The organism is Ruegeria sp. BG3, from assembly GCF_056538485.1.
In genome coordinates this window covers 282985-395327 of record NZ_JBQFTE010000001.1, presented here as the reverse complement: position 1 = coordinate 395327, position 112343 = coordinate 282985, and the positions used below count along the sequence as shown (strand labels likewise).

113 protein-coding genes (2 of these 113 only partly in view) are annotated in these 112343 nt (G+C 59.8%); 59 read left to right on the top strand and 54 right to left on the bottom strand.

Annotation, left to right across the window (positions count from 1 at the left end):
- Positions 1-88: the final stretch of a thiamine phosphate synthase gene (locus tag ACR0AI_RS01985; protein WP_480671068.1), read on the top strand. Its footprint begins 536 nt before the window's first position; only the last 88 of its 624 coding nucleotides appear in the window; the start codon falls outside the window, past its left edge; the stop codon is at positions 86-88.
- On the opposite strand, the gene ACR0AI_RS01980 is transcribed toward ACR0AI_RS01985, so the two are convergent.
- Positions 81-1193, bottom strand: a complete 1113-nt coding sequence (locus tag ACR0AI_RS01980; RefSeq protein ID WP_480671070.1) for a HupE/UreJ family protein — start codon at positions 1191-1193, stop codon at positions 81-83. The two genes, ACR0AI_RS01985 and ACR0AI_RS01980, sit on opposite strands and share 8 nt — an antisense overlap.
- Before the next feature lie 165 nt (positions 1194-1358).
- On the opposite strand from ACR0AI_RS01980, the gene ACR0AI_RS01975 reads away from it, so the two are divergent.
- From ACR0AI_RS01975 to ACR0AI_RS01965, 3 genes are all read left to right on the top strand, one after another.
- Positions 1359-2252, top strand: a complete 894-nt coding sequence (locus tag ACR0AI_RS01975) for a PfkB family carbohydrate kinase (protein ID WP_480671072.1) — start codon at positions 1359-1361, stop codon at positions 2250-2252.
- Positions 2249-3160 carry a pseudouridine-5'-phosphate glycosidase gene (locus tag ACR0AI_RS01970; RefSeq protein WP_480671074.1) on the top strand — a complete coding sequence of 304 codons (912 nt, stop codon included), beginning with the start codon at positions 2249-2251 and terminating at the stop codon, positions 3158-3160. Before ACR0AI_RS01975 ends, ACR0AI_RS01970 begins: the two co-directional genes overlap by 4 nt.
- Before the next feature lie 64 nt (positions 3161-3224).
- Positions 3225-3902 (top strand): DUF502 domain-containing protein, encoded by a 678-nt coding sequence (locus tag ACR0AI_RS01965; RefSeq protein WP_170638604.1) that lies wholly within the window; start codon positions 3225-3227, stop codon positions 3900-3902.
- On the opposite strand, the gene ACR0AI_RS01960 is transcribed toward ACR0AI_RS01965, so the two are convergent.
- The gene (locus tag ACR0AI_RS01960; protein ID WP_480671077.1) at positions 3903-4928 is read right to left on the bottom strand and encodes a patatin-like phospholipase family protein; all 1026 of its coding nucleotides are present in this window, start codon (positions 4926-4928) and stop codon (positions 3903-3905) included.
- Positions 4929-4992: 64 nt separating this feature from the next.
- On the bottom strand, positions 4993-5766 hold the full coding sequence (locus ACR0AI_RS01955) for a 3-hydroxybutyrate dehydrogenase (RefSeq protein ID WP_480671079.1): 774 nt from the start codon (positions 5764-5766) through the stop codon (positions 4993-4995).
- Positions 5767-6052: 286 nt separating this feature from the next.
- Between ACR0AI_RS01955 and ACR0AI_RS01950 the strand changes: the two genes are divergently transcribed.
- Complete coding sequence (locus tag ACR0AI_RS01950; RefSeq protein ID WP_480671081.1) at positions 6053-7867, top strand: extracellular solute-binding protein; 1815 nt, start codon at positions 6053-6055, stop codon at positions 7865-7867.
- A 296-nt stretch (positions 7868-8163) separates the two neighbouring features.
- Positions 8164-8385 carry a hypothetical protein gene (locus ACR0AI_RS01945; RefSeq protein ID WP_170458509.1) on the top strand — a complete coding sequence of 74 codons (222 nt, stop codon included), beginning with the start codon at positions 8164-8166 and terminating at the stop codon, positions 8383-8385.
- Between the two features lie 106 nt (positions 8386-8491).
- Here ACR0AI_RS01945 and ACR0AI_RS01940 read toward each other — a convergent pair whose 3' ends face one another.
- Positions 8492-9115: a helix-turn-helix domain-containing protein gene (locus tag ACR0AI_RS01940; RefSeq protein ID WP_170373845.1), complete on the bottom strand. Its 624-nt coding sequence runs from the start codon at positions 9113-9115 to the stop codon at positions 8492-8494.
- Positions 9116-9180: 65 nt separating this feature from the next.
- Here ACR0AI_RS01940 and ACR0AI_RS01935 point away from each other — a divergent pair, with 65 nt between their 5' ends.
- From ACR0AI_RS01935 to ACR0AI_RS01920, 4 genes are all read left to right on the top strand, one after another.
- Positions 9181-10698: a class I adenylate-forming enzyme family protein gene (locus ACR0AI_RS01935; protein ID WP_480671083.1), complete on the top strand. Its 1518-nt coding sequence runs from the start codon at positions 9181-9183 to the stop codon at positions 10696-10698.
- A complete protein-coding gene (locus tag ACR0AI_RS01930) occupies positions 10695-11363 on the top strand; it encodes a DsbA family oxidoreductase (protein ID WP_170373847.1) in 669 nt (222 codons plus the stop codon). The genes ACR0AI_RS01935 and ACR0AI_RS01930 overlap by 4 nt, the downstream gene beginning before the upstream one ends.
- 78 nt (positions 11364-11441) lie before the next feature.
- Entirely contained in the window at positions 11442-12650 is a 1209-nt protein-coding gene (locus ACR0AI_RS01925; RefSeq protein WP_170638598.1) for a multidrug effflux MFS transporter, read from the top strand.
- A gap of 61 nt (positions 12651-12711) precedes the next feature.
- Positions 12712-14370, top strand: coding sequence for a tetratricopeptide repeat protein (locus tag ACR0AI_RS01920; RefSeq protein WP_480671086.1), 1659 nt, complete (start codon positions 12712-12714; stop codon positions 14368-14370).
- 132 nt (positions 14371-14502) lie between these two features.
- On the opposite strand, the gene mfd is transcribed toward ACR0AI_RS01920, so the two are convergent.
- Positions 14503-17964 (bottom strand): transcription-repair coupling factor, encoded by a 3462-nt coding sequence (gene mfd / locus ACR0AI_RS01915; RefSeq protein WP_480671088.1) that lies wholly within the window; start codon positions 17962-17964, stop codon positions 14503-14505.
- Between the two features lie 21 nt (positions 17965-17985).
- Positions 17986-18510: a component of SufBCD complex gene (locus ACR0AI_RS01910; protein WP_209253844.1), complete on the bottom strand. Its 525-nt coding sequence runs from the start codon at positions 18508-18510 to the stop codon at positions 17986-17988.
- A 119-nt stretch (positions 18511-18629) separates the two neighbouring features.
- On the opposite strand from ACR0AI_RS01910, the gene hemB reads away from it, so the two are divergent.
- From hemB to ACR0AI_RS01890, 4 genes are all read left to right on the top strand, one after another.
- Positions 18630-19628, top strand: coding sequence for a porphobilinogen synthase (gene hemB / locus ACR0AI_RS01905; protein WP_480671090.1), 999 nt, complete (start codon positions 18630-18632; stop codon positions 19626-19628).
- Positions 19629-19770: 142 nt separating this feature from the next.
- A complete protein-coding gene (locus ACR0AI_RS01900; RefSeq protein ID WP_170700517.1) occupies positions 19771-20343 on the top strand; it encodes a YSC84-related protein in 573 nt (190 codons plus the stop codon).
- A gap of 162 nt (positions 20344-20505) precedes the next feature.
- Positions 20506-22968, top strand: a complete 2463-nt coding sequence (locus ACR0AI_RS01895) for a penicillin acylase family protein (protein WP_480671092.1) — start codon at positions 20506-20508, stop codon at positions 22966-22968.
- Positions 22969-23072: 104 nt separating this feature from the next.
- Entirely contained in the window at positions 23073-23468 is a 396-nt protein-coding gene (locus ACR0AI_RS01890) for an SgcJ/EcaC family oxidoreductase (RefSeq protein ID WP_480671094.1), read from the top strand.
- A gap of 3 nt (positions 23469-23471) precedes the next feature.
- Here ACR0AI_RS01890 and hflX read toward each other — a convergent pair whose 3' ends face one another.
- From hflX to trkA, 4 genes are all read right to left on the bottom strand, one after another.
- The gene (gene hflX, locus ACR0AI_RS01885) at positions 23472-24743 is read right to left on the bottom strand and encodes a GTPase HflX (protein WP_480671096.1); all 1272 of its coding nucleotides are present in this window, start codon (positions 24741-24743) and stop codon (positions 23472-23474) included.
- The gene (hfq, locus tag ACR0AI_RS01880) at positions 24743-24982 is read right to left on the bottom strand and encodes an RNA chaperone Hfq (protein WP_005982826.1); all 240 of its coding nucleotides are present in this window, start codon (positions 24980-24982) and stop codon (positions 24743-24745) included. Before hfq ends, hflX begins: the two co-directional genes overlap by 1 nt.
- Before the next feature lie 130 nt (positions 24983-25112).
- A complete protein-coding gene (locus ACR0AI_RS01875; protein WP_170458533.1) occupies positions 25113-26651 on the bottom strand; it encodes a potassium transporter TrkG in 1539 nt (512 codons plus the stop codon).
- On the bottom strand, positions 26651-28027 hold the full coding sequence (trkA, locus tag ACR0AI_RS01870) for a Trk system potassium transporter TrkA (RefSeq protein WP_480671098.1): 1377 nt from the start codon (positions 28025-28027) through the stop codon (positions 26651-26653). Before trkA ends, ACR0AI_RS01875 begins: the two co-directional genes overlap by 1 nt.
- Before the next feature lie 96 nt (positions 28028-28123).
- Here trkA and ACR0AI_RS01865 point away from each other — a divergent pair, with 96 nt between their 5' ends.
- Complete coding sequence (locus tag ACR0AI_RS01865; RefSeq protein ID WP_170466659.1) at positions 28124-28603, top strand: hypothetical protein; 480 nt, start codon at positions 28124-28126, stop codon at positions 28601-28603.
- Here ACR0AI_RS01865 and ACR0AI_RS01860 read toward each other — a convergent pair.
- The 7 genes from ACR0AI_RS01860 to dusB form a co-directional block, all read right to left on the bottom strand.
- A complete protein-coding gene (locus ACR0AI_RS01860) occupies positions 28591-29751 on the bottom strand; it encodes an MFS transporter (RefSeq protein ID WP_480671100.1) in 1161 nt (386 codons plus the stop codon). The genes ACR0AI_RS01865 and ACR0AI_RS01860 overlap by 13 nt on opposite strands.
- A gap of 43 nt (positions 29752-29794) precedes the next feature.
- Positions 29795-30385: a helix-turn-helix domain-containing protein gene (locus ACR0AI_RS01855; RefSeq protein WP_170641853.1), complete on the bottom strand. Its 591-nt coding sequence runs from the start codon at positions 30383-30385 to the stop codon at positions 29795-29797.
- An 18-nt stretch (positions 30386-30403) separates the two neighbouring features.
- A complete protein-coding gene (gene ntrX, locus ACR0AI_RS01850; RefSeq protein ID WP_170373861.1) occupies positions 30404-31813 on the bottom strand; it encodes a nitrogen assimilation response regulator NtrX in 1410 nt (469 codons plus the stop codon).
- Positions 31810-34098, bottom strand: a complete 2289-nt coding sequence (locus tag ACR0AI_RS01845) for a sensor histidine kinase NtrY-like (protein ID WP_480671103.1) — start codon at positions 34096-34098, stop codon at positions 31810-31812. Before ACR0AI_RS01845 ends, ntrX begins: the two co-directional genes overlap by 4 nt.
- 99 nt (positions 34099-34197) lie before the next feature.
- Positions 34198-35565, bottom strand: coding sequence for a response regulator (locus ACR0AI_RS01840; protein ID WP_170373863.1), 1368 nt, complete (start codon positions 35563-35565; stop codon positions 34198-34200).
- On the bottom strand, positions 35565-36653 hold the full coding sequence (locus ACR0AI_RS01835) for a two-component system sensor histidine kinase NtrB (protein WP_170659687.1): 1089 nt from the start codon (positions 36651-36653) through the stop codon (positions 35565-35567). The genes ACR0AI_RS01840 and ACR0AI_RS01835 overlap by 1 nt, the downstream gene beginning before the upstream one ends.
- On the bottom strand, positions 36650-37633 hold the full coding sequence (gene dusB, locus ACR0AI_RS01830) for a tRNA dihydrouridine synthase DusB (RefSeq protein WP_480671105.1): 984 nt from the start codon (positions 37631-37633) through the stop codon (positions 36650-36652). Before dusB ends, ACR0AI_RS01835 begins: the two co-directional genes overlap by 4 nt.
- Before the next feature lie 182 nt (positions 37634-37815).
- Here dusB and ACR0AI_RS01825 point away from each other — a divergent pair, with 182 nt between their 5' ends.
- From ACR0AI_RS01825 to ACR0AI_RS01740, 18 genes are all read left to right on the top strand, one after another.
- Positions 37816-38946, top strand: a complete 1131-nt coding sequence (locus ACR0AI_RS01825) for a bifunctional 2-C-methyl-D-erythritol 4-phosphate cytidylyltransferase/2-C-methyl-D-erythritol 2,4-cyclodiphosphate synthase (protein ID WP_480671107.1) — start codon at positions 37816-37818, stop codon at positions 38944-38946.
- Complete coding sequence (locus tag ACR0AI_RS01820) at positions 38943-39440, top strand: phosphatidylglycerophosphatase A family protein (protein ID WP_480671109.1); 498 nt, start codon at positions 38943-38945, stop codon at positions 39438-39440. Before ACR0AI_RS01825 ends, ACR0AI_RS01820 begins: the two co-directional genes overlap by 4 nt.
- Positions 39437-39913 (top strand): CinA family protein, encoded by a 477-nt coding sequence (locus ACR0AI_RS01815; protein WP_480671111.1) that lies wholly within the window; start codon positions 39437-39439, stop codon positions 39911-39913. Before ACR0AI_RS01820 ends, ACR0AI_RS01815 begins: the two co-directional genes overlap by 4 nt.
- A 198-nt stretch (positions 39914-40111) precedes the next feature.
- Entirely contained in the window at positions 40112-41293 is a 1182-nt protein-coding gene (locus ACR0AI_RS01810) for an ammonium transporter (RefSeq protein WP_480671113.1), read from the top strand.
- Positions 41294-41434: 141 nt separating this feature from the next.
- A complete protein-coding gene (locus tag ACR0AI_RS01805) occupies positions 41435-42112 on the top strand; it encodes an orotate phosphoribosyltransferase (RefSeq protein ID WP_170458556.1) in 678 nt (225 codons plus the stop codon).
- A 259-nt stretch (positions 42113-42371) separates the two neighbouring features.
- Complete coding sequence (locus tag ACR0AI_RS01800) at positions 42372-43862, top strand: replicative DNA helicase (protein ID WP_480671115.1); 1491 nt, start codon at positions 42372-42374, stop codon at positions 43860-43862.
- A gap of 106 nt (positions 43863-43968) precedes the next feature.
- Positions 43969-45012, top strand: a complete 1044-nt coding sequence (locus ACR0AI_RS01795) for a Hint domain-containing protein (protein ID WP_480671117.1) — start codon at positions 43969-43971, stop codon at positions 45010-45012.
- Positions 45013-45230: 218 nt separating this feature from the next.
- Positions 45231-46265, top strand: a complete 1035-nt coding sequence (gene alr / locus ACR0AI_RS01790; protein ID WP_480671119.1) for an alanine racemase — start codon at positions 45231-45233, stop codon at positions 46263-46265.
- Positions 46262-47044: an MlaE family ABC transporter permease gene (locus ACR0AI_RS01785; protein ID WP_480671121.1), complete on the top strand. Its 783-nt coding sequence runs from the start codon at positions 46262-46264 to the stop codon at positions 47042-47044. The genes alr and ACR0AI_RS01785 overlap by 4 nt, the downstream gene beginning before the upstream one ends.
- Positions 47041-47787 (top strand): ABC transporter ATP-binding protein, encoded by a 747-nt coding sequence (locus ACR0AI_RS01780; protein ID WP_170764502.1) that lies wholly within the window; start codon positions 47041-47043, stop codon positions 47785-47787. The genes ACR0AI_RS01785 and ACR0AI_RS01780 overlap by 4 nt, the downstream gene beginning before the upstream one ends.
- Before the next feature lie 66 nt (positions 47788-47853).
- Positions 47854-49050, top strand: a complete 1197-nt coding sequence (locus ACR0AI_RS01775) for an adenylate/guanylate cyclase domain-containing protein (RefSeq protein WP_480671123.1) — start codon at positions 47854-47856, stop codon at positions 49048-49050.
- An 83-nt stretch (positions 49051-49133) separates the two neighbouring features.
- Positions 49134-49580, top strand: a complete 447-nt coding sequence (locus ACR0AI_RS01770) for a paraquat-inducible protein A (protein WP_480671125.1) — start codon at positions 49134-49136, stop codon at positions 49578-49580.
- Between the two features lie 155 nt (positions 49581-49735).
- Positions 49736-50518: a kinetochore Spc7 family protein gene (locus ACR0AI_RS01765; protein ID WP_170483510.1), complete on the top strand. Its 783-nt coding sequence runs from the start codon at positions 49736-49738 to the stop codon at positions 50516-50518.
- 120 nt (positions 50519-50638) lie between these two features.
- The gene (gene radA, locus ACR0AI_RS01760) at positions 50639-52003 is read left to right on the top strand and encodes a DNA repair protein RadA (RefSeq protein WP_480671127.1); all 1365 of its coding nucleotides are present in this window, start codon (positions 50639-50641) and stop codon (positions 52001-52003) included.
- A gap of 40 nt (positions 52004-52043) precedes the next feature.
- On the top strand, positions 52044-52634 hold the full coding sequence (locus ACR0AI_RS01755) for a CvpA family protein (RefSeq protein ID WP_170373879.1): 591 nt from the start codon (positions 52044-52046) through the stop codon (positions 52632-52634).
- 601 nt (positions 52635-53235) lie between these two features.
- Positions 53236-54759 carry an amidophosphoribosyltransferase gene (purF, locus tag ACR0AI_RS01750; protein ID WP_170373881.1) on the top strand — a complete coding sequence of 508 codons (1524 nt, stop codon included), beginning with the start codon at positions 53236-53238 and terminating at the stop codon, positions 54757-54759.
- A gap of 221 nt (positions 54760-54980) precedes the next feature.
- Entirely contained in the window at positions 54981-55229 is a 249-nt protein-coding gene (locus tag ACR0AI_RS01745) for a hypothetical protein (protein ID WP_480671130.1), read from the top strand.
- A gap of 42 nt (positions 55230-55271) precedes the next feature.
- Positions 55272-55916, top strand: coding sequence for an SDR family NAD(P)-dependent oxidoreductase (locus tag ACR0AI_RS01740; RefSeq protein ID WP_480671132.1), 645 nt, complete (start codon positions 55272-55274; stop codon positions 55914-55916).
- 59 nt (positions 55917-55975) lie between these two features.
- Here the strand turns inward: ACR0AI_RS01740 and ACR0AI_RS01735 are convergent, their stop codons facing one another.
- The 4 genes from ACR0AI_RS01735 to ACR0AI_RS01720 form a co-directional block, all read right to left on the bottom strand.
- Positions 55976-56818 (bottom strand): ATP-binding protein, encoded by an 843-nt coding sequence (locus ACR0AI_RS01735; RefSeq protein ID WP_480671134.1) that lies wholly within the window; start codon positions 56816-56818, stop codon positions 55976-55978.
- A 119-nt stretch (positions 56819-56937) separates the two neighbouring features.
- A complete protein-coding gene (tatC, locus tag ACR0AI_RS01730) occupies positions 56938-57813 on the bottom strand; it encodes a twin-arginine translocase subunit TatC (protein ID WP_170373885.1) in 876 nt (291 codons plus the stop codon).
- Positions 57810-58268, bottom strand: coding sequence for a Sec-independent protein translocase protein TatB (gene tatB, locus ACR0AI_RS01725; protein ID WP_480671136.1), 459 nt, complete (start codon positions 58266-58268; stop codon positions 57810-57812). Before tatB ends, tatC begins: the two co-directional genes overlap by 4 nt.
- A gap of 6 nt (positions 58269-58274) precedes the next feature.
- A complete protein-coding gene (locus tag ACR0AI_RS01720; protein WP_170373887.1) occupies positions 58275-58490 on the bottom strand; it encodes a twin-arginine translocase TatA/TatE family subunit in 216 nt (71 codons plus the stop codon).
- A gap of 218 nt (positions 58491-58708) precedes the next feature.
- On the opposite strand from ACR0AI_RS01720, the gene ACR0AI_RS01715 reads away from it, so the two are divergent.
- Positions 58709-59011 (top strand): hypothetical protein, encoded by a 303-nt coding sequence (locus tag ACR0AI_RS01715; protein ID WP_170466595.1) that lies wholly within the window; start codon positions 58709-58711, stop codon positions 59009-59011.
- Between the two features lie 21 nt (positions 59012-59032).
- Complete coding sequence (locus tag ACR0AI_RS01710) at positions 59033-59704, top strand: helix-turn-helix transcriptional regulator (protein WP_170717863.1); 672 nt, start codon at positions 59033-59035, stop codon at positions 59702-59704.
- A gap of 63 nt (positions 59705-59767) precedes the next feature.
- On the opposite strand, the gene ACR0AI_RS01705 is transcribed toward ACR0AI_RS01710, so the two are convergent.
- From ACR0AI_RS01705 to ACR0AI_RS01675, 7 genes are all read right to left on the bottom strand, one after another.
- Entirely contained in the window at positions 59768-60949 is a 1182-nt protein-coding gene (locus ACR0AI_RS01705; RefSeq protein WP_480671138.1) for a peptidoglycan DD-metalloendopeptidase family protein, read from the bottom strand.
- 64 nt (positions 60950-61013) lie between these two features.
- Positions 61014-61664: a protein-L-isoaspartate(D-aspartate) O-methyltransferase gene (locus ACR0AI_RS01700; protein WP_170373891.1), complete on the bottom strand. Its 651-nt coding sequence runs from the start codon at positions 61662-61664 to the stop codon at positions 61014-61016.
- A complete protein-coding gene (surE, locus tag ACR0AI_RS01695; protein ID WP_480671140.1) occupies positions 61661-62443 on the bottom strand; it encodes a 5'/3'-nucleotidase SurE in 783 nt (260 codons plus the stop codon). Before surE ends, ACR0AI_RS01700 begins: the two co-directional genes overlap by 4 nt.
- Positions 62444-62554: 111 nt before the next feature.
- Positions 62555-63598: an ABC transporter ATP-binding protein gene (locus ACR0AI_RS01690; protein WP_480671640.1), complete on the bottom strand. Its 1044-nt coding sequence runs from the start codon at positions 63596-63598 to the stop codon at positions 62555-62557.
- Between the two features lie 126 nt (positions 63599-63724).
- Positions 63725-64840 (bottom strand): hypothetical protein, encoded by a 1116-nt coding sequence (locus ACR0AI_RS01685; RefSeq protein WP_480671142.1) that lies wholly within the window; start codon positions 64838-64840, stop codon positions 63725-63727.
- A 2-nt stretch (positions 64841-64842) separates the two neighbouring features.
- Positions 64843-65622 (bottom strand): SDR family oxidoreductase, encoded by a 780-nt coding sequence (locus ACR0AI_RS01680; protein WP_480671144.1) that lies wholly within the window; start codon positions 65620-65622, stop codon positions 64843-64845.
- A gap of 74 nt (positions 65623-65696) precedes the next feature.
- Positions 65697-66059, bottom strand: a complete 363-nt coding sequence (locus ACR0AI_RS01675; RefSeq protein WP_170373896.1) for a SnoaL-like domain-containing protein — start codon at positions 66057-66059, stop codon at positions 65697-65699.
- A 110-nt stretch (positions 66060-66169) separates the two neighbouring features.
- On the opposite strand from ACR0AI_RS01675, the gene ACR0AI_RS01670 reads away from it, so the two are divergent.
- The 4 genes from ACR0AI_RS01670 to ACR0AI_RS01655 all read left to right on the top strand — a co-directional run bounded on the left by ACR0AI_RS01670 (position 66170) and on the right by ACR0AI_RS01655 (position 71051).
- On the top strand, positions 66170-67777 hold the full coding sequence (locus ACR0AI_RS01670) for a peptide chain release factor 3 (protein ID WP_170705238.1): 1608 nt from the start codon (positions 66170-66172) through the stop codon (positions 67775-67777).
- A 49-nt stretch (positions 67778-67826) separates the two neighbouring features.
- Positions 67827-68582, top strand: coding sequence for a hypothetical protein (locus ACR0AI_RS01665; protein WP_480671146.1), 756 nt, complete (start codon positions 67827-67829; stop codon positions 68580-68582).
- Complete coding sequence (locus ACR0AI_RS01660) at positions 68579-69508, top strand: glycosyltransferase family 2 protein (protein ID WP_480671148.1); 930 nt, start codon at positions 68579-68581, stop codon at positions 69506-69508. The genes ACR0AI_RS01665 and ACR0AI_RS01660 overlap by 4 nt, the downstream gene beginning before the upstream one ends.
- A 184-nt stretch (positions 69509-69692) precedes the next feature.
- The gene (locus tag ACR0AI_RS01655; protein ID WP_480671150.1) at positions 69693-71051 is read left to right on the top strand and encodes a DEAD/DEAH box helicase; all 1359 of its coding nucleotides are present in this window, start codon (positions 69693-69695) and stop codon (positions 71049-71051) included.
- Between the two features lie 10 nt (positions 71052-71061).
- Here the strand turns inward: ACR0AI_RS01655 and ACR0AI_RS01650 are convergent, their stop codons facing one another.
- Genes ACR0AI_RS01650 through ACR0AI_RS01640 form a run of 3 tightly spaced genes read right to left on the bottom strand, consistent with a single transcriptional unit; the run spans position 71062 to position 73075 of the window.
- Positions 71062-71964, bottom strand: a complete 903-nt coding sequence (locus ACR0AI_RS01650; protein WP_480671152.1) for an EamA family transporter — start codon at positions 71962-71964, stop codon at positions 71062-71064.
- A 21-nt stretch (positions 71965-71985) separates the two neighbouring features.
- Positions 71986-72879 (bottom strand): fatty acid desaturase, encoded by an 894-nt coding sequence (locus tag ACR0AI_RS01645; RefSeq protein ID WP_480671154.1) that lies wholly within the window; start codon positions 72877-72879, stop codon positions 71986-71988.
- A complete protein-coding gene (locus ACR0AI_RS01640; RefSeq protein ID WP_480671156.1) occupies positions 72866-73075 on the bottom strand; it encodes a DUF2061 domain-containing protein in 210 nt (69 codons plus the stop codon). Before ACR0AI_RS01640 ends, ACR0AI_RS01645 begins: the two co-directional genes overlap by 14 nt.
- Before the next feature lie 109 nt (positions 73076-73184).
- Here ACR0AI_RS01640 and ACR0AI_RS01635 point away from each other — a divergent pair, with 109 nt between their 5' ends.
- The 3 genes from ACR0AI_RS01635 to ACR0AI_RS01625 all read left to right on the top strand — a co-directional run bounded on the left by ACR0AI_RS01635 (position 73185) and on the right by ACR0AI_RS01625 (position 75584).
- Complete coding sequence (locus ACR0AI_RS01635; protein ID WP_480538252.1) at positions 73185-74051, top strand: helix-turn-helix domain-containing protein; 867 nt, start codon at positions 73185-73187, stop codon at positions 74049-74051.
- 80 nt (positions 74052-74131) lie between these two features.
- The gene (locus tag ACR0AI_RS01630) at positions 74132-74314 is read left to right on the top strand and encodes a hypothetical protein (protein ID WP_170373905.1); all 183 of its coding nucleotides are present in this window, start codon (positions 74132-74134) and stop codon (positions 74312-74314) included.
- 289 nt (positions 74315-74603) lie between these two features.
- Positions 74604-75584, top strand: coding sequence for a GlxA family transcriptional regulator (locus tag ACR0AI_RS01625; RefSeq protein ID WP_480671157.1), 981 nt, complete (start codon positions 74604-74606; stop codon positions 75582-75584).
- 71 nt (positions 75585-75655) lie between these two features.
- Here the strand turns inward: ACR0AI_RS01625 and ACR0AI_RS01620 are convergent, their stop codons facing one another.
- From ACR0AI_RS01620 to ACR0AI_RS01610, 3 genes are read right to left on the bottom strand one after another with little or no spacing between them, the layout of a single operon-like run.
- The gene (locus ACR0AI_RS01620; RefSeq protein WP_480671158.1) at positions 75656-76702 is read right to left on the bottom strand and encodes an aldo/keto reductase; all 1047 of its coding nucleotides are present in this window, start codon (positions 76700-76702) and stop codon (positions 75656-75658) included.
- 34 nt (positions 76703-76736) lie between these two features.
- A complete protein-coding gene (locus ACR0AI_RS01615; RefSeq protein WP_480671159.1) occupies positions 76737-77195 on the bottom strand; it encodes a DNA polymerase III subunit chi in 459 nt (152 codons plus the stop codon).
- Positions 77196-77199: 4 nt separating this feature from the next.
- Positions 77200-78666 carry a leucyl aminopeptidase gene (locus tag ACR0AI_RS01610; RefSeq protein ID WP_480671160.1) on the bottom strand — a complete coding sequence of 489 codons (1467 nt, stop codon included), beginning with the start codon at positions 78664-78666 and terminating at the stop codon, positions 77200-77202.
- Between the two features lie 229 nt (positions 78667-78895).
- Here ACR0AI_RS01610 and lptG point away from each other — a divergent pair, with 229 nt between their 5' ends.
- The 5 genes from lptG to rsmA all read left to right on the top strand — a co-directional run bounded on the left by lptG (position 78896) and on the right by rsmA (position 85291).
- Positions 78896-79996 (top strand): LPS export ABC transporter permease LptG, encoded by a 1101-nt coding sequence (gene lptG, locus ACR0AI_RS01605; protein ID WP_480671161.1) that lies wholly within the window; start codon positions 78896-78898, stop codon positions 79994-79996.
- Complete coding sequence (locus ACR0AI_RS01600; RefSeq protein WP_480671162.1) at positions 79996-82158, top strand: LPS-assembly protein LptD; 2163 nt, start codon at positions 79996-79998, stop codon at positions 82156-82158. Before lptG ends, ACR0AI_RS01600 begins: the two co-directional genes overlap by 1 nt.
- Positions 82149-83402, top strand: coding sequence for a peptidylprolyl isomerase (locus tag ACR0AI_RS01595; RefSeq protein WP_480671163.1), 1254 nt, complete (start codon positions 82149-82151; stop codon positions 83400-83402). The genes ACR0AI_RS01600 and ACR0AI_RS01595 overlap by 10 nt, the downstream gene beginning before the upstream one ends.
- The gene (pdxA, locus tag ACR0AI_RS01590; protein ID WP_480671164.1) at positions 83399-84364 is read left to right on the top strand and encodes a 4-hydroxythreonine-4-phosphate dehydrogenase PdxA; all 966 of its coding nucleotides are present in this window, start codon (positions 83399-83401) and stop codon (positions 84362-84364) included. Before ACR0AI_RS01595 ends, pdxA begins: the two co-directional genes overlap by 4 nt.
- A gap of 84 nt (positions 84365-84448) precedes the next feature.
- Entirely contained in the window at positions 84449-85291 is an 843-nt protein-coding gene (rsmA, locus tag ACR0AI_RS01585) for a 16S rRNA (adenine(1518)-N(6)/adenine(1519)-N(6))-dimethyltransferase RsmA (RefSeq protein WP_480671165.1), read from the top strand.
- 55 nt (positions 85292-85346) lie between these two features.
- Here rsmA and ACR0AI_RS01580 read toward each other — a convergent pair whose 3' ends face one another.
- The 3 genes from ACR0AI_RS01580 to prfA all read right to left on the bottom strand — a co-directional run bounded on the left by ACR0AI_RS01580 (position 85347) and on the right by prfA (position 88067).
- Positions 85347-85928, bottom strand: a complete 582-nt coding sequence (locus ACR0AI_RS01580) for a DUF4167 domain-containing protein (protein ID WP_419738103.1) — start codon at positions 85926-85928, stop codon at positions 85347-85349.
- Between the two features lie 241 nt (positions 85929-86169).
- Entirely contained in the window at positions 86170-87015 is an 846-nt protein-coding gene (gene prmC, locus ACR0AI_RS01575) for a peptide chain release factor N(5)-glutamine methyltransferase (RefSeq protein WP_419738104.1), read from the bottom strand.
- Positions 87012-88067, bottom strand: coding sequence for a peptide chain release factor 1 (gene prfA, locus ACR0AI_RS01570; RefSeq protein ID WP_170373916.1), 1056 nt, complete (start codon positions 88065-88067; stop codon positions 87012-87014). The genes prmC and prfA overlap by 4 nt, the downstream gene beginning before the upstream one ends.
- A 63-nt stretch (positions 88068-88130) precedes the next feature.
- Between prfA and ACR0AI_RS01565 the strand changes: the two genes are divergently transcribed.
- Entirely contained in the window at positions 88131-88412 is a 282-nt protein-coding gene (locus tag ACR0AI_RS01565; RefSeq protein ID WP_170373917.1) for a hypothetical protein, read from the top strand.
- A gap of 7 nt (positions 88413-88419) precedes the next feature.
- Here the strand turns inward: ACR0AI_RS01565 and ACR0AI_RS01560 are convergent, their stop codons facing one another.
- From ACR0AI_RS01560 to ACR0AI_RS01545, 4 genes are all read right to left on the bottom strand, one after another.
- Entirely contained in the window at positions 88420-88821 is a 402-nt protein-coding gene (locus ACR0AI_RS01560; RefSeq protein WP_170688790.1) for a DUF1499 domain-containing protein, read from the bottom strand.
- Between the two features lie 65 nt (positions 88822-88886).
- Complete coding sequence (gene speB / locus ACR0AI_RS01555) at positions 88887-89834, bottom strand: agmatinase (RefSeq protein WP_480671166.1); 948 nt, start codon at positions 89832-89834, stop codon at positions 88887-88889.
- 89 nt (positions 89835-89923) lie between these two features.
- Complete coding sequence (gene speB, locus ACR0AI_RS01550; RefSeq protein ID WP_480671168.1) at positions 89924-90898, bottom strand: agmatinase; 975 nt, start codon at positions 90896-90898, stop codon at positions 89924-89926.
- 11 nt (positions 90899-90909) lie between these two features.
- Positions 90910-92073, bottom strand: a complete 1164-nt coding sequence (locus ACR0AI_RS01545) for a M20 aminoacylase family protein (RefSeq protein ID WP_480671170.1) — start codon at positions 92071-92073, stop codon at positions 90910-90912.
- A gap of 66 nt (positions 92074-92139) precedes the next feature.
- On the opposite strand from ACR0AI_RS01545, the gene mazG reads away from it, so the two are divergent.
- From mazG to ACR0AI_RS01530, 3 genes are all read left to right on the top strand, one after another.
- Entirely contained in the window at positions 92140-92985 is an 846-nt protein-coding gene (gene mazG, locus ACR0AI_RS01540; RefSeq protein WP_170641918.1) for a nucleoside triphosphate pyrophosphohydrolase, read from the top strand.
- A 63-nt stretch (positions 92986-93048) separates the two neighbouring features.
- Complete coding sequence (locus tag ACR0AI_RS01535) at positions 93049-93987, top strand: nucleoside hydrolase (protein ID WP_480671172.1); 939 nt, start codon at positions 93049-93051, stop codon at positions 93985-93987.
- Positions 93984-94433: a GNAT family N-acetyltransferase gene (locus tag ACR0AI_RS01530; RefSeq protein ID WP_170373924.1), complete on the top strand. Its 450-nt coding sequence runs from the start codon at positions 93984-93986 to the stop codon at positions 94431-94433. The genes ACR0AI_RS01535 and ACR0AI_RS01530 overlap by 4 nt, the downstream gene beginning before the upstream one ends.
- On the opposite strand, the gene ACR0AI_RS01525 is transcribed toward ACR0AI_RS01530, so the two are convergent.
- From ACR0AI_RS01525 to ACR0AI_RS01505, 5 genes are all read right to left on the bottom strand, one after another.
- Positions 94430-94600 (bottom strand): hypothetical protein, encoded by a 171-nt coding sequence (locus ACR0AI_RS01525; protein WP_170638520.1) that lies wholly within the window; start codon positions 94598-94600, stop codon positions 94430-94432. The genes ACR0AI_RS01530 and ACR0AI_RS01525 overlap by 4 nt on opposite strands.
- 220 nt (positions 94601-94820) lie before the next feature.
- Positions 94821-96098, bottom strand: a complete 1278-nt coding sequence (gene eno, locus ACR0AI_RS01520; RefSeq protein ID WP_480671174.1) for a phosphopyruvate hydratase — start codon at positions 96096-96098, stop codon at positions 94821-94823.
- Positions 96099-96234: 136 nt separating this feature from the next.
- Complete coding sequence (locus tag ACR0AI_RS01515; protein WP_480671176.1) at positions 96235-97119, bottom strand: DMT family transporter; 885 nt, start codon at positions 97117-97119, stop codon at positions 96235-96237.
- Between the two features lie 140 nt (positions 97120-97259).
- On the bottom strand, positions 97260-97673 hold the full coding sequence (locus ACR0AI_RS01510) for a Fur family transcriptional regulator (RefSeq protein WP_480671178.1): 414 nt from the start codon (positions 97671-97673) through the stop codon (positions 97260-97262).
- A gap of 83 nt (positions 97674-97756) precedes the next feature.
- A complete protein-coding gene (locus ACR0AI_RS01505) occupies positions 97757-98461 on the bottom strand; it encodes an endonuclease/exonuclease/phosphatase family protein (protein WP_480671180.1) in 705 nt (234 codons plus the stop codon).
- 157 nt (positions 98462-98618) lie between these two features.
- Between ACR0AI_RS01505 and ACR0AI_RS01500 the strand changes: the two genes are divergently transcribed.
- Positions 98619-99536: an adenylate/guanylate cyclase domain-containing protein gene (locus ACR0AI_RS01500; RefSeq protein WP_480671182.1), complete on the top strand. Its 918-nt coding sequence runs from the start codon at positions 98619-98621 to the stop codon at positions 99534-99536.
- Here ACR0AI_RS01500 and ACR0AI_RS01495 read toward each other — a convergent pair.
- Entirely contained in the window at positions 99512-100930 is a 1419-nt protein-coding gene (locus ACR0AI_RS01495) for a protein adenylyltransferase SelO (RefSeq protein WP_480671184.1), read from the bottom strand. The two genes, ACR0AI_RS01500 and ACR0AI_RS01495, sit on opposite strands and share 25 nt — an antisense overlap.
- An 87-nt stretch (positions 100931-101017) precedes the next feature.
- On the opposite strand from ACR0AI_RS01495, the gene ACR0AI_RS01490 reads away from it, so the two are divergent.
- A complete protein-coding gene (locus ACR0AI_RS01490) occupies positions 101018-101440 on the top strand; it encodes a cupin domain-containing protein (protein WP_480671186.1) in 423 nt (140 codons plus the stop codon).
- 90 nt (positions 101441-101530) lie between these two features.
- On the opposite strand, the gene ACR0AI_RS01485 is transcribed toward ACR0AI_RS01490, so the two are convergent.
- The 3 genes from ACR0AI_RS01485 to ACR0AI_RS01475 all read right to left on the bottom strand — a co-directional run bounded on the left by ACR0AI_RS01485 (position 101531) and on the right by ACR0AI_RS01475 (position 103490).
- A complete protein-coding gene (locus tag ACR0AI_RS01485; RefSeq protein ID WP_480671188.1) occupies positions 101531-101992 on the bottom strand; it encodes a hypothetical protein in 462 nt (153 codons plus the stop codon).
- 10 nt (positions 101993-102002) lie between these two features.
- Complete coding sequence (locus ACR0AI_RS01480) at positions 102003-102284, bottom strand: hypothetical protein (protein WP_170373933.1); 282 nt, start codon at positions 102282-102284, stop codon at positions 102003-102005.
- Between the two features lie 84 nt (positions 102285-102368).
- On the bottom strand, positions 102369-103490 hold the full coding sequence (locus ACR0AI_RS01475) for an anhydro-N-acetylmuramic acid kinase (RefSeq protein ID WP_480671190.1): 1122 nt from the start codon (positions 103488-103490) through the stop codon (positions 102369-102371).
- Positions 103491-103735: 245 nt separating this feature from the next.
- Here ACR0AI_RS01475 and tyrS point away from each other — a divergent pair, with 245 nt between their 5' ends.
- Together tyrS and ACR0AI_RS01465 are read left to right on the top strand one after the other, a co-directional pair.
- A complete protein-coding gene (gene tyrS, locus ACR0AI_RS01470) occupies positions 103736-104986 on the top strand; it encodes a tyrosine--tRNA ligase (protein ID WP_480671192.1) in 1251 nt (416 codons plus the stop codon).
- A 109-nt stretch (positions 104987-105095) separates the two neighbouring features.
- Positions 105096-105857 carry a DNA/RNA non-specific endonuclease gene (locus ACR0AI_RS01465; RefSeq protein WP_480671194.1) on the top strand — a complete coding sequence of 254 codons (762 nt, stop codon included), beginning with the start codon at positions 105096-105098 and terminating at the stop codon, positions 105855-105857.
- A 98-nt stretch (positions 105858-105955) separates the two neighbouring features.
- Here ACR0AI_RS01465 and ACR0AI_RS01460 read toward each other — a convergent pair whose 3' ends face one another.
- Complete coding sequence (locus ACR0AI_RS01460; RefSeq protein ID WP_480671196.1) at positions 105956-106588, bottom strand: hypothetical protein; 633 nt, start codon at positions 106586-106588, stop codon at positions 105956-105958.
- A gap of 199 nt (positions 106589-106787) precedes the next feature.
- Here ACR0AI_RS01460 and ACR0AI_RS01455 point away from each other — a divergent pair, with 199 nt between their 5' ends.
- Both ACR0AI_RS01455 and ACR0AI_RS01450 read left to right on the top strand, forming a co-directional pair.
- A complete protein-coding gene (locus tag ACR0AI_RS01455) occupies positions 106788-107543 on the top strand; it encodes an SDR family NAD(P)-dependent oxidoreductase (protein ID WP_419738124.1) in 756 nt (251 codons plus the stop codon).
- A gap of 10 nt (positions 107544-107553) precedes the next feature.
- Complete coding sequence (locus ACR0AI_RS01450; protein ID WP_480671198.1) at positions 107554-108108, top strand: sugar O-acetyltransferase; 555 nt, start codon at positions 107554-107556, stop codon at positions 108106-108108.
- A 66-nt stretch (positions 108109-108174) separates the two neighbouring features.
- On the opposite strand, the gene ACR0AI_RS01445 is transcribed toward ACR0AI_RS01450, so the two are convergent.
- The 3 genes from ACR0AI_RS01445 to ACR0AI_RS01435 form a co-directional block, all read right to left on the bottom strand.
- Positions 108175-109983, bottom strand: coding sequence for an ABC-F family ATP-binding cassette domain-containing protein (locus ACR0AI_RS01445; RefSeq protein WP_480671200.1), 1809 nt, complete (start codon positions 109981-109983; stop codon positions 108175-108177).
- 68 nt (positions 109984-110051) lie between these two features.
- Positions 110052-110786, bottom strand: coding sequence for a GNAT family N-acetyltransferase (locus ACR0AI_RS01440; protein WP_480538193.1), 735 nt, complete (start codon positions 110784-110786; stop codon positions 110052-110054).
- Positions 110787-110886: 100 nt separating this feature from the next.
- Positions 110887-111363: an outer membrane protein assembly factor BamE domain-containing protein gene (locus ACR0AI_RS01435; RefSeq protein WP_170641953.1), complete on the bottom strand. Its 477-nt coding sequence runs from the start codon at positions 111361-111363 to the stop codon at positions 110887-110889.
- Positions 111364-111447: 84 nt separating this feature from the next.
- Here ACR0AI_RS01435 and ACR0AI_RS01430 point away from each other — a divergent pair, with 84 nt between their 5' ends.
- Entirely contained in the window at positions 111448-111984 is a 537-nt protein-coding gene (locus ACR0AI_RS01430; RefSeq protein ID WP_480671202.1) for a YceD family protein, read from the top strand.
- 204 nt (positions 111985-112188) lie between these two features.
- A protein-coding gene (gene rpmF / locus ACR0AI_RS01425) for a 50S ribosomal protein L32 (protein ID WP_008756996.1) crosses the window boundary here: on the top strand, positions 112189-112343 show its 5' portion. The gene runs 52 nt beyond the window's last position; only the first 155 of its 207 coding nucleotides appear in the window; it begins with the start codon at positions 112189-112191; the stop codon falls past the right edge of the window.

The window sequence follows — 112343 nt, the reverse complement described above, 5'->3', positions numbered from 1 at the left end:
GGATTTCTTCGGCATCGGCGATGAAATCTGGTCGGCGGAGGACCCTTCGGCCGCTCTGAACGACCTTCTGTCCCATATGGCTAGCTGAGTATCAGGGGCTCGGCCAACCAATAGACGGCAATTCCCGCAATCAGGATCGAGGCCAGAACCGATATTCGGCCTCGCATCCTCTCAGATGCCCCGGCAATCAGAGTTGAGACCGCAAAAACTGCGGCGACTATTGCGTAAAGCGCCGCCAGCACGCCGCCCGCATAGCCGAATATTGCTGGCGGCAAATGATCCGGTGGCATCCCAATCGTCGCCAGCGAGGCGCTAAGCGTGATCCCGCACAACAATCCGGCACCGAAAACAGCGAGCAGGCGGAATACAGTCAGTCGTCTGAGAACCAAATTCCACAGCACCAACACAAGTGTTGCAGCCGTAAGCGCCTGAGAGGCGATCGCAAAAGGCAAAGCAACCGCGCCGTATACCGAAAGCGCCAGACCGAAGATCAGCCCGAGGGACACAAACAACATCTGCGCCAACAACGGACGCAGGCTGAGGGTCAAAAAGACCAGCGACAGCACAAGGGCGATCTCGTGATAGCCATGCGGCAGGATGCGAGACAGACCCCTTGGCAGAAACCCCTGCAGCACCTGTTGCGGGCCGAGCGCGGCACCGCCTTGCAACGGGATCAGAGGGCTGACCTCTCCGGCGACCAGATAGCCCGTGTAGGGTGCGTCGACACGCTGTTGTTTCACAACGGCAGGCCCGTGCCCCTCGGGCCATGTCAGGCGCAAACTGGACGCGCCTTCCGGCAGCGGCGCAGCCAGCAACAGCTTTGACAAACGCGGAGTATCAGGATCACCGACAATGGGAATGCGCACGCCCTCATAGGACAGGCGGGCCGGGCCTGTGACCTCAACCCTCAGCGTCCCGGCCCAGTCTTGGACAAACGACCGAACCTCAGGCTCCAGCTCTGAGGAGACCCGTCGGCGCAACTCTCTGTACCGGACGTCATCGGCGAAGTCAGGGCGGGCTTCAGGGTCGATCCCGGCCACGAACATCTCGGCATTCAGCGTGACCTCAAGGAACAGAGTGTCTGCCTTCGTCCAGAACTCGACAATAGTCGGAGGGGTCTGAGCCTTCGCGGGCCACGCCGAAAGCACCAGAAAGACAGGCAAAATCAGGAGGAAACGGAAAATACCGTTCATCTGCGACGCTCATCAATAAAATCATCAATCATGTAGGCCGAGTGTCCCGCCGAACGCATCGGATCGCAAGTCGAAACGACCGCGGGCGAGATCACAGAGGCCTTATCTCTGTTACCGCTGACGTTCTGGCTTGCACGGCCCTCAGCGCTGCGGCATGACAGCACCATGACTCAGAACAGTGAAATCCTGTGTATCGGCTCGGTCCTGTGGGACGTGATCGGACGCTCGGCCAGTGCCATGCGGCAAGGATCGGACGTGCCGGGGCGGATCACCCGCCTGCCCGGCGGCGTCGCCATGAACATCGCCATGACGCTGGTGCGGTTTGGCATGACCCCTACCCTACTGACCGCCATTGGCCGCGACTCGGAGGGTGACGAGCTGGTCCACGCTTGCGCCCGGCTCGGCATGGTCACCGACCATATCTACCGCTCGCAAGACCTGCCGACCGATCGCTACATGGCGGTCGAAGGGGCCAACGGCCTGATCGCGGCCATCGCTGACGCCCACTCGCTTGAGGCTTCGGGGGCGAAAATCCTGCGCCCGTTGATGCACGGGCCGCTGGGCTATGAGAATACGCCGTTTGAAGGACCAATTGCGCTGGACGGCAACCTGACGCTGGACCTTCTGGAAGAAATCGCCCAAAGCCCCGCCTTTGCCAAGGCGGACCTGAGGGTTGCACCGGCCTCACCCGGCAAGGCCGAGCGCCTGTTGCCTTTCCTCAAACACGCCCGCGCGACACTCTATGTGAACCTCGAGGAAGCTGGCCTGCTTTGCCAGCGCGAGTTTACCGATTCCGAATCCGCCGCCAAAGGCCTGCTGGACCGAGGCGCTCTGCGCGTTCTCGTCACCGATGGTGGCAATTCGGCCACCGTGGGCTCGGCCAAGGGCGTTCTGACCCAGACACCTCCGTCTGTGCTTGTGACCCGCGTGACCGGCGCTGGCGACACATTCATGGCCGCTCATATCGCTTCAGAATCAGACGGCGCCGACGCGCAAACGGCTTTGACCCGCGCGCTCCACGCCGCTGCAACCTACGTTTCAGGAGAAACTCCGCTGTGATCCCTATCCACTACTCTGCCGAGGTCCGCGCAGCCAAAGACGCAGGCCACCCCATCGTGGCGCTGGAAAGCACCATCATCACCCACGGCATGCCCTACCCTCAGAACGTTGAGGTCGCCGCGAAGGTGGAACAGGACATCCGCGATGCCGGAGCTGTGCCCGCCACCATGGCTGTGATCGAAGGCGTGCTGCATGTGGGCCTTGAACCCGACCAGCTGCAGGCGCTGGGCCAGGCTCAGGGTGTTGCGAAAATCTCTCGCGCGGACATGGCGGCCTGTATCTCAACCGGCGGGACCGGAGCCACAACCGTGGCCGCAACCATGATCGCCGCGCAATATGCGGGAATCGAAGTGTTTGCCACCGGCGGGATCGGAGGCGTCCATCAGGGGGCCGAGACCACGTTTGACATCTCCGCTGACCTGCATGAACTGGGTCAAACCCCGGTGACGGTCGTGGCAGCGGGTGCCAAAGCGATCCTCGATCTGGCAAAAACGCTGGAAGTACTGGAAACGCTGGGCGTTCCGGTCATCGCCTATGGTCAGGACGCCTTTCCCGCCTTCTGGTCCGCGCAATCCCCATATGCCGCACCGCTGCGCATGGACAGTGCCGAGGCCATCGCAAAAGCTCATGCGACGCGCCGCGCGCTGGGCCTACCGGGCGGTCAGCTGGTCGCGAACCCGATCCCAGCCGCAGACCAGATCCCGGCCGAGGAACTGGCCCCGATCATCGCCGCAGCCCAGGCGGATGCAGATGCTCACCGGATCACCGGCAAGGCCGTCACGCCCTATCTGCTGCAGCGGATCTTTGAAAAGACCAAGGGCCGTTCACTCACCGCGAACATCGCCTTGGTCCGCAACAACGCACGATTGGCGGCGAATATTGCTAAGGCACTGGTAAACGGCGCGTAAACCTGCCCTATTGCACCGGCGCATCGGACTGCTTAGGTAGTTTTGCAAACCACTCGGACCTGTAATGAACACACCGTTTGACGAAGAACCACATCGCCGCCCCGGCCTGTTCTCGCGCCTGCGCGGGTCTTTTCTGACGGGTATTGTTGTCATTGCGCCCGTTTGGCTGACAATCTGGTTGATCTGGTCCGTCGTGGGCTGGATCGACAGCGCCGTTCTGCCGCTGGTGCCGCAGCAGTTCCGCCCCGAGGAATATGTGGGCATCAACCTGCGAGGCGTCGGCGTCATCATCTTCCTGGTGTTCACCGTTCTAGTCGGCTGGATTGCCAAAGGCATTCTGGGCCGGTCTTTCATTTCGTTCACCGAGAGCCTCGTCGATCGGATGCCGATCGTCCGCTCGATCTATTCCGGGATCAAACAGATCTCGGAGACGGTGTTCGCGCAGACCGAACGTTCTTTCGAGAAAGCCTGCTTGGTGCAATATCCACGCCGTGGCATCTGGGCCATCGGGTTCGTTTCGACCACGGCAAGGGGTGAGGTTAGCAATCGCGCCGAAACCGGCGGCAACCTCCTGAGCATCTTCATCCCGACAACGCCCAACCCAACCTCCGGCTTTCTGTTATTTTTCCCGGAAGAAGATGTGATCCTGCTGGACATGTCGATTGAAGAGGCCGCAAAGCTCGTAATCTCGGCCGGTCTAGTCTATCCCAACGAAAAAGACCCGACGCAGCCGCCCGAGTAATCAGCCGAACATCGCGGGCAGATCGACGGTACTGTGCTGTCCAAGATCATCTTTGTGACGCGTCAGAAACCCATCTGCCGCGTCGCGACCCGCGTGCTTCAACTTATGCAGGATCACCGGATTGGGCACCGTTTTTGTCGCCACAGACAAGCTGTTCATCAGCTCATTATCCGCAATCATGTGAACCAGCACACGGCTCATCTCACCGGCTTTCAGCTTACCCTCTTCCAGCAATCGCTGAACGAAATTGATCGCCCTCAGCTCGCGGAACAGGGATGAGTTAAAGCTTATCTCATTGATCCGGTTCTGGATTTGCTGCGGCGTGACCGGCAACTCGTCCCGTTCCAGAGGGTTGATATTCACGATCACTACATCATCTGGCAGGTCACCCTCGAACAAAGGGTACAGAGCCGGGTTGCCGGTATAGCCGCCATCCCAATAGGCTTCGGTCCTGTCGGTTTCAGGGTCGTAAATCTCAACCGCTTTGAACAGCGTGGGCAAACAGGCCGAGGCCAGAATCGCATTTGTCGAGATCTCATCGCCCGTGAACACGCGGATCTTGCCGCTACGAACGCAAGTCGCGCACACAAACAGACGTGGCCCCTGATCAGCGCAAACCTCATCAAAGTTGAACCGATCCACCACGGATTCCAGCGGGTTCGAATAGAACGGGCCATAGGCATAGGGCGACACCATCCGCGACCACGCATCGCCAATGGAGTAAGGCAGCGAATACTCCATCGCCTGCGCAATGCTCGCAGGCTCAAGCCCCCTGAACCAGTTGGCAATACGCATATCGCCAAGGGCCCCCATGCGTTTCCACAATCCGTCCAGCCGCGCCCGCGCGCCCTCACGCCCGTTTGCGACCATTCCGGACTTGAACGCAGCGCCATTCAAAGCCCCGGCCGAGGTTCCGGTGATCGCCGCAATCTCAATATCCTCTTCATCGAGAAGCCGGTCGAGAACACCCCAGGTGAACGCCCCATGCGCCCCACCACCCTGCAAGGCAAGATTGATCTGCTTCACGTCCCCAACCCTTCTTCTGTTCAAAAATACCTCGGGGGTATGGGGGCAGAGCCCCCATTAAAGCTCACAAAGCCGTCCAGCCACCATCGACCGAGATCGTCGTACCGGTGATCTGCGCAGCCGCATCCGAGCAGAGGAACTGAACCGTACCACCCAATTGCTCGACCGTGGCGAACTCCTTGGACGGTTGCCGCTCCAGCATGACGTTCTTGATCACGTCCTCACGGCTCACGTTGTATTCCTTCATAGTGTCGGGGATCTGCGCCTCGACCAAAGGTGTCAGCACATAGCCCGGACAAACCGCATTGCAGGTGATCGGCTCTTGCGCGGTTTCCAATGCAACGGCTTTGGTCATGCCAACAACACCATGCTTGGCCGCCACATAGGCCGCTTTGAACGGAGAGGCCGTCAAACCATGAGCCGAGGCGATGTTCACGACGCGCCCCCACCCACTCGCGCGCATCAACGGCAAAGCGGCTGCAGTCGTGTGGAAGGCCGAGTTCATGTTGATCGCAATGATCGCGTCCCATTTGTCGATCGGGAACTGGTCAATTGGCGACACATGCTGAATACCCGCATTGTTCACCAGAATATCGCTGGTGCCAGCCTTTTCGATCAGGGCGCGACATTCGTCGCCCTTGGACATATCGGCCTGAATGTAGCGCGCGCTTGTACCGGTCTCTTTCGAAATCTCTTCCGCCAACGCGTGATCTTCATCCCGATCTGTGAACGAGTTCAAAACCACATCAGCCCCGGCCTTTGCCAGCTCGCGCGCGATGCCCAGACCGATGCCCGAATTTGATCCCGTGATGATTGCCGTTTTTCCCGAAAGGCTCATGACTGCATTTCCTCTGAGTTCACCTGGCACGCAGAGTGCCATGCTGCACCTGCAAAAAAAACGGGGAACTGCAGAATGAGTGGCTGCAAATCTGCCAAAAAAAACGCCCGCACGAAGCGGGCGTTAAGTTATTGAGGCAGGTTTCATACAGGCAAGAAACCTATCGAGCAGTGAGACCTTTATAAGCAATTCTGTGCTTTCGTCCAAGCTAAAAGTTTGAAAACAAGAAAAATCATCGCTACGATGAATCCCAACAAAATAAGGCCAGAGCAGGATTGTTTCCAAAATGAGCCCGTATTTTTCACACCCGCTTCGTGGTTTGGCAGCGGGAATCGCCCTGCATTTTGCGTCCTCACTGGCACAGGCAGAATCGACTCATGGCATAGCTATGTATGGCGACCCGGCCTTACCACCGGATTTTGTGTCTCTACCCTATGCGAACCCAGAGGCGCCCAAAGGCGGCAAAGTCGTTTTCGGAAACACCGGCGGCTTTAACAGTTTGAACCCGTTTGTGCAAAAAGGCACCCCTCCGTGGCAGTTAAGATTTTGGACCCACGAGAGCCTGATGGGCCGCTCCTGGGACGAACCTTTCACTCTTTACGGGCTGTTAGCCGAATCGGTTGAGACCGCGCCTGACCGGTCATGGGTGGAATTCACCCTCCGGGACGAGGCTCGATTCTCCGATGGCACCCCGGTCACAGTTGACGATGTGATCTGGTCTTTCCAGACCCTCGGGACCGAAGGGCATCTGCGCTATCGCGGTCTCTGGTCCAAGATCGACAGTATCGAACAGACCGGTCCGCGCTCGGTTCGGATCAGCTTTAACGAGGCTGACCGCGAACTTGCATTGATCGTGGGGCTACGTCCTATCCTTCAGAAAGCCCAATGGGAGGGGAAGGATTTTGCCGACGCGCAACTGCACGACGTCCCCGTTGGCAGCGGACCCTATGTGGTCGAAGATTACGAAGCTGGTCGCTATGTGAACCTGCGTCGAAATCCGGATTATTGGGGAACTGATGTTCCGTTTCGCCGTGGCACGATGAATTTCGACGACATCCGGATTGAATTCTACGGCGATGCCACAGTCCTATTCGAAGCCTTTAAAGCCGGAGAGCTTTCGGCCGTGCGCGAGTTCAACGCCGACAAATGGGACACGCAGTACAGCTTCCCCGCCGTTCAACGTGGCGATGTGATCAAGACCGAGATCCCGCATGGTAAGCCCTCGGGCATGACCGGGCTGGTGATGAACACCCGCAAAGCTCCGTTCGACGACTGGCGCGTGCGCGAAGCTCTGATGCTGGCCTTCAATTTCGAATTCATCAACGACACGATCACCGGCGGCGCGCAGTCGCGGATCTCATCCTATTTCTCGGGCTCGGATCTGGCGATGCGACCGGGACCAGCGACTGGTCGCGTTGCAGAACTGTTGGCGCCTTACAGCGCAGACTTGATCCCCGGAACGCTGGAAGGCTACGCCCCACCCGAGGGCGACGGCTCGGCCCGCAATCGCGCGAACCTGCGGCAAGCGGCAAAACTGCTGGCCGAGGCTGGCTGGACCATTCAGGACGGCGTGCTGCGCAATACAGCGGGTGAGCCGTTTCAGATCACCGTTCTGTTGCAACAGGGCGATGGTGAGATGCAGACAGCAGTCGAGATCTACACCCGTGCGTTGGAACGTCTGGGCCTTCAGGTCACGACTGAGCGTGTCGACAATGCCCAATATACCGGACGGGTGTCTGAGCTGGATTTCGATATGACCCCGTTCCGCCGCGCCCTGTCCCTGTCACCGGGCAATGAACAGCGCCTCTATTGGGGTAGCGAATCCGCTGATGCGCCTGGCACACGCAACTTGATGGGTGTTGCCTCACCCGCTGTGGACGGTCTGATCGACGCCATGCTGGCTTCGGAAAGCCACGAGGATTTCGTGGCCGCCACCCGCGCCCTCGACCGCGTTCTGACGGCGGGCCGATACGTGATCCCGATCTGGAGCTTCGACGTCGGCCGTATCGCCCATGTCAGTGCGCTGAAATACCCCGAGACCCTGCCAATCTATGGCGATGGCCCGCAATACATGCCCGAGGTCTGGTGGTACGCCGATTAGAACCACGCGCATAGGGTGTGACGCACCGGACCTGACACCTTATGCAAGTGGAGATCGGCAAAAACTGGCACATCCCGCGATGAACAAAATCATGAGCTCATAGCGCAAAGCGCCCCTATATATGGGCATTTCACCGGATTTTGCGCCAAACCCGCCGCGCAAACCTGACTCTGATCGGCATAATTCTGATCAGGCCAGGGGTGCGACATCTTGTCATGTCTTCCGCTGCGTCAACTCGTCCGTACGCTGTTCATAGGGGAGAGCCGTCCTGAAACCCGAAAAAGGAAAGCTCGCAGATGCTGAACTGGACCGATCTGACACAAGACTGGAACGCGTGCTACGCCCGCGCGAAACGCCGTTTTCCCAACCTGAGGGACCAGGATATGCCGCGCGTCGGCAAGGATCGCAAACAGTTCGAAGCCTATCTGGCCGAACGCCATCACCTAACTGTCAATGAAGCCCACGAAGAGGTCGAGGATTTTCTGTTCACGGAATCGCTGAACCGCGAATTGAACTGATCCGATAGCGCTCCGGGTTAAACCTGCGACACGAATACCTTGCCAAGCTTTCAGCGTTCTCGGGACATTCGCGCCACATGATGCTTCAGGTAAAACCCGAAACGCTTTAAGCGAGTGACGTCACCCAGAGGATAGTCGCATCCTCATCGCTGACCGAAATCACATTGTGCCCCATGCTGCCGTCGTAATAGGCGCTGTCGCCCCGGCGCATCTCAACAGGTTCGTAGAACTCGGTATACAACCGCACGACGCCGGTCAGGACGTACATGAACTCCTCCCCGTCATGACGCACCCAGCCTTCGAACTCATCCATCGAACGGGCGCGGACGCGGGCGCGATAGGGGAGCATCTGCTTTTTGGTCAAGGTTTCGGCTAGCAACTCATGCTCATAGGTGGCAGTGGCATGTGCAGCCCCCTCACCCGAACGTGTCACCGCCATACGGCCAATCACCTGTTCGCGCTGCGGCGGGGTGAAGAGCTGAGGCACCGAGATCTCCAACCCGATGGCCAGCTTCTTCAGTGCGTCATAAGTTGGCGACATCTGACCGTTTTCGATCTTGCTGAGCGTCGAACGCGCCAGCCCGGCCTGCGAGGCCGCCTGCTCCAGCGTCCAGTTGCGCGCCTTTCGCAATTCGCGCACACGGGCGCCCAGGTCCAAAGGTTCGGGTTCCGTGTGTTCGCCTGCATCGCGGGCAATGCGGATCAGGGATTTTGGATCTTGGGTACTCATGCCTTCGTCTATAGGGTGCACGAGCCGCGCTTGCAACGCGCCATGGGCCGGGTTAGCCAGTTGCCATGCTGTCAATCTTCGATCAGGGGCCACCGACGCCCTGCCCGACCCCTTTCAATCTGGCCGCTCATGTTCTGGGCAAAGCGGATGAGTTGGCCGATAAAACCGCCCTGTCAGTACTGCGCCAAAACGGATCCGAAGATTGGAGCTATCGCGCATTGAAAGCCGCCGTTCTGGGAACGGGTCAGGGTCTGTTGCAGGCCGGGCTTCACCCCGGAGAAATCGTGCTGATGCGGCTTGGAAACACCGTTGAGTTTCCGATCGCCTATCTTGGGGCTATCGCTGTCGGTATCGTTCCTGTTCCGACTTCATCGCAACTGACCGAGCCGGAAACCGCGCGGATCATCGCGGAGCTTTCGCCCGCCGCCATCTTGCGCGACCTCTCTGTGGCTTGTGCCGAACACCCCAATCAGATTCATCTGGACGACCTGATCGCCATGCATGACCTACCGCCCGCATCGTTCGATATGGGCGACCCCGAGCGTCTGGCCTATGTGGTCTACACCTCTGGCACCTCGGGCAAGCCCCGCGCAGTCGCCCATGCTCACAGAGCGATTTGGGCGCGCCAAATGATGGTCGACGGCTGGTATGGCCTGACGGAACACGACCGCCTGTGCCACGCGGGTGCGTTCAATTGGACTTATACGCTGGGCACCGGGCTTATGGATCCGTGGACGATCGGAGCCTCAGCCCTGATCCCTGAACCCGGCACCGATATGTCTCAATTACCGCAGATGCTGCGCCAAAACCGCGGGACGATCTTTGCCGCAGCGCCCGGTGTTTTTCGAAAGATACTGTCCGGTTCGGATCAGATCGAACTGCCCGATCTGCGCCACGGTCTGTGCGCCGGGGAAAAGCTGTCTCGGTCCCTGCATACCCAGTGGGAAACGGCCACCGGAACAGAACTTTACGAAGCGTTTGGCATGTCCGAGTGTTCGACCTTCATTTCATCCAGCCCGACCCATCCTGCGCGTGGAGATTCCCTCGGACAACCTCAACCGGGCCGCCGCGTCGCGATCCTCGGGCCGGAGGGGCCTGTGCCGCAAGGGAGCGAAGGGACAATCGCCATTCACCGCTCTGACCCCGGCCTGATGCTGACCTATTTGAACGCGCCCGAAGAGGCCGCCGCCCGACTACAAAGCGACTGGTTCCTGACTGGCGATCAGGGCGCCATGGCCGTAGATGGGCAGATCACCTATCTGGGGCGCGACGATGACATGATGAACGCAGGCGGCTATCGCGTCTCACCAGTTGAGGTCGAATCCGTCCTATCCCGCTATCCCGGCATCACTCAGGTCGGGGCCGCAGCCGTCGAGGTAAAACAGGACACATTTGTGATAGCGGCCTTCTACTCCGGCCCCGATAGACTGGACGAGGACGCTCTGCACGCCTATGTCCAAGCCAATCTGGCGCGTTACAAACAGCCGCGCGCCTTTGTTCACCTTCCCGAGTTGCCAACCGGTGGCAACGGCAAACTCCTGCGCCGCGCGTTGCCGGCCTATTTCAAGGCGTCCACCCCATGAGCCAAACAGACACCCAGACCGTCAAGCTTGATATCCTGTCCGATCCGATCTGCCCGTGGTGCTACATCGGCAAAACCCATCTGGACAAAGCCTTGGCAAAACTGCCGGACCATCCGTTTGTGATAGAATGGCACCCGTTCCAGCTGAACCCCGACATGCCGGATGCAGGCATGGATCGGCGCGAATATCTGGAACGGAAATTCGGCGGCAAGGACGGTGCGGTACGGGCCTATGCGCCCGTGGTTGAACATGCCGAGAATGCGGGCCTCAAGATCGACTTTGAGGGGATGAAACGCACGCCAAACACGCTGGACGCGCATCGCCTGATCCACTGGGCCGGGATCGAGGGCAAGCAGAACGCCGTTGTGGATGCTCTGTTCGACGCTTACTTCGTTCAGGCCCGCGATATCGGCGACCCGGAGGTCCTGTCCGACATCGCCGACAGCGCGGGCATGGACGCGGCAGTGGTGATGAAACTGCTCAAATCCGACGCCGACCGAGAGGATATCCGCAACCGCGACACTCACTCACGCGAGATGGGCGTCAGCTCGGTCCCGACCTTCATTGTTGCCAACCAACATGCCGTTCCGGGCGCACAACCCCCTGAAATGTGGGAGAAAGTGATCGGAGAAATCATGTCTCAACTTGAGGCCTCCTCTGCATAGAAGCACAGAGGTCTGTGCGAAATTCCGGTCTGGCGCAACCTGATCCGTCGTGATAGCGCGATCAGGTAAGGAGTCCCCATGACCAACCGCATGTCTCGTGGAGAGTTCATTGCGCTGATCGCAATGATGTTCTCGACCATCGCCTTTTCGATCGACTCGATGCTGCCCGCCCTGCCCGAGATCGGCGCGCAGCTCAGCCCGGATGACGTCAATCGCGCGCAGTTGATCCTGACGTCTTTCGTACTTGGGATGGGGATTGGTACTTTCTTTACCGGCCCTCTGTCGGATGCGTTTGGCCGTAAACCGGTCATCTACGGTGGTGTCGCGCTCTATATTGCGGCCTCGGCCGTGGCCTGGGCCAGTTCCTCGCTCGAGTTGGTTCTGGCCGCCCGTGTGGCACAGGGACTGGGCGCTGCGGGTCCGCGCGTTGTCGCTATGGCAGTCATTCGCGATTTGTACTCGGGCCGGATCATGGCGCGCATCATTTCGATCGCGATGCTGCTGTTCACGCTTGTACCTGCCGTGGCGCCCATGTTGGGGGCCGGAGTGATCGCCCTGTTCGGCTGGCGCGGTATCTTTATGTCCTTTATTCTGTTCGCCGTGATTGTCTGTGTCTGGATGGGAACCCGCTTGCCCGAGTCGCTGGCTGTAGAGAACCGTCGCCCCTTCCGCCTGCCGCTGATGGTCGCCGCAACGAAAGAGATGTTCGCCCACCCGACTGTGCGCCTGTCGATCATGGTGCAAACCCTGTGCATGGGGATTTTGTTCACCATGCTGACCATGGTTCAGCCCGTCTATGACGTCATCCACGACCGGGCCGAGAGCTTTCCGTTCTGGTTCGGGTTTGTCGCACTGATGTCCGGTTCGGCCAGTGTGTTGAATGCGGCGCTCGTCGTGCGCGTTGGCATGCGTCGCATGGTAACATGGGCGCTCGGGGCGCAGATTGGCATCACGGCTTTGGTCATCGTGACCAATTCCTTCCCGCTCTCGCCCGACGCCTCGTTTGGCCTGTTCGTGGCATGGCAAACCACCGTGTTCTTCATGGCCGGTGTCACCATGGGCAATCTGAACGCCATCGCGATGGAACCGATGGGGCATATCGCCGGAATGGCAGCCTCTGTCATCGGCTCGGTCTCGACAGTGCTCGCCGCGGCCATTGCCGCCCCGGTTGGGCTACTGTTCGACGGCTCAATCATGCCTTTGACCACCGGCATTCTGACCATGTGTATCCTAGCCTTCGGCCTGATGATCCACATGGGGCGGATCGAAAACAGACTGCTCGCCTGAGGATTTTCAGCCCGGATCAAACGCGCTACGCTGTCCCGACCAACATGGCGGAGGGTCAGTTATGAGTGAATATTACGATCTGGGCACCTATTCCTGCCCTGTTTCAACAGCATCCGCTGAAGCCCAACTCTGGTTCGACCGAGGGCTTGTCTGGACCTATGGCTACAACCATGATGAGGCCGTCGCCTGCTTTGAGAAAGCTGCCGAACATGACCCAAACTGTGCCATGGCGCATTGGGGCGTCGCCTACGCGGCAGGCCCGAACTACAACCTGCCGTGGGATTTGCAAGACGACCGAGGACGGCAAAAAGCTCTGACCAAAGCCTATGAAGCTACGCAAAAGGCGCTGAGCCTGACCGAGGGCTGTACCGAGGTGGAAAAGGCTCTGATCCACGCCCTGCCGTCCCGCTACCCGCAGCGCGACACGACCGAGGGCATGCATGAATGGGACTATGATTTTGCCGACGCGATGCGCGCGGCCTTCAAGGCTCAGCCAGATCACCTGGACCTGCGTACAATCTATGTCGAAGCGCTGCTCAACCTGACGCCGTGGCAAATGTGGGACCTGTCAACTGGTCAACCCGCCGACGGAGCCGCCACGCTTGAGGCGCAAGAGGTGCTGGAATGGGCCATGCAGAACGACCCCGACGCCATGTCTCACCCCGGCCTTCTGCACCTTTATGTCCACCTGATGGAGATGTCCCCAACCCCCGAGAAAGCCCTGAAAGCGGGCGATATCTTGCGCACTCTGGTCCCGGATGCAGGCCACCTTGTGCATATGCCGACGCATATAGATATCCTCTGCGGCCACTATCAGAACGTGGTGCATTGGAACCAGAAAGCCTCGGAAGCGGACCTGAAATATTTCGAACGCGAAGGCGCGTTCAACATCTACACCGGCTACCGCCAGCACGACTATCATTTCACCATCTATGGCGCGATGTTTCTGGGCCAGATCGAACCGGCCCTGCGGGCCAACCAAGGTATCTGGGACACGACCCCCGAAGAGATGTTGCGCATCGAGAGCCCGCCCATGGCGGATTTCTTCGAAAGTTACATGTCCATGGGGCCTCACATCCTGATCCGCTTTGGCCGATGGGAGGAGGCAAAAGCGCTGGCGCTACCCGACGACCCTGACCTGTTCCGCACACTGACGGCAACCACCCACTACGCCCGCGCGATTGCTTTCGCCGCGACCGGGGATGTGCGCAACGCCGTGGCCGAGGAACAGCTTTTCCTCAAAGCCAAAGCCCGTGTGCCCGAGGCTCGGCGATTGCACAACAACCACGTCATCGACCTGCTGGAAATCGCAACGGAAATGCTGCGCGGTGAGATCGAATACCGAAAGGAAAACTTCGAAGTCGCCTTCGCTCACCTGCGCCGATCTGTCGAATTGGACGACACGTTGCCCTACGACGAGCCTTGGGGATGGATGCAACCCACCCGCCACGCCTTGGGCGCGCTGCTCTTCGAACAGGGCCATTTGACCGAGGCGGAAGCCGTGTACCGAGAAGATCTGGGCCTTGGCGGAACCCTCAGCCGCGCCTCGATCCATCCGGACAATGTCTGGAGTTTGAAGGGCCTGCATGATTGCTTGAAAGCACGCGGCGATACGATAGAACTACCCCAGATCAAACAAAGGCTGGATTTGGCCCTGGCAAGGGCCGACCGCGCGGTTGCTGCATCTTGCTTCTGCGCCCAGTCCGCCATGCAGACTTGAACCGCGCTGCGCGCGATGCCTCCGGCGGGGATATTTTTAGCCATATGAAGTCCGGATCCCCTGCTTCATCTGGCCAGAAATAACCCGGGGGAGTCTCGGCTTGCCGCGGCGGGGGTAGCGCCCCCTTCCCCGCTATCCGCCTGTTTTGGCCTTTTTTCTTTCAGCCACGACTTTCTCAGCAAGGTCACGCGCAATCGCAAAAGCACCTTTGATCTTGTCGCTATCTTTCTTCCAGTCGCGCCTCACAACGATTTTGTTGTCTTTAACCTTCGCCATGCCGCGCTGGTTCTGAATGAACTCGACCAACCCTTGGGGCGAGGCGAATTTGTCATTGTGAAACTGAATCGTCGCGCCTTTCGGCCCTCCATCCAATTTCGCAATACCTGCACGCTTACACATGGCCTTGATACGGACGACCAGCATCAGGGTGTTCACCTCTTTTGGCAGCGCCCCGAAGCGGTCAATCAGTTCCGCGGCAAAGCCCTCAAGTTCAACCTTGGTCGAGAGCGACGACAGGCGGCGATAGAGGCCCAAACGCACATCCAGGTCGGGAACGTAATCTTCGGGGATCAGAACTGGTACACCCAGATTGATCTGAGGTGCCCATTGGTCGTCGGCGTCTGAGAGCCCCTCCATCTCACCGGCTTTGATCTTGGCAATCGCTTCTTCCAGCATCGACTGGTAGAGCTCATACCCCACATCGCGCATCTGGCCGGATTGTTCTTCACCCAACAGGTTGCCGGCCCCGCGAATGTCGAGGTCCTGACTGGCCAGTGTGAACCCGGCCCCCAGCGAATCGAGCGACCCCAAAACGCGCAGGCGCTTTTCGGCGGTGGCGGTCAGTTTCTGACGCGGCTTGGTGGTGAGATAGGCATAGGCGCGGGTTTTTGAGCGCCCGACCCGACCTCGGATCTGATAGAGCTGCGCGAGGCCGAACATATCCGCCCGATGCACGACCATTGTGTTCGCGGTAGGGATATCCAACCCGCTCTCCACAATCGTCGTTGCCAGAAGCACGTCATACTTGCCGTCGTAGAACGCGTTCATTCGGTCGTCGAGTTCACCCGCCGCCATCTGGCCGTGGGCAACAACGTAAGTCAGCTCTGGCAGTTGTTCTTTCAGGAATTCTTCGATCTCGGGTAGGTCCGAGATGCGTGGCACAACGTAGAAGCTCTGCCCGCCGCGATAGTGTTCGCGCAGCAGGGCCTCGCGGATCGTCACCGCGTCGAACTCGCTGACATAGGTGCGGATGGCCAGACGATCGATGGGGGGCGTGCCGATGATTGACAGGTCGCGCACTCCGGTGAGTGACAGTTGCAGCGTCCGAGGGATCGGAGTGGCGGTCAGGGTCAGGACGTGGATGTCAGAGCGCAGCTGTTTCAGGCGCTCTTTGTGGCCGACGCCGAAATGTTGCTCCTCGTCGATGATCAGCAGGCCGAGATTGTTGAAACGGACACCTTTCGCCAGCAGCGCATGGGTGCCGATCACAATATCGACCGTACCGCGCGCCAGCCCGTCTCGGGTCTGTTGCGCCTCTTTCGCCGAAACAAAACGCGATAGCTGCCGGACCTCTAGGGGGAAACCTCGGAAGCGTTCCTTGAACGAGGCCGCGTGTTGACGCGCCAGCAGAGTGGTCGGTGCAACGACGGCCACCTGCACGCCTGACATGGCGGCGACAAAGGCCGCGCGCATGGCGACCTCGGTCTTGCCAAAGCCGACATCCCCACAGATCAGACGATCCATTGGCGCGCCGGAATGCATGTCCTCCATGACTTCCGAAATCGCCCGCAATTGGTCATCGGTTTCCTGATAGGGGAAGCGCGCGCTGAACTCCTCCCACGCGTGGGGTGGTGGGTCCATAACGGGCGCTTTGCGCAGGGCGCGTTCAGCGGCGATGCGGATCAGCTTGTCCGCCATCTCGCGGATGCGCTCTTTCAGCTTAGCCTTTTTAGCCTGCCATGCGCCGCCGCCCAGACGATCCAGCAGCCCCTCGTCGTGGCCGTATTTCGACAGCAGCTCAATATTCTCGACCGGCAGGTACAGCTTGGCCGCTTCGGCATATTCCAGCAGCAGGCATTCATGTGCCGCACCGGCGGCTGTGACGACCTCCATCCCCATGTAGCGTCCGATGCCGTGGTCAACATGCACCACCAGATCGCCGGGGCTGAGGGATTGGGTCTCGGTCAGGAAGTTCTCGGCCTTGCGACGTTTCTTGGGCTGACGGATCAGGCGATCTCCCAGCACGTCTTGTTCCGCAATCACGGTCAAATCTGCCGTTTCGAACCCATGCTCCAAGGCCCAGACAGCGAGATGGAGGCCCCTTTTACCGATACGGGTACCATCGGTGACCGGGATGGCCTCGGCCAGACCTTCATCCTCGATCAAGCCGGTAAGGCGTTCGCGCGCGCCTTCGGAATAAGACGCGATCAGCACAGGCCCTTTGTCCAGCTTGCCCTTGATGTGGTCCGCCAAAGCACCAAAAAGGCTGATGCTTTCCTGCTGACGCTCAGGAGCAAAGTTCCGCCCGATCCGCCCGCCCGCGTCGATCACGCCGGGTCCGCTGGCCTGCGGCAGAGGGCTGAATTGCAGCACGCGCTGATCGCCCACGGCCTGATCCCACGCCGCATCATCGAGATAAAGCAAACCCGGTGGGGTCGGCTTGTAGACCGTGTCCATGCGCGAGCGGTTTTCCAACGCCAACCGCCGAGTCTCATACTGATCGGCAATCGTGTCCCACCGCGCCAGGCGCGCCGGTGAGACCTGATCGTCCAGAGAAACCGTCGCCTCCGGTAGATAGTCGAACAGGGTTTCCAGCTTTTCGTGGAAGAAAGGCAGCCAATGTTCGATGCCCTGATGTTTGCGGCCCGCACTGACGGCCTCATAGAGCGGATCATCCGTACCCGCCGCACCGAATTCGATGCGATAGTTCTGGCGGAACCGGGTGATGGCGGCCTCGTCCAGTATGACTTCGGAGACGGGGGCAAGCTCAACCACGTCAAGCTTTTCGGTGGTACGTTGCGAGACCGGGTCAAAGCGACGCGCGCCGTCCAGAACGTCTCCGAACAGGTCCAACCGGACGGGGCCGGATTCTCCCGGAGGGAAGATGTCGATGATCCCGCCCCGGATCGCGTAGTCTCCGGGTTCCATCACGGTGGGGCTTTGGGTGAACCCCATCCGCACCAGAAACTTGCGCAGCGCGTCTTCGTCCACACGTTGGTTGACGCGAGCGGTAAAGGCGGCCTCGCGTAGAACCTCGCGCGCGGGGACACGTTGGGTCGCAGCATTCAGCGTGGTCAACAGCACGAAACGCTCGGGCATCTGGTGGACCAGCGCTGCTAGCGTCGCCACCCTTGCCGCAGCAATGTCCGCGTTGGGCGAGACCCGGTCATAGGGCAGACAATCCCAACCGGGGAAAACGAAAACCGGCATATCGGGGGCAAAGAACGCAAGTGCTGCGCGCATCCCCTCGAGCCGCTTGTCATCGCGCGCCACATGGCAAACCGGCCCGCCCGAGCGTGCAATCTCGTTCAGGACAAGCTGTGCGTCATACCCTTCGGGGGCGCCGCCGACTGTCACGTGGTTCGGAGCCTTCATCCCTGACCCTTTCAGATTTCGCTATCCCAGAACGCCGATTGAAAGGTTCTGATACATGCCCCACATCGAAGTGACCAGTATCGAGATCATGCCGATGATCTGCGTGTACAGACGGCATCGTGACAGCGTCTTGGCAACGCGATCCAGTGTCAGATCATGCCGCCGCAATCGGCGTGCGTGAAAGATATTGATGAAGGTCACGACGACCAGTGGAAACAATAGCAGGAACACGGCCTGTGCGAATTCAACCCAATAGTAAAAACCCAGCGTCGCCAATGCAGTAAAGACGAAACAGGCCATTGCCAACATCACCATGCCGGACGCCTCGACATAGTAGAGAATGCGGTTGGTGTTGATGCGCACAATATCCAGCAGGTCAATCTCAAGCTGGCCCCCGACGCGGCGCGCACGGACCACCATGTCGTAAGGCACCCCCATCGTCCAGTGACTGGCAGAAGACCAAGTGACCGCCAGAACAATCCAGAACCACAGATTCGAAAAGCTGCGCATGTCGATGAGTTCGAAAATCGAAGAGTACCAGTCCAAACGCAGCCCTTTATTCACAATCCTCAGAGGGTTCTGTCGCGAAAGCGCGTCCATTGATACCCTTGAGCCCTTGGCGGATTCATGCCACCCAATGCGGCAATGTTCAAGGAGGACGCGCCATGAAACCGACCATCGCCCCCTACCCCCAGACCCGCTTTCGCCGGGCGCGTCAGTCCGATGCGATCCGCGGGCTGGTGCGCGAGCATACGCTGACCACGGATGATCTGATCTGGCCGGTTTTCGTACGCGACGGCGAAGGTATTGAAGAGCCGGTGCCCTCGATGCCCGGCGTAATGCGGCGATCGGTCGACCTGATTGCCAAAGCAGCGGTCGAGGCGCAAGCCCTTGGAATCCCTGCGATCTGCATCTTTCCCTACACCGATGCGGCGCTCAAGACCGAAGATTGTGCCGAGGCTTGGAACCCAGATAACCTCTCGAACCGCGCGATCCGCGCGATCAAGACGGCGGCACCTGATATCGCGATCATGACCGACGTGGCGCTGGATCCCTACAACATCAACGGCCATGACGGCTATGTGGTGGATGGCGAGATCGTGAATGACCAGACCGTTGAGGCGCTGGTCAAGATGACCCTCGCGCAGGCCGAGGCCGGGGCCGATATCATTGGTCCGTCAGACATGATGGATGGCCGGATCGGCGCGATGCGCTCGGCGCTTGAGGCGGAGGGGCATCACAACGTGATGATCCTCAGCTATGCCGCGAAATATGCCAGCGCCTTCTACGGGCCGTTCCGCGATGCGGTTGGTGCCTCTGGCGCCCTGACCGGCGACAAGAAAACCTATCAGATGGACCCTGGAAACTCGAACGAGGCGCTACGCCTGATCGAGCGTGATCTGACCGAAGGGGCCGATATGGTGATGATCAAGCCGGGCATGCCCTATCTGGATATCTGCCGCCGCGTGAAAGACACGTTTGGTGCGCCAACCTATGCTTATCAGGTCTCGGGCGAATACGCGATGATCCAGGCCGCGGCGCAGAACGGGTGGATCGATGGCGACAAGGTGATGCTGGAGAGTCTGCTGGCGTTCAAGCGCGCAGGCTGCGACGGAATCCTGACCTATTTCGCGCCGCAGGTCGCAAAAGTTCTTCGAGGCTAAAACCCCAGCCCTTCGCGATTTTTCGCCGATTGTTTCGCGGGTCGCGGCAGCTTTGTCGTGACATGCAGGGCCAATCGGCGTATTCTTGCACATAAGATCGGGAACACCCGACATATCAGGCACAGTTACAGAGATAAAAACCATGAGCAGTTCCACCCTTCCCCGACTGAACCGTCGCGGCTTTGCCTTGGGCATGGCAGGTCTGACCCTGACCGCAGCTTGCGGCAACGGCGTCGGCAACTCGAACGCGGCCACGCTTGACGCCCGTGTCGACGCGACACTGACCGAGATGTATGCCCGCTACCCCAACACGGTCGAGATCGCAGAAAAAGCCAACGGCATGCTGGTCATGCCCCTGATCACCGAGGCCGGGTTCGTATTCGGCGGCGGGTATGGTCAGGGCGCGCTGCGCATCAATGGCGCCACGGTTGACTACTACTCGGCCGTCAAAGGCACTGCCGGTCTGCAGATCGGCGCACAGCAATACGCGCATGTGCTGTTCTTCATGACCGAGGACGCGCTGAACGACTTCCGTCGCTCCAGCGGTTGGACCGCCGGTGCGGATATCGGCTATGTGGTCAGTGATCAGGGCGACCAGTTGTCGACCGACACGACCACCCTGTTGAGCCCGGTCTTGGCGGCTATCTTCGGCCAGGCGGGCCTGCAGATCGGCGCGACCGTCGAAGGCATCAAATACACCCGCATCATCCCCTGATTTTGCAGGACCACGACCCTCTCTGAAAGACCTCGTCCCCTCTTGGGGCGGGGTCTTTTTCACTGCCACTTAAAGGCAGGTTTCCGCAGTGTTCCTCTTTCGGTCGGGGCGGCCTTGAAGTAACCTCTGGCCAAGTGAAGAACGAATACAAGTGGGACGTCCATGGCTCTTGTCTTTCGCTGGTTGATACGCATCACCACGGGTCTTGTCCTGCTGGTACTTGCCGCCATCGGACTGGTCTATTTTCTGGCCAGCCAATCACTGCCCGAATACGATCAAACCCTTGAGGTTCAAGGCGTCACTGCCCCCGTTGAGATCATTCGCGATACGGCGAACGTGCCCCATATTCTTGGCGAAACCGACCCGGATGTGTTCTTTGGTTTGGGCTATGCCCACGCGCAGGATCGTTTGTGGCAGATGACAGTCATGCGCCGCACCGCCCAGGGCCGCCTGTCCGAGGTTTTTGGCGCGCGCACCGTTGCCGTCGACAAGCTGCTGCGTCGGCTTGACCTTTATGGCTTGGCCCATCGCTCGGTCGAGGCGCAAGATGACTACACAAAGGCTGCGCTGCGCGCTTATTCCGCAGGAGTAAACGCCCGCCTCACACAGATCAACGAAGAAGCTTTGGGCCGCGGCGCGCCCGAGATGTTTCTGTTCAACGCCCCGGTCTCCCCTTGGCAACCCGGTGACAGCCTCGCCGTGATCAAGCTGATGGGATTGCAGTTGTCGGGCCACCTGAAGGATGAAGTTCTGCGCGCCAGAACCTCGCTGATGCTGGACGATCCGGCGCGGCTGGTCGACATTCTGCCGGATGTGCCCGGAGCCGGTATCGCCGCCCTGCCCGAATATGCCCAGCTGTTTCCCGGCCTGCCACGCTATGCCGCGGGGACGCCGATGCCGGATACGCCGCTGTCGCCCTTCCCAAAACGTGGTCTAGCCGGCGCGTCAAACGCATGGGTTGCCGCACCGTCGCGATCGGCCAGCGGAGGGACGCTTTTGGCCAACGACCCACATCTGGGGTTTACCGCGCCCGGCGTGTGGTATCTGGCCCATCTGGACCTTGCCAAGGGCGGCGTGATCGGCGCAACAATTCCCGGCATCCCCGCCGTGATGAGCGGCCGCAGCGATCGTCTGGGCTGGGGCCTGACCTCCTCCTATCTGGACGATCAGGACCTGCATATCGAGCAGCTCAACCCTGACAATCCCGAGGAATACCTGACCCAGGACGGGTTCAAGGAATTCCAGAGCCGCCCTTCGATCATCGAAATCAAGGACGAAGCCCCCATCACCCTGACCCTGCGCTGGACGGAAAATGGCCCGGTTCTGCCCGGCAGCCACTATGATCTGGAAACGATCACGCCACCGGGGCATGTGGCGTCATTGTCCTGGACCGCACTCAGCCCGAATGACACGTCGATGAGCGCTTCAATGGCACTGATGAACGCCGATACCGTGCGCGAAGCCATTGACGTCGCAGAGAAATTCATTGCGCCGTCGCAGAACCTGTCCCTGGTCGACACCGAAACGATTGGCCTGAAACTGATCGGAGCAGTCCCTAAGCGCGACCGCCTCAACCAAAGCAAAGGGCGCATTCCAACGCCCGGCTGGATTGCGGAAAACCGGTGGCAAGGCCGCATGCCCTATGCCACCAATCCCGAGTTTACCTCACCCGCCGGTGGTCTGTTGGGCAATACCAACAACAAGATTATCGACCGTCCATTTCCCAACCATGTCTCATTCGAATGGGGTGACACGCAGCGCGTTCACCGGTGGGAACGGTTGATGCAATCGCGCGAGGTCCATACCCGCGACAGCTTTATCGAAGCACAACTGGACACCGTCAGTTTCACCGCGCGCTCGCTACTACCGCTGATCGGAGCTGATTTGTGGTTCACCGGTGCCTCGGCCCCCGAGGGCACGCCCGAGCGCCAACGCCAGATCGCCCTGTCCCTGCTGGCCGACTGGAACGGTGAGATGAACGAACATCTGCCAGAGCCTTTGATATACGCCGCGTGGCTACGTGCCTTGCAGATCCGCCTGATCGGGGATGAACTCGGCCCGCTGGCCAGTGAGTTCAAACATGTCGAACCTCTGTTCATCGAACGGGTCTACCGCGACATAGATGGCGCGTCGGTCTGGTGTGACGTGCGCCAAAGCGCCCCGGTCGAGACCTGCTCGGACATGGCAGAGCTGGCGTTGGACGACGCCCTGATCTGGATCGCCGAGACCTACGGCACCACGCTGGAATCCCTGCGCTGGGGCGATGCCCATCAGGCCACCCATGATCATCCGGTCCTCGGGAATGTTCCGGTCCTGCGCTATTTCGTCAACATCCGGCAATCGACCAGCGGAGGCGACAACACGCTGCTGCGTGGACGGACATCGGGCGAAGGCCCCGATCCCTTCCTGAACGTGCATGGCGCAGGCTATCGCGGGGTCTACGATTTCGCCGATCCCGACAGTTCCGTCTTTATCACCGCAACCGGGCAGTCCGGGCATTTCCTGTCACGCTACTACGACGATCAGGCGCAGTTGTGGCGGCGCGGAGAATATATCCCGATGTCCCTCGACATTGATCTCGCCCGGGCCGCAGCGGTGGGTGTCACCACCCTCACCCCGCAATAATCCGCCCACTTGGCAATTCCCCGCCCCGAATTTCGAGGGGCCGTGGCATGATCTGTGGTTTCGTCCTACCATAATCGGGCGAAACCGCATCTAATGGGGGGATCATGGCCAGCATACGGGATACTCTGAACACGCTTGCGCGCGACTATGCCATCGCCTGGAGTTCAGGCGACCCAGACTCGGTCGCAAGTTTTTATGCACCTGACGGGCAGATTATCATCAACCGAGGCGACCCTCTCAAAGGCCGGGACGCCATCGCCGAGATGGCCCGAGGGTTCTATACCGAATTTCCCGACCTCGAGGTCCGTTGCGACATGCTCCGATGGGCCGGGTCACACGCGATCTTTGTCTGGACCCTCGAAGGGCACCATGCGGAAACCGGCAATCACGTGGTCACGCGTGGTTGGGAAGAGTGGGAGTTGACCGAAGACCACAAAGTACAGTCCTCATTGGGGTGGTTTGACGCCGAGGACTATCAAAGACAAATCGACGGCAAATAGCATTCAAAGCCCGGCAAACTGCGCTGCCTGTTTGTCGGTCCAAAGTACCGTGATCTCAAACCCGTCTTCCGTCTGTTCCTCGGATCGAACGACATCCTGCCGGAACAGCCACGCGCGCTTGTTCCCTTCCGCGAAGCTCAGCGAGAGAGTGGTTTCGCGCCGGACCCCCTGCAGTTTTGTCGCGATATCAGCCAACAGAGGCGCGATCCCATCCCCGGTCACGGCCGAGATCGCAAAGATCGACGGATCGCGGTCAGCGCGTGCCAAAACCGCCTCGCGCTCATCGGCGTCCAAAAGATCGGTCTTGTTCCAAACCTCCAGCATCGGCCGCTCATCATCGACACCCAGTGAGTTGAGAATGGCCTGAACGTCATCGGCCTGCGCTTGTGACTCGTCATGGCTGATGTCGCGCACATGCACGATCAGATCCGCGCCCAGAACTTCCTCAAGCGTTGCCCGGAATGCCGCGACCAGTTCGGTCGGCAGGTTCGAGATGAAACCCACCGTGTCCGACAGGATCACCTCGGGGCCGTCGGGAAGAACAACGCGGCGCATGGTCGGGTCCAACGTGGCGAACAGCATGTCCTTGGCCATGACCTCGGCCCCGGTCAGGCGGTTGAACAGAGTGGATTTACCTGCGTTGGTATAGCCCACAAGCGCCACGATCGGATACGGCACCTTGGCCCGCGCGGCCCGATGCAACGTGCGCGTCTTGACCACCTTTTGCAGCTGCCGACGCAAACGCACCAGTTGCTCATCAATGGCGCGGCGGTCCGCCTCGATCTGAGTCTCACCCGGGCCGCCAACAAAGCCCAACCCGCCCCGCTGACGCTCAAGGTGGGTCCAGGCCCGGACAAGCCGCGTGCGCTGATAGCTGAGCGCCGCCATCTCGACCTGCAAAACACCTTCGCGGGTGCGGGCGCGGGCGCTGAAAATTTCAAGGATCAAACCCGTCCGGTCGAGGATCTTGACCTTCCACGCTTTCTCTAGATTGCGTTGCTGAACCGGTGTCACGGGGCCGTCGATCAGAACCAGTTCGACCTCGCTATCATGCAACCGTTCGGCCAGTTCATCGATCTTGCCGCTGCCGAACAGAAGCCCCGGCTGGGCGCGCGGCAGGCGCACGATCTCTGACCCGATCACATCCAGATCGGGCAATGCGGCAGCCAGTGCCACCGCCTCTTCCAGCGCGGGTCCGGGGACGCGGCGCTGTTCATCTGATTTGATTTCAGGATGCAGCACCCAAGCCCGGGTGCGCTTCCTTTCATGTTCCATCAAGAGGCGTCTTCGCCCTCATACAGGTTGATCGGCTGCGATGGCATGATGGTTGAAATCGCGTGTTTGTAGACCAACTGCGACTGTCCGTCGCGGCGCAACAATACGCAGAAATTGTCGAACCAAGTGATCACACCCTGCAATTTCACGCCATTGATCAGGAAAATCGTGACCGGGACTTTTGCTTTCCGTACGTTGTTCAGGAACGCGTCCTGCAGATTCTGTCTGTCCGAAGCCATATTTTATTAACTCGCCATTGTTCTTGCTACGCGCTGCGGACCAACGCGCTCCCTCTGGCAGAGTATGGAGTGACGCGCACAGATATTCCAGACGAAAAATCAGGCAGTAACGCCGGGCACGCGCAGTGGTTCAATCCCGCCACAGGGTCGGCGTGATCAACGCGATGATCGCCAGTGTCTCAAGCCGACCGATCACCATCGCCGCGCAGAGCGTCAGCTTGGCCCCGCCCGATAGGTCAACCAGGCGGATCGGGACATCCGTCGCAAGCTCGATCAACGGTCCGGTTGTGCTGAGAGCAGCGACACTCAGCACCATGGCCTGTTCGAACCCCGACCCCATCAGGGCCAGCAGCAGGTTAAACAGGGCAAGGGTCAGCGCGAACATCATCAGGAAGATCCATGCGATGAATGCTCCATCGCTTTGAATGCGACGGTTGCCGCCGCCAGTGCCGCTAACCGAGGACGGGTGGATCAGCCGGTCAATCTCGCGCGCACCATTGAGGTAGAGCGCAAAGACCCGCAGCAATTTAACCCCACCTGCCGTGGTCGCGACACCGCCACCCACCAGCGCCAGCCCCATGAGAACCAACCCCGGAGTCCCCAGACCCGAAAGCTGCTGGGCATCGTTCCAGTTCGCACTCTCGAACCCAGCTGTGGTCAGGAAAGCGAGGCCCGTGAACAGCATGCCCCAAATGACGTGTAGGGCTTGCAACGGCTGCAGCTGACCTCCGATTTCATTGACCCCTGCCCAAACGCGGAAGAACAGCAGCACCGCGACGGCCAGCACGATGAAAAGCCCGATCCGGAACTCGGGGTCCTTGTCCAGCCGGGCAAAGCCGCTGGCCGCCGTGTCGGTTGAAAAGGTCAGGCGCGACAGGGCGAAAAGCAAAAACAGAAACAGGATCATTTCCCCCGTGATGCCCGCCTGCGCGCCCTCCAGCCCACCAACAGGAGAGATACCCGAGGTCGCCATCACCGACATCGCATGGCAAATTGCGGTCAGGCCCTGCTCTCCGGCGATCAACAACAGGATGCAGACCACGGCGGTCAGGCCCGCGTAAATCGGCGTCAGAGTCCGGGTCACGCGCAGAAGGCGGCCGCGTGGATCGACCTGTTCACTCTGGGCCACGCCCGAGACCGGCCGACCGGGTTGACCGCGCGCCGTGACCTCGAACCCGCCCAAGGACAGCGGTGCCAAGATCGCGGCAGCGGCAATCCACATCAGCAAACCGCCCATCCAACCCACCAGCGCACGCCACAGATGCAAGGGCGCGCTGAGGCGGTTGGGGTCGGGGAACAGGTCGGCTCCGGTCGTGGTCAGGGCGCTGACCATGTCGAAATAGGCGTTCAGAAAGGTGGTATTGCCAAGCGCGTCGTGGAACGGGATGGCCAGAAAGATCGGCAAAATGGTGAAACAGCCCAGCAGCACCGCCAACTGCCCAAGCGTCCCCCGCCGCGGCACCCGGTTCGAGGCCGCCAGCGCGATCGCGGACACCAGAAACAGCCCCAACAGCCCGGAATAGAGAAAAGACCGCGAGGTATCGTGATCATCCAGCGCCAGCGCATAGCCCGCTGGCACCCACATAGACAGCGCCGAAATTCCCCAGATCAGCAGAAACAGCGGCAAGCGCCGCAAGACCCCGATCCGAGCTGTGACCACACGCGCCATCAGAAGAAATCAATCGAAACCTGCAGCAGCCGTTCGACCTCGGGGACGTCCTTGGCCATGGCAAAGATCGACAGCACGTCCTTTTCGTCAATCCGTAGACTGCCTGTTGGGCGCAACAGTTCATTGCCTTTCAGGACCGCGCCAACAAGAACACCCTCAGGGAAGTCGATATCGCGCAGTTTCTGTCCGGCCATGGGCGAAGTCGAAAGCACCTCGGCCTCGATCACTTCGGCCTCGGCGTCGCCGATGGAATAGACCTGCCGCACCCGCCCATGCCGAATATGGCGTAGGATCGAGCTGACAGTGGTAGCCCGTGGGTTGATATAAGCGTCGATCCCCAGAGGCCCCATCAACGCCACCATGCTGGGGTCGTTGATCAGCGCAATCGCCAGCGCACAGCCTTCGGCCTTGGCGCGCACGGCGGCCAGCATGTTGGTGCGGTCATCATCTGTGACGGCCAGCATCGCATCAGCGCGGTCGATACCCGCCTCGTTCAGCAGCGCCGAATCCAGCCCGTCGCCATGCAGGACAATGGTCCGCTCAAGCGCTTCGGCGGCTTTTTCGGCACAATGGCGATCCCGTTCGATGATCTTGGCCCTCACGCGGCTTTCGCGTTCTTCCAGCGTTCGCGCGACTTCGAGCCCGACATTGCCGCCGCCGACGATAACCACACGGTCCTGCCGTTTTTGCGCTTTGCCGAACACTTCCATCGTGCGGTCGACATCTTTCACGCTGGTGAAGACGTAACACTCATCGCCCACGAACAACTGATCTTCGGATTCAGGCGCAAACAGGCTGCCCTCGCGCCGGACCCCGACCACGATGGAGCTGAGGGTCGAGAACAAATCGGTCAATTGCCGCAGAGGCGTGTTCACGATCGGGCAATCCTCGTCGATCCGAATGCCCAGCAGCTGGGCCTTGCCATTCATGAACATCTCGGTGTCAAAGGCGGACGGGGCCGACAGGCGACGCATAGCGGCGGCCGCGACCTCACGCTCGGGACTGATCACCACGTCAATCGGCAGGTGATCGCGGCGATAGAGGTCTGAGTGGATCGCCTGAAGGTAGGATTGCGATCGCAAACGCGCGATCTTGCGCTGGATGGCGAAAACCGAATGGGCCATCTGGCAGGTGACCATATTCACCTCGTCCGAATGGGTTGCGGCGATGATCATGTCGGCATCGCGCGCCCCTGCCCGTTCCAGCACATCCGGATAGCTGGCAAAGCCCGCGATCCCCTGCACGTCCAGCGTTTCCGTCGCCCGGCGCACAAGATCAGGATTGTTGTCCACCACCGTGACGTCGTTCAGCTCGCCCGATAGATGCCGCGCGATCTGCCAGCCAACCTGACCCGCACCGCAAATGATGACCTTCATGTTTCTGGCCCTTCTGCCTGAAATCTTTGAATGACAGATGGTCCTGAGAGGGTCAATTGAATTGTCATACCCGACCTTTTCGGGCAGAATAAGCATATGAAAACACTCGTTCACCTGCTTGTTCCAGTGATGCTGCTGACCGCCTGCGGCCCGCTTTCCATATACTATCGCGAGGGGGAAAGCGTCTCGAAGATGCAGGAACAAACCACTCAGTGTAAGGTTCAGGCACTTGAACAGGCACCGGTTGCCAACCAGGTCCGTCAGGGGCCGCCGACCTATTGGCCAGGCCGCACCTATTGCGACGGGAGCGGACGGTGCTATCGCAGTGGCGGCTGGTGGGAGCCGGGGCGCATTTACACGGTCGACGTCAACCAGCCCCTGCGCAACACGGTTGAAGCACAGTGCATGGCGCAGAAAGGGTTTCGCCCCGTCAGCCTGCCGCCCTGCAAGTCCGGCGTGAAATCCCGTGTTCCGGCGACTCGTACGACGACCCTGCCTCCGCTGAATACTGAATCCTGCTTCGTCAAATTCGATGACGGGTCGTTTCAGATCATCACACCCGGTCAGGCCGGCTGACGGAGCGCTCGTTTTCGCGCCAATGCGACATGCGCAAGGATCGCAGCCACGTAGATCCCGATCACTGTGATCAACATGCCGGCCTCCCCCGTCCGTCCGAGGACAGCCAATAGGACCGGCGTACCCAACAGGTTCCCCGCATTGCCCATCTGCGCCATGGCGCCGTAGCTGAGGGCCTGCGTCTCAGGCGTTTGGTTCAGGATCGGCACGGCGGCAAAACTACCCCCTTGCACCAGACCCAGCACCGCAAACAGACATACACAAACGAGTTCGAGCGGCACGCCAAGAAACACCCCGGCGATAGCCGTCATGCCGAGCGCAAACCCCAGATTAACGACCGCAACGCAGGACATGCGGGACAAGAGGATCGGGACGGCGACCCAGCTTAGAACAATGCCTGCCAAAGGCATGAGACCCGCAACAGTCGCGGCATGCCCTACGGGCAGCCGACCCGGCAGGATGGCCAGCAAAGAGACGAAGGTTAAAGTGTAGAAGAACCAGCCTATGGCCGGGGCCGACACAAAGGGCGACTGGTAGGTGCGCAGATGCACGTCAAAGAGTTCGCCCCAACGCCAAGGGGCAGCACCCTGGGATGGTTGGACCTTTAATCCACAAGGCAGGATCAGACCCGCGACGGCGATCATCAGGCCGCCGTGCAGAGCGAAGAAGAACGGCAGCCCGAAATGCTCGACGAGCGGCAGGCCGATCCAGGCGTTCAGCGCAAAGGCCACGCCGAAGAATGTGCTCCACAACACCATCGAGATATTGCGCGCCTTGCCGCTCGTGATCTGAGCGATCAGCGTGGGCGCCGCGACGACGATGGCGAGATGTGAGACCCCCTCGACAAACCGGGTGGCCAGCATGGTGTAAAACCCTGGCAGGCTCGCCTGAAAGATCGACAGCGCGCCGCCCAGACACAACCCGCCAATCAGCAGTTTCAACGCCCCGACGCGCCCGACGACCGCACCGGACACAGCACCCAGAACCGCGCCCAGAAGACTAATGATCGACAACAGCCACCCCATGCTCTCGGCATGATCGGGGTAAAGCAACACAAGCTCGGGAAACGGCACGGCAATCTTGGCAAATTGCGTGGCTGCGCCCAGACCGGCCAGCCAGAGGAGAAGAACCTGAAATGCTTGTATCATGGAGCGCTTCTACAGCGCCTGCTCAGCCCACGGAACGCATAAATTATGCGCCTGCTTTCGTCCCGCTGACCAGACGAACCGGCGTGCCGTCAGACAGGTAGAGACGTTCCCAGAAGATTTGTCCGGCACTGATCCGAATACGGTCGTGAATGGCCTCGGAAGTCTGGAAAGCCTTGGGCGCGGGCGTGTGCATATCCCACCACCCTTCGGCTTCCAACTCGGCCTCGGCCTTCTGGATTTCTTCGGTCGCAAACTGCCAGAGCGACACGCCCAAAAGCGCGTTCTGGCTGGTGTTCCAGTCCCTTGCCCGACTGGCGGAATAGGCAAGGCATTTGTGGCTCGCCTCTTCCACCAAATGAAGGCAATCGGCGGAATTCATTACCAAGCGCCTCAACGCACTGTCATCGAATCGCTTTGGACCGAGCGCGGCAAAAACCGCTTGTTGCGTGTCCGGAGGCGGCGTCTGTCCACCTCTCTCCCAACGCGAGATTGTGGCCTGATCCACCTCCAGCAGCTCGGCCAGATAGGTCTGTTTGTACCCGACGGACCGGCGCAACCGTTTCAGGCGCTTGCCGAAGCCCGGATAGCCCCGGGTCTCAAGCCGCTTGCCCGTGGATGACGCGCCAATACCCATCGTGACCTTCCCGGTAGATTACTCTGCCGGTTCCGGCTCATCAATTTGTGCAACGCGCGCGCCCGATTTGTTCGAGGTCACAACGCCCAGCGATTTCAGCTTGCGATGCAGCGCGCTGCGCTCCATCCCGACAAAGCTGGCGGTGCGGCTGATATTGCCACCAAACCGGTTGATCTGCGTCAGCAGATATTCCCGCTCAAACGCCTCACGCGCCTCGCGCAGAGGAAGAGTGGCCAGCGCGCCGGACAGGACCACACGACCCGAATCCTCGGCCTTGTCCTCATCGCTCGGCAGCTCGCGCGCCTCAATCGGGCCTGTGCCATCGCCGAGGATCAGAACACGCTCGATCAGGTTCTTCAGCTGACGGACGTTGCCGGGCCATGTCATGGTCTGCAACAGCGCAACCGCTTCCTCAGACAGTTCCCGAACCGGCAGGCCCTGCGTTTCATTGCACATTTCGATGAAGTGCTGCGCCAGAACCGGAATATCCTCACGACGATCCTCCAGCGAGGGGACGTCAATCGGGACAACATTCAGACGGTGATAAAGTTCCTCGCGGAATCGCTCAGCCACAATCTCATCGTCGAGGTTTTTATTGGTCGAGGAAATCACGCGCAGATCAACCCGTACCTTGTCCGAGCCGCCAACGCGTTGGAATTGCTGATCAACCAGTACACGCAGGATCTTGGACTGGGTGCCCAAGGGCATATCAGCCACTTCGTCAAAATAGATCACACCGCCGTGGGCCTCTTCCAGCAGGCCCGGCTCCACACCGCGTTCGCTGCTTTCGCGCCCGAACAAAACCTCTTCGACCCGCTCTGGTTCGATCCCCGCGCAGTTGACCGTCACGAAGGGCGCGTTGGCTCGGTTGGAATGCGCGTGGATATAGCGCGCCGCGATTTCCTTGCCCGACCCGGCCGGTCCGCTGAGCATCACACGGCCGTTCGACTTGGTGACCTTGTCCAACTGGCCCTGCATCGCCCGGAACGAGGCCGATTTGCCGATCATATCCGAGCAGCTCACCTCTTTGCGTTTCAGCGAAGCGTTCTCGCGACGCAAGCGCGACGTCTCCATCGCGCGGCGGATCACGACCATCAACTGGTCGATGTTGAAGGGCTTTTCGATAAAGTCATAAGCGCCCTGTTTGATGGCGGCGACGGCGATCTCGATATTGCCGTGACCCGAAATAATCACCACCGGCACATCCGGGTTGTCGCGTTTCACCGCCTTCAGAATATCAATCCCGTCCATGCGGCTGTCTTTCAGCCATATATCCAGGATCAACAGCCCCGGCGGCTCAGAATTAATCGACGACATGCACTCGTCCGAGTTCGCCGCCAGCCGGGTTGAATAGCCTTCGTCCTCCAGAATGTCGGACACCAGTTCGCGAATATCGCGTTCGTCATCTACGATCAGAATGTCGCTCATCTTTGGCCTGCTTTCATTATGTTGGTTTTAATCGCCTGCTTCTGTGGCGCTGAATTGGATGGGAGGTTCGCCCCCGGTAAACGGATCACGGCCATTGCGCCGAAATGGTCCTGTCCGTCAAAGGTGGGCGCGTCTTCTAGCGTCAGCGCTCCGCCGTGTTCTTCGATGATCTTCTTGACGATGGGCAGGCCCAGCCCGGTCCCTTCGTCGCGTGTGGTTACGTAGGGCTCAAACAACCGCGCACGGTCTTCCGGCAGCCCGATCCCGTTATCTGCAATGGTGATGATCGTCCCGGCATCGTCGCTGGAGACCGCTACCTTGATCTGCGGCTTCAGGTTTTCAGGAGCGCCTTTTTCCTTCAGGGTTTCAATGGCTTCCCCGGCATTCTTGATCAGGTTGGTGAAGGCCTGATTCAGCATGGTCGCGTCCACATCCACCGGGATCGGTTGGTCCGGAAGATCCGCGTCAATCTGCACCTCGGGTTGACCAGCCTGTTGCAGCAGCACCGCCTCGCGCACCAGCGCAACAACATCTTCTTCGCTCCGTTCAGGCTCGGGCATGCGCGCGAATTTCGAGAACTCATCCACGATCCGACGCAAATCATTGGTTTGACGCACAATCACGTCGGTCATGGAGACGAGGATATCGCAATCCTCTTCCTCCAGCTTGCGCGAGAACTTTCGCTTGATCCGTTCCGCACTCAGCTGAATCGGGGTCAGAGGGTTCTTGATCTCATGCGCAATGCGCCGGGCCACGTCGCCCCACGCCGCCATACGCTGCGCGCTGACCAGATCTGTGACGTCATCAAAGGCCACAACATAGCCCTCAAGCCCGCCATCTTCGCCCCGCCGCGTGGCCATCCGCACCAGCAGGTTCTCCAGCTGGCCTTTGCGGGTGACCTTGATCTCACCTTGCACTGCCTCTTGCCCGCTGCTTTTCAGGCTTTCGAACAGAGGCAGGAATTCGGGTACCGCGATTCCGATGGCCAGATGTTCCTCGCCCCGGGACCAATCCAGCAGCCGCTCGGCTGATCGGTTGACGAAGGTCACGCACCCTTCCGGGTCGACGCCGACCACGCCCGAAGTTACCGAACTCAGCACCGAGTCGAACAGGCGTCGGCGGCTTTCGATTTGGCGAGTGTTTTCGAGCAGCGTGTCCCGCTGGCCTTTCAGCTGCCGTGTCATCTGGTTGAAGTACCGACCCAACATGGCAATTTCGTCATCGCTGGCCTCTTCGATCACCTGCACGCTGAGATCGCCCGCACCGACCCTTTGAGCAGCTGTGGTCAGGCGCCCAACGGGCCGCGAGAGGCGTTCCGCGAACCACATCCCCAGCGACATCGCCGCAAGGATCAGGATCAGCGCAAACCCGAGATAGAGGAGGCCGAACTCGAACAGCACCCTTCCGCGTTCGTTTTCAAGCTGTTGATAGAATTGCGCGGTTTCCTTAGTGTCATCCAGCAGCGTCAGCAACTGGCCGTCGACCTCACGACTGACATAGAGGTAGCGGTCCAGATACGCCTGCAAGGGCACCAGCGCGCGGAATTCGTTGTTCTGCCAATCCGCGATGATAAGAAGGCCACTTTCGGTGGCTGTGGCCATCTGCTCGGGGGTCGGCGCTTCGTAATTAAACAGGTAAGAGCGATCGCCACGCGACCGGATCTCACCGTCGCCGTCAATCACATAGGCTTCACGCAGGCCACGCTGGATCTGAGCCTGCCCCTGCGCTAGAACCTCGCGCAATTCCGCATCCGAAATGTAGAAATCGCGGGCGCGCGCATTGTCGAGGAAAAGCGCCAGAACGGCGGCGTCTTGTGTCAGGCCCTGCCGATGCTCAAGCTCATAAGCCTCGGCTGCCGTCAGCGACGACCCCACAACCTGCCGAACCCGGTCCGAGAACCAGCCTTCAAGGCCGATATTCACCGTCAACCCGGCAAAGATCGCGACCGTCACCGTCGGCACCAGTGCCAGCAGTGTAAACGCGCCAATCAAACGCAAATGCAGGCGCGATCCCGCTGATTTGGCCCTCCGCGCCGCGATCAGACTGCCCAGCTGACTCATCACCAGAGCCGCAACGACCAGCACGTAAACGAGGTCGGCCAGCAGAATCAGGCGCAACGTCGGGGCAGTTGCGCCCAGATCGAAAGGACCAATGACAAGATATGTCGCAAGCGCCAAGACCGGCCCCAGAAGAACCAGCCCGAAGGTGCTGTAATTGCGCAGTTTCCGGGATCTGCGCCACCGGTTAACCGATGGGAGAATCCCGCTCTGTGCCCGGGTTGCCACCGTCTGCCCTCATCCTGATGTGCTGCTTTCGCAGCGAACCGCCATATCTCGTGGTCTATTCCCGGGCGATACCCGAATGCCACGCTTTGTGTGGCGATATTACATCAGTTTGCGACGGCGTGTCACCTGAATATCGAGGTCCGTGATCTTTTTCCGCAGCGTATTTCGGTTAATCCCAAGTAAATCCGCGCATTTTGCCTGGTTTCCGCCGGTGGCTTCCAGTGCGATTTCGATCAACGGGGCCTCAACTTCCCGCAAAATGCGCTGATACAGGCCCGGAGGTGGCAGCATATTGCCGTGCAGATCGAAATAGCGGCGCAGATGGCGTTCAACCGAGGTTGCCAGCTTCTCACGCTCTCCTCCGCCCAGAACGGGCTCGGCTTCGGGTTGGCTGCCCAGAACCATCTCTACCTCGGCCTTAGAGATCTCGTCGGATCGGCTAGTCAGGCTGAGCCTGCGGATCGCGTTCTCCAACTGCCGCACATTGCCCGGCCAGGAATAGCGCCGGACCAGCTCAACCGCATCAGCGCTGAGCCAGCGTTTGGACCCAAGGTCTTTTTCCTCGCGGGCCAGAAAATGCTCGGCCAATAGGGTAATATCATCCACCCGCTCACGCAGAGCCGGGACATGGATGGTTGCGCCGCAGAGGCGGTAGTAGAGGTCCTGACGGATACGCCCGCCCTCCATCCCGGCAGTCAGATCCGATTGGCTGGTCGCCATGAAGCGGGGCACGTGGTCGCCTGGCGTATCCATCATCCGCACGATCCGCGCCTGAATCTCGTCATCGATATCGGCGATCTCATCAATCAGCAGCGTCCCGCCACGCACCCGCGCCATAACGCGTGCGGGGCCTTCGAGGTCGCGCAGATCAGCCGCCGTTGCCGTCACAAACGGTAAGGTTCGACGGTCCGAAAAATCGTGAATAGCCCGCGCAATCAGTGACTTACCGGTCCCACTTTCACCAGAAATCATGACCGAGAGATCGGTGTTCATCACGCGCGCCACCAGACGATAAAGCGACTGCATCACCGGCGTGCGCCCTACCAGAGGCAATTCATCCGGGCGCTCATTCTCTTGGGGTTCGGGATCGCTCTGCAGGCGTTGCTTCTGCTCCAAGGCACGCGCCGTCCGCTTCATCAGGTCCGGCAGGTCAAACGGCTTGGGCAGGTAATCGTAAGCATCCGCCTCGGCCGCCTGGATCGCGGTCATGATCGTGTTCTGAGCCGAGATCACGATCACCGGCAAGCCAGGACGGTCCTCGGCGATCTTTGGAAGCATTTCCAAGCCGTTACCGTCCGGCATGACTACGTCCGAGATCACCACGTCCCCTTTGCCTTCGCCAACCCAGCGCATCAGCGTGGTCAGCGAGGATGTGGCATGCACCTTACATCCGGCGCGCGTCAGAGCCTGTGTCAGAACGGTGCGGATCGTGCGGTCGTCATCCGCGACCAGAACGGTGCCATCCATCAGATACTCTCCTCTTTCGGTTTTTTATTTTCAGCCGGCGCACGACGCAGCGACAATTTGAAAACGGTCCGCCCCGGTACGGAATCGACGGAAATCCAGCCGTCATGGTCCGAGATGATCTTGCTGACCAAGGCCAACCCCAGCCCTGTCCCGTTTTCCTTGCCCGAGACAAAGGGGTCAAAGATGTCACTGCGGATTTTCTCCGGCAGGCCCGGCCCGTCATCAATGATCTCGATTTGCAGCGGCAGCGAGTGTCCCGACCCATCGCTACGTCGCAAGCGGAAGGAATGTTCGAAATAGGTACGCAAGCGGATTGTACCGCCCTGCGGACCAGCCGCCTCGGAGGCGTTTTTCAACAGGTTCAGAACAACTTGCAGAAGTTGGTCCGGGTCGCCAAAGGCCAGCGGCAGCGAGGGGTCATAGTCTTCGACAATGGCCATATCCGCGCCAAAGCCCAACAAGGCCGAACGGCGGGCGCGGTCCAGGACATCGTGGATGTTGACCGGCTTGAAATCGGGCTGCTGCAGGTTTCCGAATTGCTCGACCTGCTCCAGCAGTTTCACGATCCGGCGGCTTTCGGCAACGATAAGATCTGTGAGTTCTAGGTCTTGCGGCGCGATATTCATGCTTAGCAATTGCGCGGCGCCGGTGATCCCCGCCAGTGGGTTCTTGATCTCATGCGCCAGCATTTCGGCCATTCCGATGGCGGATTGTGCGGCGGATTTGACCGTATTGCCCCGAGTCATGCGCCCCGCCAATTCGCGCGGGGATATGATCATGATCATCGACCCGGGATGCCCAACCAGTGGCGCAATTTGCAAGGCGCATTGTAGCGGTGCGCGGTTGCCCGACCCTGCATCCACATCGTTGACGAACAAAGGCGTTCCCTGAGCGCGCGCGCGGTCAAAGGCTTCCTCTAGCGGGGCATCAACAGCTATCTGATCCCAGACGGGGTGGCCAATCACCGACTTGCGCGAGGCGTTCAGGAACCCCTCGCCCGAGGAATTCACATCCGCAATCCGGTCGTCTTGGTCGATAATGAAGGCTGGAACGGGTAGCGAGTTCCAGATGCTCTGATCCGAGGTCATGCCGCCACTCCCTGCTGACACTCCAGCGCGTCACCCAACAGGCGCAGCACCTCATCCGTATCGCGCGAGGTCAGGACCGCGCGACGCAGAGGCGCGGGCGTTCCGGCCTCATCCATGTACCAGCCCAGATGTTTGCGAGCGACGCGGAGTCCAAGGTCGGTACCATAAAAGTCCAGCATTGCCTGATAATGCGCGCGCACCATGTCGATCAGATCCGCGCTTTCAGGGATCTCTGGCGCGTCGGTGCCATAGACCTCATGGCAGATCTGCGCCAGCAGCCACGGCTTGCCCTGCGCCCCTCGGCCAACCATGACGCCATCCGCGCCCGATTGCTTCAACGCTGTGCGGGCCGCATGCGTGTCCACGATGTCCCCATTTGCGATGACGGGGATCGAGACCGCCTCTTTCACCGCTCGGATCGCCTGCCAATCGGCACGGCCTTTGTAAAACTGACAGCGTGTCCGCCCGTGGATCGTGACCATCTGAATGCCCGCCTCCTCGGCCCGGCGCGCCACGTCTGCGGCATTCAGCAACGCGTCATCCCAGCCCAGCCGCGTTTTCAGCGTCACGGGGACATCAACAGCCTCAACCACGGCCTCGATCAAACTCAGGGCGTGATCCGGTGTCTTCAGCAAGGCCGAGCCGGAATAGCCGTTAGTCACTTTCTTGGCGGGACAGCCCATGTTGATGTCGATCACCCGCGCGCCACGATCTGCCACCTGACGGGCAGCCTCAGCCATCCAATGCGCCTCACGCCCGGCCAGCTGAACCGCTGTGTTCTCCACATCTGCCGACAGCTCGGCCCGCTCGCGCACGCCGGGTTTGGCCTGCACCATTTCCTGACTGGCGACCATTTCACTGACCACCATGCCCGCGCCAAAGCGCATCACCAGATCGCGGAACGGGCGATCCGTGATTCCAGCCATCGGGGCCAGTAACACAGGCGGAGATACGGTTTTGTCGGCGAGGTGCAGCGTCAACGTGCTTAATCCTTGGGCAATTGCGGATTTGATATCGAATTCGAAGCATATGAACAACAAAACGACGGCCATCAAGCCTGCAAAATCATCACTTGCCTATTTTTTAATCACATTACCATGGGTGATTGCCTCTGCATTCACCGCCCCCTAAACAAAGCGCAGGACTCCGGAGAAACCCGACCATGACCACAGCTGCCATAATCGTTGCCGCAGGGCGTGGACTGCGCGCAGGAGGCGGCACGCCCAAGCAATGGCGCGCGCTGGCCGGTCGTCGTGTGGCGGATTGGACGATCGACCGGTTCCGTGGCCTTGTCGACCACATCGTATTGGTCTTGTCGGACGAAGACGCTCCGGCCTGGGAAGAGTTTCGCGAGACCGACCTGATACTGTGCGCAGGTGGTGCGGGTCGGGCAAGCTCGGTTCGTAACGGACTGCAAGCATTGGCAAATCATCAAGTGACCCGTGTGCTGATCCATGACGTGGCACGGCCCTGTGTCTCGGAACATCTCATTCAGAATGTCCTGAGCGCACTGGGTACCCACCAGGCCGCAGCCCCCGGTTTACCCGTTACGGATGCGCTTTGGATCGGGCATGATGGCTCGGTTTCTGGGACGCAGGACCGCAGCAACCTGTTTGCCGCGCAAACCCCTCAGGGATTTGACTACGATGCCATTGTCAAAGCACATGCCGCGCATCCGGGTGGCGCTGCGGATGATGTTGAGGTCGCACGGGCCGCAGGTCTTGAGGTTTGCATTGTGCCGGGCGACGCGGACAATCTGAAAATCACCCGCCCCGAAGATTTTGCACGGGCGGAACGGATAATGGGAACGAATATGGATGTGAGGCTGGGCAACGGCTATGACGTGCATCGTTTTGGCGATGGCGATCACGTGATCCTCTGCGGTGTGAAAATCCCGCATGAGCGCGGGCTGCAAGGGCATTCCGACGCGGATGTCGGGATGCACGCGGTCACCGACGCGATTTACGGCGCGCTGGCGCAGGGGGATATCGGCCAGCACTTCCCGCCCTCGGACCCGCAATGGAAAGGCGCGGCAAGCGAGATCTTCCTGCACCATGCGGTCGAGCTGGCCGAGACGATGGGTTACCGCATCTCGAACGTGGATTGCACGCTGGTCTGCGAATACCCCAAGATCGGCCCTCATGCCCCGAAAATGAAAGAAGAAATGTCTAAAATTATGGGATTGCGCGCCGATCAGGTCTCGGTCAAGGCAACTACGTCCGAGCGTCTGGGCTTTACCGGACGTAGCGAAGGCATTGCGTCGCTCGCCACTGCCTGTCTGGTGAAAGCATGAACATCGCGAGTCTAATCGGAACCGTCTGCGGCGTCGGATATCTACGCCCTGCCCCCGGCACATGGGGATCGCTTGCGGCCTTGCCTCTGGTCTGGGTCCTGCACATTTTGGGCGGCTTCCCCCTGCTCGTCCTCGCGACGCTCGTCGTGTTTTTCGCGGGCCTTTGGGCCACAAAAGTGATGACCGCCGGGCAAGAGGATCACGACCCGTCCGAGATCGTCGTCGATGAGGTCGCGGGCCAGTTCATCGCGCTCTGGGCCATTTCCTACCCAAGCTGGGCACACGGGATCGAGATCACCGCGCTCTGGCCCGGTTGGCTCGCGGGGTTCCTGCTGTTCCGGCTGTTCGACATCACCAAGCCCGGCCCGGTCGGCTGGGCCGATCGTAAAGGAGACGCAATGGGCGTGATGCTGGATGATGTGATCGCCGGGGTCTTTGCCGCCATCGGTGTGATGGTTCTGGCCGGGATCGCACATGGAGTGTTGGGCCTATGACCGTAACCGAGCTGCTGGACCAAGCCAAAGCCCAAGGCATCATGATCGCGACCGCAGAAAGCTGCACGGGCGGCATGGTGGCTGCTGCTTTGACCGACATCCCCGGCAGCTCGGCCGTGGTGGACCGGGGTTTCGTCACCTACACCAACGACGCCAAGCAGCAGATGCTAGGCGTGCGCGGCGAGACACTGGACGCCTATGGCGCGGTCTCAGAGCAGGTCGCACAAGAAATGGCCGATGGCGCTCTGCGCCAATCGCGCGCGCAACTGGCCGTGTCGATCACTGGCATCGCAGGCCCCGGAGGGTCAGAATTCAAACCCGAAGGCCGCGTGTGCTTTGGCCTTGCCGCCGAAGGGCAACCTACGCGCACCAAAACTGTCGAGTTCGGCGCTCTGGGGCGCGAAAGGGTCCGTCAGGCCGCGCGGGATCATGCGCTGGAAATGCTTTATTCCGGTCTTTCGCAAACCGCTTAAATTTACAGCAACTATACTGCGTTGACGCAAAATTGAGCGTCAGTTGACGAAAAGCCGTCTAAATAGGCGCCTTTTTGCACCTTTGCCTCTTTTTTCCCCGATCCAGCTCAGCTTCAACCCGCCGCACACCACTCACGAGGTGTCGGCCGTGGCGGTTTGCCCGGCCGACGCCCAAACGGCAAAAAAGGAGACCGGCCCATGAACGGAGCCGATACAGCCTGGATCATTGTGGCAACCGCACTGGTCCTGTTCATGACATTGCCGGGCCTTGCCCTGTTCTATGGTGGGCTTGTGCGTGCCCGAAATGTCCTCAGCGTGTTTATGCACTGCTTCTCGATTGCCTGTTTAATGAGCATCCTTTGGCTGGTCGCGGGCTATTCCATCGCTTTCGGGCCCGGTGAAAGCGGTCTGTGGGGTGGCTTGGACAAAGCGTTCCTGACCGGTGTCGATGCCGACAGCCTGGCGGGCACCCTACCCGAAATCCTGTTCTTTGCCTTTCAGATGACCTTCGCGATCATCACCCCCGCCCTGATCGTTGGCGCCTATGTCGAGCGGGTCGGCTTTGGCTTTGTCCTCACCTTCTCAGGCTTGTGGATGCTGCTGTGCTACGCGCCGGTGGTCCACTGGATCTGGGGCGGCGGGATTCTGTCCGATGGCGGCATTCTGGGTGAGATCGGTGTGCGCGACTTTGCTGGGGGCATTGTTGTTCACGAGACCGCCGGTCTGGCCGCGTTGATCATCGCCGTGATCCTCGGTCCGCGCCGCAACCGCACGACGCCTCCGCACAATCCGGGCTTTGTCATGATCGGTGCCGCGATGTTGTGGGTCGGCTGGTTCGGTTTCAACGGCGGCTCGCAACTGGCTGCTGACGGAGGCGCCGCGATGGCCATGACCGTCACACATCTGTCCGCCGCAACTTCATCCCTGACCTGGGCACTGTGGGAGAAGATCCGCTTTGGCAAGGCGTCAATGGTCGGCCTGGTCACAGGCACCATTGCGGGTCTGGCCTCAATAACTCCAGCCTCGGGCTTTGTGGGCCCGGTACAGGCGCTGATTATTGGTGCCGTTGCAGGTGTTCTGTGTCAGGAGGCCGTATTTGTCATCCGCAACAAGCTGAACATTGACGACACGCTGGACGTCTTTGCCGTGCACGGTGTCGGAGGCATCTTTGGCACTCTGATGATCGCGCTGTTTGGCCTAGGCACATGGACAGCACAGCTTGGAGGCCTTGTGATTGTGGGTGCCTTTACGGCAGTTGTCACCTTTGTGCTGATCAAGGTGGTTGCAGCCATCACCCCGCTTCGCGTAGACGCCGAGACCGAGACAAACGGCCTCGACCTGTCGGTCCACGGCGAGCGTGCCTATGACATGAGCAGCTAAGCCCACCTTGGTTGCGCATCGCCCGCAAGGGCAAAAGCGGACCTGTCGCGGGTCCGCTTTTTCTTTGTTCGGCCCTCTCGACTCCGGGCCGATGGACAGGCTATCAGCCCGCAACACTCTTTCAGCCCCGAGGTTTGCGCCATGATCCCCAGTTCATTTCCCGACAGCTCTGAAATCGCCCGCCTGACCGCGCGGATGCTGCTGGAAATCAAGGCCGTGCATTTCAATTCGCGTGAGCCGTTCACTCTGGCTTCGGGCCTGCCAAGCCCCACCTATATCGATTGCCGCAAGCTGATCTCATACCCGCGTATCCGCTCGACCCTGATGGACTTCCTGACCGTTACCGTGATGCGCGAGGCAGGGTTCGAGGCGTTCGACAATATTGCGGGCGGCGAGACGGCCGGCATCCCCTTTGCCGCCATGGTCGCCGAGCGGATGGCCCTGCCCATGACCTATGTACGTAAGAAGCCCAAAGGTTACGGCCGAAACGCCCGCATCGAAGGCGCGATGAGCGAGGGTGAGCGCGTGCTGCTGGTCGAGGATCTGACCACCGATGGCGGCTCCAAGCTGTCCTTCGTGGACGCAATCCGTGAAACGGGCGCGACTTGCGGCCATACCGCGGTGATTTTCTACTATGGCATCTTCCCCGAGACCGAGAAAACCCTCGGCGATCACGGCGTGAAGCTGCATTCGCTGTGCACCTGGTGGGACGTTCTGGCCGAGGCCAAGGCACAAAAGGCCTTTGACGAAGAGACCCTTAGCGGTGTCGAAGCCTTTCTGAACGACCCGCGCGGGTGGCAGGACGCGAATAAATCGTAAAATTCGGTCTGTGGGTAAGCTGGGGATATTTGATTTTCGAATCGATCCACAGCGCGCCTATCTAGTCGAATTTCGCGCCCATCACACCAAATGTTGCGATAGTTTTCGTCCCGTGCAAAACTGGGCGGAAGTTATCCCCATTCAGATGGGCAGTTATCCCGAAGCCGGGGGCGGTTATACCAACTTACCCCCATTCATTTGCAGATAGCTTGAACCGGGGCTTGGCGTGTAGAACCTCGGAACGGGCAGCGGGGACAAGATGAACGAGATCAGCAGTATCGAGCAGGCAGCGGCGCAGATTCAAAACGCCGAGACCATGCCGCATTCCATTGAGGCCGAGCAGCAGCTTCTGGGCGCGATCCTGACCAACAACGACCTTTATGACCGGGTTGCTTCGATCATCGGGGCCGAGCATTTCTACGACCCGGTTCACTCACGGATTTACGAGGTCGCAGCCAATCGCATCGCCAAGAATGCGCTGGCTTCACCAGTGACGCTGAAATCCTTCATGGCAGATGATGAAGGCCTTAAGGAATTGGGCGGGCCCGCCTATCTGGTCAAGCTCGCCGGGGCCTCGATCAGTGCCTTCGCGGTGCATGACTATGCCCAGATGATCTATGATCTGGCGATCCGGCGCGAGTTGATCCGTCTGGGCCGGGACATCTCGGACAAGGCGGCGCGGGTCGATGTGTCCAGCGAGCCCAAAGAACAAATCGTCGAGGCCGAGCAACAGCTCTATCAGCTTTCCGAGCAGGGCCAGACCGAACAGGGTTTCCAATCCTTCCTCAAGGCGGTCACAGAAGCCGTCAACGTCACCAACGAGGCGTACCAGCGCGGTGGCGGCATGGCGGGGATTTCCACCGGTCTGGCCGACTTGGATAAACAGTTGGGCGGGTTGCACCCCTCGGACCTGATCATCCTTGCGGGTCGTCCGTCGATGGGTAAAACCTCGCTGGCGACCAACGTGGCGTTCAACGTGGCCAAGGCCTATAAGCGCGGGCTGAAACCCGATGGCAGCGAAGGCGCGATTGATGGCGGCGTCGTGGGCTTCTTCTCGCTCGAGATGAGCGCCGAACAGCTGGCGGGTCGTGTTCTGGCCGAAGCCTCGGAAATCTCCAGCCACAAGATCCGTCAAGGTGACATGACCGAGGCCGAGTTCCGCCGTTTCGTCGATGCCGCTAAGGAACTGGAAGCCTGCCCCCTTTTTATCGACGACACCCCTGCCCTGCCGATCTCGCAGCTTGCCGCCCGCGCGCGGCGGTTGAAGCGGACGCACGGGTTGGACCTGCTGGTGATCGACTATCTGCAGCTGTGTCGGGGTATTTCCGACAACCGTGTCAATGAGATCGCCGAGATCTCGATGGGCATGAAAGCGATTGCCAAGGAACTGAACATCCCGGTCATCGCCCTGTCCCAGCTCAGCCGTCAGGTGGAAAGCCGCGACGACAAACGCCCGCAACTGTCTGACCTGCGGGAATCGGGCTCGATTGAACAGGATGCCGACGTGGTGATGTTCGTGTTCCGCGAGGAATACTACAAGGAACGCGAAAAGCCCGGCGATCATGAGCTGGACAAGATGGAAGAGTGGAAGCAGGCCATGGAGCGCCTGCATGGCAAGGCCGAGGTCATCGTCGGCAAGCAGCGCCACGGCCCCATCGGTACGGTCGAGCTGTCATTCGAGGCGCAGTTCACCCGCTTTGGCAATCTGGTCAAGCCCTGGCAACAGGGCGGCGAGATCGAAGGGTACTAAAAGTCACCGTAAATATTCAAACAGCCGATTTTGAATGGTAATCGTCGTGTGTTAGTGTGTACTGAATGACGGCACGTATTGCCGGATTTTAGCAAGGCCTACGTCATTGCCCGCGATCATTTCGGAAATACGATACAGAAACGGGCCGAATTTTGCGCCGGACGGGGATTTCATCGAAATCCGCGTTCCCACAGGTACGGATGTCTCGGGCCTGAGGGTGCAGGTTTACAACGCCAATGGCTCCGTCCGAAGCTCCACGGATGTCGACACGGCACCTGTGAACACGGTCAGCGGTTTCGACTATTACGTGGTCTCGGCCCGCATCAACCGGCTGGGCGCGGTGTCGCTGGACGACAATGGCACGGTGCTGAGCTTTGTATCCTTCGACAATCAGGTCACCGCAAATGGGGGCGCGGCCAGCGGGCTGACCTCAACCCAGATCGGCAGCAACGGAACAGATGATACCTCGTCCCTGACCTCGACCGATGGGGTGAATTTCGTTGAGAACCCCAACCCAAGCCCCGGCGCGCCCTGTTTCACGGCAGGCACTCTGATCACCACGCCACGTGGTAACGTTCCCGTTGAGACACTGTGTGCCGGAGATCAGGTCCTGACCGAAGGTGGCCCGCCCGAGACCCTGCGTATGACCCTGTCGCGCAGCCTCAACCGGGCCGAGTTGATAAAGACCCCACGGCTATTTCCGGTTCGCATCGTCGCTGGAGCGCTTGGACAGTCGCTGCCGAAACGCGATCTTCTGGTCTCGCGCCAACATCGGATGCTGATCCGATCTTCGATTTCGCAGCGCATGTTCGGGACCGAATCCGTTTTGGTCTCGGCCGTTCAATTGACCCGGATGCCCGGCGTTTTCGTCGACACCAGTGTCTCGCAGGTGACCTATCACCACCTTGTGTTCGACCGCCACGTGGTGCTGTTTGCCGAAGACGCGCCCAGCGAAAGCCTGTTTACCGGCCCGCAAGCGCTGCAATCCATGGATGACGCCTCACGCGAGGAGTTGATGCTGCTTTTCCCGCAGCTTGCCCTCTTTGCCGCCCCACAGCCCGCGCGCTACATCCCAAGCAACAAACGCCAGCGCAAATTGGTGACCCGGCACCTTAGCAACAACAAGCCCCTGCTGGACGGGCGGCAATAGACCGGCACGGGTTGCTCTGAACGATCCGCCTTGCCAAGGGCCTTTGACTTGTTTCGTAGCACAATCCCATTGTGCGCATCCCGACCAATCAAAAGCCCCTCAAACCTGCCCAAATTCCTGCTTCAGAAGGCCGTATGTCGCCTATCTTGCGGGTTTTCCTGACAGGTTATGTACGATCCCCTCTTGACCTGACCCGATCCAGTGTCATGAACAGCATCATGAGTACCGCACGTTTGACCATCAATCTTCAGGCGCTTGCCAGCAACTGGCGGGCGCTTGACGCGAAAACGGATGTCGAAACCGGCGCCGTTGTGAAAGCTGACGGCTATGGCCTGGGGGCCGAACCCGTGGCAGCAACCTTGGCCGAAGAAGGCGTTCGCAAGTTCTTTGTCGCCGTGGCCGAAGAAGGCGCCGCCGTCCGCCGCGCCGTCGGGCCGGGGCCGATGGTCGCCGTGTTCTCGGGCCATATGGAAGGCGATACCGAACTGCTGCGCGATCACGACCTGACGCCGCTGCTGAACTCGGGCGCGCAATTCCAACGCCACCAACAGGCTCTGCCTGAACATGGGTTCGGCATCCAGCTTGACACCGGCATGAACCGTCTGGGGTTGGAGCCCGCCGACTGGGCCGAGTTGCGCCCTCAGGCCGAGGCGTTGAACCCGGCGGTTGTGATGTCCCATCTGGCCTGCGCGGATGAGCCGGACCACCCAATGAACCAGCAACAGCTGACCGCGTTTCGCGGGATGACCGAGGGTATGACGGCCCCACGGTCTCTGGCTGCGACCGGAGGCACTTTGCTGGGGCCTGAATTCCACTTTGACTTCTGCCGCCCGGGCATCGGCCTTTATGGCGGGATGCCCTTTGCCGACGCCAAGCCCGTCGTCACCGTCGATCTGCCGGTCGTGCAGGTGCGTGACGTCGCGGTTGGAGAGACCGTAGGCTACGGCAACAGCTGGACGGCACGCCGCCCGTCCAAGATCGCCACCGTCACCGCCGGATACGCCGACGGCCTGCACCGTGCCATTGGCGGCGGCATTGATGCCTTCGCAGGCGATAAGCCCTGCCCAGTTGTCGGCCGTATTTCGATGGACCTGATCACCATCGATGTCACCGATCTGGGCTTTGAGCCCGAGAAACTGCGCATCCTCAACGGACATCAGACCGTCGATGATCTGGCCGAAGCCGCTGGCACAATCGGTTATGAAATCCTGACCTCAATGGGCCGCCGTTATTCACGAGGGTACGTGGAATGAACCCGCTGTCTCTGCTGGGTGGGTTGGGCCGCACAGTTCTGACCCTGCTGGCTGCGTTTGGGCGCGTGACGCTGTTCGCTCTGGACTCGCTGTCGCACATCCTGCGCCCGCCCTACTACCCGCGCGAGATCGCGATGGCGCTGCTGAATATCGGCTGGCTGTCGCTGCCCGTGGTCGGCCTGACCGCCATCTTCACCGGCGGCGCGCTGGCCCTACAGATCTATGCAGGCGGCGCACGGTTCAATGCCGAGGCCGTGGTCCCTCAGATCGTTGCCATCGGCATGGTGCGAGAGCTTGGACCGGTGCTCGTCGGCCTGATGATCGCGGCGCGCGTGACCTCCTCCATCGCCGCCGAAATCGCCACAATGAAAGTGACCGAACAGATTGACGCGCTGGTCACCTTGTCGACCCACCCGATGAAATATCTGACCGCCCCGCGTGTGCTGGCGGCGCTGATCACAGTGCCGATCCTTGTCGGTATCGGAGACATCATCGGCATCATGGGCGGCTATACGGTGGCGACGCAGAACCTCGGGTTCAACCCGGCTGCCTATCTGCAAAACACGGTGAACTTTCTTGAAGCCCGCGACATCGTCTCATCCTTGGCCAAAGGGGCCGCTTTCGGCCTGATCGCGGCAATCATGGGCTGCTACTACGGCATGAACTCGGGCCGGGGCGCACAGGGCGTGGGCCGCGCCACCAAAGGCTCGGTCGAGGCCGCAGCCGTGCTGATCCTCGCCGCCAACTTCGTTCTGACAGGAGTGTTCTTCTCGCTATGATCCGGATGGAGAACGTCAAAAAGTCCTTTGATGACAATCACGTGCTGCAGGGCATGAACCTTGAGATCCCCAAGGGCACCTCGATGGTGATCATCGGAGGGTCAGGCACGGGTAAATCGGTCGCGCTGAAATGTATCCTTGGTCTGATCAAGCCCGACAGCGGCATGATCTATGTCGACGGCAAGGACGCCAGCAAAGGCGACCGAGACGCATTTCTGGCGCGCTTTGGCATGTTGTTTCAGGGCGCGGCCCTTTTTGACTCACTGCCCGTTTGGCAGAACGTGGCCTTCCGTCTGCTGCGCGGGTCGCTGAAACGCCCCACGGAAGAGGCGCGCGAGATCGCAATCGAGAAACTCCGCCGCGTGGGCCTGAAATCCAACGTCGCTGACCGCTTTCCGTCCGAGCTGTCGGGCGGGATGCAGAAACGCGTGGGCCTTGCCCGCGCCATCGCCGCCGAACCCGAGATCATCTTTTTCGACGAGCCCACGACGGGGCTGGACCCGATCATGTCCGGCGTCATCAACGATCTTATCCGCGAGATCGTGACCGAGATGGGCGCAACCGCCATGACCATCACCCACGACATGACCTCCGTCCGCGCAATTGCTGACAATGTGGCGATGTTGCATGACGGGGTGATCCAGTGGACTGGGCCTGTGGGTCAGATGGATGCCTCGGGCGATCCCTATCTGGAGCAGTTCATCAGCGGGAGTGCGGAAGGGCCGATTGAGGCGGTGCGGTGATAAAACCAGTCGATCAATTCGCTAATTTCGAGTAAAGTTTGCTCTCAAGCAATTTTGAGCATCCATATGGTCGACAGTATAAAAGTTGGCTCCATTGTAGACTGGCTAGTCGCGGGAGCACCCCCGCCCAAGTCAATTGAAGAACTTTTGTTAGAGTGCTCTTCTCGTCTTATCGACGCTGGGGTGCCGCTTTCTGCATGTGTGGTTAACGGTATTTTCGTACATCCTCAAATCAGAGGTATTCGGTACAGCTGGACACGAGAAAAAGGTGTCAGAAGAAGAACTTTTGATCATTCCTTTATGAAATCGCCAGAGTTCCTCGAAACGCCGCTTTCCAAGATGATTGAAAATCCCGAAGAGATTCGTTTTCGCTTTTCGAGCGGAAAGACGCGAGTTACGTCAAGGTTTCAAAGAGCCTACAAAGACTTGGGATATAGCGACGTCTTGATTTTACCTCTAGTGAACACTGACGGAAGCGCCACGGGAAACATAGAGTTTTCGACTAAAAATGCAGGAGGCTTCAATGGCCAGCAAGTTGAGGCTCTCAATGCGCTCCGGAACCCAATTGCAAGGCTGAAGGAATATCACACCGAGCATTTTGACAAAAAATTTGTTCTGGAATCCTATGTCGGACGCGAACCATGCAAAAAAATCCTTAGCGGCAAAGTAAGTCGAGGTGAAGGCGAAGTGGTTACCGCGGTTGTCTTGTTTGCGGACCTTTCGGGCTTCACTCAGATTGCTGATGCATCAAATTATGAGAGCGTGTTGGGAACTCTTAATTCCTTTTTTGGAATCGTCGGGCAGAACGTCGAAAAGTACCAAGGTGAGATTTTAAAATTCATTGGAGATGGAGTCTTAGTAATTTACAGCTCTTCATTTTCTAGAGACGCGCAAAAAGCAGCTGCGCAATGTGCCTTAGCAACTGTTGAAGATATAAAAAAAGAAATGAAAGCTCAATTTCCAGAGAAGCAACTTTCGTTCAAATCGTCCCTCCATGTAGGCGAAGTGTTCCTAGGAAACATTGGAACAGAATCGAGATTAGACTTTACTGCGATAGGGCCAGCAGTGAATTTAACAGCGCGGATGCTCGAAGAGGCGACCAAACAAGGTATCAAGATGATATGTTCTGCTGCTTTTCAAGATCTTCTTGACGACGTCGAAACGGTTGCGATGGAGCGTGAGCTTCGTGGTTTCAAAAAAAGCCAAAAAGTCTACCAAATTCGGAACTACTCCATCCCTGCAACGTGGAAAGGATTCTCATAGTGTCAGCCAGATCAGTTTGTACATGACTATTAAGGACTCAGTACTTTGTACGTTTTCGTGTATCTGCGTTCTTGTTCGAGACTATGACCCTCCGCCTCGCTACCCTCTCCCTCCTGATCCTCTACCCGATCGCGTGGTTCGCGCCTTTGATGCGCGCGGGCCTGCTGCCGATCTTCGGCTTATCCGAAATCAGCGTCATCACCGGCCTGCAATCTCTCTGGAAATCCGACATCTTCCTCGCGCTGGCCGTCACCGTATTCGCCCTCTTCGCGCCCTACATCAAAACCATCGGCACCGCCCTGATCCAATGGGACCTGCTAGATGCCCGCGTCCAACCCGCACTGAACATCCTCGGCAAGCTCGCCATGGCCGATATCTTCCTGATCGCGCTCTATATCACGCTGGCCAAGGGGATCTCTTACGCGACCATCGAGACGGCCTGGGGCCTCTACCTTTTTACCGGCTGCATTCTGGCCTCGATCGTGCTGGGATATATTACCGAGATGACATTCACTTCACGAAAAGCTTAGACCGTGTTGATTGAAAACACATTTCTAAGTATCATCTTTATATTTCGAGCAGCAAAATTCTAGTGTGTACGGGTCCACAGAGGATCACCTTGCGTGTTTGATATGTCCTCCGCTTCGGCCCGTTTTGTATCGGTTTGAGAAGGAGATGGACGACCATGCCCGCCCTCAACAACATTACATTGCAATTTCAGAATGCCTTTTTAAGACTGACTTTTTTCATGATCTGCATCGCGGCCCTTGGCGCGGTGGTTGCAACTTCACTTTCGGCGCTAGGAGTTTTGCCCTGGCTGTCCCTTCAGGCCGGGTTCGGCCAGACCGGCGTGATCGACGCTGGTATTTTTGTTCAGATCGGCCTGACCTGCCTGATTCTTATGCTCGGCTTTTACCTGCCCTCCAGCGCCCGGATGATGGCGCTCGAGAACGCGCACAGGAAGTTTTCGCTGAACATGCAGGACATCGTCGAAGCGTACCAAGTCGCCCATGCTGCAGATCGCAGCGGCGTTTTCGCTCTGGCGTCGGAATTCGATGCGGTAAAAGAGCGTATGGCCTTTCTGCGCGACCACCCCGACCTTCAGGCGCTCGAGCCTGAAATCCTGGAAACCGCCGCTCAGATGAGCCAGATCAGCCACGAACTGGCGGAAACCTATGGCAACGACCGGGTCGAACGCGCCCGGATGTTCCTGAAACAGCGGCAGGAAGAGGTCGAACTGTTCCAGCAACGGATCGAGGACGCCCAGACCATCCTGCACGAACTCAGCCAATGGACCCGCGATATCGAGATCGAGGAATCCATCGCCAAATCCCAACTGTCGCGCTTGCGGGATGAACTTTTCGAACTTCTACCTGAGCTTTCGGCACAATTGCAGACACCACCCGACGGCAGCGACCCAAGCGCCTCCAGCGTGGTCGCCATGTCGCCCCCTCGCGCGGCGGAATAGGCGCGTCAGCGCCCGCCGCACCCGATGGCCCGCAGGGCCTGAGGGCGCGGCGCGCCACCGGCGGAGAGGAAAGCCCGCAAGGGCTTGAAGAACCGCCCATCCTCGGGCACCAAAGGCCTCATGGCAAAGACGACTTCTTTCTCCTGTTCGGCCTGCGGCGCGACACATACAAGATGGTCCGGGCGATGCGACGCCTGCGGCGAATGGAACACGATCACCCAGGACGTGCCCCTGTCGGCGGGCCCGGCAAAGAAATCCCTCGGCGGCAAGCGGGGCCAGTCCATTGCACTCACGGACTTGTCGACCGAGGAGACCCCGCCACCCCGTACACTCAGCGGGGTGGATGAGCTTGACCGCGTTCTGGGCGGCGGCCTCGTCCCCGCCTCGGCCCTGCTGGTGGGCGGAGACCCTGGCATCGGCAAATCCACCCTTCTGCTGCAAGCCGCCGCTCGGTTCGCGCGCGCGGGCGTCAAAACGATCTATGTCTCGGGCGAAGAAGCCAGCGCGCAGGTCCGCATGCGTGCCCGCCGTCTGGGGCTCGAGGATGCGCCGGTTCAACTGGCCGCCGAGACCAATCTGCGCAACATCCTGACAACGCTTGAGTCCGAAAAACCCGGCCTCGCCATCATCGACTCGATTCAGACCATGTGGGCCGACAATGTGGACAGCGCGCCCGGCTCCGTGTCACAAGTCCGGGCTGCAGCGCATGAATTGACCACGTTTGCGAAACGACACGGTGTGTCGATCGTGATGGTCGGTCATGTCACCAAAGAGGGCCAGATCGCGGGCCCGCGCGTCGTTGAACATATGGTCGACACCGTTCTCTATTTCGAAGGCGAACGCGGCCACCAGTTCCGTATCCTGCGCGCGGTCAAAAACCGTTTCGGCCCCGCAGATGAGATCGGCGTGTTCGAGATGACGGGCAAAGGGCTGGCGCAGGTCACCAACCCCTCGGCCCTGTTCCTGTCCGAACGCGGCACGCCCAGCCCCGGCTCGGCCGTTTTTGCCGGGATCGAGGGCACCCGCCCCGTCTTGGTGGAATTGCAAGCCTTGGTTGCCCCGTCGCCGCATTCGCAACCCCGCCGCACTGTCGTCGGCTGGGATAGCGGACGGCTGGCGATGATCCTCGCCGTGCTTGAGGCCCGCTGCGGAATCCCCTTCGCGGGTCTCGACGTCTATCTGAACGTGGCCGGAGGGCTGAAGGTCAGTGAACCCGCCGCCGATTTGGCCGTTGCCGCAGCGTTACTAAGTGCACGAGAAGACAGCGCCCTGCCTGCTGATACGGTCGTTTTCGGAGAAATCTCGCTATCCGGGGCACTTAGACCAGCCCCTCAGACCGAAAACAGGTTGAAAGAAGCACAAAAACTTGGTTTCACATCGGCAATCGCTCCGGCGGGCGGCAAAACCGGCACTGTGGCAGGTCTGACACTCACCCGACCCTCTGATTTGGTGGGGTTTGTTGGCGAAACCTTCGGAGCAGGTTAAAGTCCGGCCCTGAGGGGCAGAAAAAGAACAGGCGAGGGCCATGGAAGGTTTTACAATTATTGACGGGGTTGTGGCCCTGATCATCGTGCTGTCAGGCATTCTGGCCTATTCGCGCGGTTTCATGCGCGAGGTTCTTGCCATCGCGGGTTGGGTGGCAGCAGCCGTTCTGGCATTCATCTTCGCACCGCAGGCCGTGCCGCTGGTCAAAGAAATCCCGGTGGTCGGAGATTTCCTGCGCGACAGCTGCGAATTGTCCGTCATCACTGGCTTTGCAGCCGTGTTTGCAATCGCCTTGATCATCGTCAGTATCTTCACGCCGCTTTTTTCGTCGCTGGTGCAACGGTCGGCCTTGGGCGGTCTGGATCAGGCCCTTGGCTTCTTCTTCGGCATCGCACGGGGCATCCTGCTGGTCGCTATCGCGTTCTTTGTCTACGACACCGTGATGACCGGCCAGTCCTACACTCTGGTAGATGAAAGCCGCTCTGCCAAGGTGTTCGAACAGTTCAGCACCCAGATCGAAGAACAAAACCCCGAGGCAGCGCTGGGTTGGGTCACGGCACAATACGAAGAGCTGGTTGCCAGCTGCACCGCAGGCGACGCGGCCCCTGCTGCGGAAACCACCGACAGCTAATTCATACAGAATGTTATTCGAAAAGCCCGGCCTCGCGCCGGGCTTTCTTTCATTGAACGAACCCCTCACCCCCGCAGACCGTACAGCGGATGGTTTTCAACCCGAAACAGCCATCACAGCGGCTGGAAATCGGTTTACCCAGAATATCTCGGCTTTTGACCACTTCACCCGCGCCCTTGCAAATCTCACACGGCGCACGCCCCATGCCGCGGCACCGATGGCACCGCCTTTTGGGCGGCTCATCTTTCTTGTTTGGTGAGCGATCCTGCCACATTCTGGCCCCCTCCCCGATAAGATCCGCGATGAAATTATGCATATGTCAGCACAAATGAATTCATATGTCACCACGCCGCAACTGAAGAAATCAGAACTGCGGCCTGTAGAAATGTGATCCTTTGATGACAGCCGCGTTCTAAGGCAGTATGTGGAGGCCAAACTGCCACGGAATCGGAGCTGTCGGGTTTGTCCTTTCAATGTTCATCTGCCTGCAATGCGGTGATAATGCACCGTCTGGCTTGCAAGATACGAACGGTACGAGCCCTCCCTGTCCGGCAGTCACTCAACCCTCTGGTCAAAACGTCATAGAAATTGGAGCCCGTACATGTGTGGGATTTTGGGGATCGCAAGCCGGACACATGATGTGTTTGCGGAAATCTATGACGGGCTGCTGATGCTGCAGCACCGGGGGCAGGATGCCTCTGGGATCGTTACATACAACGGTGAGTTCTTTCGCGAGAAAAAAGCCAACGGTCTGGTCAAGGACGTGTTCAACGCGACGGATGCCGAAACGCTTCTGGGCAAGGTCGGCATGGGCCATGTGCGCTATCCCACCGCAGGGTCGCTCAGCGCGTCCGAGGCGCAGCCATTTTTTGTCAACGCGCCCTACGGGATCTATCTGGTCCATAACGGCAACATCACCAACACCGCCGAGCAACGCGAAAAGGTCACCGGCAAGTACAGCCGTCACCTGCGCACCACGTCAGATTCCGAGATCCTGCTGAACGTTCTGGCCGACAAAGTGGCCGACGCGATCAAAGTGAACGGAAACGCCGAGCCCATCCGCAACATCTTTGCCGGAGTTAAGATGACGATGGAGCGTGTGCAAGGCGCTTACTCGGTCATCTGCCTTGTCGCCGGTGTTGGCATGCTGGCCTTCCGCGACCCGCACGGCATTCGTCCCCTTTCGGTCGCAATTCGTGAGACCGAGGGCGATGGCAATGACTACGCCTTCGCCTCTGAGGATGTGGCCTTTGGCATCAACGGCTTTACCAAGATCCGTGACCTGAACCCGGGCGAGGCCATCCTGATTGATCTGGACGGCAACATGCACGAGTTTCAGGCCGTCGAAGGCAAGTTGACGCCCTGTATCTTCGAATATGTCTACCTCGCCCGTCCGGATTCCCTGCTGGACGGCGTCTCGGTCTACAAAACCCAGATGCGTATGGGGCAAACGCTGGCCAAACAGATTCAGGACTCGGGTCTTCAGATCGACCGGATCATCCCGGTTCCCGACAGCGCCCGCCCCGTGGCGCTTGAGGCCGCCAAGATCACCGGCATCCCCTATCGCGAAGGTCTGGTTAAGAACCGCTATGTCGGTCGGACATTCATCATGCCCGGTCAGGAAGAGCGCCAGAAATCCGTTCGCCGCAAGCTGAACGCCATTCCACTGGAGTTCAAGGATCACAATGTCCTGCTGATCGACGACTCGATCGTGCGCGGCAATACGATCAAGAAGATCGTTCAGATGTGTCGTGAAGCCGGGGCCAAGAAGGTCTACATCGCCAGCGCCTCGCCCCCGGTGAAATACCCCAATGTCTATGGCATCGACATGCCCACCAAGCACGAGTTGATCGCCAATGGCAAAGAAATCGAAGAGATTCGCGAAGAACTGGGCGCGGATGCTCTGTTCTATCAGAACCTCGACGATCTGATCTGGGCCGCCAAAGAGGGCAACCCCGAGATTGAGGCGTTCGACTGTTCCTGTTTTGACGGCAACTACATCACCGGCAGTGTCAGCGGTGACTATCTCGACAGTCTCGAAAACAGCACCCGCGTCAGCAAAAAGCGCGAAGACATGCAGGTTGTCGGTGGGTCGTGGAACGCGGCGAAACTGGCGTCGGGCTAAAGAGACAACGCGAATCGGAAAACAACGCAGGCCGAGGGCATCGCCACGGCTTTGGCTGGATTTTGCCGATAGGAATGGCCTGATTGCAAAGGCTTCTGGCCGCCTCACCCCGCCGTGATCTGATGAGAGCGGGGTGATCTTTTGATTTACTTTGCGGTTTGGTAGGCAGCTCTTCACCACCACTCACAAAAGGGGTTCGAACCCGGTTCGAGCCGCAAAAAATGCCAAATGCCAATGTCAAAAGCGCGGCCACGCAGCGGGGCGCGTTGAAAAGAAATTCGGTCTCGGTTCTGGGTGTCTTTGGCCCGAAAGCCGAACTGCGCGCGTTGATGCGCTTGTCATCGGGGCGTTTAAAAGAGGTCAAGCCAGGAAGCCGCGTGGCGTCGGGCACCGTTGTCGCCATTGATGAACACGGGATCATGCTGCGACAAAGCGGCCAGACCCGCCGGATTGGAATTCCGGGGGGCTAGCGCCCTCTTGACGACCCGCGCGCGGGCGTTCAAACCGCTGCCATGACCGATCAGACCAAAATTGCCCTCGTCACTGGGGCCTCTCGCGGGTTGGGCGCAGCCCTGGCCGAAGCACTGGCCCCCGAGTATCACATCGTCGCCGTCGCCCGCACCACCGGCGGGCTGGAAGAGCTGGACGACCGGATAAAAGCCAAGGGCGGTTCGGCCACACTTGCGCCCATGGACATCACCGATGCCAACGCGATGGCCACCCTGTGCAGGGGTATTCATGATCGCTGGGGCAAAGTGGATTTGTGGCTGCACACGGCCGTCCACACTTCGGCCCTCACACCGGCGCATTTCGTTGATTCCAAAGAGTGGGCAAAGGCGATGAACACCAACGCCAATGCCACCTCGGTTCTGATCCCTTATGTGACGCCTCTATTGGGTGAGGCCGGGCATGCCGTGTTCTTTGATGACCCCAAAGCGGGCGAGAAGTTCTACGGCATCTACGGCGCCACCAAGGCCGCCCAGATGGCTCTGGCACACAGTTGGCAGGTTGAGACTGAACGGACTGGGCCCAAAGTGTCGATTGTGGAGCCTGCCCCGATGCCGACAGCCGTGCGCGCGCGGTTTCACCCCGGTGAGGATCGCGATGTGCTGACCAGCACAGCGGATGAAGCGGCTCGGATTCTGGCGTTGTTGTAGGGAATGGCCCTTTGGGCCATGCCTCCGGCGGAGGTATTTTTAGCCAGATGGAGCTGGGATCACGCGATATGGACGCCGTTGCGCCCGGCGAGATCGACGAAGAATTGCCACGCAACACGGCCCGAGCGTGACCCGCGCGTCGCCTGCCATTCGATGGCTTCCGCGCGCAGGGTTTCCGGCTCGACCGACACATTGTAGGCCGCGCAGTAACGGTCGATCATGGCGAGGTATTCGTCTTGGCCACAGGGGTGGAAGCCCAGCCACAGCCCGAAACGGTCGGAGAGCGAGACCTTTTCTTCGACCGCTTCCGACGGGTTGATAGCACTGGAGCGTTCGTTCTCGATCATGTCCCGTGGCATCAGGTGGCGGCGGTTCGAGGTGGCGTAGAACACCACGTTTTCGGGGCGGCCTTCGATGCCTCCGTCGAGTACGGCCTTGAGCGACTTGTAGTGCTGGTCGTCATGGCTGAACGACAGGTCATCACAGAACAGGATGAACCGGTGCGGCGCGGCGCGCAGGTGGTTCAACAGGCGCGCGACCGAGTTCATGTCTTCGCGTTGAAGCTCGACCAGTTTCAGACCGGGATACTCGGTTTGCAGCGTACCGTGAACGGCCTTTACGAGGCTGGATTTGCCCATCCCCCGCGCGCCCCAGAGCAGCGCGTTGTTGGCTTTGTACCCCGCCGCAAAGCGCCTTGTGTTGTCCAGCAGGGTATCGCGTGAACGGTTGATACCTACCAATAGATCCAGGTCCACGCGGTTGACCTGAGGGACAGGCGCTAGCCGGTCAGGCTCAACCTGCCAGACGAAAGCCGGCGCGGCATTGAAGTCCGGAGCCGCCAAAGGGGCCGGAGCCATCCGCTCTAACGCGTCTGCGATACGGTTCAGGGCTTGGGTATCCATGGTGGCCTCCGGGGTCTTATTCCAACGGTGTCAAACCACGTTCGGCTTTTGGCAACAAGGGGTTCCAACGAAAAAGGCGCGCCTGTCATGGGCGCGCCTGTCTTGGGAACAGCAAGAGACTACTTCCCGTCTTCTTCCTGCATCAGGTCCTCATCCGCTTCGGCCTCGTCATCATAGTAGCCATCCGCGCGGAGTTGTTCTTCGCGTTTCTTCTCAACCCTGGCGACGAGGAAGATCGACACCTCATAAAGGCCGTAGACCACCACGAACAAAATGATCTGTGTGATCACGTCGGGAGGGGTCACTAGCGCAGCAAGCACCAGAATAGCAACCACCGCGTATTTACGGACACTACCCAGCCCCTCAGCCGTGACCAGCCCCGCCTTGCCCATCAGCGTAAGCAACACGGGCAGTTGGAAACACAGCCCGAAAGCCACGATGAACTTGATCGTCAGGTTCAGGTATTCCTGAGCGGAGCCTTGGAACACCACACTAAGCGGTGCCGCGGTGGCGCCATCCACGACGGCCTCTCCTTCAGCGCCGAACTGCTGGAACCCGAGGAAAAAGTCATAGGCCAACGGCGTTACGACGTAGAACGCGAAGCTTGCCCCCAACAGGAACATGAAGGGCGAGGCCAACATGAACGGCAAAAAAGCGTTCTTCTCGGACCTATAAAGCCCCGGAGCAACAAAGCGCCACATCTGCATCCCGATATAGGGGAACGCAAGAATGAAGCCTCCCAGCAGCGACACCTTGATCGCAACAAAGAAGCCTTCCTGCGGCGAGATGAAGATCAGCCCGCAATCCTGCCCACGTTCATTAAGCACCTCGCACAAAGGATGCGTCAGGAAGTTGAAAAGAGGCGTCGCAACCGTGAAACAGATGATCATACCGATCAGAAACGCCACGACGCAGTGAATGAGTCGTGTGCGCAACTCGGCCAGATGCTCGATCAGCGGGGCCGAGCTGTCTTCGATTTCGTCGGTCTTGCTCATGTCTTGTTCTCAGTGTTCAGCGCGGCTTCAGCCTCTTCGGCCTTGGCCAGCGCGTCAGCGGCTTCTTTGGCCTTACGTTCGGCAGCGGCGCGGGCGGTTGAGGCTTGAATCTTCTTGGCCTGTTCAGCCCGCTCAGCCGCCAGCTTGCCCGTTTCGCTTTCAGGATCGAACTTGGTAGGGTCGATACTGCTGCTGAGATCCTGGGCGGCCTTTTTCACACCGTCCATCGCGCTGTTCACGGGATTCGTGGCCGCGTTCAGGCCTTTCTTGATCTCGTTCACACCCGCCTGATCGGCAGCCTCGTTCATGGCGCTGGTGAATTCACGCGCCATGCCCCGGGCCTTGCCGACAAACCGACCGACATTGCGAAACAGCACGGGCAGGTCTTTCGGCCCCACCACAATCAGGGCAACGATGCCGATGACCAGAAGCTCGGTCCAGCCCAGATCAAACATCCGGGTTTAGACCTTGTCTTTCTCGGTTTCGGGCGTGACGTCCTTGGCCACTTCCGCTGCGTCCTGCTCCAGCTCGTCCGCGCCTTCCTTGACGCCTTTCTTGAACGAGGTGATGCCCTTGCCCACTTCACCCATAAGCGAGCTAATCTTGCCGCGGCCAAACAGCACCAGCACCACAACAGCGATCAGCAGCAGGCCGGGAAGTCCGATATTGTTGAGCATGTTTATTCTCCGTCACAAAGGCGCACTGCGCCTGAACCCTTTTCTGACCCCGTGTTTACGCGGCAAGCCGCGTTCTCAAAAGGTGATCGAGCCAATTCTGGCGGCAAATTTGATGTGATCTTGCGGATTCATGGCCCTCGCTTTTCTCAACTGACAGGTTTATGTCAGTTGTAACGGGCTAGGACAGCGGTATCGCAACCTGGTCAACGGAGAAACACATGACCCATGTCGCCGAAATCGTCACCTTCACCCTGGCCGAGGGCACCTCACCCGAGGCCTTCGTCAAACTCAGCCAATCGACCGAAAGTTTCGTTCGCGCAGCACCCGGCTTTGCCCATCGCCACCTCAGTCAAGGGGAAGACGGTCGCTGGACGGACTATGTCGTTTGGCAAGATATGAAGGCCGCTCAGACGGCGGCTGCAGAATTCCCGCAACAGGAGTTTGCACCGGCCCTGATGGCAGCCATCAACCCCGAAAGCCTGCAGATGCGGCATGAGGCAGTCCTATGGAACATGACCTGATGCAGGTCAGAACGGCGTATCATGCGCCGCACTGATCGACTGTTCGATATCATCCAGATCCTGCGCGACGGCAAACTGCACCGCGCGCAGGACATCGCGGACCGGCTCGAGGTGTCGGTCCGTACGATCTATCGCGATATGGACACATTGGTCGCCTCGGGTGTTCCCGTTGAAGGCGAACGCGGCGTGGGTTACATGGTTCGCGAGCAGATCACCCTGCCCCCGCTCAACCTGACCACGGCCGAGCTTGAGGCACTGAACCTCGGGATGGCCATCGTCGCCGAAGCAGCTGACCCGGACCTGAAAGCCGCGGCCGAGTCACTTGCAGAAAAGATTGACGCTGTACTGCCCACGCAGGTTGTGGCCGAGGCCGATACTTGGAAATTTGCGGTCTACCCCTTCGCCGACGCCGCGCGTGGGTTGGCGCATATGGCCCCGCTGCGCGCCGCCATCAAAACCCGCCAGAAGCTGCACCTGTCCTATCGCCGCATCGACGGCACCCTGACCGAGCGCACTATCCGCCCCCTCCATATGGAATACTGGGGCCGCGTCTGGACCCTCACCGCATGGTGCGAGCTGCGCAACGGCTTTCGCGTTTTCCGCATCGACCTTATCGAAACCGTCACCCCCCTGCCCGAGCTTTTCACAGACGAGCCAGGAAAACGCCTAAGCGACTTCGATCCACACGGGTGATCCGCCCTTCATCTGGCTGAAAATATCCCCGCCGGAGGCACGGCCCGGAACGGGCCATTCTGGTCACCTCAGATAAGGTTCAGGATCAACCGACTCAAAACCTTTGCGGACTTCGAAATGAACATACGCATTGTCGCCGCCGCGCAGTTCCGCCAATTTCTGCCCCCGCCGCACGCGATCACCTTTCTTGACGGTGATATCGTCGACATTGGCATAAACCGTCAGCAAGTCATTGTTATGCTTCACAACGATGATCGGTACCTGATCGGCATCTGCGGTAATCGCCGCCACTGTGCCTGCCTCGGCTGCAGTGACCGACGTGCCCGGAGCGGCCGCGATATCGATGCCTTCGTTCTTACCCTTGTCATATGTCCGGATAATATTGCCCGCGACCGGCAAGGACAGCGCGGAATTGCCGGAACTTCTGGTCGGCGCTTCAGCTGTGACATCCGGCGCCTCGGGCGCCTCGGCCAAAGGCGCGACCTGCTCATCCGGTAGTGGCTGGGTCGCACTCGGCGGTGTCGGCGTCGGAGATCCCTGCCCCGGCTGCGTCACCTCTGTTGCTGCGACCGGAGCCGCTGCCGCCGCCTGACGCGGGGCAGCCTGGTTCTTCACCGGAATCAGCAGATACTGCCCCTCACGAATGGCGAAATCCGGTCCCAAGCCGTTCCACTCTCCCAGAGCTTCAACCGGCACCTGATAGAGGCGCGAGATGGTAAAGGCCGTCTCGCCCCGCTTCACCTTGTGGCGCACCGGCTCTGGACCAGAAGCGACCGGTGCAGGCGTTGGCGCCGGTTCGACCGGCTTCAGCACCGTCGTCTGCACCCCGCCCGTATCCGGGGCCTGATCAATCGCGTTTCCAGCGATTGAGGCAATATCCACGCCGCTTGACGCGCCAACAGATCGCGGTAGGGCCAGAACCTCGCCCTCGCGCAGCGTGTCGGTTGTCTGCAAACCGTTGAACCGCGACAACTCACCTTCTGGCAGGCCGACCCGGGCCGCCACATCGCGGACGGTATCGCCCCGGCGTGCCACGGCGACCTGATAGTTCGGATAGGTGATCACCCCGCGCGCGTCGGGCGTAGGGCGGCTGGTGGTGGCGGATTGCGCCGCATCCGTGGTGGAAAACCCGCCGAGTTGTCCGCGCAGGTCGTAATCCAACGGCCCCTCGCACCCGGCCAGAATGGCCAGAGCCGCAACTCCTGTCGCACAACGGCGCATCGTTGATTTGGTAACTGCTCTCATGACTTTTGTCCTCAACACCTGCCCCTGTTATCCGGGGTTCCGGCGATCCATTCCCAAAAACCTGTTACGTCTCGTCCTTGCCAAGCCCTTCAAGCAACGGCACGAACCGAACCGACGTCAATTCATCATAGTCCAGACCGGTCTCAGTGCGCGTCACCTTGATCAACTGCTGCACCGCATCCGACTGCCCGACGGGTAGCACCATGATACCCCCGATTTTCAGCTGCGCCAAGAGCGGGCCTGGCGGGTCCTCAGCCGCCGCAGTCACGATGATCCGATCAAAGGGTGCCTGTTCCGGCAAACCGAACGAGCCATCCGACAGCATCGACGTGACATTGGTCAGCCCCAGTTCGGCAAACAGCTTGCCGGTCTCGCTAACAAGCCGCCTGTGCCGTTCAACCGTGTAAACGCGACGCGCCAGTTTCGCGAGGATCGCCGCCTGATACCCCGACCCGGTCCCGATCTCGAGAACAGTGTCACGCGGACGCACATCCAGTGCCTGTGTCATCAACCCCACCACCGAGGGCTGGCTGATCGTCTGACCGCAGGCGATGGGCAGCGGCATATCCTCGTAAGCGCGGTCGGCGAACAGGCCGGTGACGAAGCGCCCCCGGTCGACCGCTTCCATCGCGGCCAGGACACGCGCATCGGTCACGCCTCGCTTTCGCAGGGCGAACAGGAACTGCATGACGGTTTCTGGGTCCAGTCCACTCATTCGATCGACTTCAATGCCTCTAGCGTGTCATGCGCGGTCAGATCCGCGCGCATCGGCGTGACCGAAATATAGCCTTCCAGATTGACCGCCGCATCCGTGCCGGGCGCGGTCGGATTGTGCTGATACCCGCCCTTGATCCACAGAAACCGCCGCCCCGAGGGCGAGCTGTGTGGCTCGACCGAAAAATGCGTATCGCGGCGGAACCCTTGCGGGGCAACGCGGGTGCCCAGAACCTCATCGGCGGGAACGGGCGGGAAATTCACATTGTAGAACAGGCGGTAATCGCCTTGTTCCGTGGGCGTCGCGTCCAGAATGCGGCGCACCAGATCGGCGCCAAAGCGACTGGCGGCCTCGAACGGATCCTCGAGCCCCAGATTGCGTGGGCCGAAATACTGCGACAAGGCAATGGCCGGCACGCCCTGCAAAGCGGCCTCCATCGCGCCGCCAATGGTCCCTGAATAGAGCGTATTTTCCGCCGAGTTGTTGCCCCGGTTCACGCCAGACAACACCAGATCGGGCGGGCAGTCTCTCATCACGTCATGCAAGCCTGCCAACACACAATCCGCCGGAGAGCCTTCGGCCGCAAATCGCCGCTCATCCAGTTTGGCGACCATCATGGGATGGGTGTAGCTGATGCAATGGCCGACACCGGATTGCTCGAACGCCGGGGCCACGACCCAGACCTCGCCCTCTGGTCCAGCCAGATCCTTTGCAATCGCCTGAAGCGTGATCAGCCCCGGCGCATTGATGCCATCATCATTGGTAATCAGAATACGCATGACCGTCCCACCCCCGCGTTTCGCCCTTGATAGACCCGACCCCGCGTTGCGGCAAGCAATGCAGGCCCGCAATCTGCGGCTTTCGCGCACCACTTGCGGGGAAATTGCGCTCTATCTAGGGAAAACGAAACAGCGGTCGCGCCGAATGGTCAGCCACATCGCCCGCCCTGGCGCGGGGACAAACACGTTCGGAACCGTCGCCTTCAGGATCGAGCCGTCATAGTCCATCCGAAACTCGACCAGGCTTTCATTGCCCAGAAACCGAGCGCGTTCAACAACGCCCCGCGCCGCAACACCATCTGTGGCCGTGGGTAAAGGCCCTTTACCGTTACGGTCGAAATCCAGCCGGAGGTGTTGGGGGCGGAAAACGATCTCGACATCGGTACCGTCCGGAAAGCCCGGCGCCAGGAATTGTCCGAACGGGGTCTCGGCCAAGGCACCATTCACTTGCGCCTGCAACACGTTGACATCACTGAAGAATGCGACGGCTGCTTTGTCCGCTGGCCGCGTGTAGACGTTGTAAGGCGCGCCTTGTTGCACGATCTTGCCGCCCCGCATCAGGGCGATCTCGTCGGCCATGCGCATGGCCTCTTCCGGTTCATGCGTGACCAGCAGAACGGCGGCGTCTTCCTCTTTCAGGATAGCCAGCGTTTCGTCCCGGATACCGTCGCGCAAACGGTTGTCGAGGCCCGAGAACGGCTCGTCCATCAACATGATCCGGGGGCGCGGTGCCAAAGCGCGCGCCAAAGCTACCCGCTGCTGTTCGCCGCCGGACAGTTGATGCGGGAACCCGTCGATGAATCGCATCAGATCGACTTTGGTCAGCAGCTCCTCGACCCGGGCTCGTTTTTGATCCTTGCTGCCTTTCAGGCCGAAACTCACGTTATCGGCCACGCTGAGATGCGGGAACAGGGCAAAGTCCTGAAACATCAACCCAATTTCACGACGTTCAGGCGGAACGCGGAACACCGTGTCACAGATCAGCTTGCCGTCGACATAGATCTGCCCTTCGTCCTGCATCTCGACCCCGGCGATTATCCGCAAGGTTGTGGATTTGCCGCAACCGGACGGCCCAAGCAGGCAGGTCACCCGCCCCGCCTCGACCGTGAGCGAGACGTCATCCACCACAACCCGGCCTTCGAACCGGCGGATCATATTGCGAATTTCCAAACGAGGAGGAGGTGTGTTGCCTGTCACAGATGGGTCCTGTTGCCTTTCCCGATCAATTCCATCGGGCTTGAGCGGGGATAGCAACCCCGCCCGTCCGGCGCAAGGGATCAGCTATTCCGCAAGCAACTCGAAATCGACACCGGCGCGGATTTTTCCGTTCACCTGAATCTCAAGCCGATGCACTCCCGGCACCAGTTTGAACGTGGTCGCATTGCCTTTGAGCTTGTGGCGTTTGTCCAGACGCAACGCGCCGTTCTTCAGCGCGGCCTGTTTCAGCTTGTGAACCTTGGCCGAAGTCTTTCCGTTAGGGCGTTGAAAGTGGATGATATAATCCACTAGAACAGGTTGGTCAGAAGACCCTTGCAACTCGACCGAGAACGCCAACGCGCCATTGATCCGGGCCTCGCCCTCAACAGAAATGATTGCAGTGACATCCGCGTCCGGGTCATAGCCCAGCATCTTCATCGCCCCCGGATGCCCCGCCTTCACAAGACCACGCAGGGTATGAGAGATCATCCACTCCAGCTCTGCCTCTTCTTGCTCACCTGCCTCGCGCCAGCGCTGCAGGCAGTCCAGAACCAGATCCGGGTCCCTTTTGGTAATATCGTTCAGATGGTTCGCAACCGAGCGCGTCACATAACGTGTTTTGTCCCGATGCAGATCATCCAGCAAAGGCAGCGGGTCTGTCAGCGCAAGACCCACCGCCTGCCCCCATGGCAAACGGGGCCGCGTGCCCTCACTGACGAGACGGCGCACATGATAGCTGTCGTGCTTGCTCCAGCGTTGCATCCGCGCCAAGACCAAATCGGGATGGCTGTTCAGGAACGGACGGATCGCCCATTCCATCGAAAAACGCTGTGTGATTTCCTCCAGCACGTCCAACGCCAGTTCCGGATGCTCGGCACCAACTGCGACAACCCAATCCCCAAGCGGCGCAAAGATGAAATCGCCGAAATCATCATCCGTTTTGCTGGGGTCTAGTGGAGGCGGCAAGGCGCGCAGGATCAACGGCGCGACCGCGGGCAAATTGCCCGGAACGGACTGCTGCAGGCAATTGGCGATCCAGGTCATTCTCTCTTTCAGTTCCAACTCCAACAGGCGCGACATGACCTGCGCTTCGAATGCTTCGGCGTCGAAGTCTGGGTCCGCCGACTGGAACAAACCCGCCAGATAGCGGGTCTTTTCCATGTTGAACAGTTGGTCCTTCAGAGAGAAATTCTGAGCCATTCTTACATCGTCAAATTGGTTGCGCCGCCATCCAGCAGGATGTTCTGCCCAACGATAAAGCCCGCGTGTTGAGAGCATAGGAAAGCACAAGCCGCGCCGAACTCCTGACGCGTACCGTAGCGACGCGCCGGGATCGTGGCGGACCGGGCCGCGCGGGCTTCATCCAGCGAAATCCCCTGTTGATTGGACACACCGGTATCCAGCGACAAGGCGCGGTCGGTGTCATGAATCCCCGGAAGCAGGTTGTTGATCGTCACACCTTGCGGGGCGACCTGACGCGCCGTTCCGGCCACATAGCCGGTCAGCCCGGTGCGCGCAGCATTCGAAAGACCCAGAGCCGGGATCGGCGCACGCACGGATTGCGAAGTGATATTCACCACCCGCCCCCAGCCTTTGTCCATCATCCCCGGCAGCAGCGCTTTCATGAAAGCGATCGGAGTCAGCATGTTGGAATCCAGCGCCTTGATGAAATCGTCACGATCCCAGTCCGACCACAGACCCGGAGGCGGCCCGCCCGCATTTGTGACCAGAATATCAACAGCTTGCGCGGCCTCCATCACTTTCGCCTGACCTTCGGCCGAGGTCACATCGCAGGGCACCGTCTCAACAGCGACGCCGTGGTCCGCACGCAACCGCGCCGCTTCAGAATCCAGCGCTTCAGCACCGCGCGCATTCATCACCAGATCAACGCCTGCTTCAGCCAACGCCTCGGCGCAGCCCAGTCCAAGCCCTTTGCTGCTGGCACAAACCAACGCACGCTTGCCGCGAATTCCCAGATCCATTCTGATCCCCTCTGTCTGTTGTTGCCCGCATGTCTAGCACCAGCCAGACAGAGAAGACCAGAATGCAACAGGCCCTAGTAGAAGAACTCTTCCCTCACAATTTTGCCATCGGCCACGTGGTAGACACCCACTTCGCTCATATCGAAATTCTCGCCGCTTTCTATGAACTTGCCCTTGATCTCGAAAATCACGGCAAAGCGGTCGTCGCCATGCAGCATCGGATCACTGACCGAGACATGGCTGACCTCTGTCGCGCTGTCCCACCATTCATGTTTGCCGCGAATGGCATCCAGACCCTGGACCTCACGCCCCATGCCAACATCATCCACCGCCTCGGCCGAGACAGCATCCGCGGCATAGAGTTTGCCCAAGTTCTCAGCGGTACGGTTTTCGCGGCAACCGGCCACAAGTTCGTTCGCAATCTCTTTCAATTCCATTGGTTCACTCCCACAATTTGTTCACTATATGTTCTCTTTGCCACAACTTGCCGATTCGAACCAGTCCGTTTGTCTTGCTTCGGCGGGTTTCCCCGCCTATACGCGCGCTCATGCTTGATACCGCCTCGAACCAACCCGTATTGCCGCCCGAGATCGCTCGTCGTCGGACATTCGCCATCATCTCGCACCCGGATGCGGGCAAGACGACGCTGACCGAAAAGTTCCTGTTGTACGGGGGCGCGATCCAGATGGCCGGTCAGGTGCGCGCCAAGGGTGAGGCGCGGCGCACGCGGTCGGACTTCATGCAGATGGAGAAGGATCGGGGTATCTCGGTATCCGCCTCGGCGATGTCGTTCGACTATGGGGATTTCCGGTTCAACCTTGTCGACACGCCCGGCCACAGCGATTTCTCGGAAGATACTTATCGCACGCTGACTGCGGTGGATGCGGCTGTGATGGTGATCGACGGTGCCAAGGGTGTGGAGAGCCAGACACAGAAGCTGTTCGAGGTCTGCCGCCTGCGCGATCTGCCGATCCTGACCTTCTGTAACAAGATGGACCGCGAAAGCCGCGATACGTTCGAGATCATCGACGAAATTCAGGAAATGCTGGCCATCGATGTCACGCCCGCTGCGTGGCCCATCGGCGTGGGTCGCGACTTCATCGGCTGCTATGACATGCTGCGCGACCGGCTGGAACTGATGGACCGCGCCGACCGCAACAAAGTGGCCGAGAGCATCCAGATCGACGGTTTGGACGATCCCAAACTGGCCGAACACGTACCCGAACATCTGCTGGAGAAACTGCTGGAAGAGGTCGAGATGGCGCGCGAATTGCTGCCCGCACTGGACCCTCAGGCCGTATTAGAGGGCCACATGACCCCGATCTGGTTTGGCTCAGCGATCAACTCGTTTGGCGTGAAAGAGCTGATGGAGGGGATCGGCGCCTATGGTCCTCAGCCGCAGATCCAATCGGCTGAGCCCCGCCAGATCTCCCCGGATGAAAAGAAGGTCGCCGGTTTTGTCTTCAAGGTGCAGGCCAATATGGACCCCAAGCACCGCGACCGGGTGGCCTTTGTGCGTATGGCCTCGGGGCATTTCAAACGCGGCATGAAGCTGACCCATGTGCGGTCGAAAAAGCCTATGGCGATCTCGAACCCTGTTCTGTTTCTGGCCTCCGACCGGGAACTGGCCGAAGAAGCCTGGGCCGGCGATATCATCGGCATTCCGAACCACGGCCAGCTGCGCATCGGCGATACGCTGACCGAGGGCGAGGCGATCCGCGTGACCGGCATTCCGTCCTTTGCGCCGGAACTGCTGCAGACCGTCCGTCCGGGCGATCCGATGAAGGCCAAGCATCTGGAAAAGGCGCTCATGCAGTTTGCCGAAGAAGGCGCGGCCAAAGTGTTCAAACCCTCGATCGGCTCGGGCTTTATCGTGGGAGTCGTTGGTGCGCTGCAGTTTGAAGTGCTCGCCAGCCGGATCGAGATGGAATACGGCCTGCCGGTGCGGTTCGAGGCGTCTCAGTTCACCTCGGCCCGTTGGGTCAGCGGTGAGAAGACCGAGGTTGAGAAATTCGTCAACGCCAACAAACAGCATATCGCCCATGACCACGATGGCGACATAGTCTATCTGACCCGTCTGCAATGGGATATCGACCGGGTCGTGCGCGACTATCCGGCGCTGAACCTGACGGCCACCAAAGAGATGATGGTGTGATCCAACTGCCTGATTGCACAGCCAATCCCGGCTGTGCAATTCTGCCCGCATGAGCGACGACGACCTGACCTTTCCCGGCGGCCTGCCCGACATGCTGGAGATCCTGGAAAACAGGCGCGCGCCTTTTGTGTTCGGCACCCGTCCCCTGCCCGATCTGGACGTTGATCTGGACGCATTGGCGCAACAGGTCGTGCCCGAAATCGCGACCCTCGCCCCCGAAAGCGACGATGCCACCGCGTGGGACCAAAAGCGCGCCAAGATCGCGACCGAGTTCGTGGGCAATTCGGAACTGGCCTTCCTGAACGCTCAGCTGATCGCCAATCTGCGCAAACGCTCCTATCCGCGTCACACACCCGCTTTGTTCCGGCGGCTCTGGGCCGAGCAATCCCCGCATCTGCTGGAAGCGCTCGATCCGCGCTGGCTCGTCTCCTCGGTGCAGACCTTTGCCGATCACGGCGACACCCCGACGCAACGCGAGGTCGGTCAGGCGCTGCGGATGCTGTTCGGGCTGATGAAGCTCTATGAGTTCGAGCGGCTGTTCTCCAAACGCGGCCCCGAGGAAACCCATTGGTTTCGCGGCAAAAGCACCGCTCCGCTGCCGTTGCAGATGCAGTCTTTCTCACTGGAGCGCGGAGGGCTGGCCGTGGCGCTCATCGCGCCGATCTGGACCAAGGCACTGACCGATCCGACCATTGCGCCGCTGGCGGATCACTTGATGACCGAGCTGAACAAAGACCCCGGAACCGTCTTTCGTCGCCTGAAAAAGATGCGCGAACGCCGTCTCGCCCGGATACAGCGACGATGACCACATGGGGTGTTGTCTCAATGGTGCGAGGGCCCGCGCAGGATATCCTGCGGTTCGCGGCCCACCACCTGGATCTGGGGGCCGACCGGCTATACCTCTATCTAGATGAGCCCAACCCTGAGGCGCAGCACCAGTTGGAGCAGCACCCGAAGGTACAGGTGACACTCTGCGATGACGCATTCTGGCTAAGCCGGAACCGGACGCGCCCGGGCAAGCATCAGGTGCGCCAATCCACCCATGCCAGCTATACCTATCGCAAAACAGATCTGGATTGGCTGGCCCATATCGATGTGGATGAGTTCCTGTGGGCGGACGCCCCCATCCCGGAGCGGCTGGATACCGTGCCCGCAGATATCCCCGCTGTTCGGGTCCGCCCGATCGAGGCCATTGCCGGGGCCGAGGACCTGTACAAAGCGCATATCCCCAAAAGCCCGGACCGCGAGGCTTTGGTGCAGGCGCTCTATCCCACCTATGGCGCCCATGTGCTTGGGGGGTTCCTCAGCCATGTGCAGGGCAAATTGATCGTGCGCACGGGTCTGAAAAAGCTGAGTTTTCGTATCCACAACCTGTTTCAGGACAAGACCCTCCTGCCCTGCAAGTTCGAGCTGCCGGGGCTGGAGCTGTGCCACCATCACGCCCCGAGTTGGGAGCATTGGTTCAAACATTACCGTTTCCGGATGGAGCGTGGCTCCTACAAACCTGGCATGTCCCCAAACCTGCCCCGCGATCAAGGCGGTGTGAACAAGAACGAGCTGTTCAGTCATATCGAATCCGCCCATGGTCTTGATGGGCTACGTGCGTTTTACGATGAACTCAGCGCTACCGACCCGGACGTCCGTGCCCGGCTTGAAGCGCATGACCAGATCCGACACCGCCCGTTGCAACTGGATGAAAAAGTGGCGAAACACTTTCCCGGAAGCTGCTGAATTGTTGCAAAAAATGCCAATTCCAGCCGGTTGACGCCGTCGGGATTTCAGTTCATTTGACCCCGCCCCACGTTTTTGTTATGTCCCGCCTCAAGCCGAAACGCGCATGGTGCGCATGGTCAGATTGACCCGGCATGACGCAGACGCGCGGGCCAGGTCAAGTGTCCGCAATAATCGGACATATATGACAAAGTTTACCGAACTGAACCTGAACCCGAAGGTCCTCAAAGCCATTGAGGAAGCCGGATACGAAACCCCCACTCCGATTCAAGAAGGTGCGATTCCACCCGCGCTTGAAGGGCGTGATGTGTTGGGCATCGCCCAGACCGGCACCGGGAAAACCGCAAGCTTCACGCTGCCGATGATCACCCTGCTGGCCCGTGGCCGCGCCCGGGCCCGGATGCCGCGTTCGCTGGTGCTGTGCCCGACACGGGAACTCGCCGCGCAGGTGGCCGAGAATTTCGACACCTATACCAAACATCTGAAACTGACCAAGGCCCTTCTGATCGGCGGTGTCAGCTTCAAAGAGCAAGAGGCCCTGATCGACCGCGGCGTAGACGTTCTGATCGCCACGCCGGGCCGTCTTCTGGACCATTTCGAACGCGGCAAGTTGCTGCTGACCGGCGTGCAGATCATGGTCGTGGATGAGGCCGACCGGATGCTGGATATGGGCTTCATCCCCGATATCGAGCGCATCTTCTCGCTGACGCCCTTCACGCGCCAAACGCTGTTCTTCTCGGCCACTATGGCCTCGGAGATCGAGCGTATCACCGACACCTTCCTGTCCGCCCCCGCGCGGATTGAGGTCGCCCGTCAGGCCACCGCGTCCGAGACGATTGAACAGGGCGTGGTGATGTTTAAAGGCGGTCGCCGGGATCGCGAGGCGAGCAGCAAACGCAAGGTTTTGCGTGCGCTGATCGATGCCGAAGGTGAGAAATGCACGAACGCGATCATCTTCTGCAACCGCAAGACAGATGTGGATATCTGCGCGAAATCGCTGAAGAAATATGGCTATAACGCCGCCGCGATCCATGGCGATCTGGATCAGTCGCAGCGGATGAAAACGCTGGACGGGTTCCGCGATGGATCACTGCGCCTGTTGGTTGCCTCGGACGTGGCGGCACGTGGTCTGGATATCCCGTCCGTTAGCCATGTGTTCAACTTCGACGTGCCCGGCCATGCCGAGGACTATGTGCACCGCATCGGCCGTACGGGCCGTGCCGGACGCGAAGGCAAGGCCGTGACGATCTGTTCGGGTCGCGACGAAAAGGCTCTGGATGCGATTGAGAAGCTGATCCAGAAGGAAATTCCGCGCCTCGACAATCCGGTCAAGGAAGAACCAAAGCCCGAGAAGCCGAAAGCCGAGAAGCCCCCCAAAGCAGCGGAAAGCAAGCGCAGCGAAGGCAAGAAAGAGCGAGAGCCTCGCGAACCCAAGGGTCGCGGTCGTGGTCGCAAGGACGATCATGGCCCGGCCGTTGTCGGCATGGGCGATCACCTGCCCAGCTTCATCGCTCTCAGCTTTGATGAACGCCGCGCGGGCTAATCCCTGGCGCTTAGATCGACAGCACCAGCGCGAGAATCGACGCACCCAGCAACAGCATCCCGGCGATCTCGCGCCGGGTGATGGTCTCACGGAAAAACAGGGTCGAGGCAAGCAGGCTGAGCAATAGCTCAACCTGTCCCAGTGCTTTGACATAGGCCGCGTTCTGCAAGGTGAAGGCGAAGAACCAGCAGAACGATCCGCACAGGCTGGTCAGGCCAACGAACACGCCGGTTCGGCGCGTGTTCCACACCGCGCGCAACTCGGCCCGGTCGCGCCACAGCAGCCAGATCCCCATGCTGACGAACTGAAACGTGACCACTGCGGCCAGCGTGACCAACGCACGAAACCACGCGTCGATATCGCCCAGCTCAAGCGAGGCTCCGCGATAACTAACTGAGGAAAAAGCAAACAAGACCCCCGAGCCCAGCCCCAGCCGCGAGGCGCGATTGGTCAGATGCTGCCACCACGCCCCGTCCCCACCGGGTGTTTTGGACAAAAGCAGCACCGCCAGAAGCCCCACGACAATCGCCCCCAGCGCCCCGGTCGAGACCTGATCGCCCAACACCACAAATCCAACGATCGCGGTTTGGATGACTTCGGTCTTCTTGAACGTGATACCGACGGCAAAGTTGCGCTGCTTGAACAGGGCGACGACACAGATCGTGGCCAAAATCTGCGAGGTGCCGCCGATCACTGCAAACACCCAGAACCGCACGGACAGTTCGGGCAGGCTCAACCCGGTGACCTGAATGGCCACGACCAGCCCCACCAGAGCCAGAGGCAAGGAATAGGCAAAGCGCGCAAAGGTTGCCCCCGCCGCAGACAGTTTCACACTGCTCAGCGATTTTTGCAGCATAAACCTGACCGTCTGAAAACCGGCGGCGGCGATGGTGATTGGAATCCATAGACTCATGAACTCCGTTCTGTCTTTAAATCAGGGTTTTGGCCAGAGCGGATGCGGCACCGGGTCCTTCGCCCGCCAGAAATACGCCCTGAATATCTCGGCATAGGATGTGTAGACATAGGCTTCGTTGCAATCCTGATACCGCTCTTTCCCCGATTGATAGAGCGCGGGCAATTCGTACCAAGGGGCCGATGGATTCATGTGATGAACCACGTGCAGGTTGTTGTTCAGAAACAAGAAAGCCAGGATACCGCGATCTTCGACGATCACCGTGCGGGCGCGTGATTTCTCATGCGCGCGGTGTTCAAGGAAGGTGCGGATCTTCACGAGACCCAACCCGATATAGGCCGCCATGACATAGGCCCAAATCGGCATGGAGGAGTGCGCGACGACCCACAGAACCACCGCAACTCCGGGGATATGCAGCGCCCATGCAAGAGCGACTGAACGGTCACCACGGATCAGGCTGTTCCATTCGTCCCGCAGAAACATGACCTGCCCAATCGCAGGCCCCGACACCATGCGCCCGAACAGGGTGTTGTTGGCGGTAAGCACCCTCTTTTGCCATCCAGACAGCTGCGCCCAGACCTTTGGGTCATGGTAGTTGCTCTCGGGGTCGTCATAGGGATCTGTCAGGTTCGAATCCTGATGATGCGCAAGGTGTAGGTCGCGAAACCGGTTAAATGGAATGAACAGGGTCAATGGCAGGGCCATCAGTGCCTCGTTCAACCATTTCGTGCGAAACGGATGACCATGCAGAGCCTCATGCGTCAGCGAGGAATGTAGGGCGGCAATCGCCCCCATCATCGGGATGGCGGGCCACAGGCTCCAACCTGCCACGTAGAAAGTGGCAATCAACCAGGCCGCGTAACATGCGGCGATCAGGGCCAATGTGCCCCATTCGGGCGTTTTAGCTTTCCCCATGACGCCCCCATGAGATCCCCGCCCAGACCCGCTCATAAACAATGTAAAGCGTCAGACCGATAGCGGTGTTGACCAGCGCCACCACGCCGCCCAAGGAAACTGACCCGGTGGCGATCAGGCCCACCAGCGTCATAATCACAAAACCCATCACATTCCAAATGAGTGCTTTCACGACAGATCTTCGTCGCGTTTCCATTCCGAACCCCGTTTTTTGTTGTTATCACAAAAGCGTTACTCAACGGGTGGCGTGTTGGGAATTCTGAATATGATTAACAAAAATCATCAGAAGTGATATTTATCTTCATATGATAGAGAAAATCGACAAACGAGTCCGCGCTGCTCAGTTTCGCCAGCGACTTTCCCGCGCGATGGAGGACACCGGTGTCAGCCAAAGCGCACTTGCCCGACATATCGGTGTCGACCGCTCGACCGTATCACAGCTACTGACCGATGAGGGCGCCCGCCTGCCCAACGCCCATGTGGTCGGCAGTTGCGCCTCTGCTCTGGGCGTCTCAGCAGATTGGCTGCTAAGCCTCTCGGACCGCCCCGAAAGCGCCGCGGAACTGCTGGCGAGCTCCCTAACCATGACCGAGGCCCCCCGCGCCCTTGTCGATGAGCGTATTTTCCAATGGCATCAAGAGGCTGCAGGCTACAAAATCCGCTACGTGCCCGCGACCCTGCCCGATATGCTCAAGACCCGCGCGATCCTCGAATGGGAATACGCCCCGCATTTGGGCCGCACAGCAGATCAAGCGATTGGCGCGTCCGAGGATCGCCTGTCCTGGATGCGCAGCGCCCAGTCGGACTATGAGATCGCAATGCCTTTGTATGAAATCCGCAGCTTTGCCCTCGGGACCGGCTACTACGAAGGCCTACCCTTACCGGTCCGTCTGGAACAGATCGACCACCTTTTGGACCTCAGTGAGCAGCACTATCCCCGCCTGCGCATCTATCTGTTCGATGCCAAACGCCTGTATTCCGCACCTGTCACGATCTTCGGCCCGCTTCTTTGCGTCTTCTACGCGGGCAGCCATTACATGGCCTTCCGAGACCGCGACCGTATCGAGGTGTTCAGCCGGCATTTCGACACCCTGATCCGCGAGGCTGAGATGACCGCCCGCCGATTCCCGGAATACCTGCGCGGGTTGCGAGCGGAGATTGCAAAGGGCTGACGCCTCAAACGTGCGGTTTTTCAGATCCTGTAGTATAGTGACACCGCGAACGCGCAGACACTCTACGGAGGATGATCAGAATGGACGCACTACAAACCGCTCAATATGCACGCGCCCTCTACTCCGCGCACGGCGACCGGGCCGAGGCGGAAGCCGCTCAGAAGATGCGCGAATGTGAGGCCGCCGGAAACACGCAAGAGGCCAAAGACTGGCAAGCCGTCCGCCGCACAATCCGCCAAATCCGAGGCCCGAATCAAGGCTGACGCCTTAGCTCTACGCGCTTGTCGCGCCATCAAAAACAACACGCTCCGCCCATCCGGTTCGCGGGCCAATTCGGCTGGCCAGCAGATTGCACACGGTGCCCGGCCCTGTCTGATGGGCGGGCGCCTAACAATGGAATACCTGCCGTTTTCCGGGCAAAAACGTTTTCCCCAAGTTATACCCAGTTTTGACCAAAGTTTTCCCCAGGCTTCTCCCCGGATTCCGATTTGCGCAACCGCCGCCTCTGGCGCAGCCTTGTGGAAACACTTGTCAGAATGCGAATCGAACTTGATGAAATCCGCAAAAAACATACTGCAACCGGAACATCGCGCCCTGAAAACGGCGCTGTTGGTGCTGGATGAATGCAGCACACTCAGCCTCGCCTCGGCCGTAGATCCGATACGCGCCGCCAACCGTTTGGCCGATCGCCCGGCCTTTGATTGGGACTATGTGACCCCAACGGACGAGCCGGTCATGCTGACCAGTGCGCTCACCGTTCCCGGTATCCCGCTGGCCCGTCTGCAAAGCTGCGACCTGATGATTGTCGTCGCCGGATTTCAAATGGCCCGCCAGGCAACCCCCAGCCTGATCGCAGGATTGCGGCGCATCGCGGCCACGGGTGCCACCATGGCCGGAATAGACGGAGGGCCCTGGCTGCTGGCCGAGGCTGGTCTGCTCGATGGTCACACCGCGACCACCCATTGGGACGATCTCGACAGTTTCGCGCGCCGCTTTCCCAAGGTCGATGTTCAGGCAAACCGCTTTGCAATCTCCGAAAACCGACTGACCTCGGGCGGCGCGATCCCCGCGGTCGAGATGATGCTGCACATCATCGCCGCACGCCATGGTGCAGGTTTTGCCGCACGTGTCTCGAACCAGTTCCTGTACGAAGGCGCTCCGGCCCAAACCAAAACAGAGGCCCCCAAGGCGAACCACCACTCCGCGCTGACGTCCAAAGCCAATAGCCTGATGGAGGCCGCGCTCGACGATCCGCTGCCACTAGCCCATATCGCCGACAGATTGGGCACCAGCCCGCGCACCCTGCAGCAGCAGTTTCGCCTGCGCCTGAACACCACGCCGCAGGACCACTACCTGCAGCTGCGCATGGCCGAGGCCCGCCGTCTGGTCACCGATACCGACATGTCGCTGATGGACGTGGCCCAAGCCACCGGGTTCACCTCGCAATCCAGCTTCGCCCGCGCCTTTCGCACAGCCCACGGCCTGTCAGCCCGTGACCTCAGACAGGATAGCGCGCACCCCACCCATCACTGAACGGATCCGCTTCATCTGGCCAGAAATACCTCGGGGGAGGCGCGCGGCACGCGCGCCGGGGGCAGCGCCCCCTAATACGGCATCGGATGCGCTTTGTGCGCCGCCTCGATCTCGGACAGAACCTCATCGGACAAGCGCAGGTCGATACCAGACAGGATATGCTCCAACTGCGCCACTGTCGTCGCGCCAAAGATGGCTGACATCATGAACGGACGGGTCCGGCACCACGCCAGCGCCATCAATGTCGGGTCCAGCCCATGCCGCGCGGCAATCTGCAAATAGACGTCAACGGCATCAAAAACCCGCTCGGACTTGCGCCCCCCCAGCTCCGGCGTCAGTGACATGCGCGAGGCTTCCGGAATGGCACCGCCCTGATATTTGCCGGTCAGCAACCCAGTTCCCAAAGGCGAGAACGCCATCAGGCCCACGTCTTCATGAACGCTCAACTCGGCCATGTCCGTATCAAACAGCCGGCACAGCAGAGAGTATTCATTCTGAACCGACGCCACCCGTGGGGCGCCCATCTGCTCTGACAGACGCAGCCATTGCGCCGTACCCCAGGCACTTTCGTTGGACAGACCAAAAGCCCGGATATTGCCCTTGTCGACCTGAACCTGAAGCGCCTCCAGACACTCCTGCATATTCTCCAGCACTTCATCGGTGTTGTGCCCCTTCGGGGAGAACGTCCAATTCTGCCGGAACATATAGCTGCCGCGATTGGGCCAGTGAAACTGATAGAGGTCGATATAGTCGGTCTTCAAACGCTGCAGTGAGCCCTCGATGGCCTCGGGGATTGTCTGAGCGGTGATCGGCGCGCCATCGCGGACAAAGCGAAGCCCCTCACCCGAGTGCTTGGTGGCCAGAACATAATCCCCCCGACGCGCAGAATTGGCCGCATTCCAGTTGCCAAGGATTTCCTCGGTCCGGCCAATGGTTTCTTTGGCGACCGGGTTGACTGGGTACATCTCGGCGGCATCGACAAAATTGATCCCGGCTGCCAGCGCCACGTCCATCTGCGTATGCGCGCCTGCTTCCGAGGTTTGCGATCCGAATGTCATCGTCCCAAGACACAGATCAGACACCATGATCCCGGTGCGGCCCAAAGGCTTCATTTCCATTTGTCGCTCTCCTGATTTCCGCAACAGCCGCGCGCTAGGCTTCGGCTTTCTTTTCCCACCGGCCCGATTCCTCGGACCAGTATTGCGCTGAACACCCCGCGCCGGTCAGCGCTTTCCACTGGCCGCGCGCATGTTGAACGGCCTCCATGTCGTTGCCATCGAACAGAATGCAGACCCGGTCCAAAGCGGCGACCTCATCCGGGTCAACCGCCGCACCGTCCACCGCCATCACGCAGGTGGCATCATTTGCGGCCTGCATGTCCGAGGTCAGCAGAATCGGTTGCATCGCATCATGCGGCCCACCGACCCGTCCGTGCGGCAAGAACCCGTCCTCGGGTCCCAACCACAGTTTTTCATCAAGCCAGTCCAGCCGCGCAGGATCAGTCCCCCGCACGGCAATCTTCCACCCGGCCTTACGCGCCTTGTCCAGCAGGACCGGCAAAGTATGCTCCAGCGGCTGACGGGTCAGGTGATAGAAATAGACGGCCCCCATGGGTCTACTCGAAATTGTCCTGCACAAAGCGGCTCAGCGCGCGCACACCCCAGCCTGTGGCGCCTTTGGGAGCATAGGACGTCTCAGCCGCGACCGAGGCGACACCGGCGATGTCGAGATGAATCCAGGGCGTCTCTTCCTTGACAAAGCGTTGCAGGAACTGCGCCGCTGTGATCGAGCCAGCAGGCCGTCCGCCCACATTCTTCATATCCGCGATGCGTGACTTCAGCTGCTTGTCATAGGCCGCGCCCAACGGCAGCCGCCATGCGCCTTCGTCCTCAGCCTTGGCCGATTTCAGGAAGGCATCGCAGAAGGTATCGTTGTTCGAAAACACTCCTGCGTTCTCATGGCCAAGTCCGATGATGACCGCCCCGGTCAGGGTCGCCAGATCAATCATACCGACTGGAGAGAACCTCTCCTGCGCGTACCACATCGCGTCGCACAGAACCAAACGGCCCTCAGCGTCTGTGTTGATGATCTCGACCGTATCGCCCTTCATTGACTTAACCACATCACCCGGACGGGTCGCATTGCCCGAGGGCATGTTCTCGACCAGCCCCACAAGACCGACCACATTGGCCTTGGCCTTGCGCTTGGCCAACGCGCGCATAGTGCCAGCCACAACGCCCGCGCCGCCCATGTCCATGGTCATGTCTTCCATGCCACCCGCCGGTTTCAGCGAGATCCCCCCAGTGTCAAACACAACACCCTTCCCGACCAGAGCCAGAGGTGCATCATCCTTGTCGCCCCCGTTCCACTGCATCACCACAACTTTCGAGGGGCTGACCGAGCCTTGCCCAACGCTCAACAGTGTGCGCATGCCCAGTTCGGCCAGCTTGTCTTCCTCCAGCACCTCGACCTCGAGGCCCAGCGATTTCATCTCGTCCAGACGGTCGGCGAATTCGGTGGTGGTCAGGATGTTTGCAGGCTCATTCGTCAAGTCGCGGGTCATCCGAACACCATCGGCAACCGCATACATTGGGGCAAAGGCCGTCTCGGCCTCGCCATGCTTGCTGTGGCTGATCGTGACCGAACCTGTCGCATCGCTATCCTTGGTCTTGTGGACGTCGAAATCGTAGCTGCGCAAAGCGATGCCCATCGACAGATGTTCCACGCGCACCTGATTGCCCGCCATCACCAAAAGGTCTTTTCCGCCGGCCAATTTTGCCAATGCAGCACCCGCTTTGCGCGCCTCATCCACTTCAGGGCGGCGCGGCAGGACCACGATGTCCAATGCTTGCGCGGCCATACCAACCGGCCAGGCCAGCGAGATCACATCCCCGGTTTTCACCTTTTCGAACCGATCGCTTTCCACCAACCGAGCAACCGCTCCACGCGTCAGTTTGTTGGCACGTCGCACGGCGGGGCTCATCTTGCCATCCGCGGGAATGATGATTGCCACGCGCCCTTCCGCCTGCGCCATGGCATCCACGTCAAAAGCCTCAAAACGGATTGGTACCAGACTGCTCATAGCAAACTCCTCAAAATCTGTTCCCCAAGACCTAGCCCGCGCTGCGCGGCTTGACCAGATAGCAGTTTTCCCCGCACGCCATTTGCATTAAGGTCCTGCAAAAATAAACGGCAGGCTCGGGGGAGATCTAAGTGGCACCAAACGGCAGGCATTCGCTGTCGCGCATGATGACATGCATTGGCGATCCGGGCGTGAACCCCTGCGTTTCAAGCCCTGAGAGGGTCTTCCCGTGATCCTCGACCGCTATTTCGCGCGCCGCTTTCTTCAAAGCTTTCTGGTCATCGGCGGCATCTTTTTGACGCTGATGATTCTGATCGACCTAATCGAACAGCTGCGCCGCTTTGACGACTATGACCTGTCCGTCGGCCAACTGCTGGGTCTAACACTGCTGAACACACCTGCCGCGATCAGCGAGATGCTGCCCCTGCTGATCATCCTGTCCACCATCGCGCTGTTCGTTGGGCTGGCGCGCACCTCAGAACTGGTGGTGACCCGCGCCACCGGACGCTCGGGCCTGCGGGCACTGGTGGCCCCCGTCACCCTGGCCCTGATGATTGGAATTCTGGCCGTTGCGTTACTGAACCCGATCGCCGCCGCGACCTCGGAAGAGTTCGAGCGCTTATCGGACGCCTATCGCGACGATGGTAGCTCTGCCCTGTCGATAAGCCGCGAGGGCCTTTGGTTGCGCCAAAGCTCGGACAATGGCCAATCGGTGATCCACGCCAGGGGTACATCGAACGGGGATACTCTGGGTCTTGACGATGTGACCATCATCACCTTCTCGGGCGACGGAAAGCCGAACCAGCAGATCGTGGCCGAACGCGCCGAGCTGACCAACGGAACCTGGGTTTTGACCGACGCCAAACTCTGGCCACTGCGGGACGACTTGAACCCTGAAACAAACGCTGTTTCGCATGAACGTCTTGAGCTTCCGACCACACTGACCCGGGAACGCATTCTGGATACGCTGGGTAAGCAGGACTCGGTCTCGGTCTATGATCTGCCCAAACTGATCCGCGATTTAGGTGAGGCCGGGTTTTCGACCAAGCAATATGAGGTCTGGCTGCATGTCCAACTTGCCCGGCCGCTGTTTCTGGTCGCCATGGTCCTGATCGGAGCGGCCTTCACCATGCGCCATGTGCGCTTTGGTGGAACCGGTGTGGCGGTGCTGACTGCTGTTCTGTTGGGCTTTGCGATCTATTTCGTGCGCAACTTCGCGCAGATTCTGGGCGAAAACGGCCAGCTTCCGATCTACGTCGCCGCCTGGGCACCGCCCTTTGCGGCGATCCTGCTCTCGCTTGGCCTGTTGCTGCACGCGGAGGACGGCTGATGCGAGGTTTTATGCCGTTTGCAGCGACCAGCCTGCTGGCCCTGACCCTACCCTTTGGCCTGGCCGCACAAAATCTGACCGACCCGACCGTCACCCAAAGCCCAGCCCAAGAGGAAGAACCGGCGCTGCTTGTGGCCGACAAGATCTTTATCACGCCCGAACGCAAGCTGGTGGCCGAGGGCAATGTCGAAGCGTTTCAGGGCAACGTCAAACTCAGCGCCAATCGCATCGTCTATGACCGCGAAACCGGAGAGCTGACGCTCGATGGCCCGGTCCGCATTGATCAAGGCGGGCAATCGACTATCCTGGCGGATTCGGCACAGCTGGACAACGGGCTACAGAACGGCCTGTTGGTGGGCGCGCGGATGGTGTTCGAGCAGCAGGTACAAATTGCATCCGTTCAGGCCCGCCGCGCCGGAGGGCGCTACACGCAATTCAGCAAGATCGCCGCAACCTCGTGCCATGTCTGCACCGATGGCCGTCCGCCTCTGTGGCAGATCCGGGCGCGTAAGGTCACGCATGACTCGCTCGAGCGGCAGCTTTACTTTGAGGGAGCGCAGCTGCGGGTGCTGGACGTTCCCGTCTTCTACTTCCCCTATCTGCGCCTGCCCGACCCGACTCTGGAGCGTGCGACCGGTTTTCTGGTGCCGTCCATTCGCACCACCTCGCAGCTTGGAACCGGGGTTCAGGTGCCGTATTTCTTTAAAATTGGCGACCACAAGGACCTGACCCTTACGCCCTATCTCTCGTCCAAAACCACGACGCTTGGCTATCGCTATCGACAGGCTTTCGTGAATGGCCGGATCGAGATCAACGGCGCGCAGACCCGGGACGACATTCAACCGGATCAGGATCGCGGTTATCTGTTCGCCGAAGGCTGGTTCGACTTTAAAAATGACTATCGCTTTACCTTCGATCTGCAGACGACCTCGGATGATTCCTATCTGGCCGACTACGGTCTGCCCGATTTGGACCGCCTCCGCAGCGAAGTTGCGCTGGAACGGATCAAGCGCGACACGGCGTTCCGGACCAGCTTTATTCACTACAAAACGCTGCGTGACAGCGAAGATCAGGATGAAATCCCCTCGCGCATTTTCGATCTGAACTTCCAAAAGCGCTATTTCCCAACCTCCGTCGGCGGAGAGGTTCGGGTAAACGTCATCGCCCACGCGCATGAGCGCACCAGCGATGAGGACGTGGTCGGACGCGACGTGGCGCGCACAACCTTTGACGCCGAATGGCTGCGCAGCTGGACCTTTGCCACCGGATTGCGGGCTGATGCGTTGTTCGGTGCCTCCATTGACGCGTTCAACATCCGCCACGACAGCAATTTCCCCACGCAAGCCACCCGGACGACCCCTCGGGCCGCCCTGACCTTGCGCTATCCGATGACACGCCGCGAAAAATCCGGCGCGACGCAGTTTCTGGAACCCATCGTTCAGTTCGGCTGGACCAATGTTTCCGACAATGATGTGCCGATCGACGAAAGCACGTTTCAGGAATTCGACGAAGGCAACCTACTGTCTCTGTCGCGCTTTCCGGCCGAGGATCGCCGCGAGGATGGCGCAACCGCCGCTGTCGGCGTCAACTGGGCGCGCTATGGTCGCGGAGGCTGGCAGGCGCTTGCCACGGTGGGCCAAGTATTTCGTGCGGATGCCGATCCGGATTTCACTCTGACTTCGGGACTGCAGGGCACATCGTCCGATATCCTGCTGGCCGGTCAGCTCAAAACCGCCAATGGCTGGTCTTTGGCCGGGCGCGGAATTCTGAACGGCGACCTGAGTTTTGCCAAGGCCGAGCTGCGTGGAGAGTGGGCGAAAGAAGGTTCAGCCTTCACCGGCAGCTATATCTGGCTGGAACCCGACCCGGCTGAAAACATCGAAGAGGAGGTCTCTGAGGTCTGGCTGCGCGGGCGCTATCAGTTCGACCAGAACTGGCTGACCCGGGCCGAGGCACGCTATGATCTCAACGAATCCGAACCCATTCGCCTGGGCCTCGGCGTGACCTACCAGAACGAATGCGTTCGGGTTAACATGTCCGTAAGGCGTCGCTTTACTTCAACATCAACTATTGAGCCTTCGACCGAATTCGGCTTTACCGTATCCTTGACAGGATACGCCCTCGAAGGCGCTGGTAACACTTACAAGAGAACATGCAGTTGATTCCAACTTTCTCACGGTTTCTTCGTTCCGATTCGATCCGGCTGGTACTTCCGGCCCTGGCCGCTACGATTCTGACCTTCACTGCGCCCCAGACGTTTGCGCAAAGCCTGTTTTCGCCTGCAATCCGGGTCAATCAGGACGTGGTCACTTGGTATGAGTTAGAGCAACGTCAGCAATTCGTAAACGCACTCGGCATCTCTGGCGGGTCCGAGGCCGAGGTTCGGCAGGCCCTGATCGACGACCGCCTGCGCAAACAAGCCGTGCGCGAAGCTGGGATCGAGGTCCCGCCCGAGGCGATTCAGGCGGGTGTCGATGAATTCGCGGCCCGCGGGCGCCTCAGCACCGAGCAGTTCCTGCAATTGCTGGCCAACGAAGGCGTCGATCCGGAAACAGTCCGCGATTTCGTCGCCGATCAGCTAACATGGCGCAACTATATCAGCGCGCGCTTTCTGTCTCAGGCCAACCCCTCCGAGGAAGAGATCAACCGTGCCCTGGGTCAGGGCGGCGGTGGCGGACTTCAGGTCTTGTTGTCTGAAATCATCATTCCTGTAAACCAGCAGACCCTCGCCCAGACCGAGCTTCTCGCTGAAGAAATCGCCAATCTCGAAGGGTTTGACGCATTTTCAGCAGCGGCGGCGCAATACTCGGCTGCAGAAACCCGCAGCAATGGCGGCCGCCTCGACTGGCTGAACCTGTCTGGCCTGCCCCCAGCTCTCCAGCCCGTGGTTCTTGGCTTGAAGAATGGTGAGATCACCAGCCCGATCGCCCTGCCCAACGCCATCGCTCTGTTCCAGATGCGCGGCTTACGTGAAGTTGCAACCGGCACGCCGTCTTACTCCAAGATAGACTACGCCATCTACTACATGGCCGGAGGCCGTAGCGCCGAGACTTTGGCAGCCGCTGCAAAACTTCGCGAAGAGATCGACACCTGTGACGATCTCTATGGCATCGCGCAGGAGCAACCCGCCGAAGTGCTGGAACGCGTCGAAGCCGCCCCCTCCGAAATCTCGCGCGACATAGCGATCGAACTGGCCAAGCTAGACCCGAACGACGTCTCGACCACGCTGACACGCAACAACGGCCAAACGCTGATGTTCCTGATGCTATGCAACCGCACACGCAATCTGGGTGAAAATACCTCGCGCGCGGATGTGGCGAATGCGCTGACGCAACAGCGCCTGCAAGCCTTTGCTGACAGCCTGTTGGAACAATTGCGCGCCGACGCCAGCATCATCGAACAATGAGCGCGCCCATCGCGCTCAGCTGCGGCGATCCGGCGGGCATAGGCCCCGAGATCGCCGCCAAAGCATGGGCGGAATTGCGCGACGCCTGTCCCTTTTTCTACATAGGCGACGTCGCGCACCTGCCGTCAGACACACAAGCCAAGCTGATCAGCGATCCGGTCGAGGCCATCTCGGTTTCCCAAACCGCGCTACCAGTTTTGCAGCTGAACTTCCCAGCCCCCAACACGCCCGGCCAACCCACGCCAGCCAATGCGCCATCGGTCATTGATGCCATCGAACAGGGCGTTTCCCTTGTGCAATCCGGCGCGGCCTCGGCCCTGTGTACGGCCCCGATCCACAAAAAGGCGCTCATCGACGGGGCCGGTTTCTCCTACCCTGGCCACACCGAATTTCTGGCGGCTCTGGCGGGCCGTGAACGGGTGGTGATGATGCTGGCCAGCGATCAGCTTCGGGTCGTGCCCGCGACCATTCACATCCCCCTCTCCCGTGTCCCGCAAGAACTGACCCCGGCCCTGCTGCACGACACGATCGAGATCACCGCCACCGCCCTGCACTCCCAGTTCGGCATTGAGGCCCCGCGCATCGCCGTGGCCGGTCTGAACCCCCATGCGGGCGAAGGCGGCAAAATGGGAACCGAGGAGCTGGACTGGATCGCGCCGATGCTGGCGAACCTGCAGCCTGAGGGCTACAGCGTCACCGGCCCACATCCCGCCGACACGATGTTTCATGTCGCCGCGCGCAGCCGCTATGATGCAGCCATCGCGATGTATCACGATCAAGCCCTGATCCCGATCAAAACGCTGGATTTCGACCGGGGCGTGAATGTCACCCTCGGCCTGCCCTTCATACGCACCTCGCCCGATCATGGCACGGCGCTGGATATCGCAGGGCAAGGCATCGCCAATCCAACCAGCCTGATCGAAGCGCTGAAACTCGCGCAGAAGATGGCACAAAGCGCTTGATCCTTCACTTGGCTGGAAATATCCCCGCCGGAGGCAAAAAATCACTGGCGCTGACACCCCCAAGCGCGTCACGGTAACCGGATCATGAGCGCTATCGACACCCTCCCCCCCCTGCGTGAGGTCATCGCGACCCACCAGCTATCCGCCCGAAAATCGCTGGGCCAGAACTTTCTGCTCGACCTGAACCTGACCGCCAAGATCGCGCGTCAGGCCGGAGACCTCAGCACTTGTGACGTTCTGGAAATCGGCCCCGGCCCCGGAGGGCTGACCCGTGGGTTGCTATCTGAGGGCGCGCGCAAGGTCGTGGCGGTGGAAAAAGACACCCGCTGTATCGCTGCCCTAAATGACATCGCCGCCGCCTATCCGGGCCAGTTGGAGGTGCTCAACGGCGACGCGCTGGAAATCAACCCGCTGGAACACCTGACCCCGCCCATCCGCGTCGCGGCCAATCTACCCTACAATGTCGGCACCGAGTTGCTGGTGCGCTGGCTGACCCCGCCGGAATGGCCGCCCTTCTGGCAAAGCCTGACGCTCATGTTCCAGCGCGAAGTGGCCGAGCGGATCGTCGCCCAACCCGGAAGCAAAGCCTATGGTCGCCTTGCGATTCTGGCTCAATGGCGCGCCGAAGCACGTATCGCCATGTCTCTGCCCCCCGGTGCGTTCACCCCGCCGCCCAAAGTCTCCAGCGCAGTGGTTCACCTGACCGCCCTGCCCGAGCCGCGCTATCCAGCCGACGCCAGCACCCTATCGCGCGTCGTTGCCGCCGCCTTCAATCAACGCCGCAAAATGCTGCGTGCCTCATTGAAAGGTGTGGCGCCTGATATCGAAGATCGCCTGATCGCAGCCGGCATCAAGCCCACCGATCGGGCCGAGCAGGTCCCGCTTGAGGCCTTCTGCGCCCTCGCCCGCGAAGTTAAAAAAACCTAGGCCCAACGAAAAAGCCCCGGATAAAACCGGGGCTTTCTTCGTATCAGTGTCCGGCTTACTCCGCCGCTTCGGGCGCGTCCCCATCGGTTTTTGGCGCTTCCTCAGCCGTAGGTGCAGCTTTGGGCTTGCGCGGCGCACGCGGTTTGCGCGCGGGCTTTTCTTTCTTCTCAGGGGCCTGAGTACCTTTGTCTTTGCTCTCAGGGGTCTCGACCAACCCGCTTTCCGGCGCAGGTTCAGGCGCGCTGAAATCCATCACATCAGGCTGGGGCGCCTCGGCCGGGTCGGCCTGACGGGCGGCTTCACGCTCCTGACGTTCGGCGCGTTCACGGTCGCGCTCGGCCTGACGTTCGCGGTTCTGGCGCTCCTGCTCTTCGCGGCGCGCTTCAATCTCGCGCTGCGCCTCGCTCAGCATCCGCAGATAGTGTTCGGCATGCTGCTGAAAGTTCTCAGCCGCGACACGGTCGTTGGACAGCTGTGCGTCGCGCGCAAGCTGGTTGTATTTGTCAATGATCTGCTGCGGTGTGCCACGCACCTTACCCTCGGGGCCCGAGCTGTCGAACACACGGTTGACGACGTTGCCGCCAGAAGGACGATTGCGGTTATTTTTGGCCCGCGAGCGGGATTTGGAAGATCTCATCTTACTTTACGTCAGCCTTATCAATTCGCTGCCGATCAACCCGTACCTTACGCTGCTCAGAGGCCTGTCCCGTAACGTGTCATCGGCTTTTTTGGGCTTGGCGTCAGGGGCGCGCTGAAGCAGCGTCAACCTCTCCGACCATTCCTGAGTAAACATGTCCTGCCGCCTCAGACAAGAGGTTTCTGGGATATTTCGCAGCTTTTTTACAAAGACCGGCGCTTTTCGGCCTCTAACGCTGCGTTCAACCCGGGATTCTGCCCAAAACAACACGGTCTCGCCCGTCCAGATCGGGGATGACGCGGATATCCGACAAGCCAGCGGCACCGAACAAAGCCGACACGTCCTTGGCCTGTGTCGGTCCGATTTCTACCAGCAAGCGCCCGCCCGCCATCAAGAAATCAGGTGCACCCGCCGCGATCCGGCGATAGGCGTCCAGCCCGTCCCCTTCATCGGTCAAAGCCATGCGAGGTTCATGCTCGCGCACTTCGGGCGACAGGTCCTGCATTTCTGACAGCGCGATATAGGGCGGGTTCGAGACGATGAGGTCAAACTGCCCCTCAATCCGATCGAACCAATCCGAGCGCACAATCTCGGCCCGGTCCTGCACATTATGCTCAACCGCGTTGGCGCTGGCCTGCAAACAGGCCGCTTCGCTCAGATCTGCCCCCAGGCCCGTAGCACTGGCGCGCTCGGCCAGCAGCGTCACCAGAATACAGCCCGAGCCGACCCCAAGGTCCAGAACATGGTCAAACGGCTCGCTCAGCGCGGCTTCGATCAGCGTTTCTGTCTCGGGGCGCGGGTCCAGCACATCGCGGCTGACGCGGAAATTGCGACCGTAGAACTCCCGCTCTCCCAACAGATGCGACACAGGCACCCGGATCGCGCGCAGCGACACCAGTTGCTCATAGCGTTCGGCAATGTCGGGCGACAGTTCCTCGGGTGCGATCAGAGTGACGCGGCTGGCCTCGATTCGGGCCGCGTGCGCCAACAGAACTCGCGCGTCACGTGCCGGGTCATTGACACCGGCAGCGCGCAGGCGGGCTGTTGCGGCAGCCATCGCCTTGGCGGCGGTCAGGGCCGCAATCATTGCGCCATCTCGGCCAGCAGCCGGGCCTGATCATCTGCGGTCAGGGCGTCGATCACCTCATCCAGATCGCCCTGCATGACCTGATCCAGCTTGTAGAGCGTCAGGTTGATGCGATGATCCGTCATCCGGCCTTGCGGGAAGTTGTAGGTCCGTATCCGCTCAGACCGATCGCCCGAGCCCACCTGACTGGCCCGATCCGCCGAGCGTTCGCTGTCGATCCGCTGACGTTCCAGATCATAGAGGCGTGTTTTCAGCACCTGCATCGCGATCTCGCGGTTGCGGTGTTGCGACTTCTCGGAGCTGGTCACCACAAGACCGGTCGGCAAGTGGGTAATCCGCACGGCCGAGTCGGTGGTGTTCACATGCTGCCCTCCGGCGCCGGACGACCGCATCGTATCAATGCGAATGTCATTGGCGTCGATTTGGATGTCAACATCCTCAGCCTCGGGCAGAACCGCGACCGTTGCAGCCGAGGTGTGAATCCGCCCCCCGCTTTCGGTTTCGGGCACGCGTTGCACCCGATGCACGCCGGATTCGTATTTCATCCGCGCAAAGACATTGTCGCCTTTGATATGGGCGACGACCTCTTTGATGCCGCCAAGGTCCGAGGCCTGTTCTTCGATGATCTCGAACCGCCATCCCCGTGCTTCGGCATAGCGTTGGTACATGCGCAGCAGGTCCCCAGCGAACAACGCCGCTTCATCCCCGCCGGTGCCGGGACGGATTTCCAGCATGGCCGGTCGCGCATCCGCTGCGTCCTTGGGCAGCAGCGCCAGTTGCAGCGCATGTTCGGCCTCGGGGATACGGGACTGAAGCTGGGGGATTTCCTCCTCGGCCAGTTCCTTCATATCCGGGTCGGCTAGCATCGCTTCGGCCTCGGCCAAGTCCGAGACCAACTGACGCCAGGACAGGATCTGATCGACCACCGGTTTAAGGTCGGAATACTCTTTGGCTAGGGTCGCGATATCCCCGCCCGAGGCGCCATCGGCCATGGCGGCTTCGAGGTATTGGAATCGCTGGGTTATCTGCTCAAGGCGTTCTTCGGGGATCATCCGGCGGGTGTCTCTTAATCTGGGGCTTTGGTCAAGGGCCAGCCTTGTGCTAAGGTTCCCGGCATGAAGGGGTTGGTTTTCATTTTATCGCTGTTCGCACTACCTGCCATGGCCGACTATGTTGGGCCGGATGGCAAGGTTCGCGATTGCTATTGCACCGACAAGTCGGGCTCGCGGATCGAGTTGGGACAAATGATCTGCCTGCAGGTCGATGGCCGGATTTTCACCGCGCAATGCCAGATGTCATTGAATGTGCCGATGTGGCGTGAGGTCCAGGAAGGGTGTTTGTCGTCAGATTTGGACTGGCCCGATCTGGATCAGACCCTCAAGACATCCGCGTCCTGAACGCCGCCTACATCTGCGCCAGCCACCCATCAACGCGGGCCTTGTTCACCCCGAAATCCTTGCGGCCAAAGCGCAAGCGGCCATGGATACGCAGCACGTCTCCGTCCTGCTGGACCGTGGTGTAGTCGGGAAAGCCGATGATCTTAGTGCGGGTGATATAGGTGATCTGCCCCTCACTCACCGATCCAGCCAAAACGATTGTGCGCGGCGCGTTGCGAGCAATGGCATCCAGCCTCGCAAGCCCCTCTGGCCCTGTTTCGACCACGCGCAGTACGCCACCTTGCAGATCCTGGTTGGTCTCGGCCCGAGGGGCAATGTGCCAGTCCGCCGGATCGGAGGGCGCAAGCCGGATGTAGGCTCCCAATGCGATCACCACACCAACAACACCCAAAATCAGCATGCGTTTCATTCCGTCTCTGTCCTTTTCCTGAACCCTATGCGGAACAGGTGCCGTTTCAAGGCGAACCCGGTCAGCTACCGTGACGTCACACCGGGCAGGATGCAAAGAATTTCGAACAGAAGATTGGCGGCCGTAAGGGCCGTGTTCCCCGACGGGTCGTAGGGCGGAGAGACCTCCACCAGATCGCAGCCCACCACATTCACCCCTTGCAGCGCGTGGATCAATTGCAGCGCTTGCGGGGTTGTCAGCCCTCCGATCTCGGGCGTGCCGGTGCCGGGGGCGTAGGCCGGATCCAGACTGTCGATGTCATAGGTGATATAGACCGGATGATCGCCGACCGTCTTGCGGATTTGCGAGCCGATCTGCGTAAGGTTCTGCTGCCACAACTCCCACGCGGGGAATTGCTGGAAGCCCCAGCCTTGCGCCTCGGTGAAATCGGTTGAGGCATAGCCCGAGCCGCGAATGCCGATCTGAAAGGTCTTGTCGGGGACGATCAGCTTTTCCTCATAGGCGCGGCGGAAGACGGTGCCATGGGTCTCACGCTCGCCAAACATCTCGTCGTTTACATCCGCATGGGCATCCACATGCACCAGGGCGACCGGCCCGTGTTTCGCCGCAATCGCGCGCAGGATCGGCAGGGTGATGGAGTGATCTCCGCCCATCGCCACAGGGACCACATTCTGCGCGAGGATACCGTCATAGCTGTCCTTGATGATCTTGAGGCTTTCCGACAGCGAAAACGTATTGATCGCCAGATCGCCGATATCGGCAATCTGCAACGTATCGAAAGGGGCTGCCGATGTAGCCATATTATAGGGCCGGATCATCGCGCTTTCGCTGCGGATTTGCTTGGGTCCGAACCGCGTGCCCGACCGCCACGAGGTGCCGATATCCATCGGTATTCCCAACAGCGCCACGTCCAGCCCCGCCAGCGAAGTCGACTGCGGCAGCCGCATGAACGTGTTCGGCCCGGAGAACCGCGCCAGATCATTTCCGCTGATCGGTTGATTAAATTCAGTCATTTGCAGTTGGTTCCCATCCCATCAGATCACGTTTCTCAGCACATACCGGAAACTTGGCTAACCATTGGTTAACGCGCTTCGATCCCCGTTTACTTTTTCTCTGCGATCAGCCGGTTCCACCCCAGCAGGCAGATGATTTGCGTGGCCACATGCGCGCCTGCAATCGCCGTCGCCCCAGATGTGTCATAGGGCGGGGAGACCTCGACCACATCTCCGCCCTTGATGTTGATCCCGGCAATGTCGCGCAGAATGATCTGCGCCTGAATCGAGGACAAACCGCCCCAAACCGGCGTCCCGGTCCCCGGCGCAAAGGCTGGGTCCAGACCGTCGATATCGAAGCTCAGATAGACAGGTCGGTCGCCGAGTATGGATTTGATCTTCTGCGCCACGGCAGCGGGGCCGGATTCGTAGACCTCGCGCGCGTCGATGATGTTGACGCCCAGCGTATCCTCGTTGCTGGTGCGAATACCCACCTGAACCGAGCGCTTCGGGTCCACGATCCCCGATTTCACCGCTTTGTAGAACATGGTCCCGTGATCGACGCGGGACATATCATCGTCCGCCCAGGTGTCCGTATGCGCATCGAATTGCAGCAAGGACATCGGGCCGTATTTCTCGGCATAAGCTTTCAGGATCGGAAAACTGATATAGTGATCGCCGCCTAAGGTGACCGAGGCCACGTCAGCCGCCAGAATCGTGCGGATATGATCGGTCAGCGTATCCGGAAAGGCCGGGATATTGGCGTAGTCATAGGCCATATCGCCATAGTCAACGATCGCCAGCTCGCTCAACGCGTCAAAGGGCCAACCGTATGGTGCATCGGGGGATTGCAGCGCACTCGCCTCGCGGATCGCGCGGGGGCCGAGCCTTGTGCCGGGGCGGTTCGTCACCGCCTGATCGAACGGCACGCCGGTGACAGCGATATCCACACCCTTCAAGTCCTTGGTGTAAAGCCGTCGCAGGAACGAGGTCGCGCCGCCAAAGGTGTTCTCATAGGACAGGCCCTTGAGGTCGGGGTTGGTAAAGGCCTCATCGACCTGATGCTTTGCGTCTTCCAGTGCCATGTCTTGTCCCCTCAGCCCAGCGGCTGCGCCTTTTCCACGATCCGGGCAAAGAACGAGGCCCCGACCGGTGCGATATCATCGTTGAAGTTGTATTTCGGATGATGCAGCCCGGCGCCCTCACCCTGACCCAGAAACAGATAAGCCCCCGGACGCGCCTGCAGCATGTACGAGAAATCCTCGGCCCCCATGTCACGGCCCATATTGTCGACAACGCGGTCGTCGCCTGAGACCTCGCGCGCTACATCCGCGGCAAAGGCTGTTTTCTCAGCGTCATTGATCGTCGCTGGATAGCCGATCTGATAGTCCAACTTCGCATCAACCCCATATGAGGCCGCCTGGCCCGCCACGATCTGCTCCATCCGCTCAATCACCATCTTCTGAACCGTAGGGTCAAACGTGCGAACGGTGCCGTTAAGATAGGCGGTATCCGGAATCACATTGTTCACTGTTCCGGCGTGAATTTGCGTGACGGAAATCACCAGATCCTGCACCGCATAGTGGTTTCGACTGACAATAGTTTGGATCGCCTGTGCAATCCCGCAGGCCGCCATCACCGGATCCTTAGTCTGGTGCGGTAATGCTCCGTGACCGCCCTGCCCTTGCACGTGAATCTCGAACGTATCCACAGCGGCCATCAGAGGCCCGGCTGTCGTGTAGAAGGCGCCCTCGGGGTTTCCCGGATCATTGTGAATGCCATAGACCTGAGAGATATCGAACCGGTCCATGATGCCTTCCTGCACCATAACATCCGCGCCGCCGCCTTCTTCTTCGGCCGGTTGAAAGATCAGCGCCACACGGCCTGCGAAATTCCTCGTCTCGGCCAGATAGCGTGCAGCCCCCAAGAGCATGGTCGTGTGCCCGTCATGCCCGCAGGCATGCATCTTGCCGGGGTTCTTCGAGGCGTATTCAACGCCCGTCTCCTCGGGGATCGGCAGCGCGTCCATATCGGCCCGCAACCCGATGGTCGGGCCGTCGCCCTGTCCGTTGATGATCGCTACCATCCCAGTCTTGGCAATGCCTTCATGTAGCTCATCCACGCCGAACTCCCTCAGACGCTCGGCCACGAAAGCGGCTGTCTCGTAGCATTCGAACTCTAGTTCAGGGATCGTATGCAAGTGCTGGCGCCACTTGGCCATATCGGCGGCAAAATCGGCAATTCGGTTGACGACGGGCATCTGGGGTGGACTCCTGATCGGGACTGCGGAATGGATGCATCTGACACCGGAACGAAAGGGTTCGCAATGGCTGAAAATCCTCTGATCCATGACAGCGATGCGGGTATCGAGCGCCTGCTGGAAATCATGCGCCGCTTGCGTGACCCGCAAAGCGGTTGTCCGTGGGACATCGAACAGGATTTCGCCACCATCGCCCCCTACACGATCGAGGAAGCCTATGAGGTCGCCGACGCCATCGAACGGCAGGCCTATGATGAGCTAAAGGGAGAACTTGGCGACCTTCTCTTCCAATCCGTATTCCACGCGCAAATGGCTGAGGAAGCGGGGCATTTCACCTTTCAGGACGTGGTCCGCACCATGTCTGACAAGATGGTCAGCCGGCACCCGCATGTGTTCGGCGACGAATCCCGTGACAAGTCCGCCGATCAACAGACCGTTGATTGGGAAACCATCAAAGCCGCTGAACGCGCAGGCAAGGAACAGAAAGGCGCGCTGGATGGTGTGGCCGCCAACCTGCCTGCCCTGCTGCGCGCGCACAAGCTGCAAAAGCGGGCTGCGCGTGTGGGATTCGACTGGCCCGATGCCAGCCATGTCCTCGCCAAGATCACCGAAGAAGCTGCCGAGTTGGAAGAAGCGCGCAACGCCAAGGACGCCGACGCGCTCGAAGATGAATTCGGCGATCTGCTGTTCGTGATGGTCAATCTCGGGCGGCATCTGGGGATCGAACCCGAGGCCGCCCTGCGCCGCACCAACGCCAAGTTTACCCGCCGATTTGAGCAGGTTGAGGCTCGCCTGGCCGCGCGCGGCAAAACCCCCTCACAAAGCGATCTGGCCGAGATGGATGCGCTGTGGGATGAGGTGAAGACCGAGGAACATCGCGCCAATGGCAAACTCCCGCCAGTTGGAGCCTGAATCAGGTGGACAAGTCACGTGACACTTGCGACTGTCCGACCTTCACGCTCCCCGGAGACTCCAATGCCCCGCAAGATCATCATCGACACCGACCCCGGTCAGGACGACGCCGTCGCCATTCTTTTAGCGCTCGCCAGCCCCGAAGAGATCGAGGTTCTGGGTATCACTGCCGTCGCCGGGAATGTGCCGCTTGAACTGACCGCCAAGAACGCGCGTATTGTCTGTGAGTTGGCGGGCCATACCGAGGTGCCGGTCTATGCCGGATGCGACCGGCCGCTTAAACGCCCTCTTATCACGGCTGAACATGTGCACGGCAAAACCGGGCTGGACGGTCCCGTTCTGCCGGATCCACAGATGCCTTTGACCGAGGGCCACGCGGTTGATTTCATCATCGAAACCCTGCGCACGCAGGAACCCGGGACAGTCACGCTCTGCCCGCTGGGGCCGCTGACGAACATCGCGACCGCCTTCCAGAAGGCCCCGGATATCGTCGACCGGGTGCAGGAAATCGTGCTGATGGGCGGTGCCTATTTCGAGGTCGGGAACATCACGCCAGCCGCGGAGTTCAACATTTATGTCGACCCGGAAGCTGCTGATATCGTGTTTAAATCTGGCGCTAATATTGTCGTCATGCCTCTTGATGTGACCCATGACGCTTTGGTTACACCGCATCGCAATGACGCATTCAGATCGCTAGATAGTAAGGTCGGTCATGCCGTCGCTGAAATGACCGATTTCTTCGAGCGCTTTGATAAGGAAAAGTACGGCTCGGAAGGCGCACCATTGCACGATCCCTGCGTTACCGCCTATTTGATTCAGCCAGAACTGTTCTCGGGTCGCCACATTAACGTTGAGATCGAAACCAAGTCAGAATTGACGCTGGGAATGACAGTCGCTGATTGGTGGCGTGTAACAGACCGAAAACCGAACGCTATGTTCATGGGCGACGTGGACGCCCAAGGATTCTTCACCCTCCTCACGGAAAGGCTGGCCCGCCTATGACCGCCGCTTTAAGACTGGCTCGCCCCGAAGATCTGGACCGCCTGATGGGTCTGGTCTCTGCGTTCCATGCCGAACAGGGGATCGCACAGGACCCCGACCAACGGCGCGAGGCGCTGATGCCTTTGCTTGAGGGCATCCCCCATGGCTGCATCTACCTGATTGGCCCGGGTCGCGCGCCTTTGGGCTATATCATCCTGACCTTCGGTTGGTCGGTAGAGTTCGGTGGCATGGATGGGTTCGTGGACGAAATCTACATCCGCCCCGCCGTTCGAGGACGTGGCATCGCTACCGAGGTTTTGCTGGAACTGCCCAAGGCCCTGGCTGAAGCCGGATTGACCGCCCTGCACCTTGAAGTCGACCGCACGCATGAGGCGACGCAGAAACTATATCTGCGCACCGGCTTCAAACCTCGCGAGCGCTACATGCTGATGAGCAAAGCGCTCTAGCGCGACTCGCCCCGGAAAATCACACTCGGGTTATAGTACATCTCCTGCACCGGATCGTCGGAGGAGACCTTTTGCCCTGTGATCGGATAGGTCCCCGGCCCTGCACAGGCCGCCAGAAATACAGTGCTGAGAACTGTCGCTACGAGAAGGAATTTCGAACCAGTCATGGTGTGCTCCTTTCTGTAATGGCGACAGTATAGAACACGAAACCGTGAGCGCTGTGTGATTAAGTTCACACATAACATCCGTTAACCCGCTAAATACCTGCAAATAAGGCGAATTCTCCTAGCCAGAGGAATTCACAGTCGCAATCGTCTTTTTGCTATCAAAAAGGCCCTCTTTCCGGGGAAAGAGGGCCTCTAACAGAGTTCAGAACCGGGTTTCAGATCACCGTTTCAGGATCGACGCTCCGGCATACTCCGCAACTTCACCCAGCGATTCCTCGATACGGATCAGTTGGTTATACTTGGCCAACCGGTCCGAACGCGCCAGCGATCCGGTCTTGATCTGACCGCAATTGGTCGCCACAGCCAGATCAGCGATGGTGGCATCCTCGGTCTCGCCCGAGCGATGCGACATCACGTTGGTATAACGCGCGCGGTGGGCCATATCGACAGCGCGCAGGGTCTCGGTCAGCGAACCAATCTGGTTCACCTTGACCAGCATCGAGTTGGCGCAACCACGCTCAATCCCTTCGGCCAGACGTTCCGGGTTGGTCACGAACAGGTCGTCACCCACCAGTTGCACCTTGTCACCGATGGCATCAGTCAGCGCTTTCCAACCATCCCAGTCGTCTTCGGACATGCCGTCTTCGATCGAGATTATCGGATAGTCTTTGACCAAGGTTGCCAGATACTCGGCGTTTTCCTCTGAGGTCAGCGAGATATTCTCACCCGCCAGCACATATTTGCCGTCCTTGAAGTATTCGGTCGCGGCGCAATCCAGGGCGAGGTGAATTTCCTCGCCCGGCTTGTAGCCCGCTTTTTCGACCGCCTGCAGGATGAAATCCAATGCCTCACGGGTCGATGCGATGTTGGGGGCAAAGCCGCCTTCGTCGCCCACTCCGGTGGCCAGACCGGCAGCCGACAGCTCACGCTTGAGTGTGTGGAACACCTCGGAGCCCATGCGAACCGCCTCGCGAATATTCGCGGCCGAGGTCGGCATGATCATGAATTCCTGAATATCGATCGGGTTGTCGGCGTGCTCGCCGCCATTGATGATGTTCATCATCGGAACTGGCAGGACGCGGGCCGAGGTACCGCCGACATAGCGGTACAGAGGCTGCGTGGTGAAATCCGCTGCCGCCTTGGCCGCAGCAAGTGAAACACCCAGAATGGCGTTTGCGCCCAGACGGCCTTTGTTTTCGGTCCCGTCCAGTTCGATCATCGCTTGGTCGATAGCGACCTGTTCGGTGGCGTCAAAGCCTACCAGTTCCTCGGCGATCTCGCCGTTGACGGCGGCGACGGCCTCGAGCACGCCCTTGCCCATGTAACGCGCCTTGTCGCCGTCGCGCTTTTCAACCGCCTCATAGGCGCCGGTGGAGGCACCCGAGGGCACAGCCGCGCGGCCCATTGTGCCGTCTTCCAGAATGACGTCGACCTCGACCGTCGGGTTGCCCCGGCTGTCCAGGATTTCGCGTGCGTGAATGTCGATGATGGTACTCATGAGGGCGGTCCCTGTGGCTGCATTCCGTTGCACGCGTCATAGCAGCACGGAACTAAAAGTAAACCATTTCCGTTATCGCTAACACGTATATTCCCGGCCCTTTAGGGCTAACAGCGTCATGTTTGCGCCAACAGGGTTACGCGGCGGCCAAGGCCATTGCGCGCGCCAATTTGCGTTCGCGTAGAAAGGTATACAGGCCCGAGCCGATGATCAGGGACGCCCCGGCCAGTGTCATCAGGTCAGGACGTTCGCCAAAGACCAGGACACCCGCAAGGATCGAGAACAACAGCCGCGTGTAGCGAAACGGCGTGACAGCTGAGGCTTCGCCGACGCGCATCGCGATCACAATCGCATAGTATCCCAGAACACCGAAAAAGGCCGCTCCGGCAAAAGGCCAGACCTCAGCGCTTTGCATGGCTTCCAATGGATGGCCGCTCATGATCATCAAGGCTGCACCGCCGAAAGCCAAGGCCAGATAGGCCTGCAAGGACACCACCGCTGACGAGACTTTGCTGTCCAGCCGCCGTGTTATCAGATCGCGCGCCGCCACGCCGATGACCGCAGCCACCACATAAAGGGATTCCGGGCGGAACCCTTCAAGCCCGGGGCGGATGATCATCAGCACGCCGATGAAACCCACGCCAATCGCGCTCCAGCGTCGCCAGCCGACCTGTTCACCCAGAAACAGCGCTGCCCCCATAGTGACCGCTAGTGGCATTGCCTGAAACACGGCCGCGACGGTCGAAAGGTCCACACGGGCCAGCGCCGTCACAAAGGCCACCGCAGCGACGGCCTCGGACATAGCGCGGATCATCGGCAAAAGCTGCCACGCCTCGGGCACAAAAATCCGTTTGCGGGTCGCGATGGCCATGACCAGAAATACGACAGAGCAGACCAGCCCCAGCATGACCAGAATCTGGCCCGGCGTGATGGAGGACGTCAGCTGCTTGATGAACACATCCTCAAGCGTGAAAGCCGCCATAGACGCAATGACCAGCAAAATGCCGTTGACGTTGTTCATGGGTCTGTCCGTAAAGAAACGGGCGGCACCAATTGCCGCCTTCTCCCTTCAGCAAAACCGTATGTATTGCGTTAAATCAAGACCTATCACATCGCGAGCGATGAATTGTCTTGTTGCCACCCATCGCGTTTGGTGATGGATCACTCGGGCTTGATGGGAACGCCATATAGCTCCAACCGGTGGCCTTTGAGGCGGTAGCCCAATTTTTCCGCGATCTTTTCCTGCAGAGCTTCGATCTCGGGGTCGACGAATTCGATCACTTCCCCCGATTGCATGTCGATCAGATGATCGTGGTGATCCCTCTCGGCATCTTCATAACGGGCGCGGCCATCGCCGAATTCCAGACGCTCCAGAATGCCGGCCTCTTCGAACAGTTTCACAGTGCGGTAGACCGTTGCGATCGAGATACCCGAATCCAAAGCCGAGGCACGGGAATAGAGTTCTTCGACATCCGGGTGGTCCGCGCTCTCCTCGAGAACCTGCGCAATAGTGCGCCGTTGGCCGGTCATGCGAAGGCCCTTGGCCTCACAACGCGATATGATCGTATCCGGCATGATGCCCCTCAGAAACTACTCGGGTGTCTGTCTTAGTATGTCCACACGCGCCGCGCCACAAGAATTCGACATGCCTGCGCAGATCATCCTCCAAGGCGCAGATCGGCCCAGATCGGCAGATGGTCCGAGGCGATGTGCGCCGGGCGATCCTCATGCACGCCATGCGCATGCACCTCAACCCCCTGACCAAGGGCAATCCGGTCCAAAGCGCCCAAGGGCTGGGCGGCGGGAAAGCTGGGGAGCGGAGGCAGAAACCGCATCTCGGGCACGAGGTTATCCAGCACAGGTGAGCGCGACCATTCGTTGAAATCTCCGGCCCAAACCGTTGGCATATTCTCCAGATCCGCACCGAATTGGCGTATATGGGTGATCTGTCGGCGACGCGAGGCGGACAGCAACCCCAGATGCATACCCATCACCCGAAGCGGCCCGATGGGGGTATCGAACTCAACCCGCACCGCGCCGCGCGGCTCGAACCCAGGCAATTCGTGATGGCCGGTTTGACGGACCGAGATCGCATCGCCGCGCCAGATCACTGCATTTCCGTGCCATCCCAAACTGCCCGCCCCGCCCAGATCGACGATCTGCCATCCGGCCTCATCCAACATGAACTGCGGCAGCGCGGCAGGCCGTGGCGGCAAGCGTTTGTCTGCCTCCTGCAACACGACGATATCGGCGCGCATTCCTTCGAGAACCTGAAGGATACGCTGTGGCTGACGCCGGAGATCAAGGCCGACACATTTCTGAATATTGTAGCTGGCAAGCCGCAGAACTGAGGGTATTTTCATATCGCTTTTCAGAGTCAACGGCACCGATTTGGAACCTTTGGAAAGGGCGCGGTGTTGCAATTCTCAGCGCGTTCCCTCAAAGGTTTATGAGCATTACATTAAATAAGTTTACACGAAATCAAGCGGGGTTAAACTGCCGCAAAAAGGAAACTCGCCCTTGGACGTTGAATCCACATTCGCCACGATGATCATTGCCGATATCGTGGGCAGTACGCCGCTCTACAAGGCGGTGGGCGATGACGAAGCCCAGCGCCTGATCCAGCTTGAGATTGATCGGCTGCGCTCGGTCCTGCAGGAGTTTGGCGGCATTCCAGTCGGGCAAAAGGGCGACGATGTTCTCAGCTATTTCGAGAACCCAAGTGCGGCCTACAATGCAGCCCTGAAGCTGATCGAGCCTTCAACTCATACACCGCTGTCGGTTCATGTCGGCGTGCATTGCGGCCCCATCGTGATTGGCAAGCGCGGCATCTATGGCGAGGCCGTCAACGTGACGGCTCGCTTTGCAACCGCAGCCAATCCGGGCGAGGCCTGTTTCAGCCAGGGGATCGCCGTCTTGCTGCCCGCCGAACTACGGAGCACACTTACACCACTCGGCCAGCTTAGCCTTAAGGGCCTTACCGAGGCGCAGACAGCATATTCGTTGATCCACCCCGAGTCTGACTCGATCATGCAAACGAGGCTGCCTCAGAATTTCGGCCGCACCGAGGAGAACTGGCAGCCCCGCGAAGGTCTGACCCTGATCCTGCGCCATGAGGACCGCGTCTGGCGCTGTCTCGGCAACGGAGAGTTCAAGATTGGCCGCGCGCCTGACTGTGATGTGGTGCTGCCGCAGCCCTGGATCTCGCGCCTGCATGCGGTCCTTGCCATGAAAGCGGGTAAGCTGATCCTGACAGACCGCAGCACCTCGGGGACCTACGTGAAATCAGAATCCGGACGCGAAATCCAACTGAAACGGGAATCCGTCATGCTGGCCGATAGTGGCCTGATCTCACCGACCCTGCCCATCGACATGTCCGAGACCTGCCTGCAATTCGAACTTTTGGGTCGCAATCAGGTTCCGCAAAACGTGGCGTGAACTACCTCATTTGCACTGGGGGGCCGTGTTAGGTCGGGATCCTCGGGCTGATCCACAAAGGGGCGTGACAACACATCGTTCAAACGATGGAACGGGGCATAGTCCCCCTTCACCGCAGCTTCGATCATCTGCTCAACACGGTGGTTTCGCGGGATGAAGGCCGGGTTTGTCGCCGACATTACCTCTAGCGGGTCCGCTTCACGCGAGATGCGGGTCTGCCAACCCTCAGCCCAGCTATCAAATGCCTCGGGGTTCGTGAACTGGTCCCGCGCGGTCTCACCGCCCAGCGCCCGGAACGTGTTGGTGAAATCCGCCTGCTCTTCCGCCATACGCTTCAACAGGTCGGTGATCAGCCCAAGATCGCCATCCTCCTCGCGCGTCAAACCCAGCTTGGCACGGAAGCGGCTCAACCACTCCTGCTGGAGCAAATCGGGCATGGCGTGTACGATCTCGGTCGCTTCTTCGACACCGTCCTGAGGATTATCGTATTGCTGGATCAAGGCCGTCGCCAGTTGCGCCAGATTCCACACTGCGATTTCGGGCTGGTTGGAATAGGCATAGCGCCCCATCCGGTCGATCGAGCTGTAGACCGTATTCGGATGATAGCTGTCCATAAAGGCGCAAGGACCATAGTCGATGGTCTCCCCCGCGATCGAGGAATTGTCCGTATTCATCACACCGTGAATAAACCCAACGCTCATCCACGCCGCGATCAGCTTTACCTGCGCATCACGAACCGCCCGCAACAGCCCCATAGGCCCTTCAGCCTCGGGGTAGTGGCGCTGGATGGCATAGTCGGTCAATTGCTTTAGACTTTCGACCTGCCTGCGCCCGGCAAAGACCTGAAATGTTCCAACGCGCAAATGGCTCTGCGCCACTCGGGTCAAAACCGCCCCGGGCATCGGCCCTTCGCGGTAAACGGCTTCACCTGTTTCAACAGCGGCCAAAGCCCGCGTGGTCGGAATGCCCAGCGCATGCATCGCTTCTGAGACCACATACTCTCGCAACACCGGCCCCAGCCATGCCCGCCCATCACCTTGCCGCGAATAAGGCGTCCGGCCTGAACCCTTGAGCTGAATGTCTCGGCGTATCCCGTCTTCGCCCACAGTCTCACCCAGCAAAACTGCACGCCCATCCCCGAGCTGAGGATTATAAGTCCCGAACTGATGCCCCGAATACAGCTGCGCCAAAGGCTCTGCTCCGTCGGGTACCGTATTCCCTGCAAAAGCCTGCGCCATCTCGGTGACATCTCCAGGTGAGATGCGCAAAATCCGCGCCAACCCCTCGTTGAACGCAATCAACTGAGGCTCTTTCACAGGGACCGGAGACTGCCGCGTGTAAAAGGCATCCGGCAAACGGGCGTAGGAGTTATCAAAGGGGATCCTAAGGGTCATGGCGCAAACATATGACCTGACGCGATGATTGCCATAGCGGATCGCGCGAACCCATGCATAATCGCGCAAAAACCCAAAGGGCCAAACATGACCGCGCAAGAGATCGTCAAGCACCTGAACCTGCAAAAACATCCTGAAGGCGGCTGGTACCGCGAGACGTGGCGCGCGCAAAACGAAGGCCGCGCCTCAGGTACTTGCATCTATTTCCTGCTAGAGGCCGAGGAATCCAGCCACTGGCACCGCGTCGATGCGACCGAGATCTGGCTTTACCATGCAGGCGCCCCTTTGATCTTGTCGATCAGCGAAACCGACCAAGGCCCCGCCACCGACCACCTGCTAAGTCCCGATCTATCCAAAGGCGCGCCGCAACTGATCGTTCCTGAGAACCACTGGCAAGCGGCCCGAACGACCGGAGACTATACTCTGGTCAGTTGCACCGTCTCCCCCGGTTTCGAATTCCAAGGCTTCGACCTCGCCGCCCCCGGTTTCGACATTCCTCGCAGCCGGTAGCACAAGGGATCCAAACTTCATCTGGCTAAAAATATCTCGGGGGAGACGCGCAAAGCGCGGCGGGGGCAGCGCCCCTAACCCCGCACCCACCTATTTCTCGGCCCGGTTCTTCAAAACCGCAGTCAACAAGGGCACCAGCAACGCCGGTAAAGATCCCAACGGATTTGCCCCGATACTCTTGACCGCCTGAACCACCTCACGCGCCTCAGTGGCCATCTCTTCCATCTCGTCTTCTACGTCCGCGATTGCCATGTCGCGCACTTCCACCGCCGGGGCGATTTCATCCTCGACATTGGTCCGCCGCGCAAACAGAACAAGCAGCGCCGCCAAAAGCAAGTTCCCGGCCGCCAGCAGGCCAGCCGCACCGGCGGAAGACATCAACGCGTCCAGTGCGAAAAAAATGGCAACATTCAGGGCAACCAGACCGGCCAGTGCAGCGATACCTGCCAGCACCATCAGGATCGTCTGCTGCTGCATCACCGCAAGACGTCGACGCGCGATCAGGCGTTCCGTGCGATAGATCGTTACAAGATTTCTGCTAAACCTGCTCATCTCACCCTCTCTATCTACTGGCCCGACCGACCACATACCCAAGCGAGAACGCAATCAGCAGAACTGTAATCGGATAATCCTTCTGCAAACGACCAAACTCGGCAACGACCTCCTCACCCATCGCCTCGGCCCCGGATAGATCAACGCCATGCTCTTTCAGCAACCGCCGAATCTCATCGCTGGTCTTGGTCGAGGTCTTCTCTTCCGCACCCGCCTCCGCGCTTTCCTCCAACTTCGCATTGCGCGCGCGCAACGCCTCAAGTTCGGCTTCCAGTTCCGCTTTTGTCGCCATGAAACAAGACCTTTGTTGAAACACGTTTACACAAGCGTTGCACATTTATGCCTGCTTTTGAACCACTTGGTCCGAGTTCCCAGCTTAGCTGGCCTGATCCACCGAGACACGGCTGACTATGCCACCGCCCACCAGAGCCTGCACCCCCGTCGTTCCAGGGCATGAGGTCGGCAAGCCCCGCGCCACGCGAACCGCAAGATAGGCGAAGGCCTGAGCTTCGAGCATATCGCCGTCCAGCCCGACGGCCTCGACCGGCTCAACCGGGCAATCCAACGAAACGCGCAGCATCTCCATCAGAACGGGATTATGCCGCCCTCCGCCGGTCACCAGCACACGCGCGGGCGGTTTCGGGCAATGCTGCATACCCTGCGCCACACCCGCCGCACACATCGCGGTCAGAGTGGCAACCGCGTCCGCATCGCTCAACTCCTGCACCAGACGCACCATCTCGGCAAAGTCGTTTCGGTCCAGGGATTTGGGCGGCATGCGCGCGAAGAATGGCTCGGCCAAGAACAGCTCAAGCGCACCGGTTTCCACGGTGCCGCCTCGGGCCATTGCACCGTCGCGATCCATCGGCAGGCCCAGACGAGCCTGCATCAGATCATCCACAGGTGCGTTTGCCGGGCCGGTGTCAAAAGCCAGCAACGCCCCGGGCGCTTCAGGGCCATCAAAGGACGGGTCAACATAGGTCAAGTTACCGACACCGCCGAGGTTCAGGAAACACAGCGGCTCCCGCGCATCGATCCATTTGGCACAGGCGAAATGGAAGAACGGCGCCAGAGGCGCGCCCTCGCCCCCCAAAGCCACGTCATCACTGCGGAAGTCCCAGACAACCGGTAAGCCGAGCGCCTGCGCCAGTCCGACACCATCGCCCACCTGCAAGGTTCCGCGCCCGCGCGGCTCATGCGCAAGGGTCTGGCCGTGAAAGCCGATCAAATCCACATCTTCGAATTCCGACAGGGCCTCGGCATGGGCCACGGTCACCAGCTCGCCCGCGACCTCCACATCAGCGCCTTGCCATTGCCCCAAGGCCGCCCGGATCACCGCGCGTTCGGCCTCGGAATAGGCGCGATAGCCGGTTTCACCAAAGCTGAAGATCCGATGGCCATCGGTTTCGACCACGGCTGCATCCACGCCATCCATCGACGTTCCGGACATCGCCCCAAGAGCACGGATGGGCCCTTGTATTTTATTGGACTGCCGCACGGCTGCCTCCTGCCTGTATCAGTCGTTGCACCTGCCTTCTGAACAATCAGAGCGTGCAACGGCGCCAACCTGCCCCGCCTATGGCAGACAAGGCAAGCGCCTTGCGCCCAAGCTGCAAAGAATTCTGCCCCGAGCGCCATGTATGCGACGCTGGTCCGAGGTGTTTTTCAGCACAAAAGGCACCTTCCCCTTCCCTACGCCGCCGCCTATACAGAGCCCCGCAACAGTAACCCCGAGGGCACGATATGACCTACCACCCCAAATCGGATTTCATCGCCACGATGATCGAGCGCGGCTTTCTCGCCGACTGCACCGATTATCAAGGCCTTGACGACGCGCTGATCGACGGGGTGCAGACGGCTTATATCGGCTATGACGCCACTGCGCAGTCGCTGCATGTGGGCCACCTGATGAACATCATGGTGCTGCGTTGGCTGCAAAAGACCGGCCACAAGCCGATTACCCTGATGGGCGGCGGCACCACCAAGGTAGGCGACCCCTCGTTCCGCTCGGACGAGCGCCCCCTGCTGGGACCCGAACAGATTGACGCCAATATCGCCGGAATGCAGAAGGTCTTCGCCAAGTACCTGTCCTATGACGACAGCGAGACTGGCGCGCTGATGCTCAACAATGCTGAATGGCTCGACAGCCTGAACTACCTCGATTTCCTGCGCGATATCGGGCGGCATTTCTCGGTCAACCGGATGCTGTCCTTCGAGTCCGTGAAATCCCGGCTGGACCGCGAACAATCGCTGAGCTTCCTGGAATTCAACTACATGATCCTGCAGGCCTATGACTTCCTTGAGCTGAACCGCCGCTATGGCTGCGTTCTGCAGATGGGCGGCTCAGATCAGTGGGGCAATATCGTCAACGGTATCGACCTGACCCGCCGCGTCTTGGATCAGGAAATCTATGGCCTGACGACGCCTTTGCTGACCACCAGCGACGGCCGCAAGATGGGCAAATCGCAGGGCGGTGCGGTCTGGCTGAACGGCGATATGCTGTCGCCCTATGAGTTCTGGCAGTTCTGGCGCAACACGACTGACGCCGATGTAGGCCGCTTCCTGAAGATCTTCACCGAGCTTCCGGTCGATGAATGCGACCGCATGGGCGCGCTGCAAGGGTCTGAGATCAACGAGGCCAAAATCCGTCTCGCCAATGAAGTCACGACCCTTCTGCATGGTGCCGAAGCCGCTGCCACAGCCGAGGCCACGGCCCGCGAAGTGTTCGAAAAAGGTGGTGTTGGCGGAGACCTTCCGACCCTCACGCTCAGCGCGGATGAACTAGGCGCTGGCATGTCCATCGTGCAGTTGATCGTGAAATCCGGTCTGGCCAAATCCGGGAAGGAGGCCAAGCGCCTGATCTCGGAAAATGGCGCCAAGCTGGACGACGCGCCGCTGACGGATGCAGGCCTGATGATTGACGCAGGCGCGCTTTCCTCTCCGATCAAATTGAGCGCAGGCAAGAAACGCCACGCGCTGGTTCAGCTAGGCTGATCTTTCTCGTTTCCGGGCGCAAACACCTGCGCCCGGAGCGCCTAATTTCGTTGATGCCGAAATCTATGCTAGACTGCCGACTATTGAAGCGTTTTAGTATGATTTGAACATGGTTATTGCGAATAAGTTCACATCTTCCCGCCGCGCCGACGTTGTCTTTGAAGGCGAAAAATTCTCAACCGGCGCGGATGAGGTCACCTGCATCCTGACAACCGACAGCTTGAAGCAAAAGGGCAGCTCTCCAGCTACCGGCCATTGCGCGATTGTCGAACGGTTCAACTCGCGCTGGGATGTAAAAGACCTGATTGATCTGGCTGCCGTGCAGAAGGCCCTGTCCAGCAAGTCGACGCTCCAAAAGCTTGCCAAGGCAAATTCGGTCGATAAGATTTTGGAGCTTCTGGCGCTGACAGAAATTCAGATGCTGTCCGACTACTCGGAACTGCAGGCTCAGACATACATCAAAGGCCACATCCTAAGCGAAAAACTTGGCGGGCCCGGCACCAATGTCAATCTGACGCCCATGTCGGCCAGCTCGAACTCGACCTACTACAGCGCCTTTGAATCCAAGCTGATCAAGAGCTTGCAGGACTTCAGAAAAGAAGAGAAAGCCTCGGGCTATCGGGTCCGCATCCGGTTTCATGCAAAGTGCAGCGGCGGCATGAAACCCTGGTGGAGCAGTGCGTCAAAGGAAACCTCGCGCATGTTGAGCAAACTGCCAAGAACCCTGAAAGCAAGCTGGCGGGTCGACAGTTTTTTCAAAGACGGCAAACCAGGCGAGCGGATCGCAAAGTCGAAATTACCGGCATCGGCAGCAAAGAAGATGCCTAAAGCGACTGGCGCTAAACCGGTCACATACCCGCTGGCGCTGTAAATTGCCGAGATGGCGCTAGTTGTATCCGGGGTTTTATGTTGGTGTAGGTCGCCGGATGTGGAGACCTACAAAAATTTCAGGGACTGCGCCACGATGGGCTACTTCTTGCCCTTTCCTCCGCCGCCTTTGCCCCCACCTTTGCCGTCGCCGCCCTTGCCACCGCCTTTGCCGCCACCGCCTTTACCGTCGCCGCCTTTACCGCCACCGCCTTTGCCGTCGCCGCCCTTGCCGCCACCTTTTCCACTGCCCTTACCAGGGCCATCACCGCCCTTGCCGGGGCCGTCACCGCCGTCACCAGGACCGTCACCGCCATCACCCGGGCCGTCACCGCCATCACCAGGGCCGTCGTCACCACCTGCGTCACCGCTGCCAGCCGAACCACCTCCACCGCCATTACCCGAGCCGTCAGACGATCTGTTCTCGCCTTGGTTTGATGCCGTCTGCACACTCGCCGTGGGCAAATCGGTCAGCAACGTGGCCAATCCCGGACACTGCGCACCTGTTACGCTCAGAGTGGTCTCGAAATCGGCGCGACTCTGCAGTCGCTCCAGAAAGCTCGGCGTAACCTGAGCGCAATCGCACAAACCCGCGTAGTCTCCGGCATTGGCGAGATCACGCGCTGTTTTCCAGTTACAGGTTTCAGGCGCGGCTGCTGCGCTTCCGACCATGAACACCCCGACAAACGGCGCAATCGCAAGCGCGCCAAGTTTTTGCTTTGTACTCTTTAACATTTCAGCACCTCCTGACAAAAAAACACCCGACCGCGTCAGGTTGTTCATTCACGAATTGGCGATCTTCCGTGAAGCCGATCTGAAAACTTTCTGAGGATTTCTTCAGAACCCAACGCGGGGTCCAAAGCCAAACCTATAGACAGGACGCGGCCAAACTGTTTATTGAACATATGTTCATTAACCCGCGAGGAGGCCCATCATGAACCTGTCCGATACCGCAGCCATCATCACCGGCGGTGCGTCCGGTTTGGGCGAAGCCACCGCCAGGTACTTTGCCGCGCAAGGCGCTCAGGTCACGCTACTGGATTGCGATGCCGACCGAGGCGCGAAGGTCGCCGCCGAGATCGGAGGGCATTTCACTGAGACCGATGTAGCCCAAGAAGCCTCGGTCGCAGCAGCGGTTGGGCTGGCCACGGACAAAATGGGTAAGATCACTGCTGCCGTGAATTGCGCCGGTATTGCGGACGGTATCAAAACCGTTGGACGTGACGGCCCGCACCCTCTGGACGCGTTCCAGCGCACCATCGACATCAATCTGGTGGGCAGTTTCAACGTGGCCCGTCTGGCCGCGGCCCAAATGGCCTTGAATGACCCCGACACAGACGGGGCCCGCGGAGTCATCATCAACACCGCATCTATCGCGGCGTTCGACGGGCAAAAGGGTCAGGCGGCGTATGCGGCCTCAAAAGGCGGCGTTGTCGGCATGACCCTACCCATGGCGCGCGACCTGGCCTCAACCGGTATCCGCGTAATGACCATCGCCCCCGGCATCTTCATGACGCCGATGCTGGCCGGTCTGCCGGAAGAGGTGCAGGCCCAATTGGCTGCCGACGTTCCAAACCCACCCCGTTTGGGAGACCCGAAGGAATACGGACGCCTCGCCGCCTTCATCGTCGAGATGGGCTACCTCAACGGAGAGGTCATACGCATCGACGGGGCGCTGCGGATGCGCTAACCCTAAGGACATGAGTGAACGGCAGAAAATGGCGGCGGGTGCGTGGTACACCTGCCTCGATCCGGAACTGGAAGACTTGCGCCAGACCGCCCGTCGCGCCGTTTACGCCCACAACATATGCCGACCCGATGATCGCGGCCCGATCGCGCCCGAGCTGCGTGCGCTTTTGGCCGAAACCGGGCATAAGTGCTTCATCGAAGCCCCGTTTCATTGCGCCTATGGATTCAACCTCTCTCTGGGCGATCGCGTCTATTTTAACGCGGGCTGTACCGTATTGGATACCGCGCCGGTAAGGATCGGCAGCGACACAATGCTGGGCCCTAACGTCCAGATCTACTGCGCCGAACACGCAAAGGACCCCTCCCTGCGCGCAGACGGTCTTGAAATCGCGCATCCGGTCACGATTGGAGAGAATGTTTGGATTGGCGGCGGCGCTATAATCCTGCCTGGTGTCTCAATCGGTGACCGGGCCATTATCGGCGCGGGCAGTGTCGTGACCAAATCGGTCGCACCCGATGAAACCATCGTTGGCAACCCTGCACGCCCGATCCGGGGACGCGCATAGGACGACCTTGAAAGTCTGAGGAAGACGACCTTGAAAGTCTGAGGAAACTGAGTTTCGGGTCTTTTACTACCCGCCTTCTGCCTTTTCCTCCAGCATCAGCCACTCTTCCTCGGAGGCCGACAGTTTCTCCTGTCGTTCGACCAGCGCTTCGGTGGCTTTCTGGAATTTGACCGGCTCGCGCGTGAACAGATCGGGGTCCGCCATCAGCTCTTCCAGCTTGGCAATCTCGGCTTCCAGCCGCGCAATCTCGGCCGGGAGCTTCTCTAGCCGGTGCTTTTCAGAGAAAGAGAGGCCAGACTTTGGCTTGGCTTCCTGCTTCACCTTTGGCTTGGAAGATTTTGTTTTCTCTTCTTTCTTAGGGGCAAGATCACCCCGCTGAGCGATATAGTCCGACCACCCGCCCGCATAGACGGTCGCGCGGCCATTGCCCTCCATCGCGATGGTTGTGGTGGCAACGCGGTCCAGAAAGTCCCGGTCGTGGCTGACCAGCAGAACCGTGCCGTCATAGTCGTCCAACAGCTCTTGCAGCAGGTCCAGAGTTTCCACATCCAGATCGTTGGTCGGTTCGTCCAGCACCAGCAGGTTCGACGGTTTCGCCATCAGCTTCGCCAACAGCAAACGCGCTTTTTCTCCGCCGGACAGGGACTTAACAGCTGCTCTTGCCTGGCGTTCATCGAACAGAAACTCTTTGAGGTATCCCACAACATGCTTGGGCTGCCCGCCAACCATGACCTGATCGGCCTTGCCCGACACGCGCATTTCGGGGTCGCCGGTCAGGCTGTCCCACAGGCTCATCTCGGGGTCCAACTGCGCGCGGGTCTGGTCAAACACCGCGATTTCGAGATTGGTGCCAAGGGTTACAGAGCCCTCATCCGGAGCCTCCTGCCCCAGCAGCATCTTCAACAGAGTGGTTTTACCGACCCCGTTCGGCCCAACAAAGGCAACGCGATCGCCGCGCTGCGCCAATAGATCAAAGCCGCGCACGATCTGCTTGTCGCCATAGGCTTTGGACAAGGCTTTGGCCTCGATCACCTTGCGCCCAGACTTTGGCCCCGCCTCAAGCGACATAGCCGCCGAGCCCTGACGCTTGATCTGCGCCGCCTTTTCGGCCCTCAGGGCCTGCAACGCGCGCACCCGCCCTTGGTTGCGCTTGCGCCGCGCGCTGATCCCTTCGACCGCCCATTTCGCCTCGGACTTGATCAGGCGATTCAACTTGTGACGCTGCTGATCTTCCTCTTCCCATACCTTGTCGCGCCAAGTTTCGAACGCCTCAAAGCCCTGTTCCTGCCGCCGCACCATGCCGCGATCAATCCACAGAGTTGCGCGGGTCAACGCCCGCAGGAACGCGCGGTCGTGAGAGATCAGCACATAGGCGGCCCGCGTCGCGCCCAATTCGCGCTCAAGCCAAGCGATGGCTTCGATGTCCAGATGGTTGGTTGGCTCGTCCAGCAACATCAGATCTGGCGCTTCGGCCATCAGCTTGGCCAAAGCGGCCCGCCGCCGTTCCCCGCCCGAGGCAGTCTCAACGGGGCGCGATGGGTCGAACTTCAAGCCCTCACCGGCGCGTTCGACCTTGTACAGCTCGCCCGGCTCCAACCCGCTTGAGGCATAATCGCCCAGCGTCGCGAACCCGTTCATCCCCGGGTCCTGCTCCATATACCCAACGGATTTGCCGGGAGGCACAACGATCTCACCCTGATCCGCCTCAACCAGCCCCGCCATCACTTTCATCAAGGTGGACTTACCCGAGCCGTTGCGCCCTACAAGCGCAACGCGATCACCCGGCTGGACCACCAGATCCAAACCGGAAAACACCGGATCACCCCCGAAGGTCAGGGAAATGCCGGACATCTGCAACAAAGGAATTCTCGCCATGCCCGCCAGCTAAACCGGCAGGGCTGGCGCGTCAACGCCCACACCTTCTTCTCGTCGAAAATCCGGAGTTACCGAGCCACCGCCCGCAGCAACCGTTTGCGGGCCGGGGGAATCGCCCCAATCTCCAACCCGGTGAAAACGTGCAACGTGTTCATGTGCCGATCCACCACCGCATGATCGCTGACCCAGCCGCCCATCATCAGATAGGTGCGCAGCAATGGCGGCATCCGCAGCATCGCTTTCTTGACGTCCGGCCTGCGACGCAGCTTGGACGCAAACCGAAACACATCCGGAGCCTTCACCCGCGGCAGCCAGCGTTTCGGGGCCAAATGACGGTGTTTGAGCATCGCGAACGCGTCCAGATACTCGGCCGTCTCGGTCCCTGCGAATGAGGAACATCCAAACAGCATCTCGATCCCGTTCTGGTCCACATAGGCCGTCATTGCACCCCACGCCACACGTAGGATGTCCGGGTCTGTCCAGTCGGGGTGGATACAGAACCGCCCCATCTCGACCATACGGCCCGAGAACCCCTTGAGGCTGGATAGATCGTAAAACTGCGCCGAGTAGCTGCGCCCGATCTCAGCCCCACTATCCATGGTCAGCATACGGAAACAACAGACCAGAGCGCCCTCGTCCTGCAGGTCTTCGACCAGAACATGGGCGCAAACCGGATCGAACGCGTCAGCATCCAATGCGCCGGTGCCAAACGCCCGCGTTCGGAGCGCCTGCGCCGCCGCCAGATCTTCGTCACTCTGCGCCAGACGCGCCCGAAAGCGCCCTTTGCTCAACAAAACAGCCATGACCGCATCCTCCGCCCTTGCCGACCGGATTTCAACCTTATGGCTCTGCTATCACGGCAGATGTGACCGCCTTGTGAAGACGACACGACAGTCCTGTGACTTAGTTGGTGGCGCCCGGAATGTTAGCTGGGTTGAAGTTGCCGATGTTACCAAGCAGCTGACGCAGGAAGCCGTTGTTCTGGATACTGGATTCGGTCACGCGCCGTTCAAGGGTCACGACGACTCCGTCCTCCAGACCGAACCTCTCGATATTGCGGACGACGCCGCGCTGGTCAAAGCTGATGGCAACCAACTCGCGCGAGACGACCTCGGGACGTTTGGGGCCATAGAAGCGCACACGAGAGGCGACGTAGTAATAGCCCGAGTCTTGCACAACGCCGGAAATGCCGGGCGCGCCGATGGCTTCGGCCACGGTGTCGCGGGTATCGACACCCACTTTGATCTCGGCCAGATCTTCGGCAGGCGGAATATAGCCGTGATTCTTGAAGGTTGGCGTACAGGCCGCAATCGCAGCCAGACAGGCAATAAAGACGAGCGATTTCGCTGCTCGTTTCACCTTGTTTACACCCATCACCATATACACCCTCTTGCCTTGATCCGTAACGGCCCCTATCCGCTTACAGAAACCGATGCCCCGGTTCAACACAGGAAAGGGTCACGAATGAGCAACAAGACATCTCTGCGGGTGGCCGACCTGCCCCAAAACACGCCAACATCTTTTGAGTTGCGCCCAAACGCGACGGAACTGGACGACATCAAAGCCGCGCTTGACCTGCTGGGTCTTCGCAAGCTCAGCTTCGTCGGCAAAGTTGAGGCGCAAGGGAAGAAAGACTGGGTCCTGACCGCTAAACTGGGCGCAACTGTCGTGCAACCCTGCGTCGTGACGCTGGAACCGGTAACCACACGCATCGACGTCCCCGTCACTCGTACCTTTCTGGCCGAATGGGCGGACCCCGAGGATGAAGAGTTCGAAATCCCCGAAGGCGACGAAACCGAAGCCCTTGGCGCCGAAATTGATCCGGCCCAGGTGATGATCGAGGCGCTGTCGCTGGCCCTCCCCCTCTATCCTCGCAAGGAGGGTGCGGAACTGGAGCAGGCCGACTATACCGAGCCGGGCAAACAGGCGATGACGGACGAAGATGCCAAACCCTTCGCCGGACTGGCAGGTTTGCGCGATGCGCTGAAAAAAGACGAGTGACAGGGCAGAGATTTCCTGTCATAGCAAGCGGTCAGAAAAATCGCTTGAACATGTCGAGAATCGCAGTATTTTCGCGCGCTCATCGGATTTAGGGTTGGACAACGTGGGGCATGTACCCTAAACGCGCGTCAAACCACGATAAACGAAATATGAAACCCGGTCGGCGGCGATTCTGCTGACCCTCAGTAGACAAAGGTTGAGACCATGGCCGTCCAACAGAACAAAGTTTCCAAGTCGCGTCGCAACAACCGCCGCGCACACGACGCTCTGGTTGCTGCAAACCCGAACGAATGCCCGAACTGCGGCGAGCTTAAGCGCCCGCACCACGTTTGCGCATCCTGCGGCCACTATGACGACCG

Excerpts from the sequence above, each read along its gene's own strand:
- ACR0AI_RS01450 (WP_480671198.1), top strand. The coding sequence starts at position 107,554 with ATGAGTGAACGGCAGAAAATGGCGGCGGGTGCGTGGTACACCTGCCTC.
- ACR0AI_RS01630 (WP_170373905.1), top strand. The coding sequence starts at position 74,132 with ATGGACGCACTACAAACCGCTCAATATGCACGCGCCCTCTACTCCGCG.
- ACR0AI_RS01485 (WP_480671188.1), bottom strand. The coding sequence starts at position 101,992 with ATGAGCAGGTTTAGCAGAAATCTTGTAACGATCTATCGCACGGAACGC.
- purF (WP_170373881.1), top strand. The coding sequence starts at position 53,236 with ATGTGTGGGATTTTGGGGATCGCAAGCCGGACACATGATGTGTTTGCG.
- ACR0AI_RS01675 (WP_170373896.1), bottom strand. The coding sequence starts at position 66,059 with ATGGAATTGAAAGAGATTGCGAACGAACTTGTGGCCGGTTGCCGCGAA.
- ACR0AI_RS01865 (WP_170466659.1), top strand. The coding sequence starts at position 28,124 with ATGAAAACACTCGTTCACCTGCTTGTTCCAGTGATGCTGCTGACCGCC.
- ACR0AI_RS01780 (WP_170764502.1), top strand. The coding sequence starts at position 47,041 with ATGATCCGGATGGAGAACGTCAAAAAGTCCTTTGATGACAATCACGTG.
- ACR0AI_RS01430 (WP_480671202.1), top strand. The coding sequence starts at position 111,448 with ATGAGCAACAAGACATCTCTGCGGGTGGCCGACCTGCCCCAAAACACG.
- ACR0AI_RS01735 (WP_480671134.1), bottom strand. The coding sequence starts at position 56,818 with ATGGATACCCAAGCCCTGAACCGTATCGCAGACGCGTTAGAGCGGATG.
- rsmA (WP_480671165.1), top strand. The coding sequence starts at position 84,449 with ATGAGCGCTATCGACACCCTCCCCCCCCTGCGTGAGGTCATCGCGACC.
- ACR0AI_RS01745 (WP_480671130.1), top strand. The coding sequence starts at position 54,981 with ATGCCAAATGCCAATGTCAAAAGCGCGGCCACGCAGCGGGGCGCGTTG.
- ACR0AI_RS01800 (WP_480671115.1), top strand. The coding sequence starts at position 42,372 with ATGAACGAGATCAGCAGTATCGAGCAGGCAGCGGCGCAGATTCAAAAC.
- ACR0AI_RS01580 (WP_419738103.1), bottom strand. The coding sequence starts at position 85,928 with ATGAGATCTTCCAAATCCCGCTCGCGGGCCAAAAATAACCGCAATCGT.
- ACR0AI_RS01765 (WP_170483510.1), top strand. The coding sequence starts at position 49,736 with ATGCCCGCCCTCAACAACATTACATTGCAATTTCAGAATGCCTTTTTA.
- ACR0AI_RS01635 (WP_480538252.1), top strand. The coding sequence starts at position 73,185 with ATGATAGAGAAAATCGACAAACGAGTCCGCGCTGCTCAGTTTCGCCAG.
- ACR0AI_RS01445 (WP_480671200.1), bottom strand. The coding sequence starts at position 109,983 with ATGGCGAGAATTCCTTTGTTGCAGATGTCCGGCATTTCCCTGACCTTC.
- ACR0AI_RS01690 (WP_480671640.1), bottom strand. The coding sequence starts at position 63,598 with ATGATCCGCCGGTTCGAAGGCCGGGTTGTGGTGGATGACGTCTCGCTC.
- ACR0AI_RS01515 (WP_480671176.1), bottom strand. The coding sequence starts at position 97,119 with ATGAACAACGTCAACGGCATTTTGCTGGTCATTGCGTCTATGGCGGCT.
- ACR0AI_RS01755 (WP_170373879.1), top strand. The coding sequence starts at position 52,044 with ATGGAAGGTTTTACAATTATTGACGGGGTTGTGGCCCTGATCATCGTG.
- speB (WP_480671166.1), bottom strand. The coding sequence starts at position 89,834 with ATGACTGAATTTAATCAACCGATCAGCGGAAATGATCTGGCGCGGTTC.
- ntrX (WP_170373861.1), bottom strand. The coding sequence starts at position 31,813 with ATGAGCGACATTCTGATCGTAGATGACGAACGCGATATTCGCGAACTG.
- ACR0AI_RS01775 (WP_480671123.1), top strand. The coding sequence starts at position 47,854 with ATGGTCGACAGTATAAAAGTTGGCTCCATTGTAGACTGGCTAGTCGCG.
- ACR0AI_RS01835 (WP_170659687.1), bottom strand. The coding sequence starts at position 36,653 with ATGACCTCGGATCAGAGCATCTGGAACTCGCTACCCGTTCCAGCCTTC.
- alr (WP_480671119.1), top strand. The coding sequence starts at position 45,231 with ATGAGTACCGCACGTTTGACCATCAATCTTCAGGCGCTTGCCAGCAAC.
- tatB (WP_480671136.1), bottom strand. The coding sequence starts at position 58,268 with ATGTTTGATCTGGGCTGGACCGAGCTTCTGGTCATCGGCATCGTTGCC.
- ACR0AI_RS01655 (WP_480671150.1), top strand. The coding sequence starts at position 69,693 with ATGACAAAGTTTACCGAACTGAACCTGAACCCGAAGGTCCTCAAAGCC.
- ACR0AI_RS01940 (WP_170373845.1), bottom strand. The coding sequence starts at position 9,115 with ATGAGTACCCAAGATCCAAAATCCCTGATCCGCATTGCCCGCGATGCA.
- ACR0AI_RS01490 (WP_480671186.1), top strand. The coding sequence starts at position 101,018 with ATGACCGCGCAAGAGATCGTCAAGCACCTGAACCTGCAAAAACATCCT.
- ACR0AI_RS01785 (WP_480671121.1), top strand. The coding sequence starts at position 46,262 with ATGAACCCGCTGTCTCTGCTGGGTGGGTTGGGCCGCACAGTTCTGACC.
- ACR0AI_RS01900 (WP_170700517.1), top strand. The coding sequence starts at position 19,771 with ATGAGCAGTTCCACCCTTCCCCGACTGAACCGTCGCGGCTTTGCCTTG.
- ACR0AI_RS01640 (WP_480671156.1), bottom strand. The coding sequence starts at position 73,075 with ATGGAAACGCGACGAAGATCTGTCGTGAAAGCACTCATTTGGAATGTG.
- ACR0AI_RS01860 (WP_480671100.1), bottom strand. The coding sequence starts at position 29,751 with ATGATACAAGCATTTCAGGTTCTTCTCCTCTGGCTGGCCGGTCTGGGC.
- ACR0AI_RS01645 (WP_480671154.1), bottom strand. The coding sequence starts at position 72,879 with ATGGGGAAAGCTAAAACGCCCGAATGGGGCACATTGGCCCTGATCGCC.
- surE (WP_480671140.1), bottom strand. The coding sequence starts at position 62,443 with ATGCGTATTCTGATTACCAATGATGATGGCATCAATGCGCCGGGGCTG.
- ACR0AI_RS01650 (WP_480671152.1), bottom strand. The coding sequence starts at position 71,964 with ATGAGTCTATGGATTCCAATCACCATCGCCGCCGCCGGTTTTCAGACG.
- ACR0AI_RS01740 (WP_480671132.1), top strand. The coding sequence starts at position 55,272 with ATGACCGATCAGACCAAAATTGCCCTCGTCACTGGGGCCTCTCGCGGG.
- ACR0AI_RS01820 (WP_480671109.1), top strand. The coding sequence starts at position 38,943 with ATGAACATCGCGAGTCTAATCGGAACCGTCTGCGGCGTCGGATATCTA.
- ACR0AI_RS01715 (WP_170466595.1), top strand. The coding sequence starts at position 58,709 with ATGACCCATGTCGCCGAAATCGTCACCTTCACCCTGGCCGAGGGCACC.
- ACR0AI_RS01560 (WP_170688790.1), bottom strand. The coding sequence starts at position 88,821 with ATGAAACGCATGCTGATTTTGGGTGTTGTTGGTGTGGTGATCGCATTG.
- ACR0AI_RS01535 (WP_480671172.1), top strand. The coding sequence starts at position 93,049 with ATGCCCCGCAAGATCATCATCGACACCGACCCCGGTCAGGACGACGCC.
- ACR0AI_RS01705 (WP_480671138.1), bottom strand. The coding sequence starts at position 60,949 with ATGAGAGCAGTTACCAAATCAACGATGCGCCGTTGTGCGACAGGAGTT.
- ACR0AI_RS01890 (WP_480671094.1), top strand. The coding sequence starts at position 23,073 with ATGGCCAGCATACGGGATACTCTGAACACGCTTGCGCGCGACTATGCC.
- ACR0AI_RS01840 (WP_170373863.1), bottom strand. The coding sequence starts at position 35,565 with ATGGATGGCACCGTTCTGGTCGCGGATGACGACCGCACGATCCGCACC.
- ACR0AI_RS01855 (WP_170641853.1), bottom strand. The coding sequence starts at position 30,385 with ATGGGTATTGGCGCGTCATCCACGGGCAAGCGGCTTGAGACCCGGGGC.
- hflX (WP_480671096.1), bottom strand. The coding sequence starts at position 24,743 with ATGGAACATGAAAGGAAGCGCACCCGGGCTTGGGTGCTGCATCCTGAA.
- ACR0AI_RS01815 (WP_480671111.1), top strand. The coding sequence starts at position 39,437 with ATGACCGTAACCGAGCTGCTGGACCAAGCCAAAGCCCAAGGCATCATG.
- ACR0AI_RS01440 (WP_480538193.1), bottom strand. The coding sequence starts at position 110,786 with ATGGCTGTTTTGTTGAGCAAAGGGCGCTTTCGGGCGCGTCTGGCGCAG.
- ACR0AI_RS01625 (WP_480671157.1), top strand. The coding sequence starts at position 74,604 with ATGAAATCCGCAAAAAACATACTGCAACCGGAACATCGCGCCCTGAAA.
- eno (WP_480671174.1), bottom strand. The coding sequence starts at position 96,098 with ATGAGTACCATCATCGACATTCACGCACGCGAAATCCTGGACAGCCGG.
- ACR0AI_RS01955 (WP_480671079.1), bottom strand. The coding sequence starts at position 5,766 with ATGAGCCTTTCGGGAAAAACGGCAATCATCACGGGATCAAATTCGGGC.
- ACR0AI_RS01455 (WP_419738124.1), top strand. The coding sequence starts at position 106,788 with ATGAACCTGTCCGATACCGCAGCCATCATCACCGGCGGTGCGTCCGGT.
- ACR0AI_RS01920 (WP_480671086.1), top strand. The coding sequence starts at position 12,712 with ATGAGTGAATATTACGATCTGGGCACCTATTCCTGCCCTGTTTCAACA.
- trkA (WP_480671098.1), bottom strand. The coding sequence starts at position 28,027 with ATGAAGGTCATCATTTGCGGTGCGGGTCAGGTTGGCTGGCAGATCGCG.
- ACR0AI_RS01680 (WP_480671144.1), bottom strand. The coding sequence starts at position 65,622 with ATGGATCTGGGAATTCGCGGCAAGCGTGCGTTGGTTTGTGCCAGCAGC.
- ACR0AI_RS01685 (WP_480671142.1), bottom strand. The coding sequence starts at position 64,840 with ATGGCTCAGAATTTCTCTCTGAAGGACCAACTGTTCAACATGGAAAAG.
- ACR0AI_RS01595 (WP_480671163.1), top strand. The coding sequence starts at position 82,149 with ATGCAGTTGATTCCAACTTTCTCACGGTTTCTTCGTTCCGATTCGATC.
- ACR0AI_RS01565 (WP_170373917.1), top strand. The coding sequence starts at position 88,131 with ATGAAGGGGTTGGTTTTCATTTTATCGCTGTTCGCACTACCTGCCATG.
- speB (WP_480671168.1), bottom strand. The coding sequence starts at position 90,898 with ATGGCACTGGAAGACGCAAAGCATCAGGTCGATGAGGCCTTTACCAAC.
- prmC (WP_419738104.1), bottom strand. The coding sequence starts at position 87,015 with ATGATTGCGGCCCTGACCGCCGCCAAGGCGATGGCTGCCGCAACAGCC.
- mfd (WP_480671088.1), bottom strand. The coding sequence starts at position 17,964 with ATGAAGGCTCCGAACCACGTGACAGTCGGCGGCGCCCCCGAAGGGTAT.
- ACR0AI_RS01935 (WP_480671083.1), top strand. The coding sequence starts at position 9,181 with ATGCTGTCAATCTTCGATCAGGGGCCACCGACGCCCTGCCCGACCCCT.
- ACR0AI_RS01510 (WP_480671178.1), bottom strand. The coding sequence starts at position 97,673 with ATGCCGGATACGATCATATCGCGTTGTGAGGCCAAGGGCCTTCGCATG.
- radA (WP_480671127.1), top strand. The coding sequence starts at position 50,639 with ATGGCAAAGACGACTTCTTTCTCCTGTTCGGCCTGCGGCGCGACACAT.
- ACR0AI_RS01945 (WP_170458509.1), top strand. The coding sequence starts at position 8,164 with ATGCTGAACTGGACCGATCTGACACAAGACTGGAACGCGTGCTACGCC.
- ACR0AI_RS01615 (WP_480671159.1), bottom strand. The coding sequence starts at position 77,195 with ATGGGGGCCGTCTATTTCTATCACCTGACCCGTCAGCCGCTGGAGCAT.
- ACR0AI_RS01460 (WP_480671196.1), bottom strand. The coding sequence starts at position 106,588 with ATGTTAAAGAGTACAAAGCAAAAACTTGGCGCGCTTGCGATTGCGCCG.
- ACR0AI_RS01665 (WP_480671146.1), top strand. The coding sequence starts at position 67,827 with ATGAGCGACGACGACCTGACCTTTCCCGGCGGCCTGCCCGACATGCTG.
- tyrS (WP_480671192.1), top strand. The coding sequence starts at position 103,736 with ATGACCTACCACCCCAAATCGGATTTCATCGCCACGATGATCGAGCGC.
- ACR0AI_RS01980 (WP_480671070.1), bottom strand. The coding sequence starts at position 1,193 with ATGAACGGTATTTTCCGTTTCCTCCTGATTTTGCCTGTCTTTCTGGTG.
- ACR0AI_RS01930 (WP_170373847.1), top strand. The coding sequence starts at position 10,695 with ATGAGCCAAACAGACACCCAGACCGTCAAGCTTGATATCCTGTCCGAT.
- ACR0AI_RS01965 (WP_170638604.1), top strand. The coding sequence starts at position 3,225 with ATGAACACACCGTTTGACGAAGAACCACATCGCCGCCCCGGCCTGTTC.
- ACR0AI_RS01480 (WP_170373933.1), bottom strand. The coding sequence starts at position 102,284 with ATGGCGACAAAAGCGGAACTGGAAGCCGAACTTGAGGCGTTGCGCGCG.
- ACR0AI_RS01875 (WP_170458533.1), bottom strand. The coding sequence starts at position 26,651 with ATGGCGCGTGTGGTCACAGCTCGGATCGGGGTCTTGCGGCGCTTGCCG.
- ACR0AI_RS01670 (WP_170705238.1), top strand. The coding sequence starts at position 66,170 with ATGCTTGATACCGCCTCGAACCAACCCGTATTGCCGCCCGAGATCGCT.
- ACR0AI_RS01950 (WP_480671081.1), top strand. The coding sequence starts at position 6,053 with ATGAGCCCGTATTTTTCACACCCGCTTCGTGGTTTGGCAGCGGGAATC.
- hfq (WP_005982826.1), bottom strand. The coding sequence starts at position 24,982 with ATGGCTTCGGACAGACAGAATCTGCAGGACGCGTTCCTGAACAACGTA.
- ACR0AI_RS01525 (WP_170638520.1), bottom strand. The coding sequence starts at position 94,600 with ATGACTGGTTCGAAATTCCTTCTCGTAGCGACAGTTCTCAGCACTGTA.
- ACR0AI_RS01805 (WP_170458556.1), top strand. The coding sequence starts at position 41,435 with ATGATCCCCAGTTCATTTCCCGACAGCTCTGAAATCGCCCGCCTGACC.
- ACR0AI_RS01710 (WP_170717863.1), top strand. The coding sequence starts at position 59,033 with ATGCGCCGCACTGATCGACTGTTCGATATCATCCAGATCCTGCGCGAC.
- ACR0AI_RS01700 (WP_170373891.1), bottom strand. The coding sequence starts at position 61,664 with ATGAGTGGACTGGACCCAGAAACCGTCATGCAGTTCCTGTTCGCCCTG.
- ACR0AI_RS01495 (WP_480671184.1), bottom strand. The coding sequence starts at position 100,930 with ATGACCCTTAGGATCCCCTTTGATAACTCCTACGCCCGTTTGCCGGAT.
- ACR0AI_RS01825 (WP_480671107.1), top strand. The coding sequence starts at position 37,816 with ATGACCACAGCTGCCATAATCGTTGCCGCAGGGCGTGGACTGCGCGCA.
- ACR0AI_RS01925 (WP_170638598.1), top strand. The coding sequence starts at position 11,442 with ATGACCAACCGCATGTCTCGTGGAGAGTTCATTGCGCTGATCGCAATG.
- ACR0AI_RS01770 (WP_480671125.1), top strand. The coding sequence starts at position 49,134 with ATGACCCTCCGCCTCGCTACCCTCTCCCTCCTGATCCTCTACCCGATC.
- ACR0AI_RS01975 (WP_480671072.1), top strand. The coding sequence starts at position 1,359 with ATGACTCAGAACAGTGAAATCCTGTGTATCGGCTCGGTCCTGTGGGAC.
- ACR0AI_RS01895 (WP_480671092.1), top strand. The coding sequence starts at position 20,506 with ATGGCTCTTGTCTTTCGCTGGTTGATACGCATCACCACGGGTCTTGTC.
- hemB (WP_480671090.1), top strand. The coding sequence starts at position 18,630 with ATGAAACCGACCATCGCCCCCTACCCCCAGACCCGCTTTCGCCGGGCG.
- mazG (WP_170641918.1), top strand. The coding sequence starts at position 92,140 with ATGGCTGAAAATCCTCTGATCCATGACAGCGATGCGGGTATCGAGCGC.
- prfA (WP_170373916.1), bottom strand. The coding sequence starts at position 88,067 with ATGATCCCCGAAGAACGCCTTGAGCAGATAACCCAGCGATTCCAATAC.
- ACR0AI_RS01505 (WP_480671180.1), bottom strand. The coding sequence starts at position 98,461 with ATGAAAATACCCTCAGTTCTGCGGCTTGCCAGCTACAATATTCAGAAA.
- ACR0AI_RS01435 (WP_170641953.1), bottom strand. The coding sequence starts at position 111,363 with ATGGTGATGGGTGTAAACAAGGTGAAACGAGCAGCGAAATCGCTCGTC.
- ACR0AI_RS01530 (WP_170373924.1), top strand. The coding sequence starts at position 93,984 with ATGACCGCCGCTTTAAGACTGGCTCGCCCCGAAGATCTGGACCGCCTG.
- tatC (WP_170373885.1), bottom strand. The coding sequence starts at position 57,813 with ATGAGCAAGACCGACGAAATCGAAGACAGCTCGGCCCCGCTGATCGAG.
- ACR0AI_RS01720 (WP_170373887.1), bottom strand. The coding sequence starts at position 58,490 with ATGCTCAACAATATCGGACTTCCCGGCCTGCTGCTGATCGCTGTTGTG.
- pdxA (WP_480671164.1), top strand. The coding sequence starts at position 83,399 with ATGAGCGCGCCCATCGCGCTCAGCTGCGGCGATCCGGCGGGCATAGGC.
- ACR0AI_RS01545 (WP_480671170.1), bottom strand. The coding sequence starts at position 92,073 with ATGCCCGTCGTCAACCGAATTGCCGATTTTGCCGCCGATATGGCCAAG.
- ACR0AI_RS01810 (WP_480671113.1), top strand. The coding sequence starts at position 40,112 with ATGAACGGAGCCGATACAGCCTGGATCATTGTGGCAACCGCACTGGTC.
- ACR0AI_RS01600 (WP_480671162.1), top strand. The coding sequence starts at position 79,996 with ATGCGAGGTTTTATGCCGTTTGCAGCGACCAGCCTGCTGGCCCTGACC.
- ACR0AI_RS01465 (WP_480671194.1), top strand. The coding sequence starts at position 105,096 with ATGGTTATTGCGAATAAGTTCACATCTTCCCGCCGCGCCGACGTTGTC.
- ACR0AI_RS01620 (WP_480671158.1), bottom strand. The coding sequence starts at position 76,702 with ATGGAAATGAAGCCTTTGGGCCGCACCGGGATCATGGTGTCTGATCTG.
- ACR0AI_RS01660 (WP_480671148.1), top strand. The coding sequence starts at position 68,579 with ATGACCACATGGGGTGTTGTCTCAATGGTGCGAGGGCCCGCGCAGGAT.
- ACR0AI_RS01610 (WP_480671160.1), bottom strand. The coding sequence starts at position 78,666 with ATGAGCAGTCTGGTACCAATCCGTTTTGAGGCTTTTGACGTGGATGCC.